The sequence below is a fragment of the Arhodomonas aquaeolei DSM 8974 genome (assembly GCF_000374645.1).
In the GTDB taxonomy this organism is placed as follows: Bacteria; Pseudomonadota; Gammaproteobacteria; order Nitrococcales; family Nitrococcaceae; genus Arhodomonas; species Arhodomonas aquaeolei.
The window spans coordinates 43,628-140,782 of sequence record NZ_KB894809.1 but is presented as its reverse complement, the minus strand read 5'-3'; the positions used below and the strand labels follow the sequence as shown (position 1 = coordinate 140,782).

81 protein-coding genes and 1 pseudogene are annotated in these 97,155 nt (G+C 69.8%); 52 read left to right on the top strand and 30 right to left on the bottom strand.

Going from position 1 to position 97,155, the window contains the following annotated elements:
- From C516_RS0111390 to C516_RS0111345, 10 genes are all read left to right on the top strand, one after another.
- Positions 1-497 (top strand): IS5 family transposase (locus C516_RS0111390; protein WP_018718521.1); only part of this gene is annotated, 497 nt, incomplete at its 5' end.
- Between the two features lie 164 nt (positions 498-661).
- Positions 662-991 carry a DHCW motif cupin fold protein gene (locus C516_RS0111385; RefSeq protein WP_018718520.1) on the top strand — a complete coding sequence of 110 codons (330 nt, stop codon included), beginning with the start codon at positions 662-664 and terminating at the stop codon, positions 989-991.
- Positions 992-1,175: 184 nt separating this feature from the next.
- A complete protein-coding gene (locus C516_RS0111380) occupies positions 1,176-1,661 on the top strand; it encodes a hypothetical protein (RefSeq protein ID WP_018718519.1) in 486 nt (161 codons plus the stop codon).
- Positions 1,662-2,040: 379 nt separating this feature from the next.
- Positions 2,041-2,262 (top strand): GDCCVxC domain-containing (seleno)protein, encoded by a 222-nt coding sequence (locus C516_RS0111375; RefSeq protein WP_026321131.1) that lies wholly within the window; start codon positions 2,041-2,043, stop codon positions 2,260-2,262.
- Between the two features lie 461 nt (positions 2,263-2,723).
- Entirely contained in the window at positions 2,724-4,001 is a 1,278-nt protein-coding gene (locus C516_RS0111370) for an MFS transporter (RefSeq protein ID WP_018718517.1), read from the top strand.
- 582 nt (positions 4,002-4,583) lie between these two features.
- Positions 4,584-5,438: an aldo/keto reductase gene (locus C516_RS0111365; RefSeq protein ID WP_018718516.1), complete on the top strand. Its 855-nt coding sequence runs from the start codon at positions 4,584-4,586 to the stop codon at positions 5,436-5,438.
- A 1,070-nt stretch (positions 5,439-6,508) separates the two neighbouring features.
- Positions 6,509-6,721, top strand: coding sequence for a DUF4177 domain-containing protein (locus C516_RS0111360; protein ID WP_018718515.1), 213 nt, complete (start codon positions 6,509-6,511; stop codon positions 6,719-6,721).
- Between the two features lie 64 nt (positions 6,722-6,785).
- Positions 6,786-7,166: a TM2 domain-containing protein gene (locus C516_RS0111355; protein WP_018718514.1), complete on the top strand. Its 381-nt coding sequence runs from the start codon at positions 6,786-6,788 to the stop codon at positions 7,164-7,166.
- 115 nt (positions 7,167-7,281) lie between these two features.
- Positions 7,282-7,893, top strand: coding sequence for a LysE family translocator (locus C516_RS0111350; protein WP_018718513.1), 612 nt, complete (start codon positions 7,282-7,284; stop codon positions 7,891-7,893).
- Between the two features lie 169 nt (positions 7,894-8,062).
- Entirely contained in the window at positions 8,063-8,464 is a 402-nt protein-coding gene (locus C516_RS0111345; protein WP_018718512.1) for a GFA family protein, read from the top strand.
- Positions 8,465-8,907: 443 nt separating this feature from the next.
- On the opposite strand, the gene C516_RS0111340 is transcribed toward C516_RS0111345, so the two are convergent.
- A complete protein-coding gene (locus tag C516_RS0111340; protein WP_018718511.1) occupies positions 8,908-9,465 on the bottom strand; it encodes a TetR/AcrR family transcriptional regulator in 558 nt (185 codons plus the stop codon).
- An 85-nt stretch (positions 9,466-9,550) separates the two neighbouring features.
- Between C516_RS0111340 and C516_RS19375 the strand changes: the two genes are divergently transcribed.
- The 5 genes from C516_RS19375 (at position 9,551) to C516_RS0111315 (ending at position 13,468) form a co-directional block, all read left to right on the top strand.
- Positions 9,551-10,768 (top strand): MFS transporter, encoded by a 1,218-nt coding sequence (locus tag C516_RS19375; protein WP_156831222.1) that lies wholly within the window; start codon positions 9,551-9,553, stop codon positions 10,766-10,768.
- Between the two features lie 79 nt (positions 10,769-10,847).
- A complete protein-coding gene (locus C516_RS0111330; RefSeq protein ID WP_018718509.1) occupies positions 10,848-11,600 on the top strand; it encodes a methyltransferase domain-containing protein in 753 nt (250 codons plus the stop codon).
- Between the two features lie 88 nt (positions 11,601-11,688).
- Complete coding sequence (locus C516_RS19370) at positions 11,689-11,961, top strand: putative quinol monooxygenase (protein WP_018718508.1); 273 nt, start codon at positions 11,689-11,691, stop codon at positions 11,959-11,961.
- Positions 11,962-11,990: 29 nt separating this feature from the next.
- Positions 11,991-12,431 carry a GIY-YIG nuclease family protein gene (locus C516_RS0111320; protein ID WP_018718507.1) on the top strand — a complete coding sequence of 147 codons (441 nt, stop codon included), beginning with the start codon at positions 11,991-11,993 and terminating at the stop codon, positions 12,429-12,431.
- Positions 12,432-12,859: 428 nt separating this feature from the next.
- Positions 12,860-13,468, top strand: a complete 609-nt coding sequence (locus tag C516_RS0111315; RefSeq protein ID WP_018718506.1) for a GNAT family N-acetyltransferase — start codon at positions 12,860-12,862, stop codon at positions 13,466-13,468.
- On the opposite strand, the gene C516_RS0111310 is transcribed toward C516_RS0111315, so the two are convergent.
- A complete protein-coding gene (locus C516_RS0111310) occupies positions 13,465-14,313 on the bottom strand; it encodes an SDR family NAD(P)-dependent oxidoreductase (RefSeq protein WP_026321130.1) in 849 nt (282 codons plus the stop codon). The two genes, C516_RS0111315 and C516_RS0111310, sit on opposite strands and share 4 nt — an antisense overlap.
- Positions 14,314-14,473: 160 nt before the next feature.
- On the opposite strand from C516_RS0111310, the gene C516_RS0111305 reads away from it, so the two are divergent.
- The 11 genes from C516_RS0111305 to C516_RS0111255 all read left to right on the top strand — a co-directional run bounded on the left by C516_RS0111305 (position 14,474) and on the right by C516_RS0111255 (position 26,998).
- A complete protein-coding gene (locus C516_RS0111305) occupies positions 14,474-14,992 on the top strand; it encodes a P-loop nucleotide/nucleoside kinase family protein (RefSeq protein WP_018718504.1) in 519 nt (172 codons plus the stop codon).
- Between the two features lie 5 nt (positions 14,993-14,997).
- On the top strand, positions 14,998-16,020 hold the full coding sequence (locus tag C516_RS0111300; RefSeq protein WP_169509148.1) for a MerR family transcriptional regulator: 1,023 nt from the start codon (positions 14,998-15,000) through the stop codon (positions 16,018-16,020).
- A 58-nt stretch (positions 16,021-16,078) separates the two neighbouring features.
- Complete coding sequence (locus C516_RS0111295; RefSeq protein WP_018718502.1) at positions 16,079-16,954, top strand: SAM-dependent methyltransferase; 876 nt, start codon at positions 16,079-16,081, stop codon at positions 16,952-16,954.
- 377 nt (positions 16,955-17,331) lie between these two features.
- On the top strand, positions 17,332-18,369 hold the full coding sequence (locus C516_RS0111290) for a LacI family DNA-binding transcriptional regulator (RefSeq protein ID WP_018718501.1): 1,038 nt from the start codon (positions 17,332-17,334) through the stop codon (positions 18,367-18,369).
- Between the two features lie 93 nt (positions 18,370-18,462).
- Complete coding sequence (locus C516_RS0111285; protein WP_018718500.1) at positions 18,463-19,602, top strand: sugar ABC transporter substrate-binding protein; 1,140 nt, start codon at positions 18,463-18,465, stop codon at positions 19,600-19,602.
- 77 nt (positions 19,603-19,679) lie between these two features.
- Positions 19,680-21,263 carry a sugar ABC transporter ATP-binding protein gene (locus C516_RS0111280; protein ID WP_018718499.1) on the top strand — a complete coding sequence of 528 codons (1,584 nt, stop codon included), beginning with the start codon at positions 19,680-19,682 and terminating at the stop codon, positions 21,261-21,263.
- Positions 21,226-23,307: an ABC transporter permease gene (locus C516_RS0111275; RefSeq protein ID WP_018718498.1), complete on the top strand. Its 2,082-nt coding sequence runs from the start codon at positions 21,226-21,228 to the stop codon at positions 23,305-23,307. Before C516_RS0111280 ends, C516_RS0111275 begins: the two co-directional genes overlap by 38 nt.
- Positions 23,308-23,354: 47 nt before the next feature.
- Positions 23,355-24,140: an SDR family oxidoreductase gene (locus C516_RS0111270; RefSeq protein WP_018718497.1), complete on the top strand. Its 786-nt coding sequence runs from the start codon at positions 23,355-23,357 to the stop codon at positions 24,138-24,140.
- A 9-nt stretch (positions 24,141-24,149) separates the two neighbouring features.
- Positions 24,150-25,109 (top strand): 3-hydroxyacyl-CoA dehydrogenase, encoded by a 960-nt coding sequence (locus tag C516_RS0111265; protein WP_018718496.1) that lies wholly within the window; start codon positions 24,150-24,152, stop codon positions 25,107-25,109.
- Positions 25,109-26,041 carry a 3,5-dioxohexanoate:acetyl-CoA acetone transferase gene (gene kce / locus C516_RS0111260; protein ID WP_026321126.1) on the top strand — a complete coding sequence of 311 codons (933 nt, stop codon included), beginning with the start codon at positions 25,109-25,111 and terminating at the stop codon, positions 26,039-26,041. The genes C516_RS0111265 and kce overlap by 1 nt, the downstream gene beginning before the upstream one ends.
- Positions 26,042-26,119: 78 nt before the next feature.
- The gene (locus C516_RS0111255) at positions 26,120-26,998 is read left to right on the top strand and encodes an SMP-30/gluconolactonase/LRE family protein (RefSeq protein ID WP_018718494.1); all 879 of its coding nucleotides are present in this window, start codon (positions 26,120-26,122) and stop codon (positions 26,996-26,998) included.
- 80 nt (positions 26,999-27,078) lie between these two features.
- Here C516_RS0111255 and fabF read toward each other — a convergent pair whose 3' ends face one another.
- Positions 27,079-28,344: a beta-ketoacyl-ACP synthase II gene (gene fabF / locus C516_RS0111250; protein WP_018718493.1), complete on the bottom strand. Its 1,266-nt coding sequence runs from the start codon at positions 28,342-28,344 to the stop codon at positions 27,079-27,081.
- 86 nt (positions 28,345-28,430) lie between these two features.
- Between fabF and C516_RS0111245 the strand changes: the two genes are divergently transcribed.
- The 8 genes from C516_RS0111245 (at position 28,431) to C516_RS0111210 (ending at position 41,267) form a co-directional block, all read left to right on the top strand.
- Complete coding sequence (locus C516_RS0111245) at positions 28,431-29,084, top strand: TetR/AcrR family transcriptional regulator (RefSeq protein WP_018718492.1); 654 nt, start codon at positions 28,431-28,433, stop codon at positions 29,082-29,084.
- 678 nt (positions 29,085-29,762) lie between these two features.
- Positions 29,763-30,167 (top strand): ABZJ_00895 family protein, encoded by a 405-nt coding sequence (locus tag C516_RS0111240; protein WP_026321125.1) that lies wholly within the window; start codon positions 29,763-29,765, stop codon positions 30,165-30,167.
- A gap of 266 nt (positions 30,168-30,433) precedes the next feature.
- On the top strand, positions 30,434-32,254 hold the full coding sequence (locus tag C516_RS0111235) for an ABCB family ABC transporter ATP-binding protein/permease (RefSeq protein ID WP_018718490.1): 1,821 nt from the start codon (positions 30,434-30,436) through the stop codon (positions 32,252-32,254).
- A 224-nt stretch (positions 32,255-32,478) separates the two neighbouring features.
- The gene (locus C516_RS0111230; RefSeq protein WP_018718489.1) at positions 32,479-33,939 is read left to right on the top strand and encodes an NCS1 family nucleobase:cation symporter-1; all 1,461 of its coding nucleotides are present in this window, start codon (positions 32,479-32,481) and stop codon (positions 33,937-33,939) included.
- Between the two features lie 214 nt (positions 33,940-34,153).
- On the top strand, positions 34,154-39,133 hold the full coding sequence (locus C516_RS0111225; RefSeq protein ID WP_018718488.1) for a diguanylate cyclase: 4,980 nt from the start codon (positions 34,154-34,156) through the stop codon (positions 39,131-39,133).
- An 87-nt stretch (positions 39,134-39,220) separates the two neighbouring features.
- Entirely contained in the window at positions 39,221-39,787 is a 567-nt protein-coding gene (locus C516_RS20545; RefSeq protein WP_169509147.1) for a TetR/AcrR family transcriptional regulator, read from the top strand.
- The gene (locus C516_RS19360; protein WP_018718486.1) at positions 39,784-40,299 is read left to right on the top strand and encodes a GNAT family N-acetyltransferase; all 516 of its coding nucleotides are present in this window, start codon (positions 39,784-39,786) and stop codon (positions 40,297-40,299) included. Before C516_RS20545 ends, C516_RS19360 begins: the two co-directional genes overlap by 4 nt.
- 134 nt (positions 40,300-40,433) lie before the next feature.
- Positions 40,434-41,267 carry a phosphosulfolactate synthase gene (locus tag C516_RS0111210; RefSeq protein WP_018718485.1) on the top strand — a complete coding sequence of 278 codons (834 nt, stop codon included), beginning with the start codon at positions 40,434-40,436 and terminating at the stop codon, positions 41,265-41,267.
- A 60-nt stretch (positions 41,268-41,327) separates the two neighbouring features.
- Here the strand turns inward: C516_RS0111210 and C516_RS0111205 are convergent, their stop codons facing one another.
- Together C516_RS0111205 and C516_RS19355 are read right to left on the bottom strand one after the other, a co-directional pair.
- Complete coding sequence (locus C516_RS0111205; protein ID WP_018718484.1) at positions 41,328-41,537, bottom strand: dodecin; 210 nt, start codon at positions 41,535-41,537, stop codon at positions 41,328-41,330.
- A gap of 77 nt (positions 41,538-41,614) precedes the next feature.
- The gene (locus C516_RS19355; protein WP_018718483.1) at positions 41,615-42,349 is read right to left on the bottom strand and encodes a zinc ribbon domain-containing protein; all 735 of its coding nucleotides are present in this window, start codon (positions 42,347-42,349) and stop codon (positions 41,615-41,617) included.
- 248 nt (positions 42,350-42,597) lie between these two features.
- Here C516_RS19355 and C516_RS0111195 point away from each other — a divergent pair, with 248 nt between their 5' ends.
- Positions 42,598-43,311 carry a type 1 glutamine amidotransferase gene (locus C516_RS0111195; protein ID WP_018718482.1) on the top strand — a complete coding sequence of 238 codons (714 nt, stop codon included), beginning with the start codon at positions 42,598-42,600 and terminating at the stop codon, positions 43,309-43,311.
- 13 nt (positions 43,312-43,324) lie between these two features.
- Here the strand turns inward: C516_RS0111195 and C516_RS0111190 are convergent, their stop codons facing one another.
- The 4 genes from C516_RS0111190 to C516_RS0111175 all read right to left on the bottom strand — a co-directional run bounded on the left by C516_RS0111190 (position 43,325) and on the right by C516_RS0111175 (position 48,208).
- Positions 43,325-44,128 carry a Mut7-C RNAse domain-containing protein gene (locus tag C516_RS0111190; protein ID WP_018718481.1) on the bottom strand — a complete coding sequence of 268 codons (804 nt, stop codon included), beginning with the start codon at positions 44,126-44,128 and terminating at the stop codon, positions 43,325-43,327.
- Positions 44,125-44,688, bottom strand: coding sequence for a DUF2845 domain-containing protein (locus tag C516_RS0111185; protein ID WP_018718480.1), 564 nt, complete (start codon positions 44,686-44,688; stop codon positions 44,125-44,127). Before C516_RS0111185 ends, C516_RS0111190 begins: the two co-directional genes overlap by 4 nt.
- A 64-nt stretch (positions 44,689-44,752) precedes the next feature.
- Positions 44,753-47,788: a bifunctional diguanylate cyclase/phosphodiesterase gene (locus tag C516_RS20540; protein WP_018718479.1), complete on the bottom strand. Its 3,036-nt coding sequence runs from the start codon at positions 47,786-47,788 to the stop codon at positions 44,753-44,755.
- 153 nt (positions 47,789-47,941) lie between these two features.
- On the bottom strand, positions 47,942-48,208 hold the full coding sequence (locus C516_RS0111175; protein ID WP_018718478.1) for a DksA/TraR family C4-type zinc finger protein: 267 nt from the start codon (positions 48,206-48,208) through the stop codon (positions 47,942-47,944).
- A 152-nt stretch (positions 48,209-48,360) separates the two neighbouring features.
- On the opposite strand from C516_RS0111175, the gene C516_RS0111170 reads away from it, so the two are divergent.
- On the top strand, positions 48,361-48,945 hold the full coding sequence (locus C516_RS0111170; protein ID WP_018718477.1) for an NAD(P)H-dependent oxidoreductase: 585 nt from the start codon (positions 48,361-48,363) through the stop codon (positions 48,943-48,945).
- Between the two features lie 16 nt (positions 48,946-48,961).
- Here C516_RS0111170 and C516_RS0111165 read toward each other — a convergent pair whose 3' ends face one another.
- From C516_RS0111165 to C516_RS0111125, 9 genes are all read right to left on the bottom strand, one after another.
- Positions 48,962-50,368: a 4Fe-4S binding protein gene (locus C516_RS0111165; protein WP_018718476.1), complete on the bottom strand. Its 1,407-nt coding sequence runs from the start codon at positions 50,366-50,368 to the stop codon at positions 48,962-48,964.
- The gene (locus C516_RS0111160; protein WP_018718475.1) at positions 50,365-51,240 is read right to left on the bottom strand and encodes an FTR1 family iron permease; all 876 of its coding nucleotides are present in this window, start codon (positions 51,238-51,240) and stop codon (positions 50,365-50,367) included. The genes C516_RS0111165 and C516_RS0111160 overlap by 4 nt, the downstream gene beginning before the upstream one ends.
- A 23-nt stretch (positions 51,241-51,263) precedes the next feature.
- Positions 51,264-51,596: a cupredoxin domain-containing protein gene (locus C516_RS0111155; RefSeq protein WP_018718474.1), complete on the bottom strand. Its 333-nt coding sequence runs from the start codon at positions 51,594-51,596 to the stop codon at positions 51,264-51,266.
- Positions 51,597-51,605: 9 nt separating this feature from the next.
- Positions 51,606-52,151 carry an iron transporter gene (locus tag C516_RS0111150; protein WP_018718473.1) on the bottom strand — a complete coding sequence of 182 codons (546 nt, stop codon included), beginning with the start codon at positions 52,149-52,151 and terminating at the stop codon, positions 51,606-51,608.
- An 88-nt stretch (positions 52,152-52,239) separates the two neighbouring features.
- A complete protein-coding gene (locus C516_RS0111145; RefSeq protein ID WP_018718472.1) occupies positions 52,240-53,547 on the bottom strand; it encodes a sensor histidine kinase in 1,308 nt (435 codons plus the stop codon).
- Positions 53,525-54,217, bottom strand: a complete 693-nt coding sequence (locus C516_RS0111140) for a response regulator transcription factor (protein ID WP_018718471.1) — start codon at positions 54,215-54,217, stop codon at positions 53,525-53,527. The genes C516_RS0111145 and C516_RS0111140 overlap by 23 nt, the downstream gene beginning before the upstream one ends.
- A complete protein-coding gene (locus tag C516_RS0111135; protein ID WP_018718470.1) occupies positions 54,211-57,363 on the bottom strand; it encodes an efflux RND transporter permease subunit in 3,153 nt (1,050 codons plus the stop codon). Before C516_RS0111135 ends, C516_RS0111140 begins: the two co-directional genes overlap by 7 nt.
- Positions 57,356-58,555: an efflux RND transporter periplasmic adaptor subunit gene (locus C516_RS0111130; protein WP_018718469.1), complete on the bottom strand. Its 1,200-nt coding sequence runs from the start codon at positions 58,553-58,555 to the stop codon at positions 57,356-57,358. The genes C516_RS0111135 and C516_RS0111130 overlap by 8 nt, the downstream gene beginning before the upstream one ends.
- Positions 58,552-59,910, bottom strand: a complete 1,359-nt coding sequence (locus tag C516_RS0111125; protein ID WP_018718468.1) for an efflux transporter outer membrane subunit — start codon at positions 59,908-59,910, stop codon at positions 58,552-58,554. The genes C516_RS0111130 and C516_RS0111125 overlap by 4 nt, the downstream gene beginning before the upstream one ends.
- 248 nt (positions 59,911-60,158) lie before the next feature.
- On the opposite strand from C516_RS0111125, the gene C516_RS0111120 reads away from it, so the two are divergent.
- The gene (locus C516_RS0111120) at positions 60,159-60,638 is read left to right on the top strand and encodes a YbhB/YbcL family Raf kinase inhibitor-like protein (protein WP_018718467.1); all 480 of its coding nucleotides are present in this window, start codon (positions 60,159-60,161) and stop codon (positions 60,636-60,638) included.
- Positions 60,639-60,717: 79 nt separating this feature from the next.
- Here C516_RS0111120 and C516_RS20535 read toward each other — a convergent pair whose 3' ends face one another.
- Positions 60,718-63,726 (bottom strand): EAL domain-containing protein, encoded by a 3,009-nt coding sequence (locus C516_RS20535; protein WP_018718466.1) that lies wholly within the window; start codon positions 63,724-63,726, stop codon positions 60,718-60,720.
- Positions 63,727-63,949: 223 nt separating this feature from the next.
- Between C516_RS20535 and C516_RS0111110 the strand changes: the two genes are divergently transcribed.
- The 4 genes from C516_RS0111110 (at position 63,950) to C516_RS0111095 (ending at position 68,239) form a co-directional block, all read left to right on the top strand.
- Positions 63,950-65,044 carry a tRNA-queuosine alpha-mannosyltransferase domain-containing protein gene (locus C516_RS0111110; protein WP_018718465.1) on the top strand — a complete coding sequence of 365 codons (1,095 nt, stop codon included), beginning with the start codon at positions 63,950-63,952 and terminating at the stop codon, positions 65,042-65,044.
- An 81-nt stretch (positions 65,045-65,125) separates the two neighbouring features.
- Complete coding sequence (locus C516_RS0111105) at positions 65,126-65,725, top strand: TetR/AcrR family transcriptional regulator (RefSeq protein ID WP_040409495.1); 600 nt, start codon at positions 65,126-65,128, stop codon at positions 65,723-65,725.
- 644 nt (positions 65,726-66,369) lie between these two features.
- Complete coding sequence (gene soxC, locus C516_RS0111100) at positions 66,370-67,668, top strand: sulfite dehydrogenase (protein WP_018718463.1); 1,299 nt, start codon at positions 66,370-66,372, stop codon at positions 67,666-67,668.
- Positions 67,655-68,239, top strand: a complete 585-nt coding sequence (locus tag C516_RS0111095) for a c-type cytochrome (protein WP_018718462.1) — start codon at positions 67,655-67,657, stop codon at positions 68,237-68,239. Before soxC ends, C516_RS0111095 begins: the two co-directional genes overlap by 14 nt.
- A gap of 61 nt (positions 68,240-68,300) precedes the next feature.
- Here the strand turns inward: C516_RS0111095 and C516_RS0111090 are convergent, their stop codons facing one another.
- The 3 genes from C516_RS0111090 to C516_RS0111080 form a co-directional block, all read right to left on the bottom strand.
- Positions 68,301-70,511, bottom strand: coding sequence for a PhoX family protein (locus C516_RS0111090; protein WP_018718461.1), 2,211 nt, complete (start codon positions 70,509-70,511; stop codon positions 68,301-68,303).
- 226 nt (positions 70,512-70,737) lie between these two features.
- Positions 70,738-72,213, bottom strand: coding sequence for a sensor domain-containing diguanylate cyclase (locus tag C516_RS0111085; protein ID WP_018718460.1), 1,476 nt, complete (start codon positions 72,211-72,213; stop codon positions 70,738-70,740).
- A gap of 237 nt (positions 72,214-72,450) precedes the next feature.
- On the bottom strand, positions 72,451-74,073 hold the full coding sequence (locus C516_RS0111080) for an aspartate:alanine exchanger family transporter (RefSeq protein WP_018718459.1): 1,623 nt from the start codon (positions 74,071-74,073) through the stop codon (positions 72,451-72,453).
- A gap of 130 nt (positions 74,074-74,203) precedes the next feature.
- Between C516_RS0111080 and C516_RS0111075 the strand changes: the two genes are divergently transcribed.
- The gene (locus tag C516_RS0111075; RefSeq protein WP_018718458.1) at positions 74,204-75,742 is read left to right on the top strand and encodes a bifunctional aminoglycoside phosphotransferase/ATP-binding protein; all 1,539 of its coding nucleotides are present in this window, start codon (positions 74,204-74,206) and stop codon (positions 75,740-75,742) included.
- Between the two features lie 691 nt (positions 75,743-76,433).
- Positions 76,434-76,637 (top strand): annotated as a pseudogene (locus C516_RS21555) (hypothetical protein); the annotation flags it as partial.
- Between the two features lie 135 nt (positions 76,638-76,772).
- Here C516_RS21555 and C516_RS0111065 read toward each other — a convergent pair.
- The 4 genes from C516_RS0111065 to C516_RS0111050 all read right to left on the bottom strand — a co-directional run bounded on the left by C516_RS0111065 (position 76,773) and on the right by C516_RS0111050 (position 83,227).
- A complete protein-coding gene (locus C516_RS0111065) occupies positions 76,773-77,897 on the bottom strand; it encodes an ABC transporter permease (protein WP_018718456.1) in 1,125 nt (374 codons plus the stop codon).
- 4 nt (positions 77,898-77,901) lie between these two features.
- Positions 77,902-80,613: a ribosome-associated ATPase/putative transporter RbbA gene (rbbA, locus tag C516_RS0111060; protein ID WP_018718455.1), complete on the bottom strand. Its 2,712-nt coding sequence runs from the start codon at positions 80,611-80,613 to the stop codon at positions 77,902-77,904.
- A 79-nt stretch (positions 80,614-80,692) separates the two neighbouring features.
- Complete coding sequence (locus tag C516_RS0111055; protein ID WP_018718454.1) at positions 80,693-81,691, bottom strand: HlyD family secretion protein; 999 nt, start codon at positions 81,689-81,691, stop codon at positions 80,693-80,695.
- 99 nt (positions 81,692-81,790) lie between these two features.
- Positions 81,791-83,227, bottom strand: a complete 1,437-nt coding sequence (locus C516_RS0111050) for a dihydrolipoyl dehydrogenase (RefSeq protein WP_018718453.1) — start codon at positions 83,225-83,227, stop codon at positions 81,791-81,793.
- A gap of 169 nt (positions 83,228-83,396) precedes the next feature.
- Between C516_RS0111050 and C516_RS0111045 the strand changes: the two genes are divergently transcribed.
- Positions 83,397-84,152: a VIT1/CCC1 transporter family protein gene (locus C516_RS0111045; RefSeq protein WP_018718452.1), complete on the top strand. Its 756-nt coding sequence runs from the start codon at positions 83,397-83,399 to the stop codon at positions 84,150-84,152.
- On the opposite strand, the gene C516_RS19340 is transcribed toward C516_RS0111045, so the two are convergent.
- Positions 84,112-85,041 (bottom strand): DMT family transporter, encoded by a 930-nt coding sequence (locus C516_RS19340; RefSeq protein ID WP_018718451.1) that lies wholly within the window; start codon positions 85,039-85,041, stop codon positions 84,112-84,114. The two genes, C516_RS0111045 and C516_RS19340, sit on opposite strands and share 41 nt — an antisense overlap.
- 239 nt (positions 85,042-85,280) lie before the next feature.
- On the opposite strand from C516_RS19340, the gene C516_RS0111035 reads away from it, so the two are divergent.
- The gene (locus C516_RS0111035) at positions 85,281-88,409 is read left to right on the top strand and encodes an AfsR/SARP family transcriptional regulator (RefSeq protein ID WP_018718450.1); all 3,129 of its coding nucleotides are present in this window, start codon (positions 85,281-85,283) and stop codon (positions 88,407-88,409) included.
- 174 nt (positions 88,410-88,583) lie between these two features.
- The gene (locus tag C516_RS0111030) at positions 88,584-89,564 is read left to right on the top strand and encodes a cyclodeaminase (RefSeq protein WP_018718449.1); all 981 of its coding nucleotides are present in this window, start codon (positions 88,584-88,586) and stop codon (positions 89,562-89,564) included.
- On the opposite strand, the gene C516_RS19335 is transcribed toward C516_RS0111030, so the two are convergent.
- On the bottom strand, positions 89,554-89,853 hold the full coding sequence (locus C516_RS19335; protein WP_163143881.1) for an HlyU family transcriptional regulator: 300 nt from the start codon (positions 89,851-89,853) through the stop codon (positions 89,554-89,556). The two genes, C516_RS0111030 and C516_RS19335, sit on opposite strands and share 11 nt — an antisense overlap.
- A gap of 450 nt (positions 89,854-90,303) precedes the next feature.
- Here C516_RS19335 and C516_RS0111020 point away from each other — a divergent pair, with 450 nt between their 5' ends.
- From C516_RS0111020 to hepT, 3 genes are all read left to right on the top strand, one after another.
- A complete protein-coding gene (locus tag C516_RS0111020) occupies positions 90,304-91,569 on the top strand; it encodes a serine hydrolase domain-containing protein (RefSeq protein WP_018718447.1) in 1,266 nt (421 codons plus the stop codon).
- 76 nt (positions 91,570-91,645) lie between these two features.
- Complete coding sequence (gene mntA / locus C516_RS0111015) at positions 91,646-92,035, top strand: type VII toxin-antitoxin system MntA family adenylyltransferase antitoxin (RefSeq protein ID WP_018718446.1); 390 nt, start codon at positions 91,646-91,648, stop codon at positions 92,033-92,035.
- Entirely contained in the window at positions 91,932-92,447 is a 516-nt protein-coding gene (hepT, locus tag C516_RS0111010) for a type VII toxin-antitoxin system HepT family RNase toxin (protein ID WP_084594180.1), read from the top strand. Before mntA ends, hepT begins: the two co-directional genes overlap by 104 nt.
- Position 92,448: 1 nt before the next feature.
- On the opposite strand, the gene C516_RS0111005 is transcribed toward hepT, so the two are convergent.
- Together C516_RS0111005 and C516_RS0111000 are read right to left on the bottom strand one after the other, a co-directional pair.
- Complete coding sequence (locus C516_RS0111005) at positions 92,449-92,721, bottom strand: DUF3634 family protein (protein WP_018718444.1); 273 nt, start codon at positions 92,719-92,721, stop codon at positions 92,449-92,451.
- Between the two features lie 137 nt (positions 92,722-92,858).
- A complete protein-coding gene (locus C516_RS0111000) occupies positions 92,859-94,064 on the bottom strand; it encodes an MFS transporter (protein WP_018718443.1) in 1,206 nt (401 codons plus the stop codon).
- A gap of 465 nt (positions 94,065-94,529) precedes the next feature.
- On the opposite strand from C516_RS0111000, the gene minC reads away from it, so the two are divergent.
- Genes minC through minE form a run of 3 tightly spaced genes read left to right on the top strand, consistent with a single transcriptional unit; the run spans position 94,530 to position 96,407 of the window.
- A complete protein-coding gene (gene minC / locus C516_RS0110995) occupies positions 94,530-95,267 on the top strand; it encodes a septum site-determining protein MinC (RefSeq protein WP_018718442.1) in 738 nt (245 codons plus the stop codon).
- Positions 95,268-95,314: 47 nt separating this feature from the next.
- Positions 95,315-96,121: a septum site-determining protein MinD gene (gene minD / locus C516_RS0110990; protein WP_018718441.1), complete on the top strand. Its 807-nt coding sequence runs from the start codon at positions 95,315-95,317 to the stop codon at positions 96,119-96,121.
- 4 nt (positions 96,122-96,125) lie between these two features.
- A complete protein-coding gene (gene minE / locus C516_RS0110985) occupies positions 96,126-96,407 on the top strand; it encodes a cell division topological specificity factor MinE (protein ID WP_018718440.1) in 282 nt (93 codons plus the stop codon).
- Positions 96,408-97,155: the final 748 nt, after the last annotated feature.

The window sequence follows — 97,155 nt, the reverse complement described above, 5'->3', positions numbered from 1 at the left end:
AGATGCATCAGACGAAGAAAGGCAAGCAGTACTACTTCGGCATGAAGGCGCATATCGGCGTGGACGCCGGCTCGGGGCTGGTGCACTCGATGGTCGCCACGCCCGCCAATGCCGCCGACATCACCCAGGCGCACCACCTGCTCCATGGCGCCGAGCAACACGCCTTCGGCGACTCGGCCTATCAGGGCGTGAGCAAGCGCGCCGAGCATCGTGGCAGCACCACGAAGTGGCATGTGGCCATGAAGCGCGGCGCGCGCCGGGCGCTCGGCGACGATGAAACCGCTCAGGCCCGGGAAGCCTGCGAGCTCATCAAGGCGAAGATCCGTGCCTACGTCGAGCATCCGTTTCACGTCCTCAAGAACCGGTTCGGCCACCGCAAGGTGCGCTACCGCGGCATCGCGAAGAACGAGGCGCAGTTGTATGCGCTGTTCGGCCTGGCGAATCTGCTGCTGGCTCGTCGACGATTGGGTGCCGTCCCAGGGGGAGGTGCGTGTTGAGACCGCAGAAAAGCGCTCCACATGAGCAATACGGCGGCATTTTTCCGGCGAGCAGCAACACAGGCCGCCTCGAAAGGCCGCGAATCGCGCCTTCTAGCGGCATTGGCCACGTCGAAATCAAGGAAAACCGCATTATTTCAGCGCTTCCTTAAGGAGCAACAATCTTGAACATCACGGACCTGCCTTTTGGGGTTACTGATTGGTCTGAGGTCGAGAAGACCGAGCACGCCGGGGAGAGGGGCGTGGCGTACTGGCGAACCCGACACTTCGGGGATATCCGGGTGCGGATGGTGGAGTACAGCCCGGGCTATCTGGCGGATCACTGGTGCGCGAAGGGGCACATACTTCTTTGTCTGGAAGGTGAGCTTCAGACTGAGCTGGAAGACGGCCGGTGCTTCACGCTCACTCCCGGTTCGAGCTATCAGGTCGCGGATAATGCGGAGCTTCACCGCTCATCAACTGAGCGGGGCGCCAGGCTATTCATCGTCGACTGAACGCTCATGGCCAGACCGTTCACCGGAGGCCGAAGCCTTTGCGTCGCCGCGACCTTGTCACCGGTGATAGCGAGCGTTAAGGCGCTCCCCGAACACCATGCCCTTGAGTTCATCGTATGCACTACGACTGCTTGTCGGGAGTGCCGCAGTTGCCGCACCGGCGCTCCACTCCCTCACCGACGTGATGGAATGGTACCAGGATGGTTTCTCGACGGCGCAGCTCTGGCTGAACTATGTCGCGTTCCTGCCGATGCCGTGGTTGCTGCTCGGGGTCTATGCCGTGCGGGCCGAGGCGCTTGGCGCCGGTGCATTGATCGGGGCGGTGCTCTACGGGATCGCCTTTACGTATTTCGCTCACACGACGCTGTACGCCCTGAGCGCGGGTGTGCCGGACTACGAGTCGCTCTGGGGGCAGCTAGGACCGCTCTACACGGTTCATGGTGCGCTGATGGTGGTCGGCGGGCTGCTTTTCGCCAATTCGGCGCTCAGGGGGAAGGGCCTGCCCGCGGCGGCGGTCCTGCTGTTCGGTATCGGCCTGCTCGTGAACCTCGTGCTGGCGGTGGTTCCGGTGCCGGACATCCTGCAGGCCGTCGGCACGGCGATCCGTAATGCCGGCTTGGTCGGTATGGGCTATGCGGTTTTGCGGGAGAAACGAGGCGGCGCGTTCTGATCGGTACGTTGAGCTCGGGGCCAGCTCTAACATGCCGAGACATGGCGGTGGGAAGGCTGATCAGCTGGTGTAAGGCACGGTACAGGAAGGTTCCGTTGGTCTGGCTACAGGGAGGTAAGCCATGGCAAGGCCGCTGTGCCTTGAGTACGCGGGCGCGATCTATCACGTCTTCTCTCGCGGCAACCGCCGTGATCCGATCTATCTGGATGATCAGAGTTTCGCGAGCTTCCTCGATCTGCTCGGCGAGGCGTGCGTGCGGTTCAACGGGATCGTCCACGCATACTGCCTGATGTGTCCGCTTGGGAGGTTAAGAGGATACCTTGTTGGACAGTGTCAGGTGCCGAGGCTGGCACCGTGGCGCCGGTACCGGGAGGGAGAAATGGTCGAAGTCATTCTGCAGTCGGTTATCACGTGTCCGGAATGTGGTCACCGTAAGACGGAAACAATGCCGACGGACGCCTGCACCTATTTCTACGAGTGTGAGTCCTGCGGCGCGCTGCTCAAGCCGAAGCCCGGTGACTGCTGCGTGTTCTGCTCATTCGGGTCGGTGGCGTGTCCGCCGGTTCAGGAAGGCTCCGGGTGCTGTACCCCGGGCGAGTGACACGCCGCGTCAGGACCGGCGCCGCGTGCGGCAGGAATTCGGCCCGCTGGACGGCGGAAGAGAGGCCCAGGGTTACGCGTCGAGCGCGAAACGCCCGCGGATGGAGTTCGGGTGACAGGGGGGCGTTGGTGCGCGCTTCCTTCTCCCGCCACGGCAAAGGGGCGGTCAGTGTGAGACGCCGTGAGGGTCGGGCGTCGTTTGTGGGCGAATGCGCTCCGGGCGGTAGGCCGCAGGACTACCGGGCATCTGCTGGTTCCGCCCCATAGACCAGAACGATTTGCTTTGAGGTTCAATCGGATGGACGTTGTGTGCCTCCCGCGTCCGTGTCTGTCATGGGAGGGTCGCACGGTGGCCAAGGCGAATGCGTACTGGGGTCACGAACCGGTGGCGCGCGCATGCCCGGGGCTCTGCATGGGACCGGACCGGGGCGGTGTTGTCGATATCGGTCCGGCGGAGGTGACATGAAGTATCCCACGAGCACGGGGTTTGCGCTGCTGGGTGCGGCGCTGATTGCGATCAGTTACGGGCTGGCGCGCTTCGCCTTCGGGCTTTTCGTGCCGCCCATCCGTGCCGATCTGGAGCTGACGCCGTACGTGATCGGCATCATCGGTGCGCTGCCGCTCATCAGCTTCGTGCTGGCCACGCTGGTTGCCCCGTGGGCCGCGGATCGCCTGGGCGCCCGCAACACGGCCGTGCTCTCCGGTGCGTTCGGCGCCGGCGGTCTGGCGGTCATCAGTCAGGCGTCCGGCGCGCAGTCCCTCGGTGTGGGGGTGTTCGCCTGCGGCATCTGCACGGGGCTGATGATGCCGGCACTCACGGCCGCCATGCAGGTGCTGGTTAAGCGCTCGCTGCATGGGCGCGTGAGTTCGGTGATGAACGCGGGGACGAGCATCGGTGTGGCGGTTGCCGTGCCGGCGGTCCTGTTCCTGGCCACGGCCTGGCGTTTCGCGTACGTGTCGTTTGCCATCCTGGCGGCTATCGGGATCGTGGCCGCCTGGTACTTCATCCCCTCGGTGTCGCGGGCGACGGCGGCGATTACCGCGGCCGCGGCGCCGCCGCCGATCACTGCCCTGCAGTGGGCGCGTCTGTTCAGGCTCTCGCTGTTTTCCTTCGCGATGGGCTTCGTCTCCTCCGCGTACTGGATCTTCGCGCCGGATCTGGTGGTCACCCTCGGTGCCTTGCCGCCCGGGACGACCGGCTGGCTGTGGCTCGCCGTCGGCATCGCGGGGCTCGGGGGCGCGGTGGTGGCGGACCTGGCCGATCGCAACAACCCGCCCATCACCCAGGCGCTCATGCTGATGATGCTCTCCGCGAGCCTGGCGTTGCTCGCGGCCAGTCCCGGCCGGCTGGCGATTACCGCCTTCTCCGCGCTGGTCTTCGGCCTGGCCTACATGAGCCTGACCGGGCTGTACCTGATGACGGGCATCCGGCTGTTGCCGGGCCGGCTGTCGATGGGGCCGGTCCTGCCATTCATGGCCGTCTCGCTCGGGCAGGCCACGGGCTCGCCCGTGGTCGGCGTGCTGGTGAACGCGCTCGGCTACGCCGATGCGTTCGCCGTGTTCTCCTCGATCGGCATCCTGGTGGCGATCCTGTCGCCGCTGTATCCGCGCTACATCGAGCACGGGGCGGAAGAGGAGGCCGAGGAGGAAACCGGCCTCCAGGCGGCGTTCGATCACCAAGTCCAGGACGTGGATGGCGAGACGCCGGAGCCCGCTACGGAGGAGGCCGATCGGCCCTAGGCCGCGCGGCGCTCCTGGCCCGAACGCAGCCACGTGGCGAGTGCGCCAGCCGGAGCGGAGTGACGACGTGCGCCTGGTTGGGCAATCAGGTGCCGCACGGGTGTTGAAATCCGGGAACCGACCCCCGACTTTCCTTCGGTAGGTCACTACTTAATTCCGATGTGACGGCATGCAGCAGGGGTTTGCGCCGCGATGTCCTCTGCCGGGCGCTACGCGGCATGAATCGGCCGGTGCGACCGGGCGTTTGCTGCGGGCCGGTCTGCGATGTCGTCGTTTCCTGTGGAATCAATGGTTTCCTTTACGAGGGCGCGGCAACGGGAAAGGGTGCAACGGCGACGGGGGCCTCCGGAGCGTGGCACCACCGGCGCGTTGTCGCTGCCTTCGCGCCAGCATCCCGCCCGGGCAGCCGTGGTCCGTGCGATTGCCACTGCTGGCGATGTCTGGCGGTAGAGGGGCCCGGCCGTGCGTCGGCATGAGGTAGGCCCCTTCCGGTTGGAGCCGGGTCCGGAGCTCGAAGCGATCAGAAGACATTTGTTCCCTCGCCGGAATGGATACAACGGCGTGTAACCAGGAGAACGCATTATGCTGCTAGAAGAGACCTATACCCTCTCTAATGGCGTTGAGATCCCCAAGCTGGGGCTTGGCACGTGGTTCATCGAGGGTAAGGATGCCGAAGAGGCGGTGAAGGAGGCCGCCAGGCTCGGTTACCGCCATATCGATACCGCGCAGGACTACGGCAACGAGGCCGAGGTGGCTGCGGGTATCAAGGCCTGTGGGGTTAGCCGTGAGGAGATGTTTGTCACCACCAAGCTCGCGGCGCGGTACAAGGACTACAAGGGCGCGGTAGAGTCCATCGAGGGCTCCCTTCAGCGCATGGGCCTGGATTACATCGACATGATGATCATCCACAGCCCCCAGCCCTGGGACAGCTTCGGTGAGGCGGATCGCTTCCTCGAAGGCAACCGCGAGGCCTGGCGCGCGCTCGAGGAGGCCCACAAGGCAGGCAGGATCCGCGCGATCGGCCTGTCCAACTTCGCCGAGCAGGACATCGACAACATCCTGGAGTCCTGCACGGTCAAACCGGTGGTCAACCAGATCCTGGCGCACGTGAGCAACACCCCCTGGGACCTGATCAAGTACTCGAAGGACAAGGGGCTGCTCGTCGAGGCGTACTCGCCGGTGGGCCACGGTGAGCTGTTCAAGAACGAGCAGATCGCGGAAATGGCCAGGAAGTACGGTGTCTCCGTGCCGCAGCTGTGCATCCGCTACGATCTGCAGCTCGGCCTGCTGCCGCTGCCCAAGACGGCCAACCCGGAGCACATGAAGAACAACGCGGACGTGGACTTCGTGATCGCCGATGACGACATGGAGACGCTGAAGAACATGGAGCCGATCAAGGACTACGGCGACGCCAGCGTCTTCCCGGTGTTCCAGTAATCACGGGGAAGCCCTGCGTGTTTGAACCGGGTCCGGCCCTTTCGGTGTACCGAAAGGGCCGGGCGTCTCCCGCTTCCAGCCCCCCGTTGCCGTAACAGCGCGCGTTTAAGGGGCTATCCGGCGCGCTCCCTCCGCGGCGGCGACTATGGCGGTTTCCCGGAGCGCAAGACCTGCTCTGCCTGCGCTTAACAGGTGGTTCACGCTCGCTGCCCGCCGGACCGCTATCACCCATTGAGCGAAATCCCCGAGGGGAACCCCACCCGGCCAGGGGGCAGCCCTACGGCCTCCGACTCCTCGTTGGCTCCCGGGCGCGAAGCCGGCCGGGATTCAGCGATATTCCCCGGGCGGACGTGAGTTCAGGAAGGGGTGCGCGATCACCCGTGATAGGCGGGTTAGGCACCGCCGAGTGCCCGGGTCACCCATTCCCACAGCCGCTCCGGCGTGGCCGAGTCGCCGTCGTAGAGCACCCGGTAGATGAGCGGGCCGATGATGAAGCCACTGCGCCCTGCACTATGCGAGATCCGTCATGGGAATTTATCCACCGAAATCCGCCGGCTGACGGTATACTCCCCGCTTTGCCTGCATCGGCAACGCTTGGGCATGTGGTGTTGGATGGTTCGGTGAGGCTGTTGAGCGTGGCGGTTTTGAGTATATGTGAATAGTTTATATCGGGGTGTGGCGGGCGGGAAATAAAGGATTTCAGTGCGGAATAAACGGCGGGCACTTCCGGCGGCAATCCGGGCATAAAACATGGGTTTCGCCTTGTCGGGATTCGGATAACAGCGTGTTGATCGTTTCGTTTTTTCCGCATTCCATGTCTCCCGCGTTTCAGCCTTGGGCACTCAAGGCATATCAACGCTTTCGGACCAGTCAATAAGAACGCATGGCGATCAGCTCAGGAAGGTGATTACCACGCGATCACGCAAACCGGCACGGCCGTTATGGGGACAGTCCGGCGGCGAGGTGTTGCCTGGCGCCGATTGCTATCCATCGAAACGGTGGGCTCCCGCCATGCCACCCCGAGTGGCGGGAGTCGGCATGTTGATCGGGGCAACAAGAAGGAAAACCTGATGGATTATAAGGAGTACAAGGTGCTCTACGTGGTCGAGGGCGGCCTTGGTACGATCTTTCTGGGGGCGTCGGGCATTCCGATCAAGAAGATGGAGACCGCTTTGAACAAGGAAGCGGCGGACGGGTGGACGGTGGTCTTCCAGGTTCTGGAGCAGAAACGTTTCATGCTCTTCTGGAAGCGGGAGGCGGTGATCGTCACCCTCGGTCGCTAGGCCTGCCGTAGCAGGCGAATGGCATCGGGAGGGAGCCCTCCCGGTGCAAAAAGGAGATTTTCCAATGTCTAAAGAGGCCGTCCAGGAGAGGGAAGAGAGCATCCGCAGGCTGGTGAGGGAGCTGCCGGATGACAAGCGGCTGCGGTATTTCAGGGAGGTGGAGCGCAAGATCAAGGATCCGGATACCTATGCGACCCTGAACTTTATATTTTTCGCCGGGCTGCACCACTTCTATCTCGGCAAATGGCTGTACGGCATCATCAACATGGCCGTGTTCTGGGTAGGGGTGGCCATGCTGTTCACGGACCATGTCGGGCTGGGTGTCCTGGTGCTGATCGGTGTCAGCGTTCTGGAGCTCTGCGAGCTGTTCCGCTCGCAGGTGATCGTGCAGAAGTACAACAACCAGGTCATGGAGAGGGTCTACAATTCCGTCAGCAGGGCCTGAGGAGACGGGTCCGGAGATGGTCGTGTACAGCGCGCCGTTCCCCGCCTCCCGTTGGCGTGCATGCCTCGGTTAGCCATTGGCGGTGTGCGGTGACTATGGCGCCTGGAGAAGGTTCGTGACGCTCGACTACCTCGTGACCTCGCTCATCGTCGTCCTGCTGCCGGGGACGGGCGTCATCTATACGCTTGCATTCGGGCTCGGCCGCGGCTGGCGGGCCAGCGTGCTCGCGGCGTTTGGCTGCACGCTCGGGATCGTCCCTCATGCCGTGGCGAGTACTGCGGGGCTTGCGGCGCTCCTCTATACGAGCGCATTGGCGTTTCAGGTTGTGAAATACCTCGGGGTGGCGTACCTGCTCTACATGGCGTGGGGCGTACTCCAGGAGAGAGACGCGCTGCAGGTATCGGGGCGAAGCGAGCCGACGCCGGACATCAGGATCGTTGTTGACGGGGTGTTGCTGAATATTCTCAACCCCAAACTGTCCCTGTTTTTCCTGGCGTTCCTGCCCCAGTTCGTGCCGGGCAGTGCCGTTGCGCCAGCGGAGTATATGCTGGGGCTGGCCGCGGTCTTCATGCTCCTCACGTTCGTCATTTTCGTCGGATACGGCGCGTTCGCATCGGCGGTGCGTCGCTACGTTGTCTCCAGTCCGGGCGTCATGGTCTGGTGCAGACGTGGCTTCGCAGCGGTGTTCGTCGCGCTCGGGGTCCGGCTCGCGCTGGCCGAGCGGTGATTGCCGTCATGATGCGCCGATGCGTTGTCCTGTGGCATGGCGCCGGGTTGTCCCACGTCAAATGGAAATCGATGAAGACACCGTATCGGGGTGGCAACGCGGCCGTATCGATACGCTGTCTTCAATCTGGCTTGAACGGGGCCTGACGCCGCCTAAAGGAGGGACCACGATGGCGATCAACGGTGGGTGTTTGTGCGGCAGGGTTCGGTATGAGGTCGCCGGAGGGCTTTCAGGTGCCGATCACTGCCACTGCTCCCGGTGCAGGCGGCAGCATGGTGCCGCGTTCGCGACCTATGCCGACCTTGATCCGGCCGATTTCAGGTGGACCGCCGGAGCGGCATTCGTGAAGGTCTATGAGACGTCCTCGGGGGCCGGATGGTGTTTCTGCAGCGAGTGCGGATCGTCGCTGGCAGGCACGGTGAACGGCGAGGTCACCGCGATTACGCTGGGCACGGTCGAGGGCGATCCGGGCGTGACGCCGGGGTTTCATATATTCGTGGGCTCCCGGGCCCCGTGGTATGAAATCAGCGACGACATTCCGCAATTCGATGAAAGGCCGCCAGCGACCTAGCTGTGACCTTCCAGTAGGTTGTTCACTCGGGATCTACCCGGAAGACTGGCAGTGCGAGTCAAAACACTCCGCCGGGAGGTCCGGATGAACACCCCTGTGTGTGGATGTCGCACGAGGGGAGATAATGGAATTTCGGGTAGGTCGTGCGCCACAGGCGTGCGACATTCCGGGCCGGTCCCGGTGGCGTCGCACACGGCCTGCGGCCGTGCACGACCTAGCTGCTGACCGCCGTGGGGGCGTTGCGGGCCCAGGGATGGTTCCTGCCCGGCCAGCGGAATCCGGAGACTGTCGCCGGTTCCCGGTGATGTGTGCGGCGTGAACCGGCACTGGCTGCCGGGCGTGAAGCCGGCCGGCACTCAGCGATATTCCCCGATTGGATGCGGGTTCAGGAAGGGAGGTGATCGCCCGTGATCCCGCTCGCGCTGAGCCCGCGGCGGTGCGGGCTAGACGCCGCCGAGCGCGCGGCTCACCCATTCCCGCAGCCGTTCCGGCGTGGCCGAGTCGCTGTCGTAGAGCACCCGGTAGATGAGCGGGCCGATGATGAAGTCCATCAGGGTGTCGACGTCGGGCGGTGTCTCGCCGCGGGTGACGGCGCGCTGGTGGATCTGCGCGATCTGTTCCCGCGCATACTGGAAGCAGCGCTGTCGGCGGGTCTCGTCCGCGCTGGCCATGATCTCGCAGAGCATCTGGCGCCCGGGTGCCGATACCATTTCGTCGAGGTACTGCTCGCCCCAACTCAGGAGGTCCGAGGCGAGGGCGCCGGTGTCCTCAGGGGCGGTCTCGGGGCGGAAGCGCTCCAGGGTGACGTCGGCGAGCAGGTCGTTGAGGTTGCCCCAGCGGCGGTAGATGGTCGACGGGGTGACGCCGGCGCGGGCGGCGATGACGGGGATGGTGAGGTCCTCGCGGGATCGCTCGGCCTGCAGCTCGCGTACCGCCGTGTGCACGGCCTGCTGAACCCGGGCGCTGCGGCCGCCCGGACGTACCGACTCTCTCGTCGCCATAGGTCCTAAACGCAAAATATTTGCTTTTATCCGGTATAGCCACCACACTCCACTAACGCAAATATTTTGCATTAGTGGAGGTTCCATGGCATCGCCGCAGACGTCCCCGCCGGAACACGGGGTCGGCGCGCCCAGCTCACCCTGGAGGTTAGCCGTTTATGCTATCACGCTGTTCATGTTCCTCGCCGCGTCGAACGCGCCGACGCCGTTGTACCACCTCTACCAGGCGGAGTGGCATTTCTCGGCGACCGTGCTGAGCGTAGTGTTCGCGGTCTACGCCTTCACGCTGCTCCTTGCGCTGCTGGTCTTCGGTTCGCTCTCCGACCACGTCGGCCGCTGGCCGGTGATCGTCGGGGCGCTGCTGGTGGAGGTCGTGGCCATGCTGGCGTTCCGGTCGGCGGCGGGCGTGACCTGGCTGGTCGTCGCGCGGCTGTTGCAGGGGGCGGCAACAGGCGCCGCCACGAGCGCGCTGGCGGCGGCGCTTCTGGATGCGGACAGCTGCCGCGGGCCGGTATTCGCAGCGGTCGCGCCGCCGCTGGGGCTGGCCTTCGGCGTGCTCGGATCGAGCCTGACACAGCTCCGTGCGGCGGACCCGCTGCACGCGGTCTACGGTGTCCTGGTGGCGCTGTTTGCCGTGCTGTGCGTGCTCAACGTCTTCAGCGGTGAGCGGGCGCGGCGGCGTGCCGGTGCCTGGGCGTCGCTGTGGCCGCGGCTCACCGTCCCCGCCGCGGCGCGCCCGACCCTGTGGCGGGTGATCCCCATCAACATCGCGGTCTGGGCGCTCGGCGGGTTCTATTTCTCGCTGGCGCCGTCGCTCACCGAGCGCGTGATCGACCCGCAGTCGCCGCTGGTGGCCGGGGTGATCGTGTTCACCCTGCCTTTCGTCGGCGGTATCAGCGTCTACACGTTCCGCCGCCGGCCGGCGGCGGTCGCACTGCGCTTCGGCGGTTGGGGGCTGGCCATCGGGCTCGCCATCACGCTCGCCGGCGTGCATGGACAGATCGCCGCGCTGCTGCTAATCGGTACAGCGGTGGCAGGCATGGGTTTCGGCGCCGGGTTCATGGGGGCGCTGGGGGCCGTCATGCCGCTGGCGCCGGTGAGTGAGCGCTCCGCGCTGATGGCGGTGTTCTACGTCCTGAGCTACCTCTCGTTCAGCGTGCCTGCCATCATTGCCGGCCTGTCGACGCAGGTGCTGGGCGTGGTCCCCACCACCTACGGTTACGGTGCGGTCGTTGCGGCGCTGGCGCTCAGTGCACTGGCGGGCATGGCACGGCAGCGCCCGGCCTGCCCGGTGGGCGGCTGAACGGATCGGCCCGGTGCGGGCCGGGCGCCCACCGGGTGCTGCGGTGTGCCGCCGGGCTTCAAGGGGGAGGGCAGACCTCATGAGCGGAGAGTCGTACACGCCGGGCCATTCCGGGAATGCCACCGCGTTCATGGCCGCGCGCACCATCGAGTCGCACGGCCGTTTCTTCACGCCCCATCTGGAGCCGGGTGTGTCCGTCCTGGACTGCGGCTGCGGGCCCGGCTCGATCACCCTGGGCATTGCGGCACGCACCCACCCGGGCGAGGTCGTCGGCGTGGATTTCGGCGAGAGCCAGATCGAGCGGGCACGCGAGAGCGCCACCGGGGCGGGCGCGCACAACGTCCGTTTCCAGACGGCGGACTGCTACGCGCTGCCGTTTCCGGACGAATCCTTCGACCGCGTGTTCAGCAACGCGCTGATGGAGCACCTCGCCGACCCGGCGGCCGCGGTCCGTGAGTTTCACCGTATCCTCCGGCCGGGCGGCGTTATCGGCCTGTGCAGCCCGGACTGGGGCGGGTTCGTGCTCGCGCCGCCGTCCGACGCGCTGGACGGCGCCATCCGCGCCTACGAGGCGCTTCAGACCCGCAACGGCGGCGACGTCCGTGCCGGCCGTCGGCTCGGTGGATACCTGGCGGAGAGCGGTTTCAGCGCGGTCGCGATGTCGGCACGATACGAGTGCTACGATTCGCTGCCGGCCATCGGGGAGTACCTCGCGCTCCAGCTCGACGACAGCGGGGATGCCCGGTCCGCGGCCACGCTGCGCGACTGGAGCCGGTCCGAGGGCGGCATGTTCGCCCAGTGCTGGATCTCCTGCGTCGCGCGCAAGCCGTGATACCGGCGTGTGCGGCAGCGGCGGGCCATGTCGACGCCGCACCACTGTCGCTGGCGCGGCCGCCGGGGCCTGAAAGGAAACGCATTCGATGAGTGTCACGCGGATCAACCGTTTCACCTCGGAAGAGGGCATGGCCGCCGACCTCCACGAGGCACTGCGCGCCATCGTGCCGCTGGTAGAGGCCTCCGGGGGCTGCCTGTCGTCCCGGCTCATGCGCAACACGGACTTCGCCCGCGAGTTCGGGATCCAGGAAGAGAGGGCCTCCGTCGAGGCGCACCGGGCCTCCCTGGAGAGGGTGCCGCCCGAGACGTTCGCCATCGTCATGCCGACGCTCGCCGGCAGGCACGTACCACGCCGGTGAGTGGCACCACCGGCCCGGCGGAACCGGCCATGACTGCGGATACCGGCACGTATGTCCTGATTCTGCGGTGCGATACCGCGGCGCGGCTGCGTATCGGCCGCTGGGGCGCCCTCGATGCCCGGCCCGGTTACTACGCCTACGTGGGCAGTGCCTTCGGGCCGGGCGGTGTGCGTGCCCGCGTGACGCGGCATGCCCGCCGCGGCAAGGCGATGCACTGGCACGTGGACTACCTGCGCGATCACGCGGCGCTGGTGTCGGTGTGGTATGCGCATTCCGACACCCGGCTGGAACACGAGTGGGCCGAGGCGCTGGCGGGGCTTGCGGGGATGGAGCCGGTCAACGGCTTCGGCTGCAGCGACTGCCGGTGCGGGTCGCACCTGTTCTTCTCGCCGGCCAGGCCGGCGCTGGAGCGATTCCGGCGCGTTGCGCTCGGTACGGTGGCCGTCTGGCGCCCGGATGAGGCCGTTTAATGGCGAAAGTGGACCGGGATTGCCCTTTTGCATGAATCGGGTGCGACGGCGTGCGTTTCCCGCCGGCAGGTGTCCGGCATACGACGCCGCCTGGACACACGGGAGACCTCCCGCGGCCGCCGGTTGCCGGGAGCAACCGATCCGCCCGGGCCACGGCGGTTCCGTCCTCCCGCAGGTCGGCTGCTCAGGGCAGCCGACGTTGCCGGCACCGCAGGACGTGACGTTGGCTGCCAGGAGCAGCCAACATACAGCACCGGTCCCCTTCACGGGCATGGCGGTGCCACAAGACCCGCCGGCCGCGGGAGAACCCCTCTCCCGCAGGGGGAGAACGGGGGTACGGCCTGCATACCCGACCCGGGGCATTCCCGGACGGCCTGTCTCCGGCGCCCGTATGATGGGCCGGTCTCACACCGCACATGGAAGGTTCGATGAACGTCTCCCCCGTTACCCTGGAGGGGCGCGAGGTGCGTCTGGAGCCCCTCGCCGCCGCGCACCGCGACGTGCTGTTCGCGGCCGCTGCGGACGGCGAGCTGTGGCGTTCGCCGGTGACGGTGGTGCCGTCGTCGCCGGAGGCCATGGCCGCCTACATCGACGACGCCCTCGCCGGACAGGCACAGGGGCGGTATCTTCCCTTCGCCGTGATCCGGCGCGCGACCGGCCGGGTCGTGGGGACGACCCGCTATCGTGCCATCGAGCCTGCGCACCGGCGCCTGGAGATCGGATCCACCTGGCTGGCGGCCGGCGTGCAGCGCACGGCGGTGAATACCGAAGCCAAGCTGCTGTTGCTCCGGCACGCGTTCGAGGTGCTGGGGTGCGCCCGCGTGGAGTTCCTGACGGACGTGCTCAACGAGCGTTCCCGCGCCGCCATCGCCCGGCTGGGGGCGAGGCAGGAGGGCATTCTGCGCCGCCACATGGTCATGCCGGACGGGCGCCACCGGGACTCCGCGTGTTACAGCATCATCGAGCCCGAGTGGCCCGCGGTGCGGGCGTCACTGGAGGCGAGGCTGCGCCGCTACGGGGCGGGCGGCGGCGGTTAGCGCCGCTCGTCCGCGGTCACCCGCATCAGAACCCGGTCGAGGAGCCGTGTCGGGAGCAGCCGGCTCAGTGCCTTGAAGACGTGGCTGGGTACGGTGACGTGATAGCGCGCCTTCGGCCGCGGTGACTCCAGCGCGTGGGCGAGACGGCGGAGCACGGCCTCCGGATCGCGGGAGAAGGGCGTGCGGCCGCTGCCTGCGAGGCGGCGGGCGTAGGCCGCGTAGGCCTCGCGGTGGGCGCTCGTCTCCGCGTCGATCCAGCGCCGGAACATCGCCTCCGCGTTGGCGCGGAAGCGGCTGGTGACGGGCCCGGTCTGGATCAGGCTGACGTGGATCCCGCTGCCGTGGAGCTCCTGGCGCAGGGTGTCGGTCAGTCCCTCCAGGGCGAACTTGCTCGCGTTGTAGGCGCCGCGGTAGGGCATGGCGACGAAGCCGAGCAGGGAGCTGTGCATCACCACTCGCCCGTGACCCTGCCGGCGGAAGACCGGCAGCGCGTGGCGGGCAACGGCCTGGGCGCCGAGGACGTTGGTCTCGAACTGCGCGCGCAGCGCCTCGCGGGGCAGGTCCTCGACCGCGCCGGGCTGGCCGTAGCCGGCGTTGCAGAACACCGCGTCCAGCCGCCCTCCGGTGTGTTCGAGCAGGGTGGCCACGGCCGCGGCGACGCCGTCCTCGTCCGCGACGTCCAGTACCAGCGTCTCCAGGCCGTCGCCTTGCAGTCGTTCCACGTCCGCCGCCCGGCGGGCGGAGGCGAACACGCGCCAGCCGCGCCGGTGCAGCGCATGGGCGCAGTGCGCGCCGATGCCGCTGGAGCAGCCGGTGATCAGAATGACGGGTCGCTGGTCGCTGATGGCGGGCTCCGGGTGGTGGCGGATCGTGACTGGCGGCAGTCTAACCGTTCCGGGTCACGGCCGGCCAAGCCCCCGGGGCGCGCCGCGTGGACCCCCGCCCGTCGGCGTGGTTAACTGCGGGGCTGTATCCGGCATCCCCGCACCGTTCAGGGAGACGATCGTGCGCCCCGCGACGCTGTTCATCCTCTCCGGCCTGCCGGGCACCGGCAAGACGACCCTCGCCCGGCGGCTGGCGTCGCACCGCCGGGCCGTCCACCTGCGCATCGACACCATCGAGCAGGCGTTGCGGGAGGTCTGCGGCTGCGAGGTCACGAGCGAGGGCTACGCGCTGGCGCAGCGCATCGCGGCGGACAATCTCCGCGCCGGGCTGGACGTGATTGCCGACTGTGTGAACCCCTGGCCGCTCACGCGCCGCGACTGGGGGTCGGTCGCCACCGGCGCCGGCGTCTGCCATGTGAACATCGAGATCCGCTGCAGCGACCCCGGCGAGCACCGCCGCCGGGTGGAGCGCCGCCATGCGGACGCCGGCAGCCTGCCGGCGCCGGGCTGGGACGATGTGTGCCGGCGTGACTACCACCCCTGGCAGGAGCCGCCCCTGCGGCTCGACACCGCCGGCCGGACGGTAGAGGCGTCGTTCTCGGAGCTGGTCGCCCTCATCGACGCGCAGTCCGGGGGCTGATCGCCGTGGCAGGGGCACGGCAGTACGTGAAGGTCGGCGAGCTGGCACGGCGCACCGGGCTTACCGTGCGCACGCTCCACCACTACGACGCCATCGGCCTGCTGCGGCCGTCGGCGCGCTCCGGCGCCGGGTACCGTCTCTACGCCCCGGTGGACGTGGCCCGTCTCCACGGCATCCTGGCGCTGCGCCAGCTCGGGCTCTCCCTTGCCGATATCCGCGCCACGCTGGCGGCGGACGGTGTCTCCCTCGCCGGCATCGTCGCCGAGCAGATCCGCTCGCTGGACCGCCGGATCGAGGAGGCGCGGGCGCTGCGCGACCGCCTCGCCGTACTGGATGCCGCGATGGCCGCCGGTGAGCCGCCCGAGGGCGAAGACTGGCTCGCCACCCTCGCGCTGCTGCGCCGCTACCGCGAGCACTTCACCGCCGCCGAGCTCCGCACCATTCTCACCAACTGGGCGACGACCCGGGGCGACTGGGCCGCCCTGGTCGCTGACGTGCACGACGCCCGTCGCCGCGGCCTGGCGCCGGACGCGCCGGAAATGCAGGGGCTGGCCCAGCGATGGATGGCGCTCAGCATGCAGTGGATGGAGGGCGACGTGGCGCTCGCGCGGCGCTGGGGCGGGTTGGTCGAGACCGTTCCCGAGGCCTGCGGACGGCACGGCCTGGACCCGGTGGCCATTGCCGCGGTCAGGCCTGCGCTGCAGCTGCGGCTGGCGGCCCTGCGCCGGCACCTCGACGAGGCCGATCTCCGTGCGATGGACAAGCGCCTCGCCCCGGAGTGGCGGGCGCTCGCCGAGCGCGCGCGGGCGATGATCGAGGCGGGCACGCCGCGTCACGCGTCCGCCGCGCGCGCTTTGCTCGCCGACTTCGACGCGCTCGCGGACCGCACGGCCGGTCACGATCCGGACCGGCGGCGACGCCTGGAGCAGGCCTACCGCAGCGAACCCGTGCTCGCCAGGGGGCATTTCATCGACGCGGACGTACGCACCTTCCTCGCCGGGGTCCGCGAGGCGGCGGACGGGGCTTGACCCTCACGCGCACGTGAGGCCTTACGGTGGTGCCTCCTTTCACACGGAGGCTGCCGTCATGACGTCACCGGTTAACGCCCCTGTTGCGGGTCAGGAGAGCCCGTCCGCCCGCCGGGTTGCCATCGCGCGGGCCGTCCACCAGCTCCTGGACGAGCCGCTGGTGCTTGAGGACCGGCTCGCCCTCCCGGTCCTCGGGGCGGAGACGGCGCAGACGGTCCGCGACGACCCGTTCCCCTTCAATGACCTGCCGGCGCGCACCATGCGCGCGGCGGTGGTGGCGCGGACCCGCCTGGCGGAGGACGCCCTGCACGACGCGGTGAACGAGGGGGTGCGGCAGTGCGTCGTCCTCGGTGCCGGGCTGGATACGCTCGCATGCCGCAACCCCTACGCGGATGCCGGCCTGCGCTGCTTCGAGGTGGACGTGCCCGGGGCCGCGGCCCTCAAGCGGGCACGGCTGGCCGGAGCGGGGGTGGCCGTGCCCGCATCGGCGGTGTTCGTCTCCGCGGACCTGTGCCGCGACGACCCCGTCGCCGCCCTGGCGGCGGACGGGTTCGATGCGGCGGCGCCCGCCTGTGTCGTCTGCATGGGCGTCACCCCGTACCTGCCCCGGCCGGCGGTGCTGGACCTGCTCGCCGCACTGGCGGCCTGCGCCCCGGGCAGCCGTATCGTGTTCGACCACCGCGTGGAGGCGGGGCTGCTGACGCCCATGGAGCGGCTGATGGCCGGCCATGCGGCGGAAAGCTTTGCCGCGATGGGTGAGCCGTGGCTCTCCGACTTCCAGCCCGCGGCGCTGGTGCGTTACCTCTCGGATCTCGGCTTCACCGACGTGGCTGAAGTGGATCCCGCGGCGCTGAACGCGCGCTACTTCCATCGCCGGCGGGACGGCCTGCAGACCGCCGGCGGCGGCTTCCGGATCCTGACCGCACGACGGTAGGGCGGCAAGGCACGCGGGGCGCAACCGTGCGCTCCGCGTGCGTCAGCGGGGGGCGGCGATCGCCACCCACCTGCTGCGCCGCGTCACATCCCGTCGTTGACATCCCTGTGCGGGTCCGATAGCAATAGAGGGTAAGCGCTTACCCTTGCACAACGACAAGCGCATTGAGAGAAGGGAGGAGAGGTGAGTATCGACCATCCGGCACCGGTCCGCGGACTGTCCCGCGCGGCCATCGATCAGCACGGCGCGAGCGCCGCCCCCGGCGGGGCGACGCCCGTGTGCGCTGGCGCCGGTGGTGCCGCCTCCCGTATCGTCCACCCGGCCGCCGCGCTCCGCGCGCGGCGGGTCCCCGGCCGGTCATGACAGGGAGAGCCAGGATGTCGCAGGAGCGCGAGACACGCCGCCGCAACAGTGCCCGCACCACCCCGACGCTGGGCGACGTCGCCGAGGCGGCGGGGGTGTCCACGGCCACGGTCTCGCGCATCCTCAACGGCGTGCCCAACAAGGCTTCCGAGGACACCCAGGCCCGGGTGCGCGAGGCGGTGGACCGGCTGGGCTACCGGCCGGTACAGGCCGGGCGTTCGCTCAGCACGATGCGCTCGGCGCTCATCGCGCTGCTCACCCCGGACAACCGCAACGCCTTCTACGCCGGCATCGCCGATGCAGTGCAGCGCGCGATCAGCGCCACCGGCAACGCCATGACCCTGTGCAACACCCGCGAGGACCCGGTCTCGCAGGACGCCTACATCGAGGAGATGCGCTCACACCTGGTCTCCGCCATCGTGCTGCTCGGCGCGGTGGATACCCCGGGGCTGCGCAAGCTCCTCGCCGACGGCCCGCCGGTGGTGTTCGTCAACCGGAAATGCCCGGTGGAGAGCCACTGGCCGTTCATCGGCATCGACAACTACGCCGCCGGCCGGGACGTCGCCCGCTACTTCGTCAGCCGCGAGTACGGCGACTGCGCCGCACTCCACGGCCCGATGCTGTCCTCCGCCAGCCGCGAGCGGCTGGAGGGCTTCATCGACGGCCTGCGCGAGAGCGGCGTGAGCCTGCCGGCGTCGGCGGTGATCGAGTGCGACCTCACCATGGAGTCCGGCTACCAGCGCTCGGCCGGCCTGTTCGCCGACGGCCGCCCGCCGCGCGCGATCTTCTGCGGCAACGACCCCATCGCCTACGGCGTATACCGGCGCTGCCGCGAGATGGGGCTGTCCGCGCCGGAGGACGTCGCGCTGTTCGGCTTCGACGACAACCCCCTCAACGAGTGGCTGGCCCCGTGGCTGTCCACCGTGCATGTCCCGCTTTCGGGTCTCGGCAGCCGGGTGGGCGAGATCGTCAGCGATCTGCTCGCCGGCCGCCAGGACGCCCCGGAAACCACCCTGCTTCCTTACGAGCTGACGATCCGCTCGTCGGCCTAGCGGCAGGACGGCTTTTGTGTGGAGGTGAAAACGCGAAGTTAAGCGCTTAACCCGAGACGATAACTGTGCCCCGCAGAGGGTGAAGGAGGAGAGATGACAAGCGGATACATCACGAGACTGCTGGCGGCGCCGCTCATCGCCGTCACAATGGCCGCGGGGGCGATCATCCCCGGCGTGGCCAGCGCGGCGGACGCGCCGTACAAGGTCTATCTGAGCATGAGCTACATCGGTAACGACTGGCAGACCGAGGCCAAGAACATGGTCACGGCCATGTCCAAGTACTACTCGGACAAGGTCGAGTTCCACGTCCAGGTCGCCGGCACCAACGCCCAGAAGCAGATCCAGCAGATCAACGGCATGGTGCAGGCCGGCGCGGACGCCATTGTCGTCTACCCGATCTCCCCCACCGCGCTCAACTCCGTGACCCGCAACGCCTGCAACCGCGGCGTGGTGGTCATGGCCTACGACTCGGTGATCACCGAGCCCTGCGCCCACAACGTCACCATCGACCAGCATCAGGCCGGCCGCGAGACCGCGGACTGGCTGGCGAAGGAGCTGGACGGCGAGGGCAACGTGGTGATGATCACCGGCGTGCCCGGCACGTCCGTCGACAAGGCCCGCACCGACGCGGCGATGAAGGTCTTCGACGGCGAGGAGGGCATCGACGTCATCGCCAAGAGCAACGGCATGTGGTCCCAGGCGGTGGCGCGCAAGGCGCTCTCGCAGATCGTGGCCACCCACGGCTGGGACAACATCGACGGCCTGTGGATGCAGGTGGGCTGCTATACCGCCACGTCGATGCAGCTCGAGGCCGGCATCCCCGAGGACGAGCTGCGGCCCTGCGCCGGCGAGTCCTCCAACGGCCACCGCATCCAGATGCTGGAGCCCGGCACCGTCGAGGGCGCGAGCGATACCTACCGCCCGGTGGGTCTGGCGAGCATCTCCTACGGCTCGCCGCCGTACTCCGGGGCGCTGGCGCTGAAGCTCGCGCTGGAGAAGCTCGAGGGCAAGCGTGACGAGCTGGCCCACGACATCGCGCTGCCGCTGCCGCTGGTGACCTCCTCGGAGGTGCAGCTCTGCGAGACCGGTTCCCACGAGGAGATGGCCGCCGGCTGCAACGTCTTCGATCCGGAGAAGGTGCCGCCGGGCTGGTTCGCCGACATCTACGGCCCGGACACGCCGGAGGTCGGCTTCGCCGCCGCGCTCAACGCCGAGCCGGAGCCGCGCGACTAGGCCCGAGGCCCGCGGGCGGGGGCCGTTGCGCCTCCGCCCGTGGTCGCCGCCCATTTCGACTCACGAGGTTCCCGCCCATGGCCACCCAGCTGGCAGTAGAAATCGACGGGGTGACGAAACGCTACGGGCCCACCGTCGCCCTGGACGAGGCCTCGCTCGCCGTCCGCCACGGGCACGTGCACGCCCTGCTCGGGGAGAACGGCGCCGGCAAGTCCACCACGGTGAAGGTGCTCAGCGGCCTGGTCACGCCGGACGCCGGCAGCGTGCGCGTCTTCGGCGAGCCGGTGACGCTGCGTTCGCCGCGCGAAGCCCACCGCAACGGTATCCAGACCGCGTTCCAGGAGCTGACCCTGGTACCCGATCTCACCGTCACCCAGAATCTGCACCTGCCCTACGCACCGGCGAACCGGCTCGGACTGCTGCGTTCGCGCCAGGCGCGCCGGCGTGTCGAGGGCGAGCTCGCCCGGCTCTCGCTGGACGACGTCGACCCCCGTGCCGAGGTGCGCGACCTAGACCTGCCCACGCGGCAGAAGCTCGAGATCGCCAAGGCCGTGCTCCGCGACCCGCGCATCCTGCTCCTCGACGAGCCCACCTCGGCGCTGACCGGCAGCAACGTCGAGTGGCTGGAGCGCATCGTGCGCATGCTCGCCGACGACGGCGTGACGATGATCTTCATCACCCACCGCATGCAGGAGGTCCGCAGCTTCTGCGAATCCCTGTCCGTGTTCCGCGACGGGCGCTGTGTCGGTGCCGGCGCGGTGGCGGACTACGACGACAACGCCATCGTCGAGCTCATGCTCGGCCGCTCCATGGAGCAGTCCTTCCCGCCGCGCAGCGAGCCGCCGGCACGCGGGGACGCACCGGCGCTGATCTCCGTGGACGGGCTGTCCGTGGACTCCCGCCTGAGCCGGGCCAGCGTGGATGTGCACGCCGGCGAGGTGGTCGGCGTCGCCGCGCTCCAGGGCATGGGCCAGGTGCCGCTCTACCGCGCGCTGTTCGGCATGGAGCACGTGGACGAGGGCGCGATCCGCATCGAGGGCCGTGAGGTGGAGCTCGCCTCGCCCCGGGACGCCATCCGCTCCCGCGTGGGTATCAGCTACCTGCCCGAGGACCGCAAGACCGAGGGCCTGCTGCTGCCGATGACGGGCACTGCCAATGTCTCGCTGCCGCTGCTGGAGCGTTTCGCGCGCTTCGGCTGGCTCGACAAGCGCACCGAGACGGCCGCCGTCCGGCGCGTGCTCGAGCGGGTCAACGTCGACCCGCGCGCGCTGCACACCCGCTGCAGCGCCTTCAGCGGCGGCAACCAGCAGAAGATCGTGCTGGCCAAATGGCTGCTCACCGACTCGCGGGTGATGCTCATGTTCGATCCCACCCGGGGCATCGACGTCGGCACCAAGCTCGAGATCTTCGAGCTCATGCACGAGTTCGCCGCCGCGGGCGGCGGGGTGCTTTTCCACTCCACCGACACCGCCGAGCTCGTCAATGTCGCCCACCGCGTGATCGTGCTCTACCGCGGTCGGGTGGTGCGCGAGCTCGTCGGCGAGGAGATCACCGAACAGGCACTGCTCGAGGCCGAGCTGGGGTACTTCAGCGAGGACGGGCAGAACACTTCCGGAGAGGACAATGGCTCACGCACACACGACGGCGCAGCATTCGCCTGAGCGGCCCGGCGCGGCGCTCCCACCGATCCGCTGGTCCCGCCACCGGGGCCTGCTGATCGCCCTCGGCGCCTTCGTCGCGATGGTCGCGCTGCTGCAGACCCTCGCCCAGGGCGGGCTGAGCTACTTCGATTTCAGCTTCCTGTCCGCGGGCGGCGCGCCGCTGGCGATCGCGGCCATCGGCGAGACCCTGGTCATCCTCTCCGGCGGGTTCGACCTGTCGGCGGCGGCCGTGGTCTCGCTGACCAACGTTTTCCTCGCCTCGTCGATGCCCGCCGACCCTGCCGGGGCGGCGCTGTTCATCGTGCTCGCGCTGGGCATCGGCGGCGTCGTGGGGGCGGTCAACGGCTTCTTCGTGGGCTTCCTGCGGCTGCCGGCCATCGTGGTGACGCTGGCGACGATGTTCATCGTCCAGGGCGTCACCCTGCTGGTGATGAGCCAGCCGGGCGGCGCGGTGCCCAGCGGCTTCAGCATGCTGCTGAGCGGGGACGCGATCACCGGCGTGCTGCCCATGCCGGTGGTGATCATCGCCATCGCGGTAGCCGCCTGGGGGCTGCTCCGGCACTCCCGCCTGGGCATGGCGATCTATGCGGTGGGCAGCGACCCGGCCGCGGCCACGGCCACCGGCGTGGACCAGCGCTGGACGCGGTTCTGGACCTTCGTGTTCGCCGGCATGTTCTATGCCGCCGCGGGCGTGTTCATCACCGCGCAGACCGGCTCCGGCGACCCGCACATCGGCGATCCCATGCTGCTGCAGCTCTTCGCCGCGGTGGTGCTCGGCGGCACCGTCCTCGGCGGCGGCCGCGGTGGGGCGGTGGGCAGCGTACTCGGCGCCTACGTCATCCAGATGACCGCCAACGTGCTGCTGGTGCTCAACGTCTCGCCGTACTACACGACGGTGGCGGAGGCGGCGATCCTGCTGCTCGCAGTGCTGGCGACCACCATCTCCCGCGACTCGCTGGCGATGGAGAACCTCCGCTTCGCCGTCCAGCAGGTGCGCAGCCACCTGCGCGGCACGCGCCCGCCCCGGGGCGGCATGACCGCCTTCCAGGCGCCCGCGGGCGGCGGCGCGGCGGGGGGCGGTGCCTCCCTGGATCTCTCCCGGCTGTGGTCGCGCCACGGCGAGCAGATCCGTTTCGCGATCCCGGCGTACCTGCTGTTCGTGGTGGTGATGATCATCACCGGCGTGATGTTCCAGCAGGGCGGCGGGGTGTTCGGCTATGTCGACTCGCTGCTGGTGCTCACGGCGTTCCTGGCGTTCCTCGGGTTCGGCCAGGGCGTGGTCATCCTCACCGGCGGCCTGGACCTGTCGCTGCCGTGGAACATCGCCGCCAGCGGGATCCTGCTCACTCACCTGGTGCACGGCTCCGATCCCGCCGCCGTATGGGCGGTGCCGCTGGTGCTGGTGTTCGGCTGCGCCGCCGGGCTGCTCAACGGTCTGGGCGTGGCGGTGCTCGGCATCTCGCCCATCGTGGTGACGCTGGGCATGAACGGCATGCTCCAGGGCTTCGCGCTGGTGCTCACCGGCGGTGCGCCCCAGGGCTGGACCGCGCCGTCGCTGCAGTGGTTCATGACCGGCGAGTTCCTCGCCCTGACCCCGGTGGTGTGGTTCCTCATCGCCTTCGTGGTGGTGGCGACGCTGGTGCTCACCCGCACCACATTCGGCCGCCAGATCTACGCCGTCGGCAACAGCCAGGGCGTGGCCCGGCTGTCCGGGGTGTCGGTGGGGCGGACGCTGGTCAGCGCCTATGTCATCAGCGGCTTCTGCGCCGCACTCACCGGCATCCTGCTCACCGGCTTCAACGGCCAGGCGTTCAACGGCATGGGTGATCCGTACCTGCTCTCGTCCATCGCCGTGGTGGTGGTCGGCGGCACGCTCATCACCGGCGGGCGCGGGCACTACCCGGGCATTCTCGGCGGCGCGCTGGCGCTGACCGCGCTCAGCACCCTGCTCGCGGGCACCACGCTCTCGGATTCGGTGAAGAGCATCATCTACGGCCTCGTCGTGCTCGCCGCCATCGTCGCGCTGCGCGAGCGCAGCCAGTGACGGGCGGCGTGGGGCCGGTCAACGACATCTATCGAGGAGGAGAAGGAATGGAGGCATCCGCAGCATTCACCCCGCCGTCCGGCCTGCGCGTGCTGGTCACGGCGGGGGCCGCCGGGATCGGGCGGGTCGTCGCCGACGAGCTCATCGACCGGGGCGCCCGGGTGTGGGTCTGCGACGTCTCCGACGAGGCGCTCGCCGAGTTCACCGCCGCCCACCCCGAGGCCCGCGCCACCCGGGCGGACGTCGCCCGCGACGAGGACGTGCAGGCCCTGGTCGGTGCCGTGCGCGAGGCGTGGGGCGGCCTGGACGTGCTGGTGAACAACGCCGGCATTGCCGGCGATACCGGTGGTGTCGACGAGATCGACCCGGAGAGCTGGCGCCGGACCGTGGATATCAACCTCAACGGCCAGTTCTACTGCGCTCACCATGCCGCGCCGATGCTGCGCGAGTCCGGGGGGGTGCTGGTGAACATGGCCTCGGTGGCCGGACGGCTCGGCTATGCCTACCGCACGCCGTACTCGGCGACCAAGTGGGCCATCGTCGGCTTCACCCAGAGTCTGGCGAAGGAGCTCGGGCCGGACGGGGTGCGCGTCAACGCCATCCTCCCCGGCATCGTCCGCGGCCCGCGCATGGAGCGGGTGATTTCGGCACGGGCCGAGGCGGTGGGGGTGTCCTACGAGGAGATGGAGGCGGAGTACCTCGCCAGGATCTCCCTGCGCCGCATGGTCGAGCCGCAGGACGTCGCGCACATGGTCGTCTTCCTCTGCGCCCCGGCGGGCCGGAACATCTCCGGGCAGGCGCTGAGCGTCTGCGGCAACGTGGAAACCCTTTAGGAGGCCGCCGTGACACGATCCGTTGCCGTTATCGGGGCGGGGCTCATCGGCCGGGCGTGGGCGATCGTGTTCGCCCGCGCCGGGTTCGACGTCGCCCTGAACGATGTCTCCGCGGACGCGCTGGCCACGGCCCGCACCGCCATCGACGACGCCCTCGCGGACCTCGCGGACGCCGGACTGATCGTCGAGGACCCGGCGGCCGTTCTCGGGCGTATCCGCGGCGAGCCGGACCTGGCCGCCGCCGTGGCCGGTGCCGTCTACGTCCAGGAGTGCGGTCCGGAGCGGGAGGCGGACAAGCGCGCGCTGTTCGCCGAGCTCGACCGCCTCGCCGCGCCGGAGACCATCCTCGCGAGTTCCACGTCCGGGATCGTCGCCTCCCGGATCGTCGACGGCCTGTCCCGGCCGCAGCGTTGCCTGGTGGCGCATCCGGTCAACCCGCCGTACCTGATCCCGCTGGTGGAGCTGGCCCCGGGTCCCGAGACCGACCCCGCGGTGGTGGGGGCGGCCCGTGCGCTGCTCGACGAGGCGGGGCAGGTGCCGATCACCGTCCACGGCGAGGTCGAGGGCTTCATCCTCAACCGCCTCCAGGGCGCGGTGCTGAACGAGGCGCTGCGCCTGGTGCAGGCGGGACACGTGAGCATGGCGGACCTGGACCGGACCATGAAGCACGGTCTGGGCACGCGATGGTCGTTCATGGGGCCGTTCGAGACCATCGACCTCAACGCCCCCGGCGGAATCGCCGACTATGCCCGCCGCTACGGGCCGCTGTACCAGCGCATCGATGCCGATGCCGCAGAGCCGCCGGACTGGGGCGAGGCCGCGATCGCCCGGCTGGAACGCGAGCGCCGCGAGTCGCTGCCCGCGGACGCGCTCAACGCCCGCCAGCAGTGGCGGGACCGGCGGCTGATGGCGCTCACCGTCCATCAGCGCCGGATGCAGGAGACACAGGACAACGAGGAGAGAACGTAATGGCACAGTCGAGAAAAGTGATCATCACCTGTGCGGTGACCGGGGCGATCCACACGCCCTCCATGTCGCCGTACCTGCCGGTGACGCCGGAGGAGATCGCCGAGGCGGGGATCGCCGCTGCGGAGGCCGGGGCCACGGTGCTCCATCTCCATGCCCGGGACCCGGAAACCGGGCGGCCCACCCAGGACCCGGAGATGTTCGGGCGCTTTCTGCCCCGGATCAAGCGCTCCACCGACGCGGTGATCAACCTCACCACCGGCGGCAGCCCGCACATGACGGTGGAGGAGCGCCTGCGCCCGGCAGTGGAGCTCAAGCCCGAGGTGGCCTCGCTCAACATGGGCTCGATCAACTTCGGGCTCTTCCCGATGCTCGACCGGCACAGCGAGTTCCGCCACCAGTGGGAGCGCGAGCACCTGGAGAACAGCCGCGACCTGGTGTTCAAGAACACCTTCTCGGACATCGAGAAGACCCTCTCGAGCTGTCGGGCCAACCGCACGCGCTTCGAGTTCGAGTGCTACGACATCGGCCACCTCTACAACCTCAACCACTTCCGCCAGCGCGGCCTGGTGGAGTCGCCGATGTTCGTGCAGAGCGTCTTCGGGCTGCTGGGCGGCATCGGCGCCCACCCGGAGGACGTCAACCACATGCGCCGCACGGCCAACCGCCTGCTCGGCGAGGGCTACCAGTGGTCCGTGCTGGGGGCGGGCAGCAACCAGATGCGGGTGGCCTCCATGGCCCTGGCCATGGGCGGCAACGTCCGCGTGGGCCTGGAGGACTCCCTGTGGATCGGCCCCGGACGGCTCGCCGAGAGCAACGCCGCGCAGGTGCGCAAGGTCCGCGAGATCATCGAGGGCCTGTCGCTGGAGGTCGCCACGCCGGCCGAGGCGCGGGAGATGCTCCAGCTCAAGGGGCCCGACGCGGTGGGCTTCTAGGCCCGGTGGCGCGGCCCGGCCGCCGTCCGGGGCCCGGACGGCGGCGGTAACGACGGATTATCGAGGAGGAGAGACGGTATGCGTATCGATGTGGTGGTGGACGTGAAGACGACCCTGGGCGAAGGCCCGGTGTGGGACCCGGAGCAGGAGCGGCTGTACTGGGTCGACAGCATGGACGGGCGCGTGTTTCGCGCCACGGCGCAGGGCAGCGAGGTGCGCTGCTGGGATCTGCCCGACAAGATCGGCTCGATGGCGCTGCGCCGGGACGGCGAGGGCGCGGTCGTGGCCCTGGCCAGTGGCTTCCACACCCTGGACTTCGCCAGCGGCGAGGTCATCCCGTTCCACGACCCGGAGCCGGACCGCCCGGCCAACCGGCTGAATGACGGCAAGGTCGACCGGCACGGGCGCTTCCTGTGCGGCTCCATGGACACGATGGAGGAGGGGCCGAACGGCGCACTCTACCGGGTGGACCCGGACTTCAGCGTGCACACGCTGGAGAAGGACATCATCGTCTCCAACGGTCCGTGCTGGAGCCCGGACGGCGATACCTTCTATTTCGCCGACACCTGGACCGGCGAGATCTGGGCCTACGACTACGACCAGGCCACGGGGTCGATCTCCAACCGGCGGACCTTCTGCCGGCCCGACGGTTCCGGCGGCGGTGCCGCGGATGGCTCCACCGTGGACGCGGAGGGCTACCTGTGGAACGCGCTGGTCTACGACGGCAAGATCATCCGCTATACCCCGGACGGGGAGGTGGACCGGGTCATCGAGATGCCGGTGAAGAAGGTCACCAGCGTGATGTTCGGCGGCCCGAACCTGGACACGCTGTTCGCCACCTCCATGGCCAAGCCGCCGCTGCCGCGTTTCCCCGGCGACGGGGTGCGGCGCGGCAGCCTGTTCGCCATTACCGGCCTCGGTGTGCACGGGCTTCCGGAGCCGCGTTTCGGCGCCTGAGTCCGTTGACCGCCCGGGTCGCCCGCGGGCGGCCCGGGCCCACGGCACCGGAGCGCGGTGCCGGCCGGCTGACGGGGCTGTCAGACCCGGCTGACGATCAGTGCCGCATTTACCCCGCCGAAGCCGAAGCCGTTGCACAGCGCATGCTGCGTCGCCTGCGGCCGGGCGCTGTTGGCCACGAAGTCGAGGTCCGCCATGGACTCGTCCGCATTGTCCATGTTCAGCGTGGGCGGCAGCATCCCCTCGGTCACCGCCAGGGTGGAGAAGATGCCCTCCACGCCGCCGGCGGCGCCGAGCAGGTGGCCCGTGGCCGACTTGGTCGCGGACACGGGGATCGCCGGCAGGCGCTCGCCGAACACCCGTCTCAGCGTGGCGATCTCGGCCCGGTCGCCCACCGGCGTGGAGGTGGCGTGGGCGTTGATGTGGCCGATGTCGGCCGGCGTCAGGCCGGCGGTGCGCAGGGCGGCCTGCACGGCGGCCGCGGCGCCGGCGCCGTCGTCCGGGCCGGAGGTGATGTGGTGGGCGTCCGCGCTGGTGCCGTAGCCGCTGATTACGGCCAGCGGCGTGGCACCGCGGGCCTCGGCGTGCGCCAGCGTCTCGATCACCATCAGCCCGGCGCCCTCGCCCATGACGAAGCCGTCGCGGTCGCGGTCGAAGGGTCGGGACGCCTTCCCGGGGGCCTCATTGTTGGTGGACAGCGCCTTCAGGGCGTTGAAACCCGCCAGTGACAGGGGGTCCACGCAGGCCTCGGCGCCGCCGACCAGGGCGACCTCTGCCTCGCCGCTGCGGATCAGGCGCATGCCGTCGCCGATCGCCTGAATGCCCGCCGCACAGGCGGTGACCGGGCAGCCGATGGGGCCCTTGAAGCCGTGCCGGATGGAGAGGTTCCCGGCGGCGAGGTTGGCCAGGAAGGCCGGCACGGTGAACGGCGAGATGCGCCGGTAACCCCGTGAGTCCAGCGTCTGCTGGGCCTGGGTGATGGTGCCGAAGCCGCCGATGCCGGTGGCGATCACGGTGGCGGTGGCCTGGCGGTCCGCCTCGCTCTGCGGGGACCACCCCGCCTGGGACAGTGCCTCGTCCGCCGCCGTGAGCGCATAGAGCGTGAACACGTCGAGCTTGCGGCGTTCCTTGCGGTCGGCGACGCGGTCGGGATCGAAGCCCGCCTCGGCGTCGTCGCCAGCGTCGGGCACCAGCCCGGCGATCCCCACCGGCAGGTCCCCGGGATCGAACCGGTCGATTGCCCCGATGCCCGAGCGGCCCGCCGTCAGGCGTGACCAGACCGGCTTGACGCCGCACCCGAGCGGACTGACGATGCCCATTCCGGTGATGACGATTGGCGAGTCCATGGTTTCTCCGCACTTCTGAGTGACGGGGGGAACGGTACCGCCGGTCAATATATGATCAAGATAATTTTTTGCGTCCGGGATGCCCGATGCCCTATTCACCCGAACATAAAGCGAAATCGAAGGACCGCATCCTGAACGCGGCCACGGAGCTGTTCTGCCGCTTCGGGTTCGAGAAGGTGTCGATCAGCCAGATCATGCAACGGGCGCGCATGACCCACGGCGCCTTCTACAACCACTTCGAGTCCAAGGAGGCGCTCTACCGGGCGACGTTCCTGGAGCCGCTGAAGGGCAGCCGTGCGGCGAGGCTGGTGAAGGGGCCGCTGTCGCTGAAGCACCTGACCGCGCTGGTGACCCACTACTGGAACCTCAGCGAGGTGGGTCGTAAAGAGCGGCCCGGCCACGAGATGATCCTGTTCAACGAGATCGGCAACGAGAACGCCGAGGTGAGGAAGCTCTTCGAGCGCTCCTACAGCAACCTCAGGCGGATGCTCGAGGTCCGCATCACCGCCCTGAGCCGCCTGAACCGGCTGCCCTTCGAGCCGGACCGCGAGGTCATCGCCGAGAAGGCCCGGGCCATCCTCGCCTCGCTGGTGGGGGCGGTGGCAACCGCCAGGAGCCTGTCCGACGACGAAGAGCGCCACCGCATCCTGCAGGCGACCCAGAAGCAGATCCTGACCATGCTCGGGGTCGACGGCGAGGAGTTCGACACGCTGTTTGCGGGTGAGGTCGCCGCCCCCTGACCGGCCAGCGTCGACGCCGGATGTGTTGTCTGCCTCACCCTCTCCCCAACCCCTCTCCCGTGAAGGGAGAGGGGCCCGGAGCCGCCAGGGAAGGTCGGAGGCCTTCGAGCGACCGCTCCACGGCCGGTTTGGCGGCGCTGAGCCGCGGCGATCCCGGGTAGGCCGGCTGCTCGAAGGCAGCCGACAGCCCCGATCGTCTCGCCCGGCCTGCCGGTGCAGCGCTCGTGTGCCGGGTGCCTGTCGGCCGGGCGGGGGCGCACGCCGTCACGCCCGATCCATACGAATGGCCGATTCCATGAGGCCGGCGGCCCGCCCGCATGGGCCATTCCCTCCCCGGGGATTGTGGGTTGCCTTCGAGCGACCGCTCCATGGCCGATAGGTCGGGGATGTCGGCTGCCTTCGAGCAGCCGATCTACGGCGGGGGACCGCCGTGAACCCGGGTGGCGGAGCGCGTGCATGCACGGCGCGGACGGGGCAGACTGCACGGAGGCCCATTGCCGGGGACGGTGGTGCGGTGCGTGATCGCCCAAACCGCACGCCCGTTTCCGGCGACGGGGAGGAGCAGGGCGGCACCTGCCCGTTTTGACGGTGTCGTCCCGCGGGTTTTGCGGCGGTCCGGCTCGTATCCGTGCCGGCCGTGATTTCGCGTTTTCGACCACCAGGGAAGGGGTGAACATCATGTCCATACCGGGCGCTATCCTGCGTTTCCTTCTGATCTACGTCATGCTCCTGCTGGCCGCCGGAGCCGTGGTGGACTGGCTTGGGCTGGACGCCGGCAGCGGGGTCAATATCGGTATCCTGTGCGCGAGCGTGCTCTGGGTATGCGATGCGTTCGGCCGGCGCAACGGGCGGTATTTCTCGAACGGCGAGCGCAACGCCGTCTTCCTCGGGATGGTCATCGTCGATGTCGCGATGCAGGGCGGGGTCACCGCTGCGGTGCTGGCCGCCGAGGAGGGCCCGGTCGACCGCGGCGCCGTGGCGCTCGGACTCCTGGTCGTGGGCCTGAGCCACATGGTGCTGATCGGGGTCGTTGTTGCCCTGAGCCGCCGGGGGCTGCGCCGGCGCGGTATCGTGACGGACTAGCCGCCTGCCGGACTTGGGCCGGGTTGGCGGCGGAAGCGGGGCGGCGGCCGGCTCGCACGCCCCTCGCGCCCGGCTTGCCACGCCACGTCCTCGCCGGAATCCATCCAGTCCCGACGGGCTGCCTGCGCTGTCGCCGAGGCGTCAGCGGCGTACCATGGGGGTGGCGGACCCGGCGCCCGGTTTCCGGGCGCGGGCCGCCATCCACCGTATCCGGAAGGCCAGGGCGTGACGACGAACCGATCCCGCATCCCGTGGAGGGCCGGCGCATGAGGCCGGCGTGGCGCTACCCGCGTACCGAGCGACCGTCAGGGCGCACCGACGCCGGCAACCTCGGCCGCATGCTGGGCTACCTGCGGCCGTGGCGGGGCCGCGTGGCGCTGGCCCTCGCCGCCCTGATCGGCGCCAAGCTCGCGGTGGTGGGCGTGCCGCTGCTGCTCAAGCGCGTGGTGGACGCCCTGGACACCGGCGGCTCGGCGATGTTCGTCACCGCGCTGGGGCTGCTTGGTGCCTACGGGGCGCTGCGGCTCGCAAACTCCGGCTTCTCGGAGCTGCGCGATGCGCTGTTCGCGCGGGTCCGCTACGCGGCGATGCACCGGCTCTCGACCACGGTGCTGCGCCACCTCCACGAGCTGTCGCTGGCCTATCACCTGGAGCGCCGGACCGGTGCCGTCTCCCGGGACCTCGCCCGCGGCACGCGCAGCGTGAGCAGCATCCTCAACTACCTGGTGCTCAACCTCGTGCCCACGCTGGCGGAGACGCTGCTGGTGGTGGGCATCCTGGCGTGGCATTACAGCTGGACGTTCACCGCCACCACGGCGGTGGCCGTGGCGGTGTACATCGCCTTCACCCTGTCGGTGACCGAGTGGCGCATGTCCCACCGCCACCGCATGAACGCGCTGGAGTCCCGGGCCAACGACCGGGCCGTGGACAGCCTGCTCAACTACGAGACGGTCAAGTACTTCAACAACGAGCCCCACGAGCTGCGGGCCTACGACCGCACCCTGGACGAGTGGACGGACGCCGCCGTGCGCACCCAGGTCTCCATGGGCGTGCTGAATTTCGGCCAGGGCGCGATCATCGCCGTGGCGGTGACCGCGATCATGGTGCAGGCCGCGCTGGGCGTGTCGGCGGGCGCGATGTCGCTGGGCGACCTGGTGATGGTCAACGGGCTGCTGCTGCAGCTGTTCATGCCGCTGAACGTGCTCGGCAGCATCTACCGGGCGATGAAGTACGCGCTCGCGGACATGGACCTGGTCTTCCGGCTGCTCGACACCCCCGCCGGGGTTACCGACCGGCCGGACGCACAGCCGCTGATGGTGCGCGAGGGGTGCGTGCGCTTCGAGGGCGTGGCCTTCGGCTACCGGCCGGAGCGGCGGGTGGTGGAGGACATCGACTTCACTATCGGACCGGGCCGGAAGGTGGCGGTGGTCGGACCCTCCGGGGCCGGGAAGTCGACGCTGGCGCGGCTGCTGTTCCGCTTCTGGGACCCGGACGAGGGGCGGATCACCATCGATGGCCAGGACCTGCGCGAGTGCACCCAGGACAGCGTCCGCACGGCCATCGGCATCGTTCCCCAGGACACGGTGCTGTTCAACGACACCATCGCCTACAACATCGGCTACGGGGCGCCGGCGGCGGGCCGTGCGGAGATCGAACGCGCCGCCCGGCTGGCGGACATCCACGACTTCATCGTCACGCTGCCGGACGGCTACGACACCGTGGTGGGCGAGCGCGGGCTCAAGCTCTCCGGCGGCGAGAAGCAGCGGGTGGCCATCGCCCGGGTGATCCTCAAGCAGCCGCCGATCCTGGTCTTCGACGAGGCGACCTCGAGCCTGGACTCCCGTTCCGAGGGCGCCATCCTGGGGGCCCTGGACGAGGTCGCCCGCGGTGTCACCACCCTGGTGATCGCGCACCGCCTCTCCACCGTCGCGGATGCCGACGAGATCCTGGTGATGGAGCACGGCCGTATCCGCGAGCGTGGCAGCCACGCCGCGCTGCTCGCCCGCGACGGTCTCTATGCCCATCTCTGGCGGCTTCAGCAGGCGGAATCGGAGGCGGAGACCGGGGAGGCGACGGCGGCACGCTGAGTGCCGCCGTGAATCACGCTGGTGCATCCCCACCCGCGCGGGTGCGGCCGTGGTGCAGCACGGCCCCGGCCGGCGCGCGCAAACGCCGGTGCGGGCGGCGAATTTACGGCAGTGCAGCACGCGGAACGGTCCTTGCTATGTGCGGCTGGTCGGGGGCACGGTAAGACTCGGCTGGGGCCGAACCGTGACCGCGCCACGTCCACGTCGTCGCAGGGGCAGCCGAGATGAGCAGCGAACCCGACCTGAGTATCCGCCACGTCGAACCCTCCCTCTATAACGACGACCTGGCCCCGGTGCCGCGGGACAAGCGGAGCTGGGGCTGGTTCGAGATCTTCAACGTCTGGGCCAACGATATCCAGAGCCTGTTCGGCTACACCCTGGCGGCGTCGCTGTTCCTTTCCTACGGGTTGAACGGCTGGCTCGTCTTCGGCGCCATCGTGCTTGCAGGCGTCGTGGTGATGGTGCTGGTGAACCTCTCCGGCCAGCCCAGCGTGCGCTACGGCATTCCCTATCCCGTATTCGCCCGGGCGAGCATGGGGGTGCGCGGCGCCAACCTCCCGGCGATGGTACGCGGTATCGTCGCGATCTTCTGGTACGGCGCGCAGACCTACTTCGCGTCCACGGCGGTGGCGCTGCTGATCAGCGGTGTCACCGGCGTGGACGGGGGCACGACCCTGCTGGGGATGACCGCCATCGGCTGGCTGTCCTTCGCGCTGGTGTGGCTGTTCCAGCTCTATCTCTTCTGGAACGGTATCGAGTGGATCCGCCGTTTCCTCAACTGGGCAGGCCCGTTCGTCTATCTCGTGATGATCGCGCTGATGCTGGTGATCGTCTGGCGCGCCGGCGGGGGCCTGTTCTCGGAGCTCGGTGCGATCTTCTCCGCGGGTCACGAACCGGACGGCGGTACGCTGGGCGCGTTCTTTGCGGTGACGGGTACGATGATCGCCTATTTCGCCGCGGTGGTGATCAATTTCGGCGACTTCTCGCGATTCGTGCGCAGCGAGCGGGAGATGAAGCTCGGCAACCTGCTGGGCCTGCCGCTCAATCTGGTGTTCTTCTCGCTGATCGCGCTGGTGATCACGGCGGGCACGGTGGAGCTGTTCGGCGAACACCTCACGAACCCCACGGACATCGTCGAGCGCGTGGACAACGTCGCGCTCACGGTGGTGGCGGCGGTGGTCTTCTTCACCGCGACGGTGGGCATCAATCTGGTGGCCAACTTCATCCCGCCGGCCTTCGACCTCGCCAACCTCTGGCCGAGCCGGATCAGCTTCCGCATCGGCGGCGTGATTACCGCCGTGGCGGCGTTCTTCATTGGCGGCCTGTGGGTGTCGCTGATCAGCCAGCTCGGGATTACCGGCTTCGTGAACACCCTCGGGGCCGTGCTCGCGCCTGTCTACGGGATCATGGTGCTGGACTACTACCTCATCAAACGCGGGCGTTTCGACGTCCAGGATCTCTTCTCCGCCAGCGCGGACGGTGCCTACTGGTACGACAATGGCTGGAATGTCCGGGCGCTTGCCGCCTGGCTGCCCGCAGCGGCGTTCTCCGTCGCCTCCGTGTGGGTGCCGGCCCTGCAGGTGCTCGCCGGTTACAGCTGGGTCATCGGTGCGGTGCTCGGGGCCGCGCTCTACTTTGTCGCGATGTGCCGGCGGCGGGAGGCGCTGGCGACGGAACGGACCTGACGGCCATGAAAAGGTGTGAACGGCGCCGCTGAACGATTGACACACGGCTGGCGGACCCGATATACGCTGAGAAAATACTGGCCGGGCCGTGCAGCACGTGACGGGTCCGGCGGCGGGACACGCGTACACACGGGGTTGACGGGGCATGCGCACCGCGCGTGCCGTCCGCACGGCGGAAACAGCGGGGTCGCAGTTGGGGGAGACGGGGCAGCCCTTGGGGTGGAACGAGAGTCTGTGCATTCTCGAGGTCCTTCGCGACGACGGCTCGACCCGGCTGCTCCGTGTCGAGCCGGGGCAGGACGGGACGCGGCGCCGGCTCGTGAAGCTGCGCTCGGGGATGGGGTCATCGGCCAAAGCGGTCTGCCTGCACTCGGATCACGAGGTGGTGAGCCGTCACGATCTCGCCTGTGCGTTGACGCTGGAGCGTCTCGAGGGCAGCGGACAGGATGCCTGTCTGTTTTTCGACGACCCCGGGGGCGAGCTGCTGGACGACATCGCGCTGCCGGGGCTGCGGCAATGGCTGGTGATTGCCACCGCCGCGGCCGAGGCGCTGATCGAGGTGCATGCCGCCGGCCTCGTCCATCGTGACCTCCGTCCCGAGACCTTTATCTGGAACGGTGAGCGGATTTACATCACCGATTTCTCTCGGGCGGTGCGCATTCGCCGCGAGCACCGCGATCTGGATGTCCCGGACTCGAACACCCACCGCCTGCGCTATATGGCGCCGGAGCTCACCGGCCGGTTCAACCGGCCGGTGGACTACCGCGCGGATTACTACAGCCTGGGCGCGGTGCTCTACACGCTGCTCGTGGGTCAGCCGCCGTTCTCCGCCGATGACGCCCATGAGCTGATTTACCAGCACCTCGCGGTGGAGCCGGTCCCGCCGCGGGCACGGCGGGACGATGTCCCGGAGGTCGTCTCCCGGGTGGTGCTGCGCCTGATGGAAAAGGACCCTGACGGCCGCTACCAGCACGGTGAGAAACTGCTCGCAGACCTGCGCCTGGTGGCGGACGTGATCGATGGCCGGCGTGCGGACGATCACGGTCTGCTGAGCGGTCGCGAGGGCCAGCGGCCGCTGGACATCCCCCACCGTCTCTACGGCCGTGAGACCGAGCGCCGGCGCCTCATGGACAGCCTGGAGCGTGCCTTCGAGCACCGTCCCCAGCTCGTGCTCATCGCCGGTGCCTCGGGGATCGGCAAGACGACCCTCATCCGCGAGACCTATCTGCCGGTGACACGGCAGCGGGCGTTCTTCGTCTCCGGCAAGTTCGACCAGCTCAAGCGGGCCCGTCCCTATGGCGCCTGGCTGGACGCGCTGGAGGACCTCGTCGCCTTCATCATCGCCGAGCCGGCGGAGACACTGGAGTGGTGGCGTGGCCGTCTGTGCGAGGCGCTGGGCGCGCAGGCGGGTCTGCTCACGGCCCTGAGCCCGTCGATGCAGGCCCTGCTCGGCGAGCAGCCGCCGCCAGGGGACCTGCCGCCGGCGGAGGCCAAGGAGCGGTTCCGGGACACGGTGCTGCGTCTGTTCCGCGTGTTCAGCGAGGCGGACCGGCCGCTGGTGGTCTTCCTCGATGACCTGCAGTGGATCGACGATGCCTCCCTGGAGCTTCTGGAGACGCTGGTGCAGCGGCTCGAGCAGCTGCCGCTGCTGATCATCGCCGCCTATCGGGACGACGAGGTCCCCGCCACCCACCCACTGATGCTGGCCCGGCGCACGCTCCAGGAGCGGGGGCGGTTTACCCTCAGTGCGCTGGAGCTCTCGCCGTTGACCGAGGCGGACGTGACGACGCTGCTGACTGAGGGCGCCCGGCGCTCCGCCGGTGAGGTCGCGGAGCTGGCAAAGGAGGTGCTGCACCGCAGCGGCGGCAATCCGTTCTTCATCTGGCAGCTGCTGCGCACGATGCGGGACAGGGGCTGGCTGTTCATGGACGACGCCGGCCAGTGGTGCTGGGACCTGGACGCCGTGCGCGGTGCCGGGGTGCCGGATCAGGTCGTCGACCTGATGCTTCACCGCCTGCACGGGCTGCCGCGGGAGAGCCAGCAGCTACTCTCCTGGGCGGCGTGCCTCGGGACGTCTTTCGATCTCGATATCCTCGCCTGGCTGGCGGGGCGCGAGATGACGGATGTCTACGATTTGCTGCGGCCGGTGCTCGACGAGGAGTTCATACTGCCCGTGGGGGATCCCGCCCTGGTCGGAGACCGGGTCGTCTCCCGCAGCTTTCGTTTCGCCCACGACCGCATGCAGGAGGTCGCCTACCGTGCCCTCCCCGAGGAGGCGGTGGAGCCGTTGCACCTGAGGATCGCCCACCTGCTGCGCGAGCGCCTGCCGGCGGCGCGCCGTGCCGAGCGGGTGATCGAGATCGCTGGTCACCTCAACCTCGCCCGTTCCCTGGTGAGCGGCGCGGAGGCGGGTACGGACCTGGCGCGGGTGAACCTGGACGCCGCCCGCCGGGCCAAGGCGGCGGCCGCCTTCGCCGCCGCGGTGGAGCACATGCGCGCCGGCATGTCACGCCTGCCTGGAGACATCTGGGAACGGGACCCGGCGCTCGCCTACGCGCTTTACCGCGAACGCGGCGAGCTCGAATACCTCAACAGCGACTTCGAGGCGGCGGAGCGCTACGTCAGCGAGGCGATCGCGCGCGAGACGGACATCTTCCGTCGCGCCGACCTTTACTACATGCGCGTTGTCCAGTGCACGCTCCGGGCGCACTACACCGAGGCCGTGGCGGTGGGGCGCGAGGCGCTGGCTCAGTTCGGCGAGGTCCTGCCGGAGGCGGACCTGGAGGACGTCCGCGACCGCGAGCTCGCCGCGGTGCGTTCCCTGCTGGAGGGGCGCCCGCTGGAGTCGCTCGGTGGCATGCCGGCCATGACCGACCGGCGCCGGCGCGCGGTGATGAAGCTGCTGATCGCGCTCGGGCCGCCGTGTTACCGCGCCCACCCGGGGCTGTGGTCGGTGATCGTGGCCCGCGAGGTGCGGCTGTGCCTGGAGAGCGGCAACGTTACCGGGGCGGCATACAGTTACCCCGCCTACGGCGGCCTGCTGACCCACGTGGGGCAGGGTGACGGGGGCGACTGCGCGGCGCTCTATCGTGCGACCCGGGAGCTGATGGCGCAGTTCACGGACCGCGCGGAGAACAGCATGGCGCACCTGATGATGGGTAGCTCGCTGACCCACTGGTTCGCACCGCTGCAGGCAGCAAGCGAGGACTACCTGGAGGCCTACCGTACCGGCCAGGCCTCGGGGAACCTCCAGTACGCCGTTTACGGCTTCGGCCACGATACCTACTGCCGCTATTTCCGCGGTGAGCCGCTGGACGAGCTTATCCCGGATGTCCTGAGCTACCTGGAGTACACCGAGCGGCGGCGCAACCTTTGGGGCATCGATCTCATCACCGGGGCGCTGCGTGTCTTCTCCCTGCTCCACGGCGGACGGGACGAGCCCGACTGGCTGCACAAGCACGAGAGCGAGACGGATTACCTCGCACGCTGCGAGGCGCACGAGAACCTCCAGGTTCTGTGCATCTACCACATCATGCGCGCCATGGCGCTGCTGCAGCTCGGAGAGGTCAGCGCCGCGGCGCACAGCATAGGCGAGGCGGAGACGCGGCTCGACAGCGTCTCCGTGCAGGGACTGCTGCCGGTCACCCAGTTCCCGGCGCTCAGGGCACTGGTGCTGGTGCAGGCGCCCGAGGCCCTGGACGCCGACGACGGGACGGTGGCGGCCGCCCTGGAGGACGCGGTCGCGCGCTACGGGCGCTGGCGCCGCCACGCCCCCGACAACTTCGAGCACTGGTACCGGCTGATGCAGGCCGAGCAGGCGCGCCGGGACGGTGACGTCACCGCACTCATCGACGCCTACGACGATGCCCTCCAGGCCGCCCAGCGGCAGTCCTGCTGGCCGGCGGCGGCCCTGATCGCCAGGCGTGCCGCCCTTTACTGGCGCGAGCGCGGCCGCAACGCCTTCGCCGGTATCTACGAAGACCAGCTCGCCCAGGCGTTCCGGCAGGGTCGGGCCTCGGCGGCGCTGGCACGGCTCGACGGCGGCGCCCGCGCGGAAGAGCCGGCGGGGCGGGGACCGCAGATGGATGCGGTCATCCAGATCGCCCAGGCGCTGTCACTGCACACCGAGCTCGACGAGCTCGTGCCCGAGATCATCCGCAACGTCGCCCTGCAGACCGGTGCCCAGCGTGTCGTGCTGCTGCTGGCGAGGGACGACGATCTCCGCGTCGCCATGGACAGCGGCGTTCACGGGGCGCACTACTACTATACGCCGCCGCTGGTGGATAACGTCGAGTCCCTGCCGCGTTCGGTGATCCGTTACGTCGCGCGCACCCAGCGGATGCAGCGCTTCGGCCGCGGCGAGGTCGAGCACAACCTCATGCTCGCCAACGACCGCTATATCAACCCGCCGGACGACCGCGGCGACGGCTTCACCAGTACCGCCTGGTGCGTGCCGCTGACCTATCTCGGCGAGCTCATCGGCGTGCTCTACCTGGAACACGCGCTCACCGCGGAGGCCTTCGACGAACGCCAGCGGCCGCTGATCGAGTTTCTCGCCGCCCAGGCGGCGATCTCGGTGCGCAACATCGAGCTCATCGACCGACTCGCCGAGGAGGGCCGCGCCCGCCGGGACGCCGAGCGGCGCATGCAGTCCGCGGATGCGGAGATTTCCGCGCGGCGGGTCATGGAGGAACGGCTCAAGCACCTGGCCAACACGGACGCACTCACCGAGCTCGCCAACCGGCGGATGTTCATCGAGGCCCTGGAGCTGGCATGGCGTCAGGCCAGAGACGCGGAGGCCCCACTGGCGGTGCTCATGATCGACATCGACCACTTCAAGGACATCAACGACCACCACGGTCATGCCGCCGGCGACGAGGTGCTGCGCCAGCTCGCCGGGCGTTTCCGCACGGCCCTGCGCGCGATCGATATCCCCGCACGGATCGGCGGCGAGGAGTTCGCGGTGCTTCTTGGCGAAGGCGAGCAGGCCGATATCGTCGCCGAGCGGCTGTGTCGACAGATGGCGCAGACCCCGGTGTGGACCGACGGCCACTCCATTACCTTCACCGTCAGTGTCGGGGTGGCCTACCTTCGGCATGCCGACACCAGCCACGAGGTCGTGCTCCAGCGCGCGGACCAGGCGCTGTACCGCGCCAAGCGCGACGGCCGTAACCGCGTCGCCATCGAGCTCTGAGGTCCGGGCCCGCTCCGGGGGGGCGGCACCGGTGGACAGCAGGCCCTTTTCTAGACGAGACGTATCGTATTGTATATGCTCTCACTCATGAGCACCCAGGAAGCACGCGGGCCGGGACGGTCCCGGGAGAAGCACCGGCGGATACTCGATGCCGCGGCGGCCCAGGTCGCGCGGGTGGGCTACCCCGCGGCCACCATCGAGGGCGTCGCCGCTGCCGCCGGCGTGGGCAAGCAGACGATCTACCGCTGGTGGCCGTCGAAGGCCGCGCTGTACGTGGAGGTCTATGCGGGACTGGTGAGCCGGGAGGCGCTGGTGACGGGGATCGGCACCGGTGAGGCGGCCCTCGTCGAACTGTTGCGGCGGCTGTTCCGGATCTACCGCGATACCCCGGCAGGGCGGATACTCGCCGGCCTGGTGGCCGACGCCGCGGCGGACGAGGATGCCCGCGTCGCCGTGTGCGGAGGGCTGGTGACCGGGCGCTCGGAGATCGTCCGGGACGTCGCCGCCACATCGCCGCAGGCCGCGGAGGTGGTTAACGAGGTCATCGTGGCGACGGTCTGGAAGCGGCTCGTCACCGACCCGGGCAGCCTGGACGACGCCTTCGCCGCGCACCTGGTGCGAACGGCGCTCGGCGCGGCCGGAGTACGCTCGTGAGCGCGGTGCGCCTGGTCGAGGGCTACTGCCCCGGTGTCATCGCGGAGGTGATTGGCCTGCACATGGACTACTATGCGCCGGCGTGGGGCTTCGGTGCGCCGTTCGAGGCCAAGCTCGCCCGGGAGCTCGGCGCGTTCCACGCCCGCTACGATCCCCGCCGCGACCTCTTTGTCACGGCCAGGGGCGGGGACGGCGCGCTCCTCGGCACGATCACCGTGGACGGTGGCGAGGACGACCCCGGCGGCGCGCACCTGCGCTGGTTCATCGTCGCGCCCGGCATGGCCGGGCAGGGGATCGGCGGCGCCCTGATGCGCCGTGCCGACGCCTTTCTGCGTGCCATCCCGTATCCGCGTGCCTACCTCACCACCTTCCGCGGCCTCGACGCCGCGCGGCGGCTCTACGAGCGTTACGGCTTCCGGCTCGCCGGCGAGGAGGCGCAGGACCCCTGGGCCGGGCACGTCGGCCTCCAGCGCTTCGAGCGTGACGACGGGCACGTGCCGGCCGGCAGCTGAGGCGGATTCCCGCGGTCGTGTATCCCGTCATTCAGCCATTGAAACAGCAATCATTCGCAGCAACATACAGGGGTATAGCCGGGGGACAGACTCACACATCGGCCTTTTCCGGACATGGTCCAGGAGGTGCAGTCATGGCCGAAACCAGCTTCGACTTCATTCCCCGTGCGTACCGTCCCGACAAGCCCCGCTCCGTGGGCGTGACCGAGATCCGCGGCCCCTACTACGCCACCTATGGCACCCGGCATCTGGCCGACGTGCTCGACGTCGCCGGCCAGTGGGTGGACGGCGTGAAGTGGGCCGGCGGCTCGTTCGCGCTGCTGCCCCGGGAGCAGGTTCGTGCGATCAGCGATCTCGCCCACGAGCACGACGCCTACGTCTCCTCCGGCGGCTGGATCGAGACCGTGCTGCGTTACGGGCCGGAGGCGGTGGACCGCTATCTCGCCGAGGCGAAGGCGGTGGGCTTCGACGTCATCGAGATCTCCACGGGGTTCCTGTCCATGCCCACGTCATCGCTGGTACGGCTGGTCGAGCGCGTCCGGCGTGCGGGGCTCAAGGCCAAGCCCGAGCTCGGCATCCAGTTCGGCTCCGGGGGCGACTCCACCGAGGCGGAACTCGCCGCCGAGGGCAAGAAGGACGTCGGTGACCTGGTGAACCGCGGCCGCCAGGCGCTGGATGCCGGGGCGGACATCATCATGATCGAGTCCGAGGGCATCACCGAGAACGTGGCGCCCTGGAACACCGGTGCGGTCGCCGCGATCATCAACGGTCTCGGGCTGGAGAACGTGATGTTCGAGGCCGCCGACCCCCTGGTGTTCGAGTGGTACGTGAAGAACTACGGCAACGAGGTGAACCTGTTCGTCGACCATTCCCAGATCCTCCAGCTCGAGGGCCTGCGCCAGAACATCTGGGGCAACAAGTCCACTTGGGGACGGATCGCCAACGTGCCGCCGCTCGACGAGGGCTGATGGTCGAATGCCCCGCGGGGCGTGACGCCGGGGCCACCGGCGTCCGCCCCGGTGTCGGGGTCAGTCGTCGAGGGTGAAGCCGAGCTTCACCGTGACCTGCCAGTGGGCGACGCGCCCGTCCTCGACCTCGCCCCGCGTCTCGGTGACCTCGAACCAGCGGATGTTGTGCAGGGTCTCCGAGGCGCGGGAGATGGCGTTCTCGACGGCGGCCTCGATGCCCTTGGGCGACGAGCCGCAGAGCTCGGTGACCTTGTAGACGTGAGCGCTCATGGTCTCCTCCTCAGTGCCGGCGGGCGGGTGCCCGCGTGTTTCCTGTCCCAAGCGTAGCCCACCCACCGGGGCCGGTGTCAGCGCGCGGCGCGGGCGCGCAGGAGGAGCACCGCGCTCCAGAGTAGCGCGCCGGCCATGATCAGCCGGCCGGCGTTGAGGGTGAGCGCGGCGAGGACCCGGTCGTAGGCCAGCAGGCCCGTCTCGCCGAGGATGAACTCCCAGTCGTGGAAGCCGTAGGGGGCGGTGTGCCCGGTGTTGCCGCCGAGCAGCGGGAGCTGGCCGGCGCGGGCGTCGGCCATGTAGGGGGCGATGTCCAGGAGGTTTTCGCCGAACCACCACAGGCACAGGCTGGCGCCGAAGGTGTCGCCGCGCCCGCGCAGCAGGGCGATGCCGCAGATGACGGGCATCAGGAGCTGGCCCAGGGTGCCGCCGAGGGAAGTGACCCATTCGCCGAAGGGCCGGAAGAGCAGGTGTCCGAACTCGTGGAAGGGCAGGTTGACGTTGTGCAGGAACCCGGCGTCCCGCCCCAGGGTGGCGATATCCTGGATCATGTAGCTGCCGCCCCAGACCAGGAAGGCCAGCCACAGCGCGAGATAGCCCCACCACAGCGTCGCCATGGCTGCCGGGGGCACCGCCAGCGCCGCCGCCCGGCCGGCCAGGCGTTCGCGCAACGGCGTACGCCGCTCGGCGCGCCGGGCCTCATAGGCCTCCAGCCGCGCGAGGTAGGTCGCGTACTTGTGGAAGACGATGCCGCAGTGCGTGCAGGTGACCTGCTCCGGGCGCCGCGATGTGCCGCACTTCGGGCACTCCATGGGTTCGGACCCCGTCACCGTGTCGATACGAGCCGGCCCGTGTATCCCGCCGGGGCGGCGGGCGTGGCCGTGGCTACACAGTAGCACGGGCCGCCGAGCGGGCGAGGTGGCGGCCCGGGCGCCCTGTCGTGTACGGCGGTGCGTCACCGTGCGTGACCGCAGGTGGAACGACGTTCCCGGAGCGCTCACAATCGGCGTCGGGGCGGTCCCGGCCGCCGGTACGGATCACGCATTGCAGGGAGCCGATCATGCGCGCGCACTACCTACAGCATGTGCCCTTCGAGGGGCCGGAGCGTATCGCCGAGTGGCTGGAGGATGCCGGCTACACCGTCACCGGCACGCCGCTCTATCGCACGGCGGCACTGCCGGCGCCCCGCGAGGTGGACTTCCTCGTGGTCATGGGCGGGCCGATGAGCGTCAACGACGAGACGGACCGCCCCTGGCTGAGGGCGGAGAAGGCGTTCGTGCGCGAGGTGATAGAGGCGGGGACGCCGGTGCTCGGCGTCTGCCTCGGGGCGCAGCTGATCGCCAGTGCCATGGGGGCCGCCGTCGGCCCGGGCCCGGAGAAGGAGATCGGCTGGTTCCCGATCCGGGGCGAGGGCGGCGACGATCCGTCGCTGTTCCGTTTCCCGCCGTCGGTGGAGGTCTTCCACTGGCATGGCGAGGCCCTGGCGCTGCCGCCGGGGGCCGTGCGCCTGGCGAGCAGTCCGGTCTGCCCCAACCAGGCATTCCAGCTCGGGCGCACCGTGCTCGGCCTGCAGTTCCACCTGGAGACGACGCCGGCCTCCGCGCAGGCGCTGGTGGCGCACTGCGGCGACGAGCTCGTGCCTGCCACCTACGTGCAGAGCGCGGCGGAGATCCTGGCGGCGCCGGCTGCCCGCTACGAGGCGATCAATGCGCTCATGGGCGACGTGCTGGCGTTCCTCCATCAAGCGGCGCCGGCCGCGGCGGGTACGCGTTGAACCCTGTCCCCGGTCAGTGGGGCGGGACGTGCGCGATCTCCCGTGTCCCGGGAGGCGCGCCCCCGCCGGCACCGTCGCGGACCTCCGCGACCAGCGCCTCCAGGTGGCGCACGTGACTGCCCGCCCAGTAGAGCTGGCCGCAGCCGTCGCATTCACGGAAGCGCCGGTAGTAGCGGTGGGTCTTCGGTGCCAGGCGGTGGGCGATGGCGGCCTTGTCCACCGCGCGGAGGACGCCGTTGCAGCGTGCGCAGCGGCTGAGCGGGTCCATCCACGCCGCCAGCGGATAGCGCACCGCGACCTCGTGGAGCTGATCCCGGGGCGCGTCGGCCCGCAGGAAGCAGGCGTGGGTGACCATGCGGCGCTTGAGCAGTCCCCGGTCGCGGGTCAGCAGGATGCGGCCGTCGGCGGCGGCGATCGCCGCCAGCGTGGGGTCGTCGTGGTCGTTGCGGTAGCGTGTGTCGAAGCCGAGCAGGCGAAGATAGCGGGCCAGCGTGCCCAGGTGCGTGTCCGCCACGAAGCGGGGCGGCAGCGCCGGCGGTGGCCGCAGCAGTGACGCGCCGTCCGGCGCCTGCGTGGTGGGGACCGGGTAGACGTCGATCCGCTCGCCGGCGGCGACGATGTGAGCGAAGCCGACGGCGGTGCCGTCGACGCGGATCAGGCCGACCTCGGGATGCGGCACGCCCAGGGCCTCGACGACGTCCTTCACCGAGGCCCGCCGCGTGAGGGGATAGTCGAATGGCCGCTGTCTGTGCACCGGTGCGAGGAACTCGTTGAGCGAGTCGTGGAAGCACAGCCGTGCGCTGTCGGCGCCGGTCACTCGCCGCGCTCCTCGCTCACGGTGACCGAGCGCACCTCGCCGTTGACGATCTCCACGATCCGGTTGAAGCGCGTGGGACCGAACGAATAGACCCACTCGTCCACCTGTTCCACCGCGCTCAGCGAGTGTCGGCGGCCGTCGGACACGCCGGTGCGAAAGCGGGTGCGCCGGTGCACGGGCGGGCCGCAGCGGCGGTAGAGCTCGAGCTTGGACATGCCGGTGCGGATGCGGTTGGGCGAGCAGTGACCCGCCACGCTCGGGGAGAAGCCGTAGCTGCCGGTTTCCTCCCGGACCAGGTCGCCGTTACGGAAGGTCAGGACGCGCAGAAACTGCTGGGGGCCACGGTTGTAGTACCACGCCTCCACGTCGCTGACATAGCCGGTTCCGGGCACGAAGGCCTCCGCACGGTGCTCGATGTAGTCGGGTTCGCCGCAGTGGCGCGCCACCCGCTGGGTGCTGTCGCCCTGCTGGATCAGGTGATTGCCGCAGCGAAGCGCCAGGGCGTCGCCGCTGGCGAGCGCAACGGCGGCGGCGACCAGGGTCGGTATGAGCGTGCGCATGGTGCCCTCCCTGGAGATGGTTCCACCCCCCGATCATGGATCAGGACGCACCGGCGTGCACGGATCAGGCGCGATCCCGCGCGATTACCCACGCCCGGAAGGCCGCCGCCGGGAGGGGGCGGGAGAAATGGAAGCCCTGCACCTCGTCGCAGCCCTCGCGCCGCAGGAACGTCACGTGCTCCGGCATCTCGGCGCCCTCGGCGATCACGCGCAGCCCCAGCGTGTGCGACAGCGAGATGATCGCGCGGGCGATCTCCGCGCTGCGCGGTTCCGAGTCCAGGCTCTGCACGAAGGAGCGGTCGATCTTCATGGTATCCACCGGCAGGCTGTGGAGGTACGACAGCGACGCATAGCCAGTGCCGAAGTCGTCCACGGCCACCGTGATCCCGCGCTCGCGCAGCGCCGTGAGGGCCGCGGCGGTGGCTTCGGCGTCCGATATGGCCGTGCCCTCGGTGATCTCCAGCTCCAGCCGGTCGGCGGGCAGGCCGGAGGCGGCCAGCGCGCGGTCCACGGTTTCGACGAGGGTGTCGCTGCGGAACTGGCGCAGCGACAGGTTCACGCCCACGCGCAGCGTGCCGAGCCCGGCCGCCGGCCAGGCCGCGGCCTCGTGGCAGGCCTGTTCCAGCACCCAGGCGCCGATGTCCTCGATCAGGCCGCTTTCTTCGGCCACTGGAATGAACTCGGCGGGGCTCACCGGCCCGAGCTCCGCGTCGTGCCAGCGAAGCAGCGCCTCCGCACCGACGACCTCGCCGTCTTCCAGACGGATCTGCGGCTGGTAGTGGAGGGAGAGGGCGCTGTCGTCCAGTGCCGTGCGCAGGCGGTTCTCCAGGGTCAGCCGGCGCTGGCCGTGGGCGGCGAAATCCGCCTGGAAGAAGCTGTAGCGGATCACCGCGGACTGCTGCGCCCGGCGGGTCGCGGTCATCGCGGCGATGACGAGCCGTTCCACGTCATGGCCGTCGTCGGGGGCGATGGCCACGCCGATGTTGAGATCCGTGAAGATCGTCTGCTCGCCGAGGGGGATCGGTGCCTCGACCGAGGCGACCATGCCCTCGGCGACGGTCTCGGCGGCGCAGGGGAGGTGCCCCGGACCCGCCCGCAGGAGCACCAGGAAGGTGTCGTTGCCATAGCGCCCGACCAGTCCGCCGGCGGGGCGTACCACCCGGTCAAGCCGTTCTCCGATCGCGCGCAGGACCTGCTCGGAGAGATGGGGACCGAGTGTTTCATGGATCCGGCTGAAGCGGCGGATGTCGGCGAACAGCACCGCGATGCCGCCCCCGCCCCGCGCCGAATCGGTGGTGAGCATATGCTGCAGGCGGTCCAGGATCACGTTCCGGTTGGGCAGGCCGGTGACGTCGTCGTAATTGGTCATGCGGTAGAGCCGGGCCTCCAGGGCGTCGCCGCGGCTGACCTCGAGACCGCTGAGCGTGTAGTGCGTGACGTGGCCGTCGTCGCCCCGTATCGCCGTCAGTGTCACCCACAGCCGGTAGGACTCGCCCGTGCGGCGACGCCGGCGCGCCTCGCCCTGCCAGCTCCCCGTCGACTCGAGCTGACGCCAGACGGCCTCGTCGGCGAAGACATCCTCGTCGCCGTAGCGTCCGTCCGCGACCGGTGCGCCGAGGATCTCGTGCGCGGCGTAACCCGTGATGCGGGTGAACGCGCGGTTCACCCGCAGGATGCGCCGATCCGCGTCGAGCACCATGCACAGCTCCTCGGAGTGCTCGAAGAAGCTGTCCGCGAGCCGCCGCGACGCCGCCGCCTCGCTGTGGGCGGTGACGTCCAGCAGCGCACCGACGACCTCGCCCGTCGTGCCCCGGTCGTCGCGGATCACCGCCACGTTTTCCTGCAGCCAGCGCACGTCGCCGTCTGCCGTGTGGACGCGGAAGGTCTGCGCCAGGCGGCCGTCGCCGAGCAGACGGTCGTGGCCGTCCCGCACCGCCTTGCGGTCCCGTGGGTCGATCCGTTCCAGCCACCACTCGGAGTCGCCGATCTGCCCCGGCGCATAGCCCAGAATCCCCTGGACCGTATCACTGACGAACGTCGGTACCAGCCGGTCGCCCACGACACGGGCGCGGTAGATCACCGCAGGGCTGATGCGGAGGATATTACGCAGCTCCGAGAGCGCGGCGAGATGGCGACGGTGCAGGAAGGCACCGATGGCTGAGCCCACGATGATCAGTCCCAGCAGGGTCCCGCCGAGCACCACGATATCCGAGACGAACGACACCGTCGGCTCCAGTACCGCCGAGAGCGGGGCGGTCACGGTGACGTAGAAACGTTCGTCGAACCACTGGACCGGCGCGTAGGCGATCACCTGGCCGTCGACGACGGCGTGATCGCCCCGGATGAGTTCGCCGCTGCCGGCGGGTGTGGCGGTGCCGGTCTGCGCGGACAGCCGGGCCACGGCGGCCGCCGCGCCGTGCATCTCCGGATCGCCCGCGGCGAGCTCGATGGGGTGCCAGAGCACGGTGCCGTCCGGGCGCACCGCGTAGGCATGGCCGCCGCGATAGGGGTGCACGTCACCGAGCAGGCGTTCCAGCATCGCATGCAGGTCGAGCCACCCCTCGACGCGGCCCAGTGCGGGGCCTTCGTCGCGGATCGGGGTGACGAGGTGGAGCAGCCAGCGGCCGTTGACGTCGTGGAGGTGACCACTTCGCTCCGGGGTGCCCGTGCGTACCGCCCGCGCCGGCAGGAACGGTCCGTTACACCAGCCCGGCCCCGGCCGGCTGACCATGACACCCGAGGCGTCCGCCAGGGTGACGGCGCACAGCAGTCGGCCGTGGACACGGTCCACGGTGGTCAGCAACCCCTGAACGGCGCGCAGACGTGCGGCATCGGGGCCGTCCCTGACGGTCTGCCGGACGCGCTCGTCCGCGGCGATCACCTGCAGGGTTTCGTGATACTCGCCCAGCGAGCGCTGCAGGGCGTCCGCCTTGATGGCGGCTGCCAGTTCGACCTGTCGGCCGGCCTGCGCCACCGTGTCCGCGCGGAATTCCATGTAGATCCGCTGGAGCAGGAACACCGCGCCGATGACCAGGGCGCCGAGCAGTGCGACGGGAAGCCATCGTCGGGTCCGGCTGACGGGATCGGTGAGAGACAGCATGGGGGTCCTGGGTCCTGGGTTACCCGGTGCCCGGTGGCGGTATGTAGTCAGGATGTTTTGCCCAGCAATCTGTGACAGAACGCACGCGAAGTCAATTTAGTGAGCGGTCGACCGCCCCTGCCGCGCGTTGCATCCACTCGCCGGGTGCCGCGCTCAGCGGAGCTGACTGTCCTTGCTGCCCCGTCGGTTGTAGCTGCTGAATCCGCGCTCTTCCTCGTCCCGGGCCGCCTGGCAGTTCACGCACAGGCGCACACCCGGAATAGCCTCGCGGCGGCCCGCCGGGATCTCCGCGTCGCACTCCTCGCAGTGGGTCAGGCTCTCACCGCTCGGGAGCCGGCTGCGGATGCGCTCGAGCGCGTCGGCCACGGAGCTGTCGATCTGCTCCTGCACCGCGCCGTCGTGTGTCCAGCCGTTGGCCATGGGATTACCTCCTGATGGGGGACGATCATGGTAGCCCCCGCCGGGGCCCTTATAACGCACCGCCGCCGTCGTCCTCAACGCCGCCCGGCGGGCGTTCCCCCGCGGCGGTATGATCGTGATAATGGCGTCGAACAGGGACGGTGGGAGGGCGTATGGCAACGCGTATCGCGATCGTGCAGGGGCACCCGGATCCGGCGGGCGGGCACCTGTGTCACGCCCTGGCGGATGCCTACGCGGCGGGGGCCGGCGAGACGGGGCGCAGTGTGCGCCGTATCGACGTCGCGGGTCTCGATTTCGGGCTGCTCCGCAACGAACGGGCGTTTACGGGCGAACCGCCACCGCCGGACATCGCCGCCGCCCAGGAGGCCATTGCCTGGGCGGAGCACGTGGTCATCGTCTATCCCTTATGGCTCGGTACCATGCCGGCGCTGCTCAAGGCCTTCCTGGAGCAGACCCTGCGCCCGGGTTTCGCCTTCGATTACCGCCCGGACGGCCTCCCACGCAAACGCCTGCAGGGGCGATCGGCACGGGTCGTGGTGACCATGGGCATGCCCGCGTTCGCCTACCGCTGGTATTTCGGCGCGCACAGCCTGAAGAGCCTGGAGCGCAACATTCTGCGCTTTTGCGGGATCTCGCCGGTCGGGGAGTACCTGATCGGCGGGGTGGGAAACGCCAGCGCCGAGCGCCGGCACCGCTGGCTGGCACGCATGCAGCGGATGGGGCGTGCCGGGGTCTGAACGCCCCGGGCCCGTCTCACCAGCCCCAGAAGAGGAGCCACCAGGCCGCGGCGACGACGCCTGCCGCGGCGGCGCCCCCGGCGAAGCCGCCGAGACGGCGCAGCCATTGCCCGGGCACGTGTACCGCGGTGATTCGCCAGGCGAGGCCGAGGCTCCATGCCGTCGCGGCGGCAAGGAGCAGCGCCCGTGTCTCGCCGACCCAGAACACCGGCACGCCGTCGGCGCGCAGCAGTGACACGGTGGTCATGGACAGGCCGAGGAACGCCCCTATGCCGCCGAGCGGTATCAGGGAATGGGCGAGGTGGTAGAGCCGTTGGGGCCGCCACTGCCCCATCGCCCGGGTGCCCAGGGCCAGTGCGGCGGTGACCGCGCTACCCACGATCACGGCGGTGGTGGCGATGTAGACGATCAGCAGCGCGCCGTCGAGCAGGTTGAACACGTCGTTCTCGCCCGGGTAGTTGGTGAACACCCACCACGGTGCGTGCATCGTCAGCGGCCACATCCAGTCGTGGTGAACCAGCCACGTGGCGATCGCCTGCTTGGCAGTCACGAACCACGGGCTCGCGCTCCAGTGAAAGGCCCCGATCGCCGTGCCGATGAGACCGAAGACCAGCAGCACGTACTCCCAGCCGCTGGCGTTCCGGGCCCCGATACGGGTGATCTCCGATCCCGGCAGCCGCGGTTCCAGCGCGATGGCCCCGCGGTAGCCGCTGCAGCGCCCGCACATGTGGCAGCCGCCGGCCTCGTCGAGCTCGCGCAGGGCCAGAAGGGTGGGGCAGTTGACGCGTTCCGGGCGGACGCTGCGCCGTGCCGCCTGCCAGGCGTCCTCGTGCGTACGATAGTGCAGCGGCGAGAGCCGCGAGAGCAGTCGGAAGACGCCGTTGACCGGGCAGAGGTAGCGGCACCAGACTCGCTTGTCCCGGCCGTAGAGGAAGCCGACGATCATGGCGGCCACGGTGGAGCCGCCGAGTACGATCAGCGCCGGCCCGGGATAGTCGTAGACGCTTGCCATCTGGCCGTAGAGCGTCGTGCCCACGAAGGCCACGAAAGGCCAGCCACCCCAGCGCACCCAGCGCGGGATGGCGCCACCGCGGCCGTGGCGGCTGGCGAACTCGGTGAGCGTACCCTCCGGGCAGAAGACACCGCACCACACGCGCCCCATGAGCACGATGCTCAGCAGCACGAACGGCCACCAGATGCCCCAGAAGACGAACTGCGCGAAGACGGTGAGGTTGTCCAGGATGCCGGCGGTGTACGGCGGCAGGGGCAACAGCGTGGGAACGATCAGCAGGAAGGCGTAGACGCCGACCACGCCCCACTGAATACCCTGGATCACGCCGCGATGACGGCGCATCCACTCGCCCCAGGCGGCCAGTCGGCCGCCCGGGGCGGCGCCCTGCATCATGCCGGCCGCACAGCTCATGATGCGGCGGTGCTGGGCTGCTGCTCCCTGGCTGTGGCCGTCCTGCGCGGCGGTCGGCGCCCGCTCCAGCGCAGCAGGGCGACGACGATCACCCAGAAGGCCGCGAGGGCGATGACGTCCGTGAGCGCCGGATAGGCCCGGTAGCCGGTGAGCGCCGCCACCAGACCGCCGAAGCGCGTGGCGTCGTCGAGCAGCCCCGGGGTGCTCCAGACCGGGTCCATGCCCGCCGGCAGCCAGCCCATGCCGATCAGACGGTCCACGCCGCTGACCAGCAGCGAGCCGGCGAGCAGCAGCAGCAGCGCTTCGCTGACACGGAAGAAATGGCGCCAGGAGAACACCCGGGAACCCAGCTGCAGGATGTAGAAGGTGACCAGCGCGACGCCGAATCCGGCGAGGGCGTAGAGCGCGAAGGTCCCGCCGTTACCCATGCTGATACTCGCCGCACCGATGCCGTAGAGGAAGACCACGGTCTCAGCGCCCTCGCGGGCGACGGCGATGGCGACCAGCACGGCGATCCCGGTGTACTGCGAGGTCGCGATGGACTGGTCGACGCTCTCGCGCAGCTCCCGTGACAGTCCCGCGCCATGGCGCCGCATCCAGATGACCATCTGCACGATGAGCCCCGAGGCGACGAGGACCATAATGGTCTGGAAGGTCTCCTGGGCGCTGCCGCTGAGCAGGCTGCCCATGCCCATCAGCCCGGCGGCGAGTCCCGTCGCGATCAGCAGGCCCGCGGCCACGCCGGACCACAGATAGCGCAGCCCGATACGCCCGCTCGGGTGATGCCGGAGCCACGCATAGACGATCCCAACGACAAGAATCGCCTCGACGCTTTCGCGCCAGACGACGAAGAACACCTGTCCCATTTCCATGACGGAACTCCGGTCTGTGGCTACTACTTGGCGACGATTACGCCTCGGGCATCGGGGAGGTGGAACTCGTCGAAGAACTCGTACTCGCCGGGCTTGAGCGGGTGCACCACGACGAACGACTGAACGCCGGGCGCCATGACCTTCTCTTTGCGTAACCGCGTGCTCTCGAATTCTACCGGAGTGTTACCGGTATTGTGCAGCTCGATCTTGAACCGCTCCCCGGCCTTGACCTCGAGGCGGGCGGGCCGCAGCTCGCCGTTATGCAGCTCGAGGCGATAGGTCGGCAGCTCGGCCGCCGCCGTGGCGGCGGCCAGGAGCAGGGCGAGACCGAGCCAGCGGCTCAGTGTCTTCACCATGGGTGTCTCCTAGTAGCTGCCCTTCTTGCCGATGCCGGCATAGGTGAAGTCGAAATCCACCTTGAAGGGCTTGAACCACTCGCCGACACCGGTCTCGTCGTCCACGTGCCGCATGAACATCGGCGCATCGACACCCTCCGGCGCATGTCCCGGGGGATAGATGGTGTAGGTCAGGTGGTACTCACCGGGGCCGTCGAGCTTGACGTTCTTGCCGTAGTGCGGGCCGTCATTGGCGACCATCGCGTCGAACACGCCGCTGGTGGTGGCACCGCCTTCCTTGGTCAGCTTGTACTCGATCGTGAGGTAGGGCATCCAGGCGCCGACCGCGAAGCCGTTGGGGTTGTCCTCGACCGCGTGGATGTCGGCCTCGAGATGAACGTCCGCCTTCGACGTGGACATCTGTCCGGCGGGCTCCATCTCCACGGGCTGCAGGTATACCGCGGCGATTTCCAGTCCGTGCATGGTCGTCGGCTTGCCCGCCGGGTACTCCACTGCCGAGGCCAGCCCGGGGACCAGGGCCGCAGCGGCGACAGCGGCGGTGAGAGCGTACTTCATAGTGCCTTCTCCTTCACGTCGTTGGAATGGCGTTCACCATAGACCAAACGATAATTATTCGCAACAACGATGTTCGGGATAGTGGCGTTCAACGTGACCGCGGTCGGTCGGTGGCGTTCCCTGCCGTGCCGAAGCACAGGCGCACGACGCGGTGGCGGCGGCGCGCCCGGTTGCGGTAGGCCCATCCCAGGCGCCCGGTGAGCCGGGCCGTGAGGCGCAGCCCGAGTCCGAAACCGAGGTCGTCGCCGTCGTTGCCGCCCTCGCCGTCGACAGGGCGCGGGTTGACGATCAGCACCCGGTCGCCGCGCTGGCGGATGCTTACCTGACCGTCCCAGGTGTGCTGGAAGGCGTTGCGGACGAGGTTGCCGAGGACGATTCGCGCCGGGCCCTCGGGGACGTGAACCGTGTACGGTTCGGTGTCGAGCGCCACGGTCACGGGCTTGTCGGTGAGCAGATACGCCAGTTCGCCGGTGATTTGGCGCAGGAGCTCATCCAGGCGCAGGTGCCGGGCCGTCGGCGGCGATTCGTCCACCCGGCTCAGCCACAGCAGGACCTCGGTGAGCTGCTTCATGGTCTGGCTGGCCCGGTCGATGCGCTCGATCACCTGGGCCTGACGGGGGTCCGCCGGCCCGCCGAGCTGCTCCTGCAGCCGGTGCATGAGCTCGATGTTGCTGCGGATTACGCTGATCGGCGTGCGCAGCTCATGACTGGTGTGGCGCAGGAAGCGGTGCTCACGCTCCAGCGCCTCGTGCACCGAGGAGAGGCTGCCCCGGATCAGCGCCGCGAGCTCGTTAAGCTCCGGGTAGGCGAAGTCCGGCGGCGGTTCGCGCAGGCGCCGGGCGTCCAGGTCCCTGGCCCAGGCGCCGAGGGCGGCCACCGGCCGGGAGACCCGGCGCAGCACGAGCAGGATCACCCCGGCGAGGACCAGCGCACTGGCCACGCTGATGCCGAACAGCAGCCGCAGGTTGGCTTTCGCGTTGCGGGCCACCAGCGCGGACGCCGTTTCCGGGGAGACGGTGTGGCTGACGAACACCGTTTCCCTGCCGGCGCGCACGCGCATGAGGAAGCGGACGAACTGCGGGGGCTGGAACCAGCGCGCGTCGTCGTGGATGTGCAGCACGTCCGCTTCGGCGGGGGGATGGCCGAAGGTGGCCCGGGTCGCGGCCGGCACGTCGTCCCAGCGCCGCGCGATGCGGTAGCCGGCGATCTCGCCCGGCGCCGTGGCGTCCCCGGTGACGTAGTCCCGGGCGACCCGCTCCATCTGGGCGGCCACCATGTTGTCCATGCCGCGCTTGAAGAACTGGGCGCTCAGCAGCGAGTAGCCGATGACGAGCAGGCCCCCCAGCCCGAGAAAGACAATGGCGACGAACCACTTAAGACTGATCGGGCGTTTCATCCGCCGGGGTCCTCAGGGCGAAGCCGTAGCCGCTGACCGTGTGTACCAGCGCGGTATCGAAGGGGGCGTCCACCGCGCGTCGCAGGTTGTGAAGATGGACCTTCAGGCTGTTGCTGTCCGGCGGCTCGTCGCCCCATACCGCCTCTTCCAGGGCCCGGCGTGAGACCGCCGCCGGGGCGGCGCGAAGCAGTGTCTCCAGCAGCCGCCAGCCCGTGGGTGAGAGGCGCAGTGTCCGGCCCGCGCGGGTGACGGTGTGTTCGCTCAGATTCATCACCAGGTCCGCGTACCGGAGCTGGCGTGCCTGGCCGCTGCGCCGGTGGGCGAGGGCGTGGATGCGCGCCACCAGCTCCTGGAGCTCGAAGGGCTTGACCAGGTAGTCGTCGGTGCCGGCGCGGAAGCCCTCGAGCTTGTCGTCCAGGGTGTCCCGGGCGGTGAGCATGAGCACCGGCGTGTCGTCGCCGCGGGTGCGCAGGCGCTGGCACACGCCCAGCCCGTCCATGCGCGGGAGGTTGAGGTCGAGGAGCAGCACGTCGTAGCTGCCGGCCTCCATGAGCGTGAGACCGGCGGGACCGTTGCTGGCGTGGTCGCAGCGGATATCCTCGATGTCGAGGTACTGCACGACGGTGCCGGCCAGGTCCAGGTCGTCCTCGATCAGCAGTGTGCTCAGCATGTCCGTGCGTCCTCGCCCCCGGCGGTCAGCCTCTCGCGCAGCCCCTCCAGCAGTGTCCCGACATCGTAGCGGATCAGCAGCAGCGCAGGGATGAGCACCAGCGTGATGACCGTGGCGAACATGATGCCGTAGGCGAGCGAGACCGCCGCCGGGATGAGGAACTGCGCCTGCGTGGAGGTCTCCGTGAGCAGGGGCATCAGCCCGGCGAAGGTGGTCAGTGACGTGAGCAGAACCGCCCGCAGCCGGCTGGTGCAGGCCTCGGCGATGGCGCCGCGCAGGTGGGTGGCGTCCGCCCGAAGCTCATTGAAGCGCGCCACGAGCAGGAGACTGTCGTTCACCACCACGCCGCTCAGGGCGACGATCCCGTTGAGCGACAGGATGCTGAGCGCCAGGCCGTTGATCCAGTGACCGAGAATGGCACCGACGATGCCGAAGGGGATGGCGGTCATGATCACCGCCGGCTGCAGGTACGAGCCCAGCGGCACGGCGAGCAGGATGTAGATCATCAGCAGCGCGAGCAGGAACATCCGGGTCATGGAGCTCTGCGTCTCCGCCTGCTCCTCGGCCTCGCCGGCGAAGTGCACGTCCAGCGAGGGGTACTGACGTTCGAGGTTCGGGACCACGTTCGCCTGCAGCTCGGCCACGAGCCCGGTGGTGGACATCACGTCCTTGTCCACGTCGCCGGAGAGGTAGACCGCGCGCTTGCCGTCGATCCGGGTGATGCTCTCGCGGGTGTAGCCGTAGGTGGCGGTGGCGACGTCCGAGAGGGCGAGGACGTCGCCGTCGTCGGTGCGCACGCGGGCGTTGAGCACGTCCGTGGCGCTCTGACGCTGGCCCTCCGGGTAGCGGACGGTGACCTCCACCTCGTCGCGGCCGCGCTGGTAGCGCTGGACCACCTCGCCGTTGAACGTGCGCAGGACCTGTGCGGCAAGCTCCCCGGTGGTCAGCCCCAGGGCGCGCCCCCTGGGCGTCAGCGCCAGGTGCAGCTGCGGCTGGCCGGGGGAGAGATTGTCCTCGACGCCGCTGACCGCCGGATAGGCGTTCAGGGCGGCCCTGAAGCGCTCGCCTGCCTGGGTGAGGACCGTATCGTCGCTGGCGCGCAGCTCGATGCGCACGTCGTCGACCATCTGCCGGGTGCTGCGGACGCTCAGCGACTGCGCCCCCTCCGGCAGCCCGGCAAGCTCGCGCCAGCGACGGGTGAAGGCCGGCAGGTCGTAGGGGGCGTCGTCGCTCAGCTCCACGTCCACGGTGCCGCTCTGATCCGCCTCGGAGAGGACCTGCAGGTGGGCGATGCCGGTGTCGCCGCCACCGCGCAGGGCGCGGTCGGCATCGTGGGCGCGATCCTCCAGCAGCCGCAGGGCTGCATGGGTCTGGCCGTAGCTGGCGTCGTTGCGCATGGTCAGCTCTGCCGAGACGGTGTCGCCGGTGACGGCCGGAAAGAAGCTGATCGGCACGGTCCCCGTCAGCGGCATGCTGATCACCAGCACGAACAGCGCCAGGAACAGCACCACCACCGCGTAGCGGTAGTGCAGCGCCCAGCGGATCACCGGGCGGTAGCAGCGCTCGGTAAAGGCCGCGAGGCCGGCGTCCGCCCCGTTCTGGATGGACTGCCAGCCCCGCATCAGCGGGTTGCGGCTGCGCCCGCGATGGGTATTCAGGTGGGCGAGGTGGGCCGGCAGGATAAGCTTGGACTCGATGATGGAGAGCACCAGGCAGATCGCCACGACCATCGCGAACTGGGCATAGAGCTCGCCCAGCCCGCCGCTGGTCTGCGAGAGGGCATAGAAGGCGGCGACCGTGGTGAACACGCCGAACAGCGTGGGCACCGCCACCCGGCGGGTGCCGAGGACCGTATTGGCGACCGTGTCGCCGTGCTGCTCGCGCACCGTGTAGACGCTCTCGCCCACGACCACGGCGTCGTCGACGACGATGCCCAGGGCAATGATGAACCCGAAGGTGGTGAATTCGTTGAGCGTCAGCCCCGCTAAGGCGTCGCCCATGAAGAACAGTGTGCCGAAGAAGATGAACGGCAGGCCCATCGCCACCCAGAAGGCCACCGTCAGGTTGAGGAACAGCGCCAGCAGGACGAACACCAGGGCGATACCGGTGATTGCGTTCTTCACCAGCAGCTGCAGCCGCCCGTTGATGGAGGTGCTGCGGTCGTGCCAGGTGTCCAGGGACACGCCCCGGGGCAGGTGGCCGTCGGTACGCCACTGATCGACGACCTCCCGGGCGGCCTCCACCGACTCGGTGATGTCGTCCCCGCCGGTGCTGACGACCTCCAGCGCGACGCTAGGCTCGCCGTTGAAGCGCGACAGGACCGGGGTGTCCTCGTCGTAGGTATCGTGGACGTCGGCCACGTCGCCCAGACGCACCCGGTGGCCGTCGGCGGTGGTGATCAGCGGGATGGCCGCGAACTCGCCGCGCTCGTAGGCCTGCTCCGAAGCCTTGAGCTGGAGGTAGAGGGTGTCGCTGCGCAGCACCGGTGTCATGGTGCTGGTGGAGCCGTTATTGACGGCGTCCTCGACGTCCGAGAGCGACAGGCCGTAGGCCTGCAGGCGGCCCTCGTCGATCTCCACCGCCATGATCGGGTCGCGCTCCCCCGAGAGGCTGACCCGGCTGATCTGGGCGCGTCCGAGCAGGGCCGTCTTGAGCTCGTCGGCGAGCTGCTGGAGGGTATGGCGGTCGGTATCACCGTGGAGCTGGAGCCACAGGGCGTGGTCCTCGCGCTCGCCCTTCTCCACCACCGGGTTCTCCGCGTCGGCGGGAAAGGTGGAGATCGCGTCGACCTGGGTGCGCACGTCGGTGAGCAGGGTGTCGAGGTCGTAGTCGTTGCGTTTCTCCACCGTCACCGTCGTGCCGCTGCCCGTGGAGGTGCTGGTCATCGAATCGATGCCGGAGACGTCCTGGAGGGCGTCCTCGATCTTGATCGCGAGGCCCTCCTCGGACTGGCGCGCGGAGCCGCTGTCGTAGGTCACTGAGACCGTGACGCTGTCCGGCTCCATGCTGGGGAAGGCCTCCTTGCGCAGCGTGAACGCCGAGCCCACGCCCAGGGCGATGACGAGCACCATCAGCAGGTTGGCGGCGACGGGGTTGGCGGCGAACCACGGGATCAGGCCCGGGAAGCGCGCGTGGTCATCACTCATCGGCACCGCCCCCGGACCCGGCGGCCTCCGTCTCCACCGGATTGACCGCCATGCCCGCCAGATACGAGCCCAGCGGGTGGGTGACCACCTGCTGCGCCGCGCCGGCGAGTGTCTCCGGCGGTCGGACGTAGATGGCGTCGCTGTCGCTGAACACCGGTTCGGCGGAGAAGCTCGCGAGCGCGCCGTCGCCGGTGACGTACCAGATCTCGCTGCGCTGGCTGAGTGCGGCGGGCGGCAGGCGCCACAGGCCGTCGATCCGCCGGCCGCTGATGCGTGCCTGCACGAACGTGCCCGGCAGCAGTGGCGGTGTGCGTGACAGCGGGAGGTCCACGGCAACGATCACCGAGCGCTGCCGGGTGGTGTCGTCGCGGTGGCGGGCGATGCGCAGGACGTGGCCGGACCATTCGTGTCCCCCGGCGACGTCGGTCAGGGTGACGGGCCATTCGCCGTCGGCGAGGGTGTCGGTGTCCGGCAGGTTGGCCCAGTCGCGGTCGGCGAGCGGGACCCCGATCTCCACGCGGTCGGTGCTGTAGAGGGTCGCGATCTCGCCGCCGGCCTGTACGTAGCTTCCGGGGGCGATTGCACGGCTCACGACCAGGGCGTCGAAGGGGGCGTCGATGCGGGTGTGGGCGAGGTCCTGCCGGGCGTCGGCCAGCGCGGCCCCGGCATCCACGACCGCGGAGCGTGCGGTGCGGACCTGGGGCTCGTGGAGGACCAGCGCCGAGTCGGGCTCGCCGTCCATGCCGGAGGCGTCCCATTCCTCCCGGGCCTGGTCGCGTTCGCGCTCCGCCTCCAGAAGGTCCTGGCGGGCGCTGGCAAGGTCGTGTTGTGCCGAGGCCACGCCTGCCTGGTACTCGGCATCCTCGAGCCGTGCCAGCACGTCCCCCTTCCGGACCTGCCGGCCGGTCTCGAAGTCCCCGCCGAGTGACGCCACCCGGCCGGACACGGCGGCGGTGAGCGTGAGCTCGTAGTGCGGCCGGGCGGCGGCATAGCCCTGGGCGTGGGCGGTGTAGGTGCCGGTGCGGACGGTGACCACCGAGACGTCCGGCCGTTCCTCCGGTGCGGTGCCCGCGGCGGCCGTCGCGGGTTTCCGCGCCGCCTCCTCCATGCCGTGCCCGCTGTAGAGCACCACGGCGACGAGCACGGTAAGGGCCGCCAGGAGCATGAACCACTGTGCGTAGTGACGGATCATCGGTGTACTCCCAGACCGAGTGCCAGGCCGAGGTCCACGCGGTTGGCCAGGCGGCTTCGGGTGAGCTCGTTGAGCTGGGCCTCGAGGTCGTAGGTCTGCTCCTGGACGTCGAGGAGGTCGAGAATGGTGACCAGCCCGGCGCGGTAGCGCCGGCGGTAGTTCGCCAGGCTTCGGCGGGCGCTGGCGAGCGCGTCGCGGGTGTGGGCGAGGCGCGTCTTCAGGGCCTGTTCCTGGCCGATGGCGTCGCCCACCTCGGTCACCGCGGTCAGCAGGGTCTCGCGGTAGGCCTGATAGGCCTTGGCCGCCTCCAGCTCCGCCTGCTCCGCCGCCGCCTTCAGCTCGCCGCCGCGGTACAGCGGCGCGGTCAGGTCGGCGAGCAGCGACCAGACCGGGGCGGTGAGCAGCGCCTGCCGCGGCGTGGTCGCGACATCCTCCAGGCTCGCCTGCAGGTCGAGGCTCGGCAGCATGTCCTTGTAGGCCGCGCGGGTGCGCGCCGCCTGCGCCTGGATGGCGATATAGTCCGCGCGGAGGTCGGGACGGCGGCCCAGGGTCTGGACGGGTAGATCGACGAGGGGGACGCGCACGCCCGGGTAGTCCGACGGCACCGGTATTTCCGCGTCGTCGCTGCGCCCGAGCATTTCCCGCAGCGAGCGCCGCTCTGAGGCCAGGTCCTCGCGGTATTCGGCCAGTGTCGCGCGGGCACTCGCCAGGTCCGTCCTTGCGGTGTCCAGATCGTCTATGTCGCCGATACCCTTGCGGTAGCGTTCGCGCACGAAGGTGAGGTTGTCCTGGAGCGTCCCCAGCCGTTGTGTCTGGATGTCGACGGCGCGCCTGTCGGCGATGAGCTGGAGCCACGAGTCCATGACCTCGGAGGCCAGGGTGTCCCGCGTGGACTGGTAGAGGGCCCGCTGCTCGGCGACGTCCAGGTCGGCGGCGCGGTATGTGTCGGCGATCCGGCCCCAGACGTCCGCTTCCCAGCTCACGGTCACGGAGCCGGTGTAGCGGGTATCGCTGTCCTCCTCCCGGCTGCCCGTGAGTTCCGTGTCGAGGTCGGGCAGCCGGTCCGCACCGGTCTGGCGGCGCTCGCTGCGCCGGATTCGCAGAGTGAGCAGTGTCTGCTGCAGGTTGGGATTGGCGGCCAGCGCCTCCTGGATAAGGGCGTCCAGCCGGGACGAGCCCACGAGCTGGTTGAGGTAGGCGGTGGGTTCGCCGCCATCGAGCGCCGGCCAGGACGTGACGTCTCCGATCGCCTCGCGGGCCCTGTCGGGGTAGTCAGTCTCCGGGGCGGTGACGGCGCAGCCGCCGAGCAGTGTCGCCGCCAGCACCAGCCCGGTGAGTGTCAGCAGTCGTCGCATGGGTCGCGGGTCCAGAAGGTTGCCGGCCGCGCCGGTGGTCGGGGCGGCACCGTTGCGGCACAGCCTGACGCCGTTGCGGTTAATGCCGAGTTAACGCGGCCTTGTCCCGGCGCCGGGTCGCCCCCACACCGCACCGGGCGGGCGCTGCTGGCGCGTTACAACGGCGGGGGCCCATAATCGGGGCCTGCGCGGCGGGCCGGGCCCGGCGGCGTGATCGTCACATCAACCGAGAAGAACGGAGGTTCAGCATGGGTTTCGCGCTATCGGACATGACGCTGACCAGTGCCGCTTTCGAGAATGGCGGGGCGATCCCGACCCGTCACACGGGTGAGGGCGACGACGTCTCCCCGCCGCTGGCCTGGTCGGGCGCGCCGGAGGGCACCCGGGGCTTCGCGGTCATCTGTCACGACCCGGACGCGCCGCTGGTCTCGCCCAACGGCACCTACGGGTTCGTGCACTGGGTGCTCTACAACATCCCCGGCTCGGTGACGAGCCTCTCCGAGGGGATGACGGACTACACCGCCGGGCGGAATAACATGGACAAGGTCGGCTACAACGGCCCCATGCCGCCCGAGGGGCACGGCGTGCACCGCTACTATTTCTGGGTGCTGGCCCTGGACCAGGCCACGGAGCTGCCCGAGGGGCTGACGATGTGGCAGCTGCTCGAGCGCCTGGAACCCCACATCATCGGCATGAACCGCCTGATGGGCACCTACGAGCGCGGCTGATCCGCGCCGGGCGCGGTTGCGGCGATCCCCGCCGCGGCCGCAAGGCCCCGCCTGACCGGTCCGCCGGCGGGCCGCCTCCCTATCCGATTATCGGCGGCCGGCCGGCGAGGACGTCGTCCAGCGGCTGCGGCCGCCCCACGGCAAAGCCCTGGACGTAATCCACGCCGAGCTGCACGAGGCGCTCGCGCAGGGCGTCGTTGCTGACGAACTCGGCGACAGTGTGCAGCTCGTAGGCCTGGGCCAGGCGGGTGAACGCGGTCACCATCGCCTCGTTGCGCGGGTCGTCGAGCAGATCGCGAATGAACACCCCGTCAAGCTTGAGCACGTCGACGTTGAGGTGTTTGAGATAACCGAACGAGCTGAGCCCGGAACCGAAGTCGTCCAGTGCGAAGGTGCAGCCGAGCTCGCGTAGCCGCTCGATGAATGCCAGCGCCTCCGTGAAGTTGCGCACCACCGCCGTCTCGGTGACCTCGAAGGTCAGCCGTCTCGGGTCGATGCCGTTGCTGTGAATCGCGTTCTCGATCACGGTGAGCAGCTCGGTGGAGGCCAGCGACTGCCCGGACAGGTTGATCGACCAGTGGGCATCGGAGTCCGAGGCGGCGCCGATGGTGCCTAGCGCGTGCTCCACCACCCACTGGTCAACCCGTGGCACCAGGCCGTAGCGCTCGGCGATGGGCAGGAACACCCCCGGCGAGATTGTGCTGCCCGACTGGTCGAGCATGCGCAGCAGTATCTCGTAGTGGGCCCGGCCGTCGATCTCCCCGGAGGCCGGGACGATGGGCTGGCAGAGCAGCCGGAAGCGGTCGCCGCGCAGCGCGTCGTGCAGCTCCTGGGCCCATTCCATACCGCTGCGGTAGAGCTGCAGCGCCGTGTCCTCGGTGTCGTAGACCTGTACACGGTTGCGTCCACCATCCTTCGCCAGGTGGCAGGCGGCGTCGGCGGCGCCGAGCACCATCGCGGCGTCGCCGGCGTAGGCATCAACGGGGACGACGCCGATGCTCGCGGTGATCTGGAACGAGCGCCCGTCGGAGACGAAGTGCATGGCCTCGATCGCGCTCCGGTGGCCGTCGGCGATCTCCAGTGCCCGGCTCAGGTCGCAGTCGCGCAGCAGCAGCGTGAACTCGTCGCCGCCGAAGCGCGCGAGCACATCCCCGTGGTGGACACGCTCGTGCAGCAGCTGGGCGACCTGACGCAGCAGGGCGTCGCCCGCGCTGTGGCCGGCGGTGTCGTTGATCACCCGGAACTGGTCGACGTCGAGGTAGCACAGAGCGTGCTGCTCCGAGCCGGTGCGGCAGTCGAGCACCGCCTGCTCCAGCGCCGTTTCGAATGCGGTGCGGTTGGGCAGGCCGGTGAGGGGGTCGTGGGTCGACTGGTGGCGCAGTTCCGCCTCGATGGCGCGCAGGGACGATAGGTCGCGCATGACCACCAGCACCCGCCCGGGGCGGTCGCCGCCAGGCAGCGTGCGCAGGCGCACCTCCACCGGGATGGTGGCGCCCCTGGCGGTGGTGAGCTGTGTCTCGTAGCGGTGCGGGGTGCCCTGGCGGACCTGATCCAGGAGATGGGCGCCGGCGCGCAGGGCGCCGCCGGCGATCCCGCCCGGCTCCTCGCCGATGACCTCTCCGCGGCTGTAGCCCGTGGCCTCGAAGAACTGCCGGTTCGCCGACTGAATGCGCCCGTCCGGCCCCACCAGCAGGATCAGGTCCAGCGAGGCGTCGTGGATCGCCGCCAGTTCCGCCATCGAGTGGCGCAGCGCCGCCTCGGTCTCCTTGCGCTCGGTAATGTCGAACAGAAAGGCGTCGATGCGCATGCCGTCGCCGTCGCGGATCGTGGGAGTACCCAGGTGCAGGACCCAGCGGACGCTGTCGTCGCCCAGCCGGATACGGTGCTCCACGTCGTACGGCCGGCCGCGGCTCACTGCGCGGTCGATGGCGCGGGTCAGCATGGCGCGGTCGTCCGGGTGAATGAGCGTGTCCCAGTGGTCATGGCCGGTGCGCAGCCGCCAGGCCCCCTGGCCGAAGAAGGTGGCGCCCTCGGTGGCAAGCAGCTCGGGCGCGCTGCCGCTGACCCAGTGCATGCGCAGGGCCACGCCGGGGAGGTTATCGAGGATGGCCTGGATGCGCTCCTCGCTCTCGCGCAGGTCGCGGGTACGCCGGCGCACGCGGGCGTCGAGCACGAAGTTGCCCGCCAGCAGGACGATGACGGCGATACCGAAGAAGCCCAGGATCCAGAAGACCCAGAAGGGCAGGATCCATTCCGGTTCGTCGCGGACACCGAGCCACCGGGACTGGAGACGGTAGTAGACGGAATCAGGGTCGGACTTGAGGGTGCGGACCGCCGTGTCGAGCTGCTCGCGCAGCGCCGCGCCGCTGGCGGCCTCCAGGGAAACGGCGAAGTGCAGCTCCACCGGCTGGAAGACGATGGGTGCCGGCACCGCGCCGTAGGTGGGATAGAGCCGGTTGCCGATGTCCTTGTTGCTCGCCACCGCATCGACGCGCCCGGTGGCGAGCGCGTTGAAGGCGTCCCGGTAGCTGGCCAGGGCAACGAGCTCGGCGTCGATGCCGAAGCTCTCCAGGAGCTCGTGCAGCCCGCCGCTGCCGGAGACGTTGACGCTGCCTTCGAGGGTGCCGACCCGGCGGCCGTCCAGGTCCAGGAGGGACTCGATACCGCCGTGCGGGCGCACGTACACCCGCGACCAGCTCGTCAGGACGGTCTCCTCGCAGAAGCGCATGCGCTCGGCGCGCTCCGCGGTACGCGCGACGTCGGGCATGACGTCGATCTCGCCCGCCTGCAGCCGTGCGAGGCCCTCGGACCAGGTGCCGGGTACCCATTCCAGCTGCCAGTCCTCCCGCTCGGCGATGGTCTTCAGCAGCTCTGCCCAGAAGCCCTGGGGCTCGCCGTCGCTGCCGGTGAACAGCCGCGGCGGATTGTCGTAGATACCCACGCGCACGGTGCGCGCCTGGGCGGCGACGGATGCACAGAGCAACAGCGCGAGCACCGACAGCAGCAGTGCCGGCAACCCGGTATGCCGCCGGCGTGCGGGCCGGGCGTCCTCGGCGCCGCGCAGGCACTTTCGGCGGTCCCAACGCATCGGTATCGCGCAGTCCTTCTTTATTAGCGTTATCCGTTCTGTGGCGGCGGTGGCGGCCCCCTCGACCCGACCCGCCCCTGAAGCCTAGTCGAGTCGCGGCGGTAGTGTAAAAGCCGGAACCGTCGGCGGAGGAGGCTGTCTGCCCCAGAGGGGATCACCATTGCGCCGCCTCGTGGGAGAATGGCGCATCGATCACGAACGAAAATACCGATCAGGGATATCCATGAACACGCAAAGGCCGACGGCGTGGCTGCTCTCCGCTTACCGTGCGGACAGTCATCGTGCCTGGGCGGACTGGCTCGTGCGGACCATCGATGATGTCCAGTGGAGCCGCTTCGAGCTGCCCGGCCGGCATTTCCGATGGCGCATCCGCGGCAACCCGCTGTCCTGGCTCGATACGCTGCCCGCCGAGCCGCCGGCGCTGATCGTCGCGACCTCGATGGTCGACCTCGCCACCCTGCGCGGGCTGTTCCCGGCGCTCGCGGGCGTTCCGGCGTTGCTGTATTTCCACGAGAACCAGTTCGCCTACCCGGTGAGCCCGCAGCAGGTGCGCTCGGTGGAGCCGCAGATGGTGCAGCTGTATGCCGCGCTCGCTGCCGATCGGCTGTTGTTCAACTCCGCGTTCAACCGCGAGAGCTTCCTGGAGGGCGTGGCGGCGCTGCTCGACCGGATGCCGGACGCCGTCCCGGAGGGCATCGCCGAGCGTCTGCGGCCGGCCTGCGAGGTGCTGCCCGTGCCGGTGAAACCGATTCCGCCGGCGCCGGAGCGCGACCCGCGGCTGATCCTGTGGAACCATCGCTGGGAGTACGACAAGGCCCCGGAGGTCTTCGCGGAGGCCATGATCACCCTCGCCGAGCGGGGCAACGACTTCCGGCTCGCGCTGCTCGGACCCCGCCCGCGCCATGTGCCGACGCCGCTGACCCGGCTGCGCGAGGCGCTGGGCGAGCGCATCGTTGCCGACGGTCGGGTCGAGCGGCAACGTTACCGCTCGTTGCTCGGCCAGGCCGGTATCGTGGTGAGTACGGCCCACCACGAGTTCCAGGGCCTGGGGGTGATCGAGGCCGCGAGCGCCGGCGCCTGCCCGCTGGTGCCCGACGCGCTGTGCTACCCGGAGCAGTACCCGGAGATCTATCGCTATGCCTGGAACGACGCCAACGCGCTGACCGAGCGGCTGGAGGAGTGGCTGGAGCGTGGCCTGCCGCCTGTGCCGGACGTCTCCGCCTGGCATGGCGAGCACCTGCGCGCCCGATGGGCGGAACGTATCCACACCGCGGCCGGGCTGCGCGACGGTGCGACCCGGGTGCGCCGCAACGGCTGACAGGCGTGCCCGGCGCTTTCCTCGCGCCGGGGCGGCGTGGGTATACTGCGGCAGCCTTTCATCGTTAGTGGTTCTATGGTCATGCAGGATGCACCCGGCGCCGGGGACGGCGCGGATACCCCGAGGGAGCGGATCCTCCAGGCGGCTGCGCGGCTGTTCGCCGAGCACGGCTTTCATGCCACGGGTATGAAGGAGCTGGAGCGCGAGACCGGGCTTGGCCGCAGCTCGCTCTACTACCAGTTCTCCAGCAAGGAAGAGATCCTCTTCGAGATCCTCACCCGCTACCTGCGCGCGCTCATCGCGTACGGCAACGGCCTGCTCGCCGAGCCCATGACCGCCGAGGAGCGGCTGCGTGCGCTCTCGCGCCGGGTCATGGAAACCATCGCCCACCATCGCCCGGAGCTCACGGTGTGTTTCCGCGAGCAGCACGCCATCGGTGCGGAGCGGCACGAGGCGGTTCAGGCCCTGCACCGCGACTACGAGGCGGTGTGGGCGGCGGTGCTCCAGCGCGGCGTCGACGACGGCAGCTTCCGCCGCGGCGGGCCGTTCACCGTCAAGGCCCTGCTCGGTCTTCACCACTACAGCTACCTCTGGCTCCGGCCCGATGGCAGCCGCACCCCGCGGGAGATCGCCGACGAGTTCGTCGACCTCGTCCTCGACGGCCTCGCCAGCGGCGACTGACTCCCCGTTTACCCCACTATCGCAAGGTGGCGGGAAGCGCCGGTCTCACGGCAGCCGTGAGCCCGGGTGGATACCGTTGCCCGGATCGAGCGATTTGCGGGGTCGGGTGTCCGGTTTTTGATGACACGGAAACAGGCGTGGACGCCCTTGCGCATGGCCGCCCCCAGGGTGGCCATCCTGGCTTTGCCTGCCTGCGCAGGCGCTCGCGGAACGCGCGCGTATCGGGGCCACAGGGTCGGCGGCCCAAGGCAGTCGGCGTCGCCAGCACGGCAGGACCGGATAGTGGCTGCCAGGAGCGGTCAAGCCACAACCACACGGCCGGGGCGGAATCGTGCGCAGGGTACCTGTCGGTGGTGCGAGGGTGTCGTACGGCCCCGGCACACGATCCCCGCGAAAGGCCGATTCCGCGCCCCTCCCGTGGGCGGGCGTCTCCCGGCCTTCGCCATGCCTTTCCCTGTGACTGTTGGTTGCCTTCGAGCAACCCGCCTGCGGCTGAAACGGCCGGACAGATCCCTTTCCCCTGTCCATGCCGGGGCTGACAGCGCCGCCCACGCAGTCTAAAGTGGAGTGTATGGACTGGTCGGTACAGTTCCGGCCCGTCCCGCCTTCGAAGGCGTCGCAGGGCTGACAGGGGAGGAGAAGGCATGACAAAGAAGACACGTGACGAGGGAGACACCGGCACCGACACGGCCCCGGCGGATCCCAGGCGTCGGCGCTTCATGCGGGACGCGGCGATGCTGGCAGGCGCCGCTGCGGCACCGGGTGCCGTGGGCTCCGCGCTCGCCGCGGGCAAGCCCGAGCCGCTGGCGGTGCCCTCGTGGACCACGCAGCAGGGCAGCCCGATACTCACCCCGGCCTACGGGATGCCCTCGAAGTTCGAGAAGGACGTGGTGCGCCGGCCCACCGATCTGACCCCCACGGACCTGTCCTCCTGGAGCTTCACGCCACTGCAGGACCTCAACGGGATGATCACGCCCAACGGTCTGGTCTACGAGCGTCACCACGGTGGCGTGCCGGCCATCCACCCCTCCGAGCACCGGCTGGTGGTCCACGGGCTGGTGGAGCAGCCGCTGATGTTCACCATCGACGAGCTGATGCGCTTCCCGCAGGTCTCGATGATCCGTTTCCTCGAGTGTTCCGGGAATACGCTGACGGAGTGGAAGTCCGCGACCGGCACCACGGTCCAGGACACCCACGGTCTGCTGAGCTGCTGCGAGTGGACCGGCGTGCCGCTGTCCACGGTCCTGAAGGAGGCGGGCGTGCAGCCTGAGGGCAAGTGGATCCTGGCCGAGGGCGCGGACGCCGCCGCCATGACCCGCAGCATCCCCATGGACAAGGCGATGGACGACGCGCTGCTGTGCTACGCGCAGAACGGCGAGGCGCTGCGCCCGGAGCAGGGCTATCCCCTGCGCCTGATCCTGCCGGGCTACGAGGGCAACACCCAGATCAAGTGGCTGCGGCGGCTGGAGGTCGGCAGCGAGCCGTACATGACCCGCGAGGAGACTTCCAAGTACACGGATCTCATGCCCGACGGCACGGCCCGGCAGTTCACCTACATCATGGAGGCCAAGTCCGTCATCACCTCGCCGTCCGGTGGCCAGCGTGTCGGGGGCAAGGGCTTCCACGAGATCCGCGGGCTGGCCTGGTCCGGGCGCGGCCGTATCACCCGTGTGGATGTCTCCGTCGACGGCGGCCGCAACTGGGAGACCGCGGAGCTCGACGACCCGGTGCTGCCGCGCTGCGTGACCCGGTTCCGCCTGCCGTGGCGCTGGAGCGGCGCCGAGGCGGTGCTGCAGAGCCGCGCCATCGACGAGACGGGCTACGTCCAGCCCACGCGGGAGCAGCTCATCGACGCCCGCGGGCTGGACTACGTGTATCACTACAACGGCATCCAGTCCTGGCACGTCGCGCCGGACGGGGAGGTCACCAATGTTCACGCGTAAGCATGCGATCGCGGCATTCGCCGTACTCGCCGGGCTCGCCCTCGCCGGCGCGGCAGGGGCCGCGGACAACGGGCGCACCTATGATCTCGGCACGCCGGTGACACACGAAACCATCGCCAAATGGGATATCGACGTGCCGCCGAGCGGCAAGGGCCTGCCCGAGGGCAGCGGCAGCGTCGCCCAGGGGCGCGAGGTCTATGCCAAGAACTGCGCGAGCTGCCACGGCGAGAAGGGCGAGGGCGGCCCGATGAACCGCCTGGTGGGCGGCCGGGGCACGCTGGCCTCCGATAGCCCCGTAAAGACGGTGGGCAGCTACTGGCCCGACGCGACAACGGTGTTCGACTATGTCCACCGCGCCATGCCGTTCACGGCGCCGGAGTCGTTGTCCGCGCACCAGGTGTACGCGGTGACCGCCTACCTGCTGCACCTCAACGGCATCGTGCCCGCGGATGCGACCCTCGACCGGGAATCCCTGCCCGAGGTGAAGATGCCGAACCGCGACGGCTTCGTCTCGCCCGACCCGAGGCCGGACACCGACAACACCGCCTGCATGGAGGACTGTGGCGACTGAGCCCGGCAACGGTACGGGCCCGGCGCGCGGCCGGGCCCGTGATCGCCTCCGGCGGCGGGGCTCAGCTGCCGACGCGGCCGCCGTCGGTGCGGCGCACCGCGATCAGGCTGGGCCGGGGCTGGATGACGCCGTTGCGGTCCTTCGGCGCGTTGCCGAGCTCGCCGTCCGGCCAGCTGCTGGTCGGGCCGGTGAGGTCGCCGCCGTCGCCCGGGTGCTGGATGTCGAGGAACAGCGCCGTTTCGTCCGGGTTGAACTCGCAGCCGCAGACCTCGCAGTCCACCGGACCGGCCATGAAGCGGCGTAGTTTTCCGCGCGCGGCGCCGGTGGTGGGCACGGCGAAGGTGCCGTCGTGGCCGAAGGGATTGCCGTCGGTGATGATCCAGAGATTGTGCCGGCTGTCGTGGGTGAGGTTGTCCGGGCAGCCGAAGGCGTCGACCTCCTCGGCACGGCCGTAGCCGCCGAAGTAGGTCGTGGTGTCCGCGAGGCCGCCCACCGGCGCCTCGCCCACCGCCTCGCTGAAGTGGCGCATGGTGCCCTCGCTGTCGATGAAACGACCCCTGGCCGGGTCGCCGGCGAGCAGGAATATCTCCCAGGTGAAGGTCGTGGCGCCGTGGTCGGGGCCGTCCTCGCGGATCTCGACGACGTGGCCGAGGGTGTTGTGCAGGCGCGGGTTGGCGGCGTCGGCGTTGGTGGCGTCGCGGGCGACCGGGTTGTCCGCGTCCTTGGCGTTCTTGGTCATCGCGATGTAGACACGGCCATTGAAAGGCTCGATGTCCTCGGGCCGGTCCATGGGGGTGGCGCCGGCCTGGCTCGCGGCCTCGCGGGCCATGGCGAGCACGTCCGCCTGGTTGCGGAAGCCGTTCGCCTCGGTGAGCCCGTTGCGGCCGTGCACGAGGGCCAGCCACTCGCCATTGCCGTCGCTGTCGAAGCGGGCGGCGTAGAGCGTGCCGCGGTCGAGGATGTCGTCGTCCTTGCCGGTGTCCGTGCCGACGGCATCGTCGGAGACGAACTTGTAGACGAACTCCAGGCGGGAGTCGTCGCCGGAGTAGACGGCCACGCGGCGGTCGTTGGTCAGTGTCGCGGCCGCGCACTCGTGCTTGAACCGGCCCATGGCGGTGCGTTTCTTCGGCACGTCGTCCGGGTTGAACGGATCGGTCTCCACGATCCAGCCGAAGCGGAGGATCTCGTTGGGCTCCCGGGCCAGGTCGAAGCGGGCGTCGCTCGCCCGCCCGGAACGCTCCCAGCGGCGGAAGGAGGGCCCGTCGCTGATGTAGCCGGCGACGCTGCGCACGGCCCGCGCCAGGTACGGGTCACGGGCGGCGATATCGGCGAGCACGTCGTCGTTGAAGTTGGCGAAGTACTGGTCGATGTTCTCCTCCGCCGCGAGGTAGGTGCGCCACGGGGTCTGGCCGCCGGCGCAGTTGTTGAGCGTGCCCATCACGCGGGTGCCGTCCTGGCCGATCTGGCCGGTCCCGGCGGCGAGACGGGCGCGAAGCAGATCGTGGCCGCGGGCCGGGCCGGAGATCTCGATCGGGGTCTGCGCGGTCACCCGGCGGTTGTAACGGGAGTCCCTGCGGTAGCGCCAGCCCCCGGTGGTGCGCTCCACCTCGACCACGCTGATGCCGTGGGCGTTCTGCATGACGCCGACGGCCTCGCCGCGCTGATCCTCACTCAGTCCGTCGAAGAAGGCGTCCGGGTTGCCGAAGCCGGGGAATAGCAGGTCGTCGTTGGTGTACTCGTGGTTGATGCACAGCAGGCCGCGGTCGCTGCGCCCGTCGAGGGTGAAGAAGTGCGCGGCGTCGCAGTTGTAGCCGAAGCGCTGTGCCTGCGCGTCGGCGGCGCCGGGCTGGTAGAGCCCGCCCTCGGCGATGGTGGTGGTGTCGAGGTCCTCGACGTCCGGGGTCAGGCTGTCGCCCCAGCGCGCGATGATGTCGACCGTGTAGCCCTCGGGCACCACGACCGTGTCGGCGCTGGACTGCGCGATGGGGGTGAAGCTCAGGGTGTCGGCGAGGAAGGCGTCGTCGCCGGCGGCGGCGCGGGCGTCGGACGCGATCATCATCAGGTTCGGGGCGGCCAGGATCGGTGCCGCGCCGAGGGCGCCGCGGAGCACGGACCGGCGGCTCACCCGCTGCTGGAGGACGTCGGCAAACGGTGTCTCCGGACGTGTCCGGCTCTCCAGCGGACGGTCCACGTCGTTGCCGTTATTGCCGCGGGGGGCGTCGCTGTCGGTCAGCGACGTGCGCGTGATGCGTTGCGTGTCGTCGAATGCCATAGGTGCCTCCTGCCGGCGGGTAGCGTCGTTGTGCTCTTGGCCACGATCCCTGCGCCCGCGCCCGGGTGGAGCGCCGTGACCGGGCGGGACTGGAACGTTTCGAGGCAGGAGGTTACGGCGGGCGTCTTGCGATTTGATGACGCCGGACGGCCACCAGGGGGGTGGGATCGGGGCCAGACCGGCAACGGTGCGTCCGGTGCGGGATCCGGCGTCTGCGTCGGTGCCGCTAGTGGAGCGTGCCGTAGCGCACGCGGTTGCGGCCGTCGCGCTTTGCCCGGTAGAGGGCGTCGTCCGCGGCGGCGATCAGTGTCTCCTCGTCCGGGGGGCCGGTGGTCTCGCCGGGGAGATAGGTTGCGGCGCCGATGCTCACGCTCATTGCCCGCTTCAGCCCGGAGATCGCTTCCACGGCTGAGCGCAGCCGTTCACAGGCGGTCGCGGAGGCGTCGTTGCCCGTCTCCGGCATGATCAGCACGAACTCCTCGCCGCCGTAGCGGGCCAGGAAATCCGAGTCGCGGGTGAAGCCGTTCATGGCGTCGGCGACGGCCTGCAGGGCATCGTCACCGGCCGGATGGCCGAAACGGTCGTTGTACTGCTTGAACAGGTCGACGTCGATGAGCGCCACCGACACCGCGTGGCCGCCGCGCCGGCTGGCCGCCAGGGCCTCGGTGAGGCGCTGCTGGAAGGCGCGCCGGTTGGGCAGGCCCGTGAGTGAATCGGCCAGGGCGAACGCGGTGAGCTTGTGGTTGGCCAGCTCCAGCTCCGCGCGCTGGCGTTCCAGCTCCATGCGGTTGTGTTTGACCTCGGTGATGTCCAGGAGCTGGGCGATGAAGTACCGTGCCTCGCCTTCGTTGCCGCGGACCAGCGACGCGCTGACCAGACACCACAGCGTCTCGCCCATCGCGTTGACGTAGCGTTTCTCCAACCGGTAGGACCGCCTCTGGCCGGCGCGCATCTCCGCCAGCAGGTCCTGGCCCAGGTCGACGTCCTCCGGGTGTGCGAATTCCCGGGTATCGCGGCCGAACAGTTCGTCCTCGCGGTAGCCGAACATCTCCAGCAGGGCACGGTTGGCACGGAGTATGTGTCCCTCCGTGTCCACGAGCAGCATGCCGACCGGGGCGAACTCGAAGGCGCTTTCGAAGAGCTCGTTACTCTGTTCCAGGTGCGTGATCGCCTCCTCTCGCTGCTGTTGCAGGACGTCTCTCTCGATGACCTGACCGAGACCCTGCGCCATCAGTTCCACGAACTCGGTGTCCGCCTTGCTGAAGGGAATGGTGCGTGGCGCGATGGCGGAGAAGTTGATCGTGCCCCAGATCCGGCCGTTTACCCGGATCGGTGCGCCGATGTAGCTCTCCAGGTGCATCTCCCGGTAGACCGGGTGCTCCCTCATTGCCGGGTCGCTGCCGACGTGGTTGTAGGTTATCGCCGCGCCGGTGCCAACGACCCGGGCGCAGTAGGTGTCGCCGAGCTCGAAGACGTCGTCTTTCGCGATGCCGTGCTCGGCCGGCTGGACCGCGCGGACCGTGTAGCGGCAGTCGTCGATGTGACTGACGATGCCGATGTCCATGCCCATGAGCCTGAGACCGGCGGTGAGGTGGGCGGTGTAGCGGCTCGGATAGTCCGGGTAACGGCTGATCTGCAGGCGATAGAGTTCGCGCAGGCGGTGTACGTATCCGGTTTGTTCGTCTTCTTCCGTCGAACTCATAGGCGTGTCGCTGCCATGGGCGTCGTCGCAAAGGTCCGGCAGTGTCGGATAACCCCGAGCGAAGAGGTACGGGCGATGCCCATACGCCGGTATTGGTACCGTCGCTCTGCCCGGGAGCATAACGCCCGTGCCCGCCTGGGTCATGTCATGACCCGGACGGGCCAGCGGAGTGCGGTGGACTCGGGCGAGCGGGTGGTACCGCGGCCGCAGCCCATTCAGCCCGGTTGTGCCCGGGGGCTAGAACGCCCTGAGACTGGCGATGGCCAGGTGCATGCCCTGCACGAGCACGATGACCAGGATCAGGGATACCGGATAGACCGAGGAATAGGCGACCACCGGGCGCTCGGAGCTGTCCACCTGGCGGATGATGTCGAGGCCCGGCGTGAAGGTCATGCCGCCGCAGATCACACCGAAGCACTCGCTGATGGGGATGCGGAGCAGGTAGTGGCCCACCAGGAAGCTCCCGGCCATGGGGACCACGGCGAAGGCCACGGCGTAGAACGCGTAATAGATGGCCTGTGCGTCGAGGGCGTCGACGAAGCTCTGGCCCGTCTCCAGACCGACCTGCACGAAGAACAGGGCCAGGCCGAACTCCTTGAGCACGGCGGTGGCGTTGCGCGGGAAGCGGCCGATGAAATTGCCGATGTGGCCGAAGTGCCCGAAGATCAGCCCGGAGACCAGTGCGCCGCCCGCGAGTCCCAGGGAGAACTGGCCCAGGGTGGGGATCGGGATGATCACCCCGCCGATGGCGAAGGCCAGGAACAGCGTCGCCGCCAGTGAGCCGATGTCCACCCGGCGCTGCACGGTGTGGTGCTCGTGGCCGAGGAAGAGCTCGAGCTGATCGAGCTGGTAGGGCGTGCCCACGGCCACGACCACGTCCCCGTATTCCAGGGTGAGGTCGTGGCGCGGGACGAACTCCACGTTGGAGCGCACCACCCGGGTGAGCGAGACGTTGTAGCGCAGACGGATGCCCAGGTCGCTGAGCGAGCGGTTGACCACCGAGAGGTTCTCCACCGCGATGGAACGGGTGTCGAGCTCGGCGTTCTCGTCGAAGCTCTCCTGGATCTCCTCGCCGAGGGCCGGCCCGACCCGTTCGACGTCCTCGGCCCGGCCCTCCAGCCGGATCACGTCGCCGACGAGGATCGGGGTGTTGCCGCCGGCGGGCAGCATCGAGAGGTCGCGTAACACCCCGGAGACGACGACGTCGTTCTCGGTGAGCACGTCGAGGTCGCGGATCAGGCGGCCGTTGTAGTCTGCGTTGTTCACCTTGTAGACCGCGGTGTGGACGTCGGAATGGGCGTTGAGCTCCTCGGCGACCTGACGGCGGAGCAGCTTCACGGCGACCGTGATGAACAGGATCACGCCGAGCAGGCCGAAGGGATAGGCCACGCCGTAGCCGAAGATCACCTGCTCGTCGGGGCTGAACTGCAGCGCGCTGATGAGCGCCGGACTGGAGGTGAAGGACCCGGCGAACAGCCCCAGGCCGATGCCCATGGGTACGCCGGTGGCCACCACGATCGCGACCACCGTGACGCCCGCGATGGCGAGCAGCGCGAGCACGTTCACGATGTATTCCCGCGCATGCTGGCGGAAGGCGCGGAAGAAGCTCGGTCCGGCCTCCAGCCCCACCGAGAGCAGGAACAGCACGATGCCCAGGTCCTGGAGGATGGTGACCGGCTCGAACTGCCAGAAGTAGCCGGCGACCATGGCGGCGATCAGCACCCCGCTGGAGCCGAAGCCCACGCCCTTGATCCGCAGGTTACCGAAGGCGATGCCGACCAGGATCACCAGGAAGTTGATCAGCAGGTCGGTCTTCTGAAAGAAGAACTGGAAGGCGTAGAGGCCGTCGGTTTCCGGCATCGGGCGGTCCCTGTCGATGGCAGGCGTGTCGTTTCAGCCGTGTCTTAGCATTCGCAACACGGCGCTGCAACAATGGACCCCGGCGGCGCGGCCGCGCCGCTGCACGATACGGCCACAGGGAGCGAGCGCATTGACGGATCAGCGAGCGGTCATCGATTTCCTGGCAGACCCGGGAACGCACGGCCTGGGGGCGGGCGAGGTCACCCGTATCGACACCCACAGTGCGGTGGTCTTCCTCGCCGGCGAGCGCGTCTACAAGATCAAGCGCGCCATCGACCTCGGTTTCCTGGACTTCTCCACGCTCGCCGCGCGTGAGCGTTTCTGCCGCGCCGAGGTCGAGCTCAACCGCCGCACCGCGCCGGCGCTCTACCTCGGGGTGTCCACCGTCAACCGTGACGCCGGGGGCCGCCTCGCCCTGGACGGCCCGGGTAACGTCGTGGAGTACGTGGTCGTGCTCCGGCGCTTCGACCAGGACACGCTCTTCGACCGCATGGCGGCGCGCGGCGAGCTCGACGTGCCGCTGATGATCCGCCTCGCCGACCGCATCGCCGCCTTTCACGGCGAGGCCGCCGTGGTTGCGGACGCGGCGGGCGCCGACGCCGTGCGCGCCACCGTCGAGGGCAACCGCGGGAGCTTCGCCGCGCTGCCCGCCGGGATCCTCGATGCCGATACCGCGGAGACCCTCACACGGGATTGCCTGGCGGCCGTGGGCCGGCTGGGCGGGTGCCTCGACCGGCGTGCCCGGGATGGCCGCGTGCGCCGCTGCCACGGCGATCTCCACCTGCGCAATATCTGCCTGTTCGAGGGCGAACCCACGGTGTTCGACTGCATCGAGTTCAACCGCTCGCTCTCGGACATCGATGTCCTCTACGATCTCGCCTTCCTGCTCATGGACCTCTGGCACCGGGACCTCCCCGGGCTCGCCAACGCGGTGTTCAACCGCTACCTGGACCGGCGTGACGAGGCCGACGGCGTCGCCGCGCTGCCGCTGTTCATGGCCATGCGTGCCGCCATCCGTGCCCACGTGGGGGCCCGCGCGGCCGGGGTGCAGCGCGAGCGAGCGGCGGGCGAGGCCCAGGCCGACGAGGCGCGGGCGTACCTGGCCCTCGCCGCCCGGGCGCTGGAGGCCGTGCCCCCGCGGCTGGTGGCGGTGGGGGGCTTTAGTGGCACAGGCAAGTCGAGCCTCGCCTACGCCCTTGCGCCCGGGCTGGGCGTCGCGCCCGGGGCGCGGGTGCTGCGCAGCGACGTCTTCCGCAAGCGCCGTTTCGGCCGCGCGCCCGAGGCGGCCCTGCCGGACGAGGCGTACCGGCCCGAGGTGTCTGAGGCGGTGTACGCCGGGGTGCTAGAGCGCGCGGGCGAGCTGCTCGCCGACGGCCACAGCGTGGTGCTGGACATGGTCTTCGACCGGCCGGAGGACCGGGCCGCAGCCGAGGCCGTGGCCGCGACCCACGGTGTGCCGTTCACGGGGTTCTGGCTGACCGCCCCGAGGGATGTCCTCGTCGAACGGGTGCGCCGGCGTAGTGACGATGCCTCCGATGCCACGGTCGCCGTGCTCGACCGCCAGCTTGCCCGCGGCGCCGGTGAACCGGACTGGCGGCAGCTGGACGCCACGCGGCCCGTGGAGGCGCTCAGGCGCGAGGCAGAGTCGCTGCTGGCCGGTCCGGGCTAGCCGGCTGCGGCCGGACCGGCGCGGCAACGGCGCAGGACGAGGCTCGGGTAGGTCGCGCGCCGCAGGCGTGCGACATTCCGGACCGGTCCCGGCAGCGTCGCACACGGGCTGCGACCACGCATGGCCTTGTATGTTGACGCCGGTAGGTCGGCTGCCCGCAGGCAGCCGACGTCCTGCCATACCCGCCGTGGACCGGCCATGCGCCGGTAACCGGCACAGGCCTCGAAGCTGTTGGCTGCCAGGAGCAGCCAACCTGCGGGTGGCATGGTATATCCCGGCCGGAACCGGCGGGGCCGCTGGAGGTGGTACTGGAGACGGGCTCGCGGGTGCGCTACTGGGCACGGCGTCTGCATGCTCAGGGGGTGGAGGTGCGGTTGTTGCCGGCGCAGCGCGTGTGCGAGCACCGCAGCTCGGGTAGATCGGCTGCTCTTGGCAACCGACAGCCGCGATGATGTCGCTCACGTGGCGGAGCGACACCGGCGCCGGCAATGAGGCACGGCACTGCCCGACAGACGAGGTCAGGGCAGACAACGGCCGGCAGGTCGTCAGGTTTTCCCGGTAACCCGCAAGCAAACTGGCAAAAACCTCCCGGACAAGATCCAGGATCGTGCACGGCCGACAGGCCCTAGACGTCGTCCCGCCGGAGTAGTGTGCGGAATGATGTGCACAAGCTAGAGCGAGGTGAGCGGCCATGGTATTCGGGTTGGTTGACCGACCACCTGAATCCCCTTGGGAGGGCGAAGCCATGGCCACTCACACTCGAAAGGCTACTGCGAGCGGCGAGGCGCTGGAAGCATTACTTGGCGAGGATCGGGATCTGCTGCGGGCGCTGGTGCACGAGACGGTGCAGCAGGCGCTGGAGGCGCAGATGCAGGAGTGTCTCAAGGCCGCGCCTGGCGAGCGTACCGATGCGCGCGAGGGCTACCGAGCCGGCCACTACGCGGGCTCATTCGATGCCGGCCCGTGGCGCAGCGACCTGTGCCACCTCGATGAGGCACTGATACATAAGTGCAGCCGGGGGGCCTTCACACTAGCCGGCCGCGGCCAGGCTCGCGCGGAAGCGGTACAGGGCGAAGCTGAAGAACACCAGCGCCAGCCCGGTTATCGCCAGCAGGTCCGGCCATACGAGGTCGATGCCCGCGCCGCGATAGAGCACGGCCTGGGCGAAGCGCACGAAGTGCGCCGCGGGCAGGGCCTGCATCAGTGCCTGCAGGATCTCGGGCATGCTCTCCATCGGGGTCGTGGCCCCGGAGAGCAGGATCATTACGATGAATACCGGGATCGCGAGCAGCCCGAACTGCGGCATCGAGCGTGCCAGCGTCGCCAGCAGGATCCCCAGTGCGGTGGTGGCGAACAGGTACAGTGCCGCACCACAGAGGAACAGCGGGATCGAGCCGGCCACGGGCACGCCCAGCCACCATCGAACCACAACGTTGAGCGAGACGGTCGCCGCGATCAGGATCACCAGGGCGTTGGCCCAGACCTTGGCGAGCATGATCTCCGCCGCGCTCAGCGGCATCACCAGCAGGTGTTCCAGGGTCCCGTGCTCGCGTTCACGGATCACCGCCGCCCCCACCAGGACGATGGAGAGGATGGTGATGCTGTTGCTGATCTGCATCACCGCGGTGAACCATTTCACCTCCAGGTTCGGGTTGAAGCGTGCGCGGGTCACCCAGTCCACCGGCAGGCTCGTCGAGGCGTCCTCGCGGCTGACGAAGCGGCGCGTCTCCTGGGAGACGATCTCCTGGACGTAGGCGGCGCCTATCCCGGCCTGGCTCATGGCGGTGGCGTCCACCAGTATCTGCACCGCGGGCTGCCTGCCGGAGAGCACGTCGGTCTCGAAATCCGGCGGAATGTCGACCACGAAGGTGTAGTGGCCGTTGTCCATGGTGCGGTCGATCGATCGCGGTGCGATCTCCTCTGCCGGCTGGAAGTAGGGCGGCAGGAAGGCGTCCGTGATCGAGCGCGACAGCGACGAGTGGTCCTCGTCCACCACCGCGATGGAGGCGTTGTCCACGCCCATCTTGAGCCCGTTCGCCACCGCGTAGACCGCGGCCGTGAATGCGTAGACGATGAGCACCAGCATCACCGGATCCCGGCCGAGGCTCGCCAGCTCCTTCAGACCCAGCCAGAAGATATTCTGCAGCCGCCGCATCGCCTCAGCGCTCCTGCTTCGGCAGCAGTGCCGTCGCCACCAGCATGAAGCCGCTCGCGAAGGCCGCCAGGGCGAGATACTCCGGGAGCATGGCGCCGGCCCCGAGGCCCTTGGCGAAGGTACCCACGCTGATGGTCTGGAACCAGGATGCCGGGAACGACACGCCGATGGTGTGGGGCGCCGCGTCAAGCCCGGATACCGGGGACATGAACCCGGAGAAGTTGATCGAGGGAATCACGGTGATGATCGCCGCGGCGAACAGCGCGGCCACCTGGCTGCGCACGAAGCTCGATATCAGCAGCCCCAGCCCGGTGCTGGCGAACACGTACAGCACGGCACCGAGAATCAGCGCCAGCGGGCTGCCCGTGAACGGCACACCGAAGAGTGTGAGCGCCAGTGCCACCAGGGTGACAAAGCTCATCAGTGCCACCGCAACGTAGGGCAGCTGTTTGCCGATCAGGAATTCGGGCCGCCGGGTCGGCGTGGCGTAGACGTTGGTGATCGAGCCCATCTCCTTCTCCCGGACCACGCCCACGGCGGTGAGCATCGCGGGTACGATCATGAGCAGCAGCATGATCACGCCGGGGGTGATCGCGTTGGCGCTCTCGAAGGCCTGGTTGTAGCGCAGCCGGGTGATCGTCGTCGCCGGCGAGGCGGCGGCCAGGGCCTCCGGATGCGCCCGGTAGAGGTCCTCGACGTACTCCTGGAGTACGCCGCTGACGTAGCCGCGGGTGGTCTCGGCGCGGAACGGCATGGCCCCGTCGATCCAGATGCCCAGCTCCGGGCGATTGCCGGCCAGCAGGTCGTGGCCGTACTCCGGCGGGATTACCAGCGCGACCAGCAGCTCCCCGCTGGCGAGCCGCCGCTCCATGTCCGCGTCGTCGGCGATCGGGGCGCGCTCCTCGAAGTAGCGCGAGCCCCGGAAGTGCTCCAGCAGTTGCCGGCTCTCGGTGGAGCGGTCGTGGTCGAGCACGGCGAAGGGCATGTTGTCCACGTCGAAGGAGATGCCGTAGCCGAAGGCGATCATCAGCAGCAGCGGGCCGAACAGCGCGAAGGCCAGCCGTATCGGGTCGCGCCGCAGCTCCAGTGCCTCGCGCCAGGTGAAGGCGGCGAGCCGGCGGAGCCCGGCGGGCAGCCTCGTGTGGCTGCGCCTGGCGGCCGGTGCGGCGGCCTCGCCGGCGTCCGGCTGTTCCCCCGGTGGTTCGGCCTCTTCGAGATAGGCGATGAATGCCGTCTCGAGGTCGTCGGCGTTGTGGGTTTCGCGCAGGCGCTGCGGCGTGTCCACGGCGAGCACGCGGCCGGCGTGCATCAGCGAGATGCGGTCGCACCGTGCCGCCTCGTTCATGAAGTGGGTGGACAGGAAGATCGTCACGCCGTCCTCGCGGGCGAGCCGGATGAGCTCGCGCCAGAAGGCGTCGCGGGCGACCGGGTCGACACCGGAGGTGGGCTCGTCGAGGATCAGCAGCTCCGGGCCGTGGATGAGTGCCACCGCCAGCGACAGGCGCTGGCGCACCCCCAGGGGCAGGGCGCCGGGCAGGGTGTCCGCGACGTTCTCCAGGCGGAACCGGCGCAGGCTCTCCGCGACCCGCTCGCCGACGGCGGCGGCCGGCAGGTGGAACAGCCGCGCGTGCAGCGCCAGGTTCTGGCGCACGGTGAGCTCCTCGTAGAGCGAGAACGACTGGGACATGTAGCCCACGCGCTCGCGGGCGCGCAGCCCCGTGCCCACGGGCTCGCCCAGGACCCGCGCCTCACCCGCGCTCGCCGGCAGCAGCCCGGTGAGCATCTTCATGGTGGTGGTCTTGCCACAGCCGTTGGAGCCGAGGAAGCCGAAGATCTCGCCGCGGCGGATGCGGAAGCTCACATCGTCCACGGCGGTGAAGCTGCCGAACCGGCGGGTGAGGTGCTCGGCCTCGATGACCACCGGCGTGTCGTCCGCCGGGGGCGGCGGGACGGTGACGCCGGCGGTCTCGCCGTCGGCGGCGTCCGGCATCAGCGCGACGAAGGCGGACTCCAGGTCCTGCGTGCCCGTGTGTCCGCGCAGCGCCGCCGGCGTGCCGGTGGCAAGGACCCGGCCGCCGTGCATGGCCACGAGGTGGTCGAAGCGCTCGGCCTCCTCCATGTAGGCGGTCGCCACCACCACGCTCATGCCCGGGCGGCGTTCGCGGATGCCATCAAGCAGGGCCCAGAACTGGCGGCGCGAGAGCGGGTCGACGCCGGTGGTGGGCTCATCGAGGATGAGCAGGTCCGGGTCGTGGATGAGTGCGCAGCACAGCCCGAGCTTCTGCTTCATGCCGCCGGAGAGCTTGCCGGCCGGGCGGTCGGCGAAGGGCAGCAGTCCGGTGGCGTCCAGCAGCCGTTGGGCGCGGGCGCGCCGTTCCGCCGGGGGCTGGGCGAACAGCCGGCCGAAGAAGTCCACGTTCTCCGCCACGCTCAGGGTGGGGTAGAGGTTGCCACCGAGCCCCTGGGGCATGTAGGCGATGCGCTCGCACACCGCCCGGCGGTGGGCCGCGCTCGCCATGTCCCCGTCCAGCGCATGGAGCGTGCCGGCCTGCAGCCGGCGCACGCCGGCGAGCAGGCCGAGCAGGGTGGACTTGCCCACCCCGTCCGGTCCGATCAGGCCCACCAGCCCGCCGGCGGGGACGTCCAGGTCCACGGCCTCCAGCGCGGTGGTATCGCCGTAGTGGTGGGTGATGCCGTGCAGGCTCGCGACGTTCATCGCCGGTACCCCCGGGGGTGGCGGGGCGGCGTCCGCCGGTCCGCGACGGGATCGCGTGGCACGCCCCGGTCGGCCACGGTCACTGCTCCGGGGCCGGCTCGGGCAGCCGTGTCGTCAGCCACTCGGGCCACGGCGTCTCGCGGCCCAGGCGCACGTAGCCCATGCCGGGCAGGCCCGTCTTGACCAGGTCGGCGTACTCGGTGAGCACGTCCTCCGGCACCCGCAGCTTGACCCGGAACATCAGCCGGGCACGCTGCGCGTCGGTCTCGACGTGCTTGGGGGTGAACTGGGCGTCCGAGGCGACGAAGCTCACCCGCGCCGGGATCACGTATTCCTCGGCGGCGTCCAGGATGATCCGTGCCTCGCCCCCCAGGGCCAGGCGGCCCGCCTGGCGGGTGGGCAGGAAGATCGTCATGTAGACGTCCTGGAGGTTGAGCAGCGTGAGCACCCGCCCGCCGGAGGCCAGTACCTCGCCGGGCTGGGCCAGGCGGTACTGGATGCGGCCGGCCACCGGGGCCTTGAGGGTGTAGTCGCGGCGCTGGGCCTGGAGACGCTCCAGCTGTGCCTGGGCGGCGTCCACGCCGCCCTGCCGGGTGTCGATGGCGGCCCGGGCGGCCGCGACCGCCGCGCGGGCGTTGTCACGGGCGGCGGTGCGCTGGTCGAGCAGGTCCTCCGAGACGTGGCCGCGCTCGTAGAGGGTCTGCGTGCGTTCGAGCTCGCGCTGCGCGAGGGTGAGCTCGGTCTGCTTCGCGGCCCGGTTGGCCCGGGCCTCGGCGAGCTGCTGCCTGGCCTGGTTGACGTTGGCCTCGGCCTGGCGGATCTGGGCGTCCAGCTCCTCGGTATCCAGCCGTGCAACGACCTCGCCGGCATCGACCCAGTCGCCTTCCTCCACGGTGATCGCCGCCAGCCGGCCGGCGTACTTCGTGGCGATGTCCACCCGTTCCGCCTCGACGCGGCCGTTGGCCGCGGCGATTCCGGCCGGAAGGGGGGTCGGGCGGAGCCAGAAATAGTAGTAGGCGGCGCCGGCCGCGCCGGCGATGACGACGAGCGCGGCGAGCAGTGCAAGGCGACGTTTCATTCCCCACTCCTCGGGAACGTGATCAGGGCGCGCGACGGCGCCGCGCGGCTGGTCACAAGGATACGCTGACGGCGCTGCAGTGCGTCAACGCGCCCGCCGTCAGGCGGGATCCTCGCCGCCGAGCGCCCACGCCGCCGGGGTGTCGCACAGGGGCAGCTCCAGGGCCGGACGTGCGGTCTCGACGCTGCGCCGGGCGGCGTGCAGGGCACTGCGTACGCCTTCCTCGATCACCGGGTGGTAGAAGGGCATCTGCAGGGCATCGTCCACGCTCAGGCGCTGTTCCACCGCCCAGGCGAGCAGATGGGCGACGTGCTCGCCGTCCGGGATCGCCATCTCTGCGCCGAGCAGACGGCCGTCGTGGCGGTCGGCGTAGACGCGCAGGCGACCGGCGTTGCGCCCCATCATCACGGCGCGGCCCTGGCCGGAGAAGTCGGCGTCGCCGGTGACGAACCGCTCGGCGGGGAGCTGGGCATAGCCGAGGCCGACCCGTGCGGCCTGGGGCTCGCTGAACACGATCGCCAGCGGCGTGCGCCGGCCGACGCACCCGGCATCGGGGTTGAGGGCGTGATAGGCGGCGATGCGGCCCTCGTCCGCGGCCTCGTGCATGAGCGGCTGGGCGGCGTTGACGTCGCCGGCGATGTAGACCGGCAGTTCGCCGAGGCGGAGGGTCAGGGGATCGAACTGCGGCATCCCGTGGTCGTCGAGGGGCACGTCCAACGCCTCCAGCCCGAGGCCGTCGATGTTGGGCCGGCGGCCGAGGGCGGCGAGCACCCAGTCCACCTCGCGGCTGTCGCCGTTGGCGAGCACGCGCACGGTGTCCCCGTCCCCCGCCTCGAGGGCGACGTCCGCACCCGTGGTGACGGACATCGAGCGCTCCAGCCCCGCGATCAGGGCCTCGTTGACGGCCGGGTCCGAGAGACCGCCGACGAACACCGAGCGGGTATAGCCGTGGACCTCCAGGCCGAGCTGGCCGAGGCCCTGGCCGAGCTCCGCGCCGATGGCGCCGAGTCCCACCACCGCGACGCGGTGGCCGAGGTCCGGCTGCTCGAAGAAGTCGTCCGTGGTGAGCACCCGGTGGCCGAGGTCGCGCCAGGGTGCCGGCATCACGGGGCGGCTGCCCGTGGCGATCACGATGGCGTCCGCCTCCACGCGCTCGTCGCCGACGGCCAGGGTGTTGGCGTCCAGGAACCGCGGCCGGCCACGGAGGCTGCGCTCGCCGAGCGAACGTGCCAGCCGGGTCGGGCCGGCGACGAAACGGTCCCGCAGCTCGCGCACATGCTCCATCAGCGAGGGGATGTCGGCACTGAGCCCCTCCGTGCCGCGGATCCCCGCCTCCGCCAGGAAGCCGCGGCGGTGGTAGCCGTGGGCCGCGGCCAGCAGGGCCTTGGAGGGCATGCAGCCGACCCGCGCGCAGGTGGTGCCGTAGGGGCCGTTGTTGATGAGTATGACGTCGTCGGTGTGCCGGCGGGCCTCCTTGAGGGCCGTCAGCCCCGCCGTACCGGCGCCGATGATCGCGAGCTTCGCCTTGTGTGCCATGGCTGTGTGCGTTCCTTTGCGAAATGGGTGTTCCGTGGGGCGGAGACCGGCCGCCCCGATGACAGGGGACAGTGGTGGCGGCGACGCCCGTTTTCCAGTGGCACACGGATCCGGGACCGCGGCGTGGCATTATCTGTGGTGGTGCGCAGTATCACGGGAGGCCAGGGCCATGCGCGACGGCGATCGTACGGACGTGCTGCGTCGTGCCCATGATCCGGAGGCGATCGCGCGGCGGCTTGCCGGTGCGCGGCGTCAGGAACACGTCTCGGACGCCGTGCTCGGCGGGATAGACGGCTGCATCACGACGTTCGCCGTGGTCTGCGGCGCCCTCGGTGGCGGATTCACGCCCCTGGTGGCGTTGGTGCTGGGATTCGCCAACCTGGTGGCGGATGGCTTCAGCATGGCGGTCAGCCGTTACGAGTCCATCCGCGCCCAGCGCGAGGTGGTGGCGGCCACCCGGCGGGAGGAGCTCGATCACATCGCCCGGGTTCCGGAGGGGGAGCGCGAAGAGGTTCGCCAGATCTTCGCCGCCAAGGGGTTTCGTGGCGAGACCCTGGCCGACATCGTCGAAACCATCTGTGCCGACCGCGGCCGCTGGGTGGAGACGATGATTACCGAGGAGCACGGCCTCGCTGCGGCCCAGCCGCACCCGGGCCGGGCCGCCGCGGCGACATTTACCGCGTTCGTGCTCGTGGGCGCGCTGCCCCTCCTGCCGCTGCTTTTACCCGGGGGCGAGATCGCCCGTTTCGCCGCCAGCGCCGTGATCGCCGCGGCGACGTTCTTCGCCATCGGTATGGTCAAGAGCCTCGTGCTCGGCCGCCCCGTACTGCGTGCCGCCCTGCTCACGCTGGCGACGGGGGGGAGTGCCGCCGTACTCGCCTACCTCACCGGGATTCTTTCGCGCTGGCTCCTCGGCGGCGGCTGAGCCGGCGACCACCGGTGTTCACGAGTGCCACGCCGGCCATCACCACCGCGAGCCCGGCGATGGCCCGCGGGGCCAGGCGCTCGTCGAAGAGCAGGTAGCCGAGGATCACGGTGAACGGCGGGGCGAGGTAGAACAGGCTGGCCACCTTCGCCGCGGCGCCATGACGGATCAGCGCGAACAGCAGCCCCACCGCGCCCACCGAGAGCACCAGCACCAGCCAGGCCAGGGCGAAGACGAACTCGCCGGTCCAGTCGATGGCGCGGGTCTCCAGGGCCAGCGCCGGCAGGAACAGGGCCACCGCGCAGGCGCCGAACTGAATCGCCCCGCCGGTGCGCAGGTCCGTGGCCGGGCAGAAACGCTTCTGGTAGAGCGTGCCGAAGGTGATCGACAGCAGTGCCAGTACCGCGCCGCCCAGGCTGACCGCCGAGGCCGTCGCCCCCTCGATGCGGCTGGACACCACCAGTACCACCCCGGCCAGGCCCAGGAGCAGGCCGGCCCATTGCCGGGCGGTGACCCGCTCGCCCAGCACCAGGCCGGCGAGGGCCGCCGTGAGCACGGGCTGCAGCGAGACGATGATCGCGGTCACCCCGGCGGCCAGGCCGTGGCCGATGGCCCAGAAAACGCCGCCGAGATAGCCGCCGTGGACGAGCAGCCCGGCGACCACGATGTGGCCGGTGCCGCGTGCCGTGTCCGGCCAGGGGGCGCGGGTGATCACCGCGACGGCGGCGAGCAGCACGCTGGCGGCGAGCATGCGTGTGGTCAGGAAGGTGAACGGCTCCGCGTGCGGCAGCCCCAGGCGGGCACCGATGAAACCCGTGCTCCAGAGCACGACGAACAGCGCCGGCATGGCCACGCGCCAGACCGCCTGCCTCTCCCCCTGGTCGACCACTTTGCCGTTACTCCTTATCCGGACGATGCGACAGCATACTGATGCCATGCTGTCGAACGCCACCGCGCCGCCCCGGGGCGGCTGCGTGTGCCGCCGGTGGGGTGGTGCGAATCGATGCGACGATGCGCGAAAGCGTATGGTATCCGTTGCAGGGCATTTCGTATCCGGGCTGACAGGCACTAAACTGAAAAATCACGGATGACGCAGGCGACGCGAACCTGAGGGGGGACAACTCAACAATGAACAATGCGATCGCCCGGCCTCGGCTGTTTACGGCGCTGGACGACTGTCCGGCGGGCCGGGTTCCCTGGCTTGTGGCAGCGGGCGGCTATGGCAAGACGACGCTGGCGGTTTCCTACGCACAGGCGCGCGGGGCGGCGTTGCTGCACCTCGCGGTTGGCGACGCGGGGCTGACCGCCGGTGAACTGTTCTTCCGTCTGCGCGAGCAGGCCGTTTCCGTGCTCGGCGAGGCCGCGGAGGCGCTGCCGGTGCTCAACCCGGAGTACTCGGCGAGCCCGGAGGTGTTCACGCGCCGCTTCGCCGAAGAGCTCGTCCGTCATCTCCCCGCGCAGACCCTGCTGTTCCTCGACGACCTGCACCGGCTCGACGCCGAGCACCCGATCCACGCCGTGCTCGCGATCCTCACCGAAGCCCTCGACGGGCGGCTCCGCCTCGTCATCGCCAGCCGGCACGAGCCGCCACCGGCATGGGCGCCGCTGCGCGGGCGCGGGCAGCTGCGGGTCATCGATGAGAGCATGCTCGCCTTCGACCGGTGCGAGACCGAGACCCTGCTGGACAGCGAGGGCATGGGCGGAACGGTGGGTGAGCAGCTGCTGGACTCCACCCGCGGCTGGCCGGTGGGCGTGATGCTGCTGCTCGAGCACTACCGCCGTACCGGCGCGCTGCCGGACCAGCGCGACGCCCGGCGGCCGCTGGCGGACTGGTTCGGCCACGAGATCCTCGCCCCGCTGGACCCGGACGACCAGCTCCTGCTGCGGGCCTGTGCGCTGCCGGCGTACTTCCCGGTGGACGCCGCCGCGGAGGCCACCGGTGTCGCCGACGCCGCCGAGCGGCTGGCGCGGCTGCAGCGCGAGCATGCCTTCATATTCACCGAGGCGGACGACGCCGGTGGCAGCCTGTGCCGCTTCCACGACCTGTTCCGGGACTTTCTCCGCCGCGAGGGGGAGCAGCGCTGCGGCGACGCGGCGCTGGCCGAGGCCAATGCGCGGTGGGGACGTGTGCTCTGGCAGCGCGGCCATTGGAGCGAGGCGGCGCGGCTGTTCCTCGCGGCCGGCGACGACGAGGCGCTCGCGAACGGGGTCAAGAGCGTTGCCGGCGCGATGCTCCAGAGCGGCCGCGGGGACACCCTGTTCGGATGGCTGCAGGCCTTGCCGGAGCAGCGCCGCCGCGCCGATCCCATCCTCACCCTCTGGGAGGGGATGTGCCTGCTGCTGCAGGATACGGCGATGGCCCGCGGGCTACTCGCCGAGGCCTGGGAGGCGGTGAGCGAGGCGCGGGACTATGCCCACATGGCCATCGCCTGGAGCGGCATCGTCGACAGCATCTGGCTGGAATGGGCGCACGTCTCCAAGTACGAGTACTGGATCGACGAGTTCCTGCGCTTCGAGGCGGATTTCCGCGAGCACCTGCCCCGGCCACTGTGGCTGACGGTGCTCCGCGGCATGGTCGCCGCCCTGTGCTACGGGCGGCCGCTCGACCCGTCGCTGGAGCGCTGGGAGCGCGAGGCGCTGAGTGCGCTGTCCGGCCCCATGCCGGATAACGAGCGGGTGATGCTCGCCTGCCAGCTCCTCTATCTCAATACCTGGCAGTTCGGCCGTCGCGCCGGCGCGAACCGGGTCATGGCGGTGATGGACGTGCAGCAGGACGCGGTCGAGCGGGCCTCGCCGCTCGCGCGCTGTCTGTGGAAGACCTTCACGGCGCTGTGTGCGCTGCTTTTCGACGGCGATCGCGAGCGCTGCCTCGCCGAGGCGGAGGAGGGCCGGGCGCTGATCCGCGAGTACGGCATCGGCACCTGGGATTGCGCCGTGCCGCCGTTGCACGCCGCCCTGTGCTTCGATGACGCGGAGGCCCTGGCGGACTGGATGGCCTGGTTCATGCGCACCGACTGCAAGGCGGCGCGGCCGTTCTACGACACCTTCCAGGCCCATTTCCTCTCCGGCCAGGCATGGCTTCGCGGGGATGTGCACGAGGCCTGCGCCCACGCCGGCGAGAGCATCACCGTCGGCGAGCGCCACGGCTCCGTGGTGATCTCCTCGGGCTTCCGTGGGCTGCACGCGGCGATGCTTGCGGAAGCCGGCGACGTGCGCGCCGCGGTGCGTATGGCCGCCGCGGCACGGCGGCACTCGCAGGGATTCCCCAGCGATTTCCTCGAGGTGTTCATGTACCTCGCGCTGGCGCGCATCCCGCTGTACACACGGCACCCGGAGCGGGCCCTGCCGTACCTGCGGCGGGCGTTCGCCGCCGGCGAGCGCCAGCGCATGTTCTTCCCGCTGATGGTGCGCGCCGACGAGCTTTCCTACCTCTGCGCCCTCGCGCTGGCCAATGACGTCGCGCCGGATTATGCGCGCTGGCTGATTCGCACCCGTTCGCTGGCGCCGCCGGCGGACGGCGCGTTGCGCCGGCACTGGCCGTGGCGCTGCCGCATCGTGGTCTTCGACGGTTTCCGGGTGAGCGTCGACGGTGAGACCCGGGGTGAGAGCGGGCGCGGCCGGCCGCTGCCCAGGGCGCTGCTCGCCTGGCTGGTCTTTGCCGGCCCCCGGGGCCTGTCGCAGGAACGCCTCGCCGAGGCGCTATGGCCGGAGAGCGGTCGTGAGAAGGCGCTGAACAGTCTTTACGTCACGGTGCACCGCCTGCGCGACCGTATCCTCGACGATTCGGAGGCGGTGGTCAGCGAGGGTGGACGCGTTCGCCTGGATGGCGACCGTGTCTGGGTCGACGCCTGGGCCTTCCAGGCCGAGGCGGCGGAAGCGGGCGACGAGGAGCGGCGGCTTGCCGACGCACTGGCGCTCTACAGCGGCAGCCCGACCCTGCCGGGCGTGGACCCGATGGAGGTGGAGGTGTGGGAGACGGCGCTGGAGCGCAGCTACGAGCGCCTCGCGGTGCGTCTGGGCGAGCTGCTGGAGGCGCGAAGCGCCGCCGAGGCCGCTGCCCATTACCGCGCGGCCCTCGTCCATGTGCCCCTGAGCGAGCTGCTGTGGTCCGGCGCCATGCGCAGCGAGGCGGCCCAGGGCAATACCGCGGCGGTGCAGCGGACGTGGCGCGAGCTCGAGCGCTGCTTCGAGCGCGAGCTGGACGCGCCGCCATCGCCGTCACTGGCGGCGCTGTACCAGCAGCTCGCCGGATCCTGATCTTCCCGGGGCATCGCCCCGCGCGTCCGCCGGCCTGTGTGCCGGAGCAGGCCGGCGGCGCCATTGCCCCCGCCGGGACAGGACCGGCCGGCGGACTGGCGCTGTTCCTGAAACCGCTCCGGCGCTATGGCAAACGAGAATATCCCCGAATGGGTCCATGAGAGGAGTCACGCCATGACGACGGTGGTTACGAGAGACGAGCTGACCCGCTGTGTCGGCGTGGACGCCGACGCCCTCGCGGTGGTGGAGGACGGTTTCGCCCGTCTGGGCCGGGGCGAGGTCACCATCCCCCCGATCATGGGGCTGGAGATCCCGGAGAAGAACGGTGCCGCGGATGTGAAGGCCGCCTATGTCTCCGGCTGGGACAGCTTCGCGGTGAAGCTCTCCACCCGCTTTTTCGACAATCCCGAGCGCGGCCTGCCGAGCGGCAGCGGGCTGATGGCGCTGCTGGACGCGGACACCGGCCGGCCGAGGGCGCTGCTCCTCGACGACGGCTACCTCACCACGGTTCGCACCGCCCTGGCCGGGGCCCTGGCGGCGAAGTACCTGGCCCGGGAGGCGGTCGATACGGTCGGTGTCGTGGGCACCGGCAGCCAGGCCCGCTGGCAGCTCAGCGCCCTTGCGCTGGTGCGTGATTTCCGCCGGGTGCTGGTTTTCGGCCGGGACATGGATGCCGCCGAGGCCTATGCCGAGCAGATGAGCAGCGAGCTGGACGTGCCCGTGAGCGTTGCCGGCGACGCCGCCTCGCTGGTGCAGGCCTCGGACGTCGTCGTCACCACTACGCCGGCCACCGAGCCCGTGATCCGCGCGGAGTGGTTGCATCCCGGCGTGCACGTCACGGCAATGGGCTCTGACGCCGCCCACAAGAACGAGCTCGCACCGGCCGTGCTCGGTGCGGCGGACGTGCTCGTGTGTGATCTCAAGGCCCAGTGCGAGGCCCGCGGCGAGCTGCGCCACGCCCAGCGCGCCGGGGTGATCGCCGCCTCCGAGCCGGTCACCGAGCTGGGTTCGCTGGTCAACGGCCGGGCCCGTGGGCGCACCGGTGACGACGACATCACCGTATGCGACCTCACCGGTGTGGGCGTGCAGGACACCGCCATCGCCCGTTACGCGATGGAGCGCGTGCGCAGCGCCGGGCTGGGCATCAGCCTGTAGCCGGCGGGTCGAACAGCGACTCGCCGTTCTCGTCGATCAGGCGGCGGCCCTTGGCGAGGCTCACCGAGACCGCCGCCTCGTACTCGCCGTAGCTGTCGGCGCGCACGAACACGTACGGTCGTGCGTCGCCGGCGCCGGGCCGGCGGATCTCCCCGGCAACCCGCCAGGCGCTGCCGTCCTTGCGCGGCATCGCCACGATCTCGAAGCCGTTGTATTCCTCACGGCCGCCCACCGCCACGGGGGCGTCGCCGTCCCCGCCGCGCAGGCGTTGCCATAATCCCTTGAGCATGATGATCGATCCCCCCAGGGCCTGCATCCGGCCCCGAGTGTAACGCGACAGCGCGCGCCGTTGCCGTACCGGGAGCGGGTGATGCCCCGGGTGGCAATCGTAAGTCGTGCGCCGAAGGCGTGCGACGTCTCTGCCGGGGCGTCGGGTGGGGATGTCGCACACGGCCTTTGGCCGTGCACGACCTACCGGAGCTCACCGGTGTTGGGCCGGTAGTGGGGGGTGCGGTGGTCGTCGCTGATCGGAGCGAGCGTGCCGCGTCGCCCTCGTATCTCCTTTGTCGCCACGCGAGGGGGCGGTGAGGCTATGGGCCCGCTCTGGACGTCGTGGCCGGGGGATGGGCACGATTGGGTGCGGCACACCTGGAACCGCCGTCGCGGGCGCGGCCGGTGGCTCGGGCGCACCGAAGCCCGTGCGTCCCGGGGGTGCAGTGGATCACGCAGGGAGTTGGTCATGATGGAGACACCGGTGGCACCGGAGCAGGTGGGGCTGAGCCGCGAACGGCTCGGCCGGGTGCGGCGCTGGATGCGCGAGCAGGTCGAGCGTGAGCGCCTGCCCGGGGCGAGCGTGCTCATCGCCCGGCATGGGCGGGTCGCGTTCTTCGAGTGCGAGGGTCAGCGGGACATCGAGGCGGGTGCTCCGGTGCAGCGGGACACGCTCTTCCGCGTGTTCTCCATGACCAAGCCGCTCACCACTGTGGCGCTGATGATGCTCTACGAGGCGGGAGCCTTCCAGCTCGACGACCCCGTGGCCCGTTACCTCCCGGAGTTCGAGGACATGCAGGTCCTGGTGGGCGGCAGCGCCCAGGCGCCCCGGCTCAAGCCCGCCGACGGGCCCATCACCATTCATCACCTGCTCACCCATACCGCCGGGCTCACCTACTGGTTCATGGGCGACAGCCCGGTGAGCGGCATGTACCGCAATGCCGGCATCGATTTCGTCCGCGGCGAGGGCGGTCTCGCGGAGATGGTCGAGCGGGTGGCCGCCCAGCCGCTGATCGACCATCCCGGCGCGCGCTGGCACTACAGTGTGGCGACGGACGTCCTCGGCCGGCTGGTGGAGGTGCTGAGTGGCGAGCGTTTCGACGTCTTCCTTCAGCGCCACGTGCTCGCCCCGCTCGGCATGCACGACACCGGCTTCGAGGTGGCGGACCGCGACATCGACCGCCTCGCCGCGCTCTACGGCCCGCCGGGCAGCGACGGGCTGCTCGCCGGTGACGGCGGCGACATGCCGATGCCGGACGGCGGCCTGGAGCTGCTCGAGGCGCCGGCCTCGAGCGCCTTCCGCGCCCCCGTGTCGCTGCACTCCGGCGGCGGCGGGCTGATCTCCACGGCCCCCGACTACCTGCGCTACTGCCGGATGATGCTGGGTGGCGGCGAGGTCGACGGCGTACGGCTTCTCGGGCGCAAGACCGTCGAGCTCATGACCACCAACCAGCTCCCCGGGGACCTGGCGAGCATGGGCCAGCCGGTGTTCAGCGAGACCCGCTACGACGGCATCGGCTTCGGCCTGGGCGTGTCCGTCACCCTCGACCCGGTCCGTGCCCGCATCCTGGGCTCCCCCGGGGAGTTCGCCTGGGGCGGCGTGGCGAGCACGGCCTTCTGGGTCGATCCGCGGGAGGACATGGCGGTGATCTTCCTCACCCAGCTCATGCCCTCGTGGAGCTATCCCCTGCGTCAGCAGCTCCGCGTGCTGACCTACCAGGCGCTGGTGTCCTGATCCGCGATCGCGTGATGGTATTCTGCGGTGCAGGGTCCGCGGCAGGCGAAACGCCATGGGTCACGAGGAATCCCGAATGAAAGAGACGATACGCGAGGCGGTTGCCCGGACGGGGGCGCCGGTAGCGTGCGTCTATCTGTTCGGCAGCCGGGCACGCGGGTGTCCGCGGGAGGGCAGTGACGTCGACGTTGCCGTGCTGCTGCAACCGGATCAGTCACGCCCTGCCGGGCTGCTCGGGCCACTGCAGCGTATTCGCGGGGCTCTGGAGCGGGCGCTGGAACGGGATGTCGACCTGGTCGACATCCGCGATGCGCCGCCGGATCTCGTTCACCGGATACTGCGTGACGGGATCCTGGTCATGGATGAGGCGCCGGAGTTGCGTGCCGCCTTCGAGGTGGCGGCGAGAAACGCCTATTTTGACGTCCTGCCCTATATCCGGGAATACCGTCGCGGGCGTGTGGCATGACGGATTCGGCCCTGATCGAGAAAAACTAGCGCTCATAGAAACGTGCGTTTGCGAACTCCGTGAACTGGCCCGGCCGGAGCACCTAGGGAGCGATGCGCGTGAGGCCCGGTTCGTCGAGCACACCCTGCAGATCGCGATTCAGGCGTCACTGGATGCGGCCTCACACATTGTTTCGGTCAGAAGGCTGGGTGAGCCGGCCACCAATCGAGCGTTGTTCGATCTGCTGAGACGGGCCGGTATGCTCGGTGACGAGCTGGCCGAGTCCCTGTACGCGATGGCCGGGTTCCACAACGTGCTCGTGCACGGTTACCAGGAGGTCGATCTGACGATCGTCGAGGACATCCTGGCGAATCACCTCGGAGATCTCCTGCGTTACGTCGAGGCGGTTCGGGGCGCCTTGCGACCGGACTGAGTCAGCCCCTCGCGCGGGTGCCGCCGTTGCCGCCGCCGGTGGGCGGCGGTTCCCAGACGTTGCGCAGGGGCTGGCGGCAGCGCTCGGGGACGTTCGAGGAGAAGCGCAGGCGGTGGCCGGCGGCGGTGCGCACGCAGCGGACCTGGCCGGCCTGTACGCCGTAGAGGCGGGCGATGTCGCGGCAGCCCGAGAGGAAGCCCGGCGGCGGCGTGCCCCGGGTGACGACCGGGCCGTCCGGCTCGAAGGTGATCGTGTACAGCGTTTTGCCCAGCATGCTCTTCCCGTCGGTGCCCGCTCTTCTTACCCACAGACCATGCGCCGGTCATGGCGTTCCGCCGTCATCCGCGCGACTGGCCGTGCTGCCGCGCAAGTATCGCACCGCCGTCCGTCTCGTGTCCGGGGGGCGGCGTGTCATCGTTCGTCCCCGTCCCCAGTCCCCCGCGCGTCGCGCGATCGCAGGTCCAGGCCGAGTGCCAGTGGCGCTGCGAGCAGGGCATAGGCGGTCACCGGCGCGAGCGCCAGGGGCGGCGTGCCCGTGGCGTCCGCGATCATTCCGCCGATCAGGGGTACCGTGAATGCCACGGCGTAGCCCAGGGTGAACATCCCCGCGGACAGCCGTCCGGCCCCGCTGGAGTCGGTCAGCCACGGCGGCAGGGAGACCAGCAGGATCAGCTGTACCGCCGAGGCGAAGCCCACCACCAGCGCGCCCGCCAGTGCCGCCAGCCCGCCGGTGAGGGTGAACAGGGCCAGGCCCGCGACGCAGGCCAGGCCGGTGATCACCAGCGGGCCACGCCGACCGAGCCAGCGGCCGGACATCGCCATCATCAGCACCGAGGCCGCGACCTGGCAGACGTTGAACGTGAACAGCGTCGCCGGCAGGGCGTCCATGGCGCCGCGGTCGGCGAGGATGCTGCCCATGTACGCGTTGGTGCCGAAGAACACCGTGGCCGCGGCGCCGAGCAGGGCCCCCAGGCGCCAGACTGTGCCGTCGTGCCAGTCCGGCTGCCAGTGCGGTGCCGCCGGGCCGGCCTCGCCGCGGCTGCGGCAGAGCATGACCACCACGCCGACGGCGAGCGCCGGTAGAGACCACGTAAGCAGGGTCAGCCGCCAGCTTCCGCCGGTGAGCGGCATGATCACCGGCAGCGTCAGGCCGGCGCCGACGAACTCGCCCATGAGCATACCGTTCATGTACACCGCGGAGCCGAGCGCGACGAAACCCGGGCACCACAGCGGTACCAGCGCCGGCAGGGCCGGCTGCATCGCCGCCACACCGAGCCCCAGTATCGCCGTGGCGGCAAGCAGCACCGCCGGCGGCGGCGCCAGACCGCGGGCGGCCGAGCTCGCCGCGACCAGCACGAGTGCCAGGGCCAGGGTCCGTCGGGCGCCGAGCCGGGCAATGGCGAGCGCGCCGGGCAGGGCGCCGACCGCGAGCATGAGCACGGGCAGGGTGGTGAGCGCGCCGATCACCGTCTGGCTCAACGCGAGATCGTCGCCAATCACCGGGGCAAGCGGCGGGGCCACGAGGATGGGCACGCGCAGGTAGAGTCCCGTGAGCCAGAGCAGGGTGAGCAGGGCGAGGCGGCGGGACAGGGGCGGATTGTTCTTCTCGTCGGACATCGGGCCAGTGTAGGGGAGCGCCGTATCACCCGATAGTGCCGCGGCGGTGGTGAGCGTGCCCGGAAACGTTACGCGGCCGAGTGCGTCATCGGGCCTGGACCACCGTCTGTCGACGGGTGTCGGGCGGCTGCGACAGTCCCGCCGGCAGGGCCTGTGGCGACGCCGGTCGCGCCGTGATGATGCGGCTATTGATCGCCCCGGGGCTGCACGATATAAAGGCGGGCAATAAGACACCGGCAGGCGTCCCCGTGACATGGTGCGCCACGCCGTCCGGCCCCTGGACGAGACCGGCACGCGCGATGGCGCGGCCGCGGCTCGCCGAAACGGGCGCGGGTCCGGGGTGTCAGCGGGCGGCAGCGGCTTCCGGGCCGCGCCCCGCGGCACCGGCGGGCCTGTCGCCCGGGGCGTCGGACGGCGTGGCGCATGGCGTTCCGGGGTCGGGCACACGTTCTCTCGGGGAGATGCATGACCTCACAGGCGAGTACCGCGGCGGGCGAGCCGGCATTCGAACTCAAGGGCCGGATGCTGACGTTGACCATCCTGCGTCTGCTGGACGCGGATCTGGAGCACTTCCTTGCGGACCTGGAGGCGCGCATCGCCGAGGCCCCGGCCTTCTTCGACGGCATGCCGGTCATCCTCGATCTCACCCCGGTGGCGGCCAGCGGCATCGACGACATCTGGCTGAGCGAGCTCGCCCATCACCTCTGGCAGAGCGGGCTGGCCCCGGTGGCGGTGACCGCCGGTGACCCTCGGGTGGAGAATACGGCCCAGGCCGCCGGCCTCGGCGTGATGCGCCAGCCCGGCGGCGGCAGTACCCGCGAGGTGGACACCGGCCCGGCGCCCGCCCGGCCGGAGCCGGCGTCGGCGACGGCGCGGCTCGTGACCCAGCCGGTGCGTTCCGGCCAGCAGATCTACGCCCGTGGCGGCGATCTCGTCGTGCTCGCGCCGGTCAGCCCGGGCGCCGAGGTGCTGGCGGACGGCAACATCCACGTCTACTCGAATCTGCGCGGGCGGGCCCTGGCAGGTGTGCAGGGCGACGCCGACGCGCGGATCTTCTGCCAGCAGCTCAACGCGGAGCTCATCGCGATCGCCGGGTGTTACCGGGTCAGCGAGGACATTGACGAGGCCAGCCGCGGCCACAGTGTTCAGATCCGCCTGGCGGGTGAGACACTGCACATCGAGCCGCTGGCGGGCGCCCAGTAACGGGCAGGACACCCTGCGATTCGGACAAGGACTCAGGAGGTTTCAGCGTGGCGAAGATTCTCGTCGTGACATCCGGCAAGGGCGGGGTCGGCAAGACCACCACCAGCGCCGCCTTCGCCGCGGGGCTCGCCCGTCGCGGCTACAAGACCGTGGTCGTCGACTTCGACGTCGGCCTGCGCAATCTGGACCTGATCATGGGCTGCGAGCGCCGCGTGGTCTATGACTTCGTCAACGTCATCAACGGCGAGGCGAACCTCAACCAGGCACTGATCCGCGACAAGCGCGTCGAGGATCTCTACATCCTTCCCGCCTCCCAGACGCGGGACAAGGACGCCCTGACCCAGGAGGGCGTGGAGCAGGTGCTGGACACGCTCTCGGAGCAGTTCGACTACATCGTCTGCGACTCGCCCGCGGGCATCGAGCGCGGGGCGAACCTCGCGATGTACTTCGCCGACGAGGCCCTGGTGGTGACCAATCCCGAGGTCTCCTCGGTGCGCGACTCCGACCGGGTGCTCGGGCTGCTTGCCAGCAAGACCCGCCGTGCGGAACAGGGCAAGGAGCCGGTGGGCGAGCACCTGCTCATCACCCGTTATGCCCCCTCCAGGGTCGGCAAGGGCGAGATGCTCAGCGTCGAGGACGTGCGCGAGATCCTGGCGATCGACCTGCTTGGCGTCATCCCCGAGTCCACCGCCGTGCTCAACGCCTCCAACGCGGGCGTGCCGGTCATCCTCGAGGACCGCACCGATGCTGGCCAGGCGTACGACGATGCGGTGGCACGCTTCCTGGGCGAGGAACGCGAACACCGCTTCCTCACGGAGAAGAAGGGTCTGTTCGGACGGATTTTCGGGGGTTGAGGCAATGAGCTTCCTGGACTATTTCCGCTCCGAGAAGCGCCGCTCGGCCTCCGTGGCCAAGGAGCGGCTGCAGATCATCGTTGCCCGCGAGCGCTCCGGGCGCGGCGGGCCGGATTACCTGCCCAAGCTCCAGGAGGAACTGCTCTCGGTCATCCGCAAGTATGTGCAGGTGAGCGACGACGCCGTTCGCATGGAGGTCGAGCACGAGGGCAACTGCGACGTCCTCGAGCTCAACATCACCCTGCCGGAAGGCGGCGAAGGCAACGCCCAGACCGGCCGGCGGTAGCCCGGCCGGCGTTGCGCCCGGGTGTCATACGGTCCAGCCACGCGCAGGTCGGCTGCTCCCGGCAGCCGACGTTTGTCCCCCGGTCTAACGGCACCGGAATGTTGGCTGCCAGGAGCAGCCAACCTACCCGACCGAACAGGGCCGGAACCGGTCCCCCGGCGCGCTCCGGTAGGTCGGCTGCTCAAGGCAGCCGGCGTTTTCGCCCCGGTGTAGCGGCACCGGAATGTTGGCTGCCAGGAGTCGCCAACCTACCCGACCGAACAGGGCTGGAACCGGTCCCCCGGCGCGCTCCGGTAGGTCGGCTGCTCAAGGCAGCCGGCGTTTTCGCCCCGGTGTAGCGGCACCGGGATGTTGGCTGCCAGGAGCAGCCAACCTACCCGACCGAACAGGGCCGGAACCGGTCCCGCGGCGCGTTCCGGTAGGTCGGCTGCTCAATGGCAGCCGGCGTTTTCGCCCCGGTGTAGCGGCACCGGGATGTTGGCTGCCAGGAGCAGCCAACCTACCCGACCGAACAGGGCCGGAACCGGTCCCCCGGCGCGCTCCGGTAGGTCGGCTGCTCAAGGCAGCCGGCGTTTTCGCCCCGGTGTAGCGGCACCGGAATGTTGGCTGCCAGGAGTCGCCAACCTACCCGACCGAACAGGGCTGGAACCGGTCCCCCGGCGCGCTCCGGTAGGTCGGCTGCTCAAGGCAGCCGGCGTTTTCGCCCCGGTGTAGCGGCACCGGGATGTTGGCTGCCAGGAGCAGCCAA

What these genes read in the sequence shown, in the direction of transcription:
- C516_RS0111380 (WP_018718519.1), top strand. Translation starts at nt 1,176, where the DNA reads ATGGAATGGTACCAGGATGGTTTCTCGACGGCGCAGCTCTGGCTGAAC.
- C516_RS0111375 (WP_026321131.1), top strand. Translation starts at nt 2,041, where the DNA reads ATGGTCGAAGTCATTCTGCAGTCGGTTATCACGTGTCCGGAATGTGGT.
- C516_RS0111370 (WP_018718517.1), top strand. Translation starts at nt 2,724, where the DNA reads ATGAAGTATCCCACGAGCACGGGGTTTGCGCTGCTGGGTGCGGCGCTG.
- C516_RS0111365 (WP_018718516.1), top strand. Translation starts at nt 4,584, where the DNA reads ATGCTGCTAGAAGAGACCTATACCCTCTCTAATGGCGTTGAGATCCCC.
- C516_RS0111360 (WP_018718515.1), top strand. Translation starts at nt 6,509, where the DNA reads ATGGATTATAAGGAGTACAAGGTGCTCTACGTGGTCGAGGGCGGCCTT.
- C516_RS0111355 (WP_018718514.1), top strand. Translation starts at nt 6,786, where the DNA reads ATGTCTAAAGAGGCCGTCCAGGAGAGGGAAGAGAGCATCCGCAGGCTG.
- C516_RS0111345 (WP_018718512.1), top strand. Translation starts at nt 8,063, where the DNA reads ATGGCGATCAACGGTGGGTGTTTGTGCGGCAGGGTTCGGTATGAGGTC.
- C516_RS0111340 (WP_018718511.1), bottom strand. Translation starts at nt 9,465, where the DNA reads ATGGCGACGAGAGAGTCGGTACGTCCGGGCGGCCGCAGCGCCCGGGTT.
- C516_RS19375 (WP_156831222.1), top strand. Translation starts at nt 9,551, where the DNA reads ATGGCATCGCCGCAGACGTCCCCGCCGGAACACGGGGTCGGCGCGCCC.
- C516_RS0111330 (WP_018718509.1), top strand. Translation starts at nt 10,848, where the DNA reads ATGAGCGGAGAGTCGTACACGCCGGGCCATTCCGGGAATGCCACCGCG.
- C516_RS19370 (WP_018718508.1), top strand. Translation starts at nt 11,689, where the DNA reads ATGAGTGTCACGCGGATCAACCGTTTCACCTCGGAAGAGGGCATGGCC.
- C516_RS0111320 (WP_018718507.1), top strand. Translation starts at nt 11,991, where the DNA reads ATGACTGCGGATACCGGCACGTATGTCCTGATTCTGCGGTGCGATACC.
- C516_RS0111315 (WP_018718506.1), top strand. Translation starts at nt 12,860, where the DNA reads ATGAACGTCTCCCCCGTTACCCTGGAGGGGCGCGAGGTGCGTCTGGAG.
- C516_RS0111295 (WP_018718502.1), top strand. Translation starts at nt 16,079, where the DNA reads ATGACGTCACCGGTTAACGCCCCTGTTGCGGGTCAGGAGAGCCCGTCC.
- C516_RS0111290 (WP_018718501.1), top strand. Translation starts at nt 17,332, where the DNA reads ATGTCGCAGGAGCGCGAGACACGCCGCCGCAACAGTGCCCGCACCACC.
- C516_RS0111285 (WP_018718500.1), top strand. Translation starts at nt 18,463, where the DNA reads ATGACAAGCGGATACATCACGAGACTGCTGGCGGCGCCGCTCATCGCC.
- C516_RS0111280 (WP_018718499.1), top strand. Translation starts at nt 19,680, where the DNA reads ATGGCCACCCAGCTGGCAGTAGAAATCGACGGGGTGACGAAACGCTAC.
- C516_RS0111275 (WP_018718498.1), top strand. Translation starts at nt 21,226, where the DNA reads ATGGCTCACGCACACACGACGGCGCAGCATTCGCCTGAGCGGCCCGGC.
- C516_RS0111270 (WP_018718497.1), top strand. Translation starts at nt 23,355, where the DNA reads ATGGAGGCATCCGCAGCATTCACCCCGCCGTCCGGCCTGCGCGTGCTG.
- kce (WP_026321126.1), top strand. Translation starts at nt 25,109, where the DNA reads ATGGCACAGTCGAGAAAAGTGATCATCACCTGTGCGGTGACCGGGGCG.
- C516_RS0111255 (WP_018718494.1), top strand. Translation starts at nt 26,120, where the DNA reads ATGCGTATCGATGTGGTGGTGGACGTGAAGACGACCCTGGGCGAAGGC.
- fabF (WP_018718493.1), bottom strand. Translation starts at nt 28,344, where the DNA reads ATGGACTCGCCAATCGTCATCACCGGAATGGGCATCGTCAGTCCGCTC.
- C516_RS0111245 (WP_018718492.1), top strand. Translation starts at nt 28,431, where the DNA reads ATGCCCTATTCACCCGAACATAAAGCGAAATCGAAGGACCGCATCCTG.
- C516_RS0111240 (WP_026321125.1), top strand. Translation starts at nt 29,763, where the DNA reads ATGTCCATACCGGGCGCTATCCTGCGTTTCCTTCTGATCTACGTCATG.
- C516_RS0111235 (WP_018718490.1), top strand. Translation starts at nt 30,434, where the DNA reads ATGAGGCCGGCGTGGCGCTACCCGCGTACCGAGCGACCGTCAGGGCGC.
- C516_RS0111230 (WP_018718489.1), top strand. Translation starts at nt 32,479, where the DNA reads ATGAGCAGCGAACCCGACCTGAGTATCCGCCACGTCGAACCCTCCCTC.
- C516_RS20545 (WP_169509147.1), top strand. Translation starts at nt 39,221, where the DNA reads ATGAGCACCCAGGAAGCACGCGGGCCGGGACGGTCCCGGGAGAAGCAC.
- C516_RS0111210 (WP_018718485.1), top strand. Translation starts at nt 40,434, where the DNA reads ATGGCCGAAACCAGCTTCGACTTCATTCCCCGTGCGTACCGTCCCGAC.
- C516_RS0111205 (WP_018718484.1), bottom strand. Translation starts at nt 41,537, where the DNA reads ATGAGCGCTCACGTCTACAAGGTCACCGAGCTCTGCGGCTCGTCGCCC.
- C516_RS19355 (WP_018718483.1), bottom strand. Translation starts at nt 42,349, where the DNA reads ATGGAGTGCCCGAAGTGCGGCACATCGCGGCGCCCGGAGCAGGTCACC.
- C516_RS0111195 (WP_018718482.1), top strand. Translation starts at nt 42,598, where the DNA reads ATGCGCGCGCACTACCTACAGCATGTGCCCTTCGAGGGGCCGGAGCGT.
- C516_RS0111185 (WP_018718480.1), bottom strand. Translation starts at nt 44,688, where the DNA reads ATGCGCACGCTCATACCGACCCTGGTCGCCGCCGCCGTTGCGCTCGCC.
- C516_RS20540 (WP_018718479.1), bottom strand. Translation starts at nt 47,788, where the DNA reads ATGCTGTCTCTCACCGATCCCGTCAGCCGGACCCGACGATGGCTTCCC.
- C516_RS0111175 (WP_018718478.1), bottom strand. Translation starts at nt 48,208, where the DNA reads ATGGCCAACGGCTGGACACACGACGGCGCGGTGCAGGAGCAGATCGAC.
- C516_RS0111170 (WP_018718477.1), top strand. Translation starts at nt 48,361, where the DNA reads ATGGCAACGCGTATCGCGATCGTGCAGGGGCACCCGGATCCGGCGGGC.
- C516_RS0111165 (WP_018718476.1), bottom strand. Translation starts at nt 50,368, where the DNA reads ATGAGCTGTGCGGCCGGCATGATGCAGGGCGCCGCCCCGGGCGGCCGA.
- C516_RS0111160 (WP_018718475.1), bottom strand. Translation starts at nt 51,240, where the DNA reads ATGGAAATGGGACAGGTGTTCTTCGTCGTCTGGCGCGAAAGCGTCGAG.
- C516_RS0111155 (WP_018718474.1), bottom strand. Translation starts at nt 51,596, where the DNA reads ATGGTGAAGACACTGAGCCGCTGGCTCGGTCTCGCCCTGCTCCTGGCC.
- C516_RS0111150 (WP_018718473.1), bottom strand. Translation starts at nt 52,151, where the DNA reads ATGAAGTACGCTCTCACCGCCGCTGTCGCCGCTGCGGCCCTGGTCCCC.
- C516_RS0111145 (WP_018718472.1), bottom strand. Translation starts at nt 53,547, where the DNA reads ATGAAACGCCCGATCAGTCTTAAGTGGTTCGTCGCCATTGTCTTTCTC.
- C516_RS0111140 (WP_018718471.1), bottom strand. Translation starts at nt 54,217, where the DNA reads ATGCTGAGCACACTGCTGATCGAGGACGACCTGGACCTGGCCGGCACC.
- C516_RS0111135 (WP_018718470.1), bottom strand. Translation starts at nt 57,363, where the DNA reads ATGAGTGATGACCACGCGCGCTTCCCGGGCCTGATCCCGTGGTTCGCC.
- C516_RS0111130 (WP_018718469.1), bottom strand. Translation starts at nt 58,555, where the DNA reads ATGATCCGTCACTACGCACAGTGGTTCATGCTCCTGGCGGCCCTTACC.
- C516_RS0111125 (WP_018718468.1), bottom strand. Translation starts at nt 59,910, where the DNA reads ATGCGACGACTGCTGACACTCACCGGGCTGGTGCTGGCGGCGACACTG.
- C516_RS0111120 (WP_018718467.1), top strand. Translation starts at nt 60,159, where the DNA reads ATGGGTTTCGCGCTATCGGACATGACGCTGACCAGTGCCGCTTTCGAG.
- C516_RS20535 (WP_018718466.1), bottom strand. Translation starts at nt 63,726, where the DNA reads ATGCGTTGGGACCGCCGAAAGTGCCTGCGCGGCGCCGAGGACGCCCGG.
- C516_RS0111110 (WP_018718465.1), top strand. Translation starts at nt 63,950, where the DNA reads ATGAACACGCAAAGGCCGACGGCGTGGCTGCTCTCCGCTTACCGTGCG.
- C516_RS0111105 (WP_040409495.1), top strand. Translation starts at nt 65,126, where the DNA reads ATGCAGGATGCACCCGGCGCCGGGGACGGCGCGGATACCCCGAGGGAG.
- soxC (WP_018718463.1), top strand. Translation starts at nt 66,370, where the DNA reads ATGACAAAGAAGACACGTGACGAGGGAGACACCGGCACCGACACGGCC.
- C516_RS0111095 (WP_018718462.1), top strand. Translation starts at nt 67,655, where the DNA reads ATGTTCACGCGTAAGCATGCGATCGCGGCATTCGCCGTACTCGCCGGG.
- C516_RS0111090 (WP_018718461.1), bottom strand. Translation starts at nt 70,511, where the DNA reads ATGGCATTCGACGACACGCAACGCATCACGCGCACGTCGCTGACCGAC.
- C516_RS0111085 (WP_018718460.1), bottom strand. Translation starts at nt 72,213, where the DNA reads ATGAGTTCGACGGAAGAAGACGAACAAACCGGATACGTACACCGCCTG.
- C516_RS0111080 (WP_018718459.1), bottom strand. Translation starts at nt 74,073, where the DNA reads ATGCCGGAAACCGACGGCCTCTACGCCTTCCAGTTCTTCTTTCAGAAG.
- C516_RS0111065 (WP_018718456.1), bottom strand. Translation starts at nt 77,897, where the DNA reads ATGCGGCGGCTGCAGAATATCTTCTGGCTGGGTCTGAAGGAGCTGGCG.
- rbbA (WP_018718455.1), bottom strand. Translation starts at nt 80,613, where the DNA reads ATGAACGTCGCGAGCCTGCACGGCATCACCCACCACTACGGCGATACC.
- C516_RS0111055 (WP_018718454.1), bottom strand. Translation starts at nt 81,691, where the DNA reads ATGAAACGTCGCCTTGCACTGCTCGCCGCGCTCGTCGTCATCGCCGGC.
- C516_RS0111050 (WP_018718453.1), bottom strand. Translation starts at nt 83,227, where the DNA reads ATGGCACACAAGGCGAAGCTCGCGATCATCGGCGCCGGTACGGCGGGG.
- C516_RS0111045 (WP_018718452.1), top strand. Translation starts at nt 83,397, where the DNA reads ATGCGCGACGGCGATCGTACGGACGTGCTGCGTCGTGCCCATGATCCG.
- C516_RS0111035 (WP_018718450.1), top strand. Translation starts at nt 85,281, where the DNA reads ATGAACAATGCGATCGCCCGGCCTCGGCTGTTTACGGCGCTGGACGAC.
- C516_RS0111030 (WP_018718449.1), top strand. Translation starts at nt 88,584, where the DNA reads ATGACGACGGTGGTTACGAGAGACGAGCTGACCCGCTGTGTCGGCGTG.
- C516_RS19335 (WP_163143881.1), bottom strand. Translation starts at nt 89,853, where the DNA reads ATGCTCAAGGGATTATGGCAACGCCTGCGCGGCGGGGACGGCGACGCC.
- C516_RS0111020 (WP_018718447.1), top strand. Translation starts at nt 90,304, where the DNA reads ATGATGGAGACACCGGTGGCACCGGAGCAGGTGGGGCTGAGCCGCGAA.
- mntA (WP_018718446.1), top strand. Translation starts at nt 91,646, where the DNA reads ATGAAAGAGACGATACGCGAGGCGGTTGCCCGGACGGGGGCGCCGGTA.
- hepT (WP_084594180.1), top strand. Translation starts at nt 91,932, where the DNA reads ATGAGGCGCCGGAGTTGCGTGCCGCCTTCGAGGTGGCGGCGAGAAACG.
- C516_RS0111005 (WP_018718444.1), bottom strand. Translation starts at nt 92,721, where the DNA reads ATGCTGGGCAAAACGCTGTACACGATCACCTTCGAGCCGGACGGCCCG.
- C516_RS0111000 (WP_018718443.1), bottom strand. Translation starts at nt 94,064, where the DNA reads ATGTCCGACGAGAAGAACAATCCGCCCCTGTCCCGCCGCCTCGCCCTG.
- minC (WP_018718442.1), top strand. Translation starts at nt 94,530, where the DNA reads ATGACCTCACAGGCGAGTACCGCGGCGGGCGAGCCGGCATTCGAACTC.
- minE (WP_018718440.1), top strand. Translation starts at nt 96,126, where the DNA reads ATGAGCTTCCTGGACTATTTCCGCTCCGAGAAGCGCCGCTCGGCCTCC.